Origin of the sequence: Pseudomonas chlororaphis (assembly GCA_001023535.1) — a bacterium.
Classification (GTDB): domain Bacteria; phylum Pseudomonadota; class Gammaproteobacteria; order Pseudomonadales; family Pseudomonadaceae; genus Aquipseudomonas; species Aquipseudomonas chlororaphis_E.
This window is the reverse complement of sequence record CP011020.1, coordinates 976,632-1,080,000: the sequence shown is the minus strand read 5'-3', so window position 1 is coordinate 1,080,000 and position 103,369 is coordinate 976,632. Positions and strand designations below refer to the sequence as shown.

The window sequence follows — 103,369 nt, the reverse complement described above, 5'->3', positions numbered from 1 at the left end:
TACCGTGAGGGAAAGGCGAAAAGAACCCCGGAGAGGGGAGTGAAATAGATCCTGAAACCGTATGCGTACAAGCAGTGGGAGCAGACTTTGTTCTGTGACTGCGTACCTTTTGTATAATGGGTCAGCGACTTATTTTCAGTGGCGAGCTTAACCGAATAGGGGAGGCGTAGCGAAAGCGAGTCTTAATAGGGCGTCTAGTCGCTGGGAATAGACCCGAAACCGGGCGATCTATCCATGGGCAGGTTGAAGGTTAGGTAACACTGACTGGAGGACCGAACCGACTACCGTTGAAAAGTTAGCGGATGACCTGTGGATCGGAGTGAAAGGCTAATCAAGCTCGGAGATAGCTGGTTCTCCTCGAAAGCTATTTAGGTAGCGCCTCATGTATCACTGTAGGGGGTAGAGCACTGTTTCGGCTAGGGGGTCATCCCGACTTACCAAACCGATGCAAACTCCGAATACCTACAAGTGCCGAGCATGGGAGACACACGGCGGGTGCTAACGTCCGTCGTGAAAAGGGAAACAACCCAGACCGTCAGCTAAGGTCCCAAAGTTATGGTTAAGTGGGAAACGATGTGGGAAGGCTTAGACAGCTAGGAGGTTGGCTTAGAAGCAGCCACCCTTTAAAGAAAGCGTAATAGCTCACTAGTCGAGTCGGCCTGCGCGGAAGATGTAACGGGGCTCAAACCATACACCGAAGCTACGGGTATCACGTAAGTGATGCGGTAGAGGAGCGTTCTGTAAGCCTGTGAAGGTGAGTTGAGAAGCTTGCTGGAGGTATCAGAAGTGCGAATGCTGACATGAGTAACGACAATGGGTGTGAAAAACACCCACGCCGAAAGACCAAGGTTTCCTGCGCAACGTTAATCGACGCAGGGTTAGTCGGTCCCTAAGGCGAGGCTGAAAAGCGTAGTCGATGGAAAACAGGTTAATATTCCTGTACTTCTGGTTATTGCGATGGAGGGACGGAGAAGGCTAGGCCAGCTTGGCGTTGGTTGTCCAAGTTTAAGGTGGTAGGCTGAAATCTTAGGTAAATCCGGGGTTTCAAGGCCGAGAGCTGATGACGAGTTACCCTTTGGGTGACGAAGTGGTTGATGCCATGCTTCCAAGAAAAGCTTCTAAGCTTCAGATAACCAGGAACCGTACCCCAAACCGACACAGGTGGTTGGGTAGAGAATACCAAGGCGCTTGAGAGAACTCGGGTGAAGGAACTAGGCAAAATGGCACCGTAACTTCGGGAGAAGGTGCGCCGGTGAGGGTGAAGCACTTGCTGCGTAAGCCCACGCCGGTCGAAGATACCAGGCCGCTGCGACTGTTTATTAAAAACACAGCACTCTGCAAACACGAAAGTGGACGTATAGGGTGTGACGCCTGCCCGGTGCCGGAAGGTTAATTGATGGGGTTAGCTAACGCGAAGCTCTTGATCGAAGCCCCGGTAAACGGCGGCCGTAACTATAACGGTCCTAAGGTAGCGAAATTCCTTGTCGGGTAAGTTCCGACCTGCACGAATGGCGTAACGATGGCGGCGCTGTCTCCACCCGAGACTCAGTGAAATTGAAATCGCTGTGAAGATGCAGTGTATCCGCGGCTAGACGGAAAGACCCCGTGAACCTTTACTATAGCTTTGCACTGGACTTTGAATTTGCTTGTGTAGGATAGGTGGGAGGCTTTGAAGCGTGGACGCCAGTCTGCGTGGAGCCATCCTTGAAATACCACCCTGGCAACTTTGAGGTTCTAACTCAGGTCCGTTATCCGGATCGAGGACAGTGTATGGTGGGTAGTTTGACTGGGGCGGTCTCCTCCTAAAGAGTAACGGAGGAGTACGAAGGTGCGCTCAGACCGGTCGGAAATCGGTCGTAGAGTATAAAGGCAAAAGCGCGCTTGACTGCGAGACAGACACGTCGAGCAGGTACGAAAGTAGGTCTTAGTGATCCGGTGGTTCTGTATGGAAGGGCCATCGCTCAACGGATAAAAGGTACTCCGGGGATAACAGGCTGATACCGCCCAAGAGTTCATATCGACGGCGGTGTTTGGCACCTCGATGTCGGCTCATCACATCCTGGGGCTGAAGCCGGTCCCAAGGGTATGGCTGTTCGCCATTTAAAGTGGTACGCGAGCTGGGTTTAGAACGTCGTGAGACAGTTCGGTCCCTATCTGCCGTGGACGTTTGAGATTTGAGAGGGGCTGCTCCTAGTACGAGAGGACCGGAGTGGACGAACCTCTGGTGTTCCGGTTGTCACGCCAGTGGCATTGCCGGGTAGCTATGTTCGGAAAAGATAACCGCTGAAAGCATCTAAGCGGGAAACTTGCCTCAAGATGAGATCTCACTGGAGCCTTGAGCTCCCTGAAGGGCCGTCGAAGACTACGACGTTGATAGGCAGGGTGTGTAAGCGCTGTGAGGCGTTGAGCTAACCTGTACTAATTGCCCGTGAGGCTTGACCATATAACACCCAAGCAATTTGCGCTTAGAAAGCCAGATTGCGGTGTGGTGAAGACGAAACGAACCGAAAGTTTGCGGCTCACACCTGATCACATACCCGATTTGCTGGAACGCTGAAAAGCGCGCTGGCTCAAGAATTTCTTGACGACCATAGAGCATTGGAACCACCTGATCCCATCCCGAACTCAGCAGTGAAACGATGCATCGCCGATGGTAGTGTGGGGTTTCCCCATGTGAGAGTAGGTCATCGTCAAGATTAAATTCCGAAACCCCAATTGCGAAAGCAGTTGGGGTTTTGTTTTGCCCGCCATAAAACACCAGTGGAAGCTCGTGATAAATTTGCACGGTTATTTACCAGCGAGGGCACTAGAATAGCCCTTCCTTAGCTGAGCCAGAGCGCTTTATGCCCGATCCGTCAGACACCGAGAGATTGTCAGATCTACCCCTGAACGATCTGGTGGCATGCCATGAATGCGACCTGTTGATGCGCAAGCCTCGGCTGGCCCATGGCGAAAAAGCCGAGTGTCCCCGTTGCGGATATGAGCTTTACGCACACCGGCACAATGTCGTCGAACGCAGTCTTGCCCTGGTTATCGCCGCGCTGCTGTTGTACGTGCCGGCCAACTTCCTACCCATCATGCAGCTCAACCTGCTCGGGCAGTCCTCCCAGGACACCGTCTGGAGCGGTGTAGTCGGCCTGTTCGATACGGGCATGCAGGGCATATCGGTGGTGGTGTTCCTGTGCAGCATGGGCATTCCGCTCCTCAAACTGCTTTGTCAATTGCTTGTGTTGTTGACCATTCGCCTGAATATCGGGCGTAGCTATGGGCTGTTGCTGTATCGCATTTATCACCATCTGCGCGACTGGGGGATGCTCGAGGTCTATCTCATGGGCGTGCTGGTGGCCATCGTCAAGCTGGCGGACATGGCGGCCATCACCGTAGGGCTCGGCCTGGTGTGCTTTATCAGTTTGTTGCTGGTCCAGGTCTGGTTGGAAGTGGCGATGTCACCGCATCAGATCTGGCAAGCGTTATCAGGAGAGGATGACCATGCGGGCGATTGATGCAGGCATTCTGATCTGTACGGAATGCCATGAGTTGAATCGACAGGACCCCGAGACCGACAAGCAAACCTGCACCCGTTGCGGCGCACGGGTTCATCCCCGTCGTCCGGACAGCATGATGCGGACCTGGGCGTTGTTGATCACTGCCGCGATTCTTTATATTCCGGCCAACCTGCTGCCGATCATGACCATCAACTCGCTGGGCCAGGGTGCCCCGAGCACGATCATGGCCGGCGTTATCGAGCTGGTGCAGCACGGCATGATCCCCATCGCCGCAGTGGTGTTCATCGCCAGTATCGTTGTGCCCACGTTCAAGTTGGTGGGGATTGCCCTGTTGCTGTTTTCCGTACAACGGCACCAGCCGATGTCGGCGCGCCAGCGCATCCTCATGTACCGTTTCATCGAGTTCATCGGCCGCTGGTCGATGCTGGATATCTTTGTGATCGCCATCCTGGTGGCGGTGGTGAATTTCGGTCGCCTTGCCAGTGTCGAAGCCGGGCTGGGGGCCATCGCTTTTGCCAGCGTAGTGATTTTGACAATGATTGCCGCAGTAACCTTCGATCCCCGACTGATCTGGGATAACACGGAGTCGGATAACGACCATGACTGATTTGCCTACCGCAAAAACCCGACCGGCTTCGAACTGGTCGGCCATCTGGATCCTGCCGTTGATTGCCCTGATCATCGGCGGCTGGCTCGGCTGGCGGGCCTACAACGACACCGGGATCGAGATCAACGTACGCTTCGAAAGCGGCGAAGGCATCCAGGCCAACAAGACCGAAATCGTCTACAAGGGCATGTCGGTGGGCAAGGTGAAGACCCTGACGTTGGACGATGAAGGCAGCTCCAAAGGCGTGATCGCCACCGTTGAGATGAACAAGGACGTCGAGCAATACCTGAAGACCGGAACGCGTTTCTGGCTGGTCAAGCCGAGCGTCAGCCTGGCCGGTATCACCGGCCTGGAAACCCTGGTGTCGGGCAACTACGTGGCGATCAGCCCCGGTGAAGGGGAGTCGACCCGCAAGTTCAAGGCCTTGGCGGAGGAACCGCCGCTGTCGGATTCCAAGCCGGGGTTGCACTTGACCATCAAGGCCGACCGACTGGGTTCGCTGAACCGCGGCAGTCCGGTGTTCTACAAACAGATCCAGGTCGGCCAGGTGAAAAGCTACCTGCTGTCCGAGGATCAGAGCACCGTCGAGATCAAGGTGTTCATCGAGCCGACCTATGCCAGCCTGGTGCGCAAGCACACGCGTTTCTGGAACGCCAGCGGCATCAGCATCGACGCCAACCTGTCGGGCGTAAAGGTGCGTAGTGAGTCCCTGGCGAGCATCGTGGCCGGTGGTATTGCATTCGCCACGCCCGAAGGCCGCAAGGACAGTCCGCCGACAGACCCGAGCCTGCCGTTCAGGCTCTACGAAGACTTTGACGCCGCTGCCGCGGGCATCCGCGTGAAGGTCAAGCTCAGCGACTTCGAAGGCTTGCAGGCCGGCCGTACGCCGGTAATGTACAAAGGCATCCAGGTCGGCAGCCTGAAGAACCTCAAGGTCGATCCGGACCTGTCCAGCGCCACGGCCGAGTTGACCATGGATCCGCTGGCTGAAGATTACCTGGTCACCGGCACCCAGTTCTGGGTGGTCAAGCCATCGATCTCCCTGGCGGGGATCACCGGCCTGGAAGCGTTGGTCAAGGGTAACTACATTGCCGTGCGCCCCGGGGACAAGGGGGGCGCGCCGCAGCGTGAGTTCGAGGCGCGAGCCAAGGCGCCGCCGCTGGACCTGCGTTCACCCGGGCTGCACCTGGTCCTGCTCACCGAGAACCTAGGATCGCTGGAGGTCGGCAGCCCGATCCTCTACAAACAGGTCAAGGTCGGTTCGGTGCAGAGCTACCAGTTCTCACGCAAGAAAAAGCAGTTGATCATCGGTGTGCACATCGAGAAGGAATACGAAGGACTGGTCAACGGCTCGACACGTTTCTGGAACGCCAGTGGCATCACCCTCACGGGCGGCTTGACGGGCGGTATCCAGGTCAAGAGCGAGTCCCTGCAAAGCCTGATGGCCGGCGGGATTTCCTTTGAGACTCCGGAGCCGAATGTGCCGCTGAAACGGCGGATCCCACGCTTCCGCCTGTTCGAAGACCGTGAAGCGGCACAACAGCGAGGCACTCTGGTGACGATCAAGGTCGATCGCGCCGATGGCTTGCGCAGCGGCACGCCGATCCGTTTCAAAGGGTTGGATGTGGGCAAGATCGAAACGGTGGATCTGAGCGCCGATATGCAATCGGTGCTGCTCAGCGCGCGGATCACCGAAGTGCCGGAGCGCATCGCCCGGGTCGGTTCGCAGTTCTGGGTGGTCAAGCCCGAGTTGGGCTTGATGAAGACCTCCAACCTGGAGACCTTGGTAAGCGGCCAGTACATCGAGGTGCAACCTTCGGCGAAGAACCTGGGGCCACAGAAGAACTTCGTGGCCCTTGCCAATCCACCGGAAACGGCCGTGCCAGAAGCCGGCCTGAGCCTGGTATTGAGTGCGGCTCGCCGTGGCTCGTTGAAGATCGGCGTGCCGGTGACCTACCGCGAAATCACGGTGGGCAAGGTCACGGGATATGAATTGGGCCAGACCGCGGATCGGGTATTGATCCATATCCTGATCGAACCCAAGTACGCGCCATTGGTGCGCAGCGGCACGCGATTCTGGAACAGCAGTGGCTTTGGCCTGGACTTCGGTTTGTTCAAAGGCGCAACGGTGCGCACCGAATCGCTGGAGACCCTGCTCCAGGGCGGTATCGCCTTCGCCACGCCGGATGGCGAGCGGATGGGCAGCCCGGCACGACCGGAGCAGACCTTCGCACTGTTCGATAAATTCGAAGATGAATGGCTGACCTGGGCACCCAAGATCAAGATCGATAAGTAGGGGTTCGCGAGCAGGCTCGCTCCCACAAGGGATCACCTGCTCGCCAGGGGGCCTGAACAAAAACACCGAGCAATAAAAAAGGCCGCGATCCATGGATCACGGCCTTTTTCATGCCCGGCGACTCACCTCACACCGGGTCCAGCTCCGGCTCGTCGGCCTGTGCGTTCACCGTGGCTTTGACCGCATCGCGGCGACGGATGTACTTCCAGTCCGCCTCGTCGATGTAGATCCCGCTCGGGCCGCTGCCACCTTCCAGATCGATGGCGACACTGGCGCAGACCTGCGGCTTCACGCTCGCCAGGATCGGCACGAAGCCCAGCTGCAGGCTGGTCTCCAGCAGTGCGGCCTGGTTTTTTTCGTCGATGTCTGCTGCTTCGTCCAGGTAGTACGGCAAGCGCACGCGACCGGCCTGTTCACGGTCCATCAGGTGCAGCAACAGGTACATGTTGGTCAGCGCCTTGATGGTCATGGTGGTGCCGTTGGACGCCGCACCGTCGATGTCGGTGTGGATGACGGGCTGGCCATTGACCTTGGTGATCTCGAAGGCCAGTTCGAACAGGTCCTTGAGGCCGAGTTGGTTGTGGTTCGCCGCCACCAGGCGCGCCAGGTATTCCTTGGCCTCTTCGTTCTTGTTGTCCTGTTCCGCGCTCTGGCTGAGGTCGAACACCGACAGGGTTTCGCCTTCCTCGTACTGGCCGGCGCTGTGGATGATCTGGTCGATATGCTTGAGGGCTTCCTTGTTCGGCGCCAGGACGATACGGAAGCTCTGCAGGTTGGACACCTGGCGCTTGTTGATCTCGCGGTTGAACAGGGCCAGTTGGTGTTCGAGGCTGTCGTAGTCGCTGCGAATGTTGCGCAGGGTCCGGGCGATGTCGGTCACCGCCGCGCGCCGTGCCTTGCCCAGGGTCAGGGCTTCGTCGGTACGGTGGGCATAGGCGTTGATCAGCAGTTGCAGGCGCCGCTCCATGTCGTCTTCGCTGTCGAACTTGGCGACACCCTTGAGGCGTACCTGGGCGTACAGCGCTTCGATCTGGCCATCGACCCGCAGCAGGCCTTGCCAGCTGTCCTGGTAGTCATTGAGCAGCGGCAACAGGTTGTCCATGGAGTCGTCGACCGGGTCCATGAACGGCGTGCCGAACGGCAGGTCCGCCGGCAATAACTGGCGGCGACGCAGGGCGTCGTCGAGAGTGCGCTGCTTGGCTTCCATGTCGGCGATCTGGCGGCCCACCAATTGCAGCTTGGCGGAGAGTTGCTGGACACGTTCGGTGAAGGCATCGCTGGAACGCTTGAGCTCGTCCTGGGCGGCTTCCATCTGCGCCAGTTGTTCCAGCTTTTCGCCTTCCTCGGCGCTCAGTGTCTGGGTGCGACGGAAGTCTTCCAGGGCTTTCTGCGCGTCCAGGACCTGCTGGTACAGCGCTTCGGTCTGGGTCTTGCTCGCCGCACGGTCGGCCGCGACGGCCTGCTGGGTCTTGAGCTGCTTGAGTTCTTTTTCCAGGCGTTCCTTCTGGTCGCGCAACGCGGCACGGTCGGCCAGTGCCTGCAGGGCGGGAGGCTCGATGTGGGACAGGTCGATGGCCAGGCCCGGCACTTCGAAGCGTTCACCCTTGAAGCCGTCGAGGATCAGCTCCAGGGACTTGACCCATTGACCGTCCTCGTCCAACGCGATGCCGTGCTCGCCCAGTGGCAAGCTGAACAGGGCGCTGTTGAACAGGCGCATCAGGCGTTCGACGTCCTGCTGGGAGAATTCCTCGCGCAGGCGCGCATAGCTGTTGTTGTCGGCGTGATCGAGTTGCTGCTTGACTGACTTCAGGCGCTTTTCCAGGTCCCGCAGACGCTCGTCCAGGTCCTCGGCGCTGAACTGCCGGGACTGGGCCAGGGCGCCGGCCAGCTCGTCGTGGGCGTCCTTGGCGGCGAGCAACTGCTGCTCCAGGACCTTGACGTCATCGACCAGGGCAAACCGATGCTTGAGCACCGAGAGTTCGCCGAGCCAGCGCTGGATGCCGGTGATTTCCCGCTCCAGGCGCATCAGTTCCTGGGTGCCGCCGCGCTGGTCGTTTTGCAGCGCGTCCTGCTCGTTACGGTAGTGTTCGGCCTGGAGGGTCAACTCTTCCTTGCGCGCACTGGCGTAGTCCGACCAGGTGCCGAGCAGCGAGTCGAGCAGCGGCGACAGGCGATGCAGTTTGCCGCGCAGGATGTCGCGTTGCTTCACGCCATTGGCCAGGGCTTCCACCAATGGGCCGGCGGCCACCAGGGAGTTGTAGTCCTGTTCCATGCGTCGTACGTCACGGAACGCTTCTTCGCACGCGGCAATGTAGTCCACGCTGCCGGAGCGCAGGCTGTGTTCGAACGCGTCGAGGAACAGTTGCTTGAGCTTGGCCGCGGTGATTTCGCGCATGTGCAGCAGGTTGATGAACAGTGCGCGGAAGGTCTTGAGGCTCTGCTCGCTGGTGGAGCGCAGCGGGATCAGCGTCAGGTCCAGAGGAATCGAGGTGTGGCCACCCACCAGCAGGCGCCGCAGCTCATCCGGCTTGAGTTCATAGGCTTTCAGGCCTTCGCGCTCAAGGTTGGTGAACAATTCCTTCTGGCGCAGGCAGGTGTCATCTTTCTGGTAGTGAGCCAGGTCCAGCTTGCCGGCGTAGGCAAAGAACTGGTGGCCGAAACCGCCGCCAGGGCCGCGACCGACCACGCCGATGACGTGCGGGCCATGGGGCAGGGCGACTTCCACGAGGATGTAGCTGGTGTCCGAGGCAAAGTAGAAACGCCGGGATTGTTCCAGGCTGTACTTGCCGAAGCTCATGTCCGACATGCGCGCCAGAATCGGGAACTGCAAGGCGTTGATCGAGGCGGATTTACCGAGGTTGTTCGCGCCATACACCGACAGCGGTTCTTCCAGCGGAAACAGGCCGAGGCTGTAGCCGGCGGTGTTCAAAAGGGCGAAGCGGCGGATGCCGTAGCGTTCCTGGCTCATGCGTCGGTCTCCTGTTCTTCGGCAATGGCGCGGGCCAGTGCATCTTCTTCGCTCTCGTCTTCAAAAGGGGCCAGGTCGAGCGGGTCGTCGGTCTGCAGCAGTTTCTCGTCGCTGTCTTCGTCGATCAGCACCGGCGCCGGCAACGGCAGCACGCTGTGCACGCTGGCGGCCAGGTCACGGTCCTGCTGGACCGACAGGCAGACGTCGAGGAAGCGGTGCATCGGCGGCAAGAAGCGGTACACGCCGTTGTCTTCGCTGGCAAAACCCAGCTGGGTCATGCGGCGCATGATTTTCTCTTCCAGTTCTTCCTGGGTCTGGACTTCGGCCTGGATGAACAGGTCGCGGTACTTTTCCAGCAACGAAGGCAGCTCATCGCGGCCCAGGCTGCCGCCATCGAGCACGGCGATCGGGTCGCGGCCCTGGTCGGCCAGGTGTTCGACCAGGATGAACGTGAACAGGGCCAGGCGCTGGGCGGTCTTGTTCACCGCCGCGGCAGCCAGGTCCGGCACGAAGTAATAAAAGCCGCGGGTGTCGCACACCAGTTCGAAGCCCAAGGCCTTGAACAAGGTGCGGTACTGGTCCTGGAAGTTGGACAGTTGGGCGTACAACTCAGGGTCGCGCCGGCTGACGTGGTAGCCCTTGAACAGCTCGCGGAAGATCGGCGCCAGCTGGGACAGTTCGGATAGATCAAGATGCATGGGGGATGCTCGCAGAATCCTCGGCAGCGTTGTCGCGGGCCGAGAGCAGGGCGAAGGAGCGCAGGCTGACCTGATGCTCGTGAGTGTAGTATTCGCGGCGTTCCAGACGCTCGCGCTTGAAACGTTTTTCCCGCGACAGGCGCGAGAACCAGTACAGCAATTCGTCGGTGGCGCTGTCCGGTTCCTGCTCCAGCAGCCAGGTCATCAGGTCCGGCATCGGCAGCGCCTCTTCGCAGCGCTCGACCATCTCGCGTGCGGTGCGCGGCGCGCGTGGGGCGTCGCCACCCTTGTGGGTCTTGTGGGACTTGGGGAAGCGCGCCGGTTTCGGCTCGAAGCGGGCCAGGGCGTAGACATAGGCTTCCACCTGGCTGGCACTGCCGAGGAAGGTACTTTGCGGCCGGGTGAACAGCGGCATGGCCGCCTGGGGCACGGCATCGAGGCCTTTGCGGCGAATGGCGGCCAGGGCCAGCGCGGCGCCACGGGTCACGGCGTTGTGACGGCGGGCTTCTTCGCGCAGCGGCAGCAACAGTTCACGGGCATGACGCAGGGTCAACTGGGCGCTGGTCTGCATCTCGAGGATACGGGCGTGGGTGCGCAGGAGCATGTCGTCGTCCACCAGGTGGCCGAGGCGCTGTTGTTCGGTGAGCATGCGCAACAGCACGTTCTCGACCTTGCGCACGCCCTGCTCGAAGGCACCGTCGGCGTTTACCAGCTGGATCATCGGCTCGACGTATTCGTCCCAGGTTGCCAGGACTTCGGCATAACGCTGGCGCAGCGGGATCTGCCGGTCGCTGGTCTTGGCGCGTTCGGCCACGGCCACCAGGGCCTGTTCGTCATTGGCGAGTTTCTTCAGGACGTCGCGCACGCGCATGTCCAGAAGCCGCAGTTGGCGGGCGAGGTCATTACCGTCGCGCACGTCGAAGGCGTCCTGGATATAGCCGGCCAGGCGTTCGAGGTGGCGCAGGTAGGCTTCGATCTCCAGGCACAGGCCCAGGCGGTGTTCGCGACGCAGGTAGGCGAGGAAATCGTGGATCTGGGCGTTCAGTTCGAAGCGGTTCGGGCTTTTTGCCACCGGCACCAGGATGTCCAGGCGGATCCACACGTCCAGCAGGTTGGTGATGTCCTGGGGCGTGCTGTCCAGTTGTTGGGCGGCCAGTTGTGAACGCAGTTCGTTGAGGCTCAGGGTGCCCTGGTCGAAGTGCTCGCACAAAGGTTCCAGCAATGCCCAGTGTTCAGCGAGGGCGCGCAAGACGCGCTTGGGTTCGATCATCGCAATGGCCGTCGGGTTGGCAATTAAAAGCGGCGATTGTACTGCATCGGGCCGGTTGCGATTCACCCCTGAGACGGACTGTCGTGCGGATCGCCCAACTATTGGCTCAACAGGGAAGCGATCCGCGTCGAAGGGCGGTAGAATCCCTCCCACTTTCCGTTATCCACAAGTGGCCGACCCTTGCTTATCGAGTCTCGTCGCCGCGCCTATCTGACCGCCATGCAGGTGGTCAGTTGGCTGCCGCGTACCGAATTGCCCTTCGCCGCCCCGTCGCGGCCCGAGCTGCTGGACACGCCCGAGCCGCTGGACGTTGCGCCGGTGCCGGCGATGCCGGTGGCCCGGGCGCCCGCCGAACCGTCGGTGCCGATGCCCGAGCGGCCTAAACCCGAGCGGCCGAAAATCGAAGTGCCGCGTCCGAGCCTGGCCTCGACTCGTACCAACGCCAAGCCGATGGAAGAGGCCGAAGAGGCCGCGGCCCCGGACAAGGCCCCTCCGGTCGCGCCACCGCGGTTCGCCTTGCAACTGCTGCGCGCGGGACGTTGCCTGCTGCTGGTGGAGTTGCCCACCGGCGAGCCGTTCCAGAGCCGAGACCCGGCCTACCTGCTGCTCAAGGACATGCTGCGCGCCGCCGGCCTGCCGGACAGCCCGCAGATCATCGGCGAGCCGGTGCGCTGGCCGCTGTTGTCCCGTGGGGCACTGGACCAGGGGCCGGAGGCGGCGCGGGATTTCGTCCAGGGATTTGTCTCGGCCCGGCTCGAGGACGAGCCCTGCGTGTGCCTGTGGCTGATCGGCCTGCCGGCGGTGAAGTTCGCCGGCGAGGCAGACGCGCAGGCATTCAATCGCGAACTGCAGGTCGAAGGCCTGGGCTCGGCCTGGGCGTTGCCCGGGCTGGAACTGTTAATGGAAACGCCACAGCGCAAGGCTGACGTCTGGCAAGCCATGCGCCGGCTGATGGCGCGTTGGAAAGAATCGAATGAGTGACGCTGTATCGTTCCGCCCGATGACCGAGGCGGACCTCGACGCTGTGCTGAAAGTCGAATACGCCGCCTACAGCCACCCTTGGACCCGGGGCATCTTTCTCGACGGGCTGGGCAAGTACCAGATCTGGCTGATGTTCGAAGGCCAGCAGCAGGTGGGTCATGGCGTGGTCCAGATCATCCTGGATGAGGCGCACCTGCTCAACATCACCGTCAAGCCGGAAAACCAGGGCCGCGGCCTGGGCTTGCGCCTGCTGGAACACCTCATGTCCATCGCCTACAAGGCCGAGGCCCGGGAGTGCTTCCTGGAAGTGCGCGACAGCAACCGCACGGCGTTTCGGCTGTATGAGCGCTACGGTTTCAACGAAATCGGCCGGCGCCGCGATTACTACCCGGCGGTGGGCGGGCGTGAAGACGCAGTGGTCATGGCGTGCACGCTGGTGGATTGATGGTCCAACGGGCATGACGCATGCCCTTGTGGGAGCGGGCTTGCTCGCGAATGCGGTGTGTCAGCCGAAAGACTCGTTAACTGACACACCGCATTCGCGAGCAAGCCCGCTCCCACATGAGAGGTCTAGCGCTTACCATCCAGCGGATCGATGTCGGACATTTCGGCCTCGTCCAGGCCATCGCCGCCACCGATGTCATCCTCATCCACCACGCTCAGGTCCCAATCCGCCTGGCCATCGTCGCCCGCTTCGAGGGCATCCCGGGCGCCGTCTTCGCGAATCAGGGTCTCGGGGCTCAGGTCGTCGTCGGTCGGCTGGTGATCATCCGTCGAGGCGCCGGTCAGGCCCGCTTCGCGCACCCGCTCACGGGGCATCAGGTGTTCGCGCTCGTTTTCCGGCAGCTCGTCGCCGATCTTCGCGCTGGGCTGTTCGTCGTCGAATGCCAGCTCGTGCATCGAGCCCATGCGGTCTTCGTTGTCGTCGATCGGTTCCGGCTGCGCTGCGTCGAAGGGACGTCGTGAATCATTCATGGCAATTCCTCATACTGTGTTACTGGGTGGACCCGCCGCGGTGCCGAGAATTCCAACGGCGTCACCGAAGTGACCTCTACAGCCTGTCGGCTGTCAAAGTTGCGCACTATTCTCGAGGGCAAGAAGCATGAACGAATTACAAGATCTGATTGATAACAACGCGCGCTGGGCCGATGCGATCAAGCAGGAGGATCCTGACTTCTTCGCCAAGCTGGCTCGTCAGCAGACCCCGGAGTACCTGTGGATCGGCTGTTCCGACGCGCGGGTGCCCGCCAACGAAATCGTCGGCATGTTGCCGGGCGACCTGTTCGTCCACCGCAACGTGGCCAACGTGGTGTTGCACACCGACCTCAATTGCCTGTCGGTGATCCAGTACGCGGTGGACGTGCTGAAGGTCAAGCACATCCTGGTGACCGGCCACTACGGCTGTGGTGGCGTGCGGGCCTCGATGCAGGACCGCCAGTTGGGCCTGATCGACGGTTGGCTGCGCTCGATCCGCGACCTGTACTACGAGCACCGTGAGACGCTGGCCCAATTGCCAACCGAAGAGGAGCGCGTGGATCGCCTGTGCGAGCTCAACGTGATCCAGCAGGTGGCCAACGTCGGCCATACCAGCATTGTCCAGAACGCCTGGCATCGCGGGCAGAAGCTGTCGATCCACGGTTGCATCTACGGCATCAAGGATGGGCGCTGGAAAAGCCTGGACACCACCATCAGTGGTTTCGAGCAGTTGCCGCCGCAGTATCGGTTGCGTCCCGTCGGCGCGCCGTGACCTCGGCGGGTCAATCGCGATGACACCGATGGCGCCAGTGCTGTAGGAACTCCATCCCCTGCTCGTTGGGCGGTTCGTCATAACCTGTGATCCAACCGTGACAGTTGGACGAACCGCACCGACAGGCAAACTGGCGATACAGCTTCTGTTCGGTGCTGGCGCGGTCGGTGGTCAGGCCGTCGCCCCTGACGATGCGGGTCAGGGCCCACAGCCACAATTCGCTCATGTCGAGAAAGACGTTCGGATTGCAGGAATGCTCCAACAGGCCGGCGAAGTGCGGGTCGTACATGTGCACGTCCGGCAATATCTGCAGTGTATGCGGGCCTCGTCGGCCCACCAGTAGCCCCGAAACCCGGCAGATGCGTTCCATGGGGGCGAAGTTTCGCTGAGTGATGACGGCGAAACCGCGTCCGTCCGCTGTCCGCAGGACTTGAAAATCCCGGGCCGAGGGATACTGCAGTCGCGTACTGAGTGCCTTTTGGGGATAGATGCAATCCCCGATCCGCGAACGGGCTTGATATGGACTGGAAGTGGTCATGACTGTCCTTGTCTGCAAGGTAAGCTTTCAGCGCCGGCGATCCTGCCAACACTCGTCGTACTCCACAGCTTCCCCCAAGTCCTGCCTGATGGCTACTGTCAACTCTGACAGGCGCGCCGAGCGCTTGCCGCTGTCAGCGCGCGCTGACAGAGGCAAAGGGCTTTGGCTTATACCGGTTCGGCAGGCAACGGCATCGGTGCCTTGAGTTGCGGAAGTTGCGTCTTGATCGCCGGCGTATCGCAGGTTTTAGCCGCTTCTTCCGGAGTCAGCTTGCGAATCGTGGTGTAGAACAGCTCGCAGGTCTTCTCCTTTTGCGTGACTTGCCAGGTCTGCGTGCACTGGTTCAACTGCGTGGTCGGGTCGGTGCCCGGCTTGCTGCCCATGCCGGCTTGCCAGCAGGCCGCGCTCAGGTCCTGGCCCATGACCTTCAGGCCCGCCGCATCGGCCTTGGCTTCATCCCCGTCGTAGTTGTCCTTGTCGGCGGCATACCAGATATAGCTCGGATGATTGGAGCCCAGCACCGGGACCGGGGTGCCGCCAGCCGGCGTGATGGTTGCCAGGCCGAGCACGTTCACGGTTTGGCCGTACTGGGTCTTGATCCAGTTCCGCACGGGAGCGCCGAAGGCCACCATGGGCAGCGAGGCGCCGCCGGTGGTCTGTGTCAACTGCTTGACCATGGTGGTCTGGTAGGCGTTGAAGTAACCGTAGAGCCCTTCCAGGGTCTGGCCGGCGTTGGACGGGGCCGCGATGGGGGCGATGTCGATGATGGTCTGGTAGCCCGGCGTCTGCGCGGCGGGGACGCCGTTGTCGGTCAGCAGCGAGGCCCAGCGGTCAGTGGTGGCCGACTCGAGGTAATCCTGGGCCTGGGTCAGGGAGTAATCCGGCGGGAAGTGCAGCAGTTCGATGCTCTTGCGGTTTTCCAGGGCCATGCCCAGAGGTAGGAACAGGTACCAGTTGTAGGCCCATTTCTTCTCGCTGTTGAGTTTCGTCGCGCCGGTGTAGGCCAGGTCTCCGGCATTGAGCAGCGCCGTCAACGGCTGGCCATAGCCCTTGGGCACTCCGCTGATGTGGGCGTAAACCTTGTCCTTGTCGCGTTTGACGCTGACCTTGGCCGTGCCATAGCCGTCGCGCTGCACGCTCTGGGTCAGGTAGTGCTCGACGGTCTGCTCCAGGGTCCAGTTGCGGAAGCAGATGACGTTGCAGTTGTTGGGGTAGGCGAAGAGGCGGGTGACGCGTTCGGTGCTGCCCAGCTGTACATCGATATCGGCCGCGTGGGCGGCGGCACTGAAGGCCAGGGCGGCAAGAGAACATACGGCGAGTTTTGACATGCTCAGATCCTTTTCAGCGTGGAGACCCCTCGATAGGGTGTCTCCATACTGAAACAGACCGAGCTGAAGAAACAGTGGGCCAAGGGAAATATCAGCGTTTTTTTATGGCTTTATGGCATCACTGGCGGCAAATAAGACAACGTCGTTCCCAGCGCCCACAACAGCGCCAGCACCAGGGGCGTGTGCACCAGCAATTGCACGAACGAGAACCCGATCAGGTCCCTGGCCTTGAGCCCCAGCACGCCCAGCAGCGGCAGCATGTAGAAGGGGTTGATGAGGTTCGGCAAGGCTTCGGCCGCGTTGTAGATCTGCACCGCCCAGCCCAGGTGGTAGTTCAGGTCATTCGCCACCTGCATGACGTAGGGCGCCTCGATGATCCACTTGCCACCGCCCGAGGGAATGAAGAATCCCAGCACCGCCGAGTAGACGCCCATCAGCAAAGCGTAGGTGTCATGGGACGCGACTTGTACGAAAAAGGTCGAGATGTGGTGGGCCAGCGTCTGGGCATCAGTACCCTTGACCGTGGTCAGCAACGCCGCAATCGAGCCGTACAGCGGAAACTGGATCAGCACGCCGGTGGTGGTCGGCACCGCGCGGGCCACGGCGTCCAGAAAACTGCGGGGCCGCCAGTGCAACAGCGCGCCCAGCATCAGGAACAGGAAGTTGTAGGTATTGAGCCCGGAGATGGCGCTGATCGCCGGCTTCGTCGAAAACTCATGGAACAGCCAGCCAGCGGCCAGCAGCACCAGGGCGATGGTCAGCAGCGGGCTGTGCTCCAGCCATTCGCCGGGCCGGGTGCGAGGTTGCAACGCCGGCATGCTGAAGCTCGGATCGATGCCGCACGCGGCGGCGTCGCGGGCGCTGTTCGGCCCTGGGGCGGTGGCGTAGGCGACGATCAACGAGATCACGATCAGCGCCAGCAGCATCACCCCGGACTGCCAGAGAAAAATGGTCTGGGTGAATGGAATCACCCCGGTGATCGACAGAATCGACGGCGGCAGGCTCGCCGGGTTGGCCTGCAACTGCGCGGCCGACGACGACAGTCCCAGGGCCCACACCGCCCCCAGTCCCAGATAGGCGGCGGCACCGGCGGCGCGATAATCCATCTTCAACTCGGTACGACGGGCGAGGGCACGTACCAGCAGGCCGCCGAATACCAGCGACAGCCCCCAGTTGAGCAGCGAGGCGACCATCGAGATCAAGGCCACCCAGGCGACGGCGGAGCGTCCATTGCCCGGGATCCGCGCCAGGCGATCGATCAACCTCACGGCCGGCGGCGAGCTGGCGACCACATAGCCGCCGATGACCACGAAGGCCATCTGCATGGTGAACGGGATCAGGCTCCAGAACCCATCGCCGAAGGCCATGGCCGCCGCCGTGGGCGTGGCACCGATGAATTGCGTTGCCACGGCGACCACCAATACCGCCAGCGCGGCGAAGACCCAGGAGTCGGGGAACCAGCGCTCGGCGAAACTGGAACAGTGCAAGGCGAAGCGGGCGCTACGGCTGTCTTCGATGTCGGTGGTCACGGTCGTTACCTCGATTTTTATGATTGGTCTTGAGGGGGCTCTGGAGCGGTGAGGCTCCGACAACGGTAGAACAATCCACTGACCATGAAAGCGGGGCCGTGGTTCGCGAGCCGGCAGGAATATTCACCGCCGACCAACGGTACTCTTCAGAAAAAATTTGCCGGGCCGATGGCAAGGGAAAGGAACTGTCAACTCTCCTGCCTGGAGCATGCTATATGTTCAACAATCGCCTGAAGCAGGAGCTGTTGGCTCTTCGCCAAGAACTGTCCAGTCTCATGCAGGTAAAGGAAAGCCTGGATCGAGAAATGCTGGCCATGACCCTGGATGTCGACGGACGCATCCAGACGGTCAATCAGAACTTTCTCGATCAAATGCAGTACCGGAGCCAGGACCTGATCGGCCGTCCGGTCGAGGACCTGGTCCCGGCCTATCTGAGATCCAACGAGTTCCAGCTTCGCTTCAAGACGGCGCTGACCCGTGGCGAGCATTTTTCCGGTGCCGTACGTATTTTGCGTGGCAACGGCCAGGAAGCCTGGCTGCGTTCGATCCTGCAACCGGTACTCAATGCCGAGGGACGGATCCGTTTTTTCTCGATGTACTCCAACGACCTGACCCGCACGATCGAGGGTTCGCGCGAGCATGAAAACCTGATCGGTGCGCTCGTGCGTTCCACGGCAGTGATCGAGTTCGACCTGGAGGGCCACGTGCTGTCGGCCAACGACCGTTTCCTCAATGCCATGGGATACAACCTGGCGCAGATCAAGGGCAAGCATCACCGCATGTTCTGTGAGCCGGAGGAATACAACAGCCCGTCTTACCAGCATTTCTGGAAGCGCCTGAACAGTGGTGAGTTCGTCGCCGGTCGCTTCAAGCGCATTGACAGCAACGGTCGCGAAGTCTGGTTGGAGGCGTCCTACAACCCGGTGCTCGACGCCAACGAGCGGTTGTACAAGGTGGTCAAGTTCGCCACCAACATCACCGATCAGGTCAACCAGGAAAAAGCCGTCGCCGAGGCCGCCAACATCGCCTACAGCACCTCGTTGCAAACCGATAACAGCGCCCAGCGCGGCACCACGGTGGTGACCCAGGCGGTGGATGTGATGCGCGACCTGGCCCGGCACATGCAAACCGCCGGCGAAGGCATCGAAGCACTCAATGAGCAGTCCCTGGTGATCGGGACCATCGTCAAGACCATCAGCGGCATCGCCGAACAGACCAACCTGTTGGCGCTCAACGCCGCGATCGAGGCGGCCCGGGCCGGCGAGCAGGGCCGTGGCTTTGCGGTCGTGGCCGATGAGGTCCGGCAGTTGGCATCGCGTACCAGCCAGGCGACGGATGAGATTGTCGGCGTGGTTCGCCAGAACCAGGACATGGCGCGCAACGCCGTGGCGCTGATGACCGACGGCCAGCACCAGGCCGAGCAAGGCCTGGCCCTGGCCGCCGAAGCGGGGTCGGTGATCGTCGAGATCCAGGACGGGGCGAAGAAGGTGGTCGATGCGGTGAGCCAGTTCGCCAACCAGCTGTCCACCTGATGCCATGAAGTTATTGTTTTTTACATATTAATTATTGTATTGCGATAATTTCGTGGCTATGTTTTGGGCTTCCTTTATTGATGGAGCCCTCACATGTCATCGAATCGTCTTGCCTCTTACAGCCAGCGCATGGCCGCCATCACGCTTGTCTTCATTGTCGTGATGATGGTCGTCAACACTGGCGCCTGGCTGTTTCCCGAGGTGGCCGCACGTTATGGCCTGGGTTTCGCCCTGACTGAGCGTCAGCTGTCGAGCATGTCCGAAGAAGCGATGCACTTGGCCGGTTGGCAACGCCTGGGCGCCATCCTCTTGTCGAGTATCCCGTTGCTGGCCCTGGCACTCGGGCTGGCGAACCTGCGCCAACTGTTCAAGCGCTACGCCCAGGGCCTGTATTTTTCCAGCGAAGCCGCGGTGTATCTGGGCAGGGCCGGGCGTGCGGTCGCGTTGTGGGTACTGCTGGATTTCCTCTGCGAGCCGTTCCTCAGCCTGCTGGTGACGATCCACGCGCCGGTCGGCCAGCGCCTGCTGACCCTCAGCGTGACCGCGCCGTCGTTTGTCGCTTTGTTTCTCGCGGCCTGTATTGCGATCATTGCCCGGATACTGTCCCAGGCCAGTGAAGTCGATTCAGAAAACCGAACCTTCGTTTGAGATCCCCATGCCTATCGTGATTCAACTTGATGTGATGCTGGCGCTGCGCAAGGTCAAATCCAAGGACTTGGCCGCCGGTATCGGCATAACGGAAGCCAACCTTTCCTTGCTCAAACAAGGAAAGGTCAAGGGCATACGCCTGGCGACCCTCGAAGCCATTTGCAGCTACCTGGACTGCCAGCCTGGCGACCTGCTGGTCTACCAACCGCCGGGCGAGGGCGATCAGTCTCCCAGCGCCTGACCCTCGCGGCGTGGATCCGCGCCGCCGGCCAACGCGGCTTTCCCTTGGGCATCACGCACCCGGACGATTGCCTGGGTGCCGCTGGTCATGTCGATTTCGCTGACCGCGTGGCCTTTGTCTTTCAGTGCCTGGATCAGCGTCGGGCTGAACTGGCCCTGCTCCAGTTCGGTAGGGCCGTTGCGGCTGCCGAAGTTGGGTAGGTTGATGGCGCTTTGCGGGTCAAGGTTCCAGTCCAGCAAGCCGATCACCGACTTGGCAACGTATTCGATGATTTGCGAGCCGCCCGGTGAGCCGACGGTGGCCATCCACTCACCGCTCTGGCGATCGAAGATCAGCGTCGGAGCCATGGAGGAACGCGGACGCTTGCCAGGCTCGACGCGGTTGGCAACTTTTTGCCCGTTCTCTTCGGGAATGAACGAGAAGTCGGTCATCTGGTTGTTGAGCATGAACCCCTGGACCATCAAGTGTGAGCCGAACGCCGACTCCACCGTGGTGGTCATGGACACGGCGCCCCCCTGATCGTCCACCGCCACCACTTGGGACGTGGAGATACGCAGCGGCGAGCGGTCCGGTGCATAGGCCACCTGGATGCCCGGCGGTGTGCCCGGCTTGGCGACACCCATGCTGCGAGGGCCGATAAGGCTGGCACGGCTGGCCAGGTAGCCGGGATCCACCAGGCCTTTGACCGGTACGGGGACAAAGTCCGAGTCGGCGACATATTGCGCGCGATCGGCATAAGCCAGGCGTTCGGCCTCGGCGATCAGGTGCACCGCTTCGGGCGCGGGCTCGATGCCGGCCGGCTTATCGGTCTTGTGGGGTTTGAGGGGCGCAAGGGCCAGGCGACTGTCGCGCTGCTCCAGGGCCTGCAAGGTGCCGAGGATTTGCGCCACGGCGATCCCGCCGGAGGACGGTGGCGCCATGCCGCAGACCTGCCAGCGTTTGTAGTCGGTGCACAGGGGCGCCCGCTCCTGGGCGGTGTAGCTTTTGAGGTCGTCCAGCGACAGGCTGCCGGGATTGGCATGGGCACGGACCTTGGCGACGATCTCTTCGGCCACGGGGCCTTGGTACAACGCGTCGGCACCTTCGTTGGCGATGCGCTTGAGCACACCGGCCAGTGCCGGGTTTTTCAACAGGGTGCCGACCGCTTTCGGGCTGCCATCGGCATTCAGGAAATACTTCGCCATGTCCGGTGAGCCCGGCAAGGACGGATCGGCAGCGATCATTGAATGCAATCTCGGCGAGATCGCGAAACCCTGTTCCGCCAAGGCGATGGCCGGCTCGAACAGCGTCGCCCATTTCAGCCGGCCGTGTTTGCGATGGGCCAGTTCCAAGGCCCGTAGTACTCCTGGCGTTCCCACCGAGCGACCGCCGATCTGGGCGGCGGTAAACCCCATGGGCTTGCCGTCGGCTTGCAGGAAAAGCTTTTCCGTGGCGCCGGCCGGTGCCGTCTCGCGACCATCGTAAGTGCGCACGGCCTTGCCATCCCACAGCACGATAAACGCACCGCCGCCGATGCCCGAAGATTGCGGCTCTACCAGCGTCAGCACTGCTTGCATCGCAATCGCCGCATCGATGGCCGAACCGCCGCGCCGCAGCATTTCTCGCCCGGCCTCGGCCGCCAGCGGGTTGGCCGCGGCCGCCATGTGCCGGGTGGCATGTTGGGTTTGCAGATCGGTGCGGTAGCCGGAAGCGATCTCCGGCGCGCTGGGCAATGCCGGTGTCGTCGAGGAGGGTGGGGCCTTGCAGGCGACGAGGGCCAGGGCTACAGCCAGCAGCGAAACGGCTGACAGGCGTTGAAGGTTCGATGGCTGATGTGTGGGCACGTGTCGCTCCATCCGTGGGTCAGGGGTAGGGAGATCGACTGTAGCGATGCGAGGCGTGTGGCGCAAATCAGCGGCTGTCGGAGCGGGCGTGTAACGAGTGGGTTCGCGGCTGCTGCAAAAAGGCTGGGGCCAATGCTTTTCTCGAGGCATAAAAAAACGGCTTATCTTTCGATAAGCCGTTTTTAGTACTTGGTGGCTACACAGGGACTTGAACCCCGGACCCCAGCATTATGAATGCTATGCTCTAACCAACTGAGCTATGTAGCCAAGTGGCGCGCATTATTCGCCGCTAACGAAGAAGTGTCAAGCGTAAATCTGAAATATTTCTCTGCGCTTTCAACTGCTTATCCATCCTCGCTGCAAATGCCCGTCAACCGAGTTGAAATCTCCCTGTGTTGGCACTCAAGGCCTGGCTTCCCTGGCTCAGGGTGTCTGCTGCCAGGTTCACCGCGCGGGCGCCTTCCAGGAGGCGCATCGCAGCCTGGTCGACTTGCTGGATATTACCGCTGACCTCGTCGGCAGTGCTGGCCTGTTCATCCACGGCGGTGGCGATTTGCGCCAGGGTATCGGTGACGCTCTGCACGGCGCTGGCAATTTCCCCCAGGCGTTCGCCCAGGCCGGTGACGGCTTGCGCATCGGTCTGGGCCTGGCCACAGGCCGCTTCCATCAGGCTGACCGCTTCGTCGACCGTGGCGCGCAGGCTGTCGACGGTGGCGGCAATCTGTTGCGTGGACGACTGGGTCCGTTGCGACAGGCTGCGGACCTCGTCGGCCACCACGGCGAAACCACGGCCCTGTTCCCCGGCGCGAGCGGCCTCGATGGCGGCGTTGAGGGCCAGCAGGTTGGTTTGTTCGGCCACGCCGCGGATGGTGTCGACCACCAGTTGGATCTGTTGCCCCTGCTCGCTGACCCGGCCCAGCGCGGCGGCGGTGTCGTTCAGGCGCTGGTTGAGTTGCTGGATGCTCGTGGTGGTGCGCTGGCTGTCGCGGCTGCTGTCGGTGGCGATGCGTCGGGTTTGCTGGGCGCTGTCGGAGGCCTGCTCACAACTTTTCGCGACGCCCTGGGACGTCGCCGCCAGTTGTGTGGCCGCGGCGGCAATCTGGCTGATCTGCATCTGCTGGGCTTCGACTTCGCCCAAGGCACCGCTGGAGTGGGTGTTGAGGGTGCGCACGGCATTGCTCAACTGCAACGTCTCGTGGTCCACCCCCAGCAGGCTGTTGCGCAACTGCACCACGGCGACGTTGAGCGCGGTGCTGATGGCCGCCAGTTCGTCGCGTCCTTGAACCGGCACTTGCAGGCTGAGATTGCCGTCACGCAGGGCTTCGGCCAGCAGGGTGATGCCGCTGGCGCTGCGCCGGATCGACGCTTGCAGGCAAACGAACAGGTAGAGCGCCGCCAACAGCAGGCAGCCCAGCACCGTTGCGACCAGGGCGAACTGGCGGACGGCCGAGCCGTGGTAGTGGTCCAGCCGCGTATCCAGGGCCACCAGCGATTGCTGGCGCAGGGTCGCCAGGTCGGCCAGCAGCGTGTCCATGTGTTTCTCGAAGGCGTCCGGCTTGAGCGTGATGGAACCACCGAATACCCCGTCATCCAGCACTTTCAAGCCGGCATCCAGGTTCTTGAGGCTGCCCTGGTACTGGCCGGCCCAGGTCTGCAAATCACTGGGCAGGCGCGTTTCCAGCAGCGCGCCGGTCTTGACCAGTTGGTCCCGGGCGTCGCCGATGCGGCTGCGCAGGTCTCGCAGTTGCAGGCGGCTCTGCAAGGAGAACTGACCCGATACCACCGAAGCCTGGCCGACGCTGGTCAGGCGACCGACCCGTTCGATCAGATCCGGGGTCTGCTGGGTGGAGATCTGGGTCAACAGATAGGTTTCCAGCCAGGAGGCGAGGTTCAGGCGGTTGTCCATCACCATCTGCTCACGCAACGCTTGCAGGGAACTGAGGGCGGCGGTGAAACGATCATAGCCGTCCGGCCACCAGCCCACGGCACCGAGGCTTTTCGAATCCAGGCCGTTGAGGCTGTTGTGCAGGGCCTGGAAGCGGGCGAGGGTGTCGGCCTCGGCACCTTCGGCTTGCAAGGTGGCGCCCAGGTCATTGGCGGCCTGGACGAGGGCCGGTTGCACGGCATCGAACGCCGCCATGGCCGCCAGCGTCGCCGGGGTCGGTTGACGATTGGTTTCCGTGGCGCGCCAACGCGCCGCACGGTTGCGCTGGGCGGTGAGCAGATTGTCCAGGTTGTCCAGGGCCAGCAATTGGCGTACCCCGGCGCGCTCCCCGGAAATCAGGCTGAGCTTGTCCCGATAATCCTGGCCGATGAGCCACAGACTGCCCATGAGCGGCAGGATGAAAAGCAGGAAAAGCAGTTGGAATTTACGGGCGAAGCCGAAACGCCCCAACAATCTGATGCCCGGTGATAGAAAAGCCTGCATGCCCATACTCCCCTGAACACCTGTGCACTGTTTTTGTGCGTTTTTACACGCGTGCTGAAACAGGTGCCCTTTTAAAAGGCCTCGAAAGTTTGTCCAAATCGGCTCTGTAGGCCAGCTCTGTAGCGAAACTTCCCATTCTCGGTCCCCTTTGTAAGGGGCCGCGTTGTAGAGCATTTACAAGGCAAGATTCAGACCATGGCGTTGGGCTATCACCCTGTTTGCAGGGCATTTCTTTCCAGAGCTGTTGCACCTCGATGGGCCACCTCATCGCACTGAAAAATGGCACTCTGGATGAGCGAGCCCGCTTCCCACGAAATGACCCGCTGAACCAGCGTCGCCAACCGGTACCGTCGCCTTCGCGAGCAGGTCCACTTCCCTGTGCAATTGCGACCAAAGTACTGATTTATATAAGTCCTAAGTTGATGTTGTAGAAATAAGGCCCGTGTTAATTTGCCGCCGTGGTTATGGGTATGAATGGATTCTGCGGCCTTATTCAAAGGTGACTTGTGCTTACAGCAAAAGCAGGCGTTCACATTCTTGCCCCTGATCGCCCTTGTTCCTCAAGATAAGGCCCTCGGTTTGATTCGAATAGCGCGTCCAGCGCGCAAGCGCAAAGCTGGATTCGTGCCCCGACCCGCCACGTTGAAATGTTCCTGGATAGCTGTATTGCCGCGCTCTGCAAGGCATTCGCCTGGGCGTCGCACAAGCAGCAGCGATCGATTGTTATTTGCTACGTCGTGCACAAGTTGGAATGCCGCCGTCGTTGACGCTGGCCCTTTATAGAATCAGCAGGGGTTGATATGAAGTTCAAGTCATTGCAGGCACGTATTTGTGTCACGGCGGGCGTATGCCTGTTCATCTCGTCGATCAGTCTGGTTGTCTACGGGCTCTTTTCCGCTCGTTCCAATGAGCAGTATGTTTCTAACGAAGTGACGACGTTGATTGAAAAATCAACGATCCGGGAAATTCAGAACCTGGCCGGATCCCGGGCCAACGCCATCCAGGCCAAGTTGCAAAATGCCTTGGATGCGGCCCGCACCATGGCCAACACCTTTGCTGCCAGCAAGGCATCTCAGAGCCCGCTGGTGCTGGGGCGCGATCAGGTCAACACCATCTTGCTCAGTGTTCTCAAGGACAACCCCGAGTTCAATGGCACCTATTCCTGCTGGGAGCCGGATGCGCTGGATGGGCAGGATCTCGCGTTCCGTAATGAACGTGATGGCAACAACCCACTGACGGGACGTTTCACGCCTTACTGGACACGCAGCGCCGACGGCCATGTCGCGGTGCAACCCCTGGTGGAATACGACTCGGCAGACCGCCATCCCAACGGCGTGCCCAAGGGAGGGTGGTACAGCGGCCCGCGCGACACCCTGAAGGAAAGCGTGTTGGACCCTATCCCTTACGTGGTCCAGGGCAAGAACGTCTGGCTGACCACCTTATCGGTGCCGATCGTGTCCGACGGCAAGTTCCGTGGCGTAGTGGGGGCGGACTTCGACATCGCTTTTATCCAGAAACTCAGCGAGCAGATGTCTGCCGACCTCTACGGCGGCAAGGGCTCCGTATCGATCATGAGCAACCAAGGGCTAGTGGTTGCCGACAGCCAGCGTACCGAACTGATCGGGCAGCCCATCAAAACGCTGTTGCCCGACTCTTGGGAAAAAGTGTTACGCGATATCCAGAGTGGTCGGGGTGACGGCCAGCTCAATACGCAAACGCAGAACATCGAAGTGTTGATGCCCATTGAGCTGGGGCGCACAGGCAAGCCGTGGGCGGTGCTCATCCGGCTGCCCAAGGCGGTGGTCATGAGCCAGGCCATCGCCCTGGAGCAGGAGTTGCAGTCGCGCAGTATCAGCAACAGCATCTGGCAAGTGTCGGTGGGGTTGGGTATTTCCCTGCTGGCCCTGGCGGCCCTGTGGCTGGCCGCGGCCAAGATCGTCGGGCCGATTCGCGAGGCCGCGGCCCTGGCCGCCAACATCAGCCTGGGGGATTTCTCCCGGCGCCTGGTGCAGAAATCCGAAGACGAAGTCGGGCAACTGTCGATTGCCCTCAATGACATGTCCGAGAGCCTGCAACGGCAGGTCAGGGTGGCCGAACGCATCTCCGAAGGCGACCTGGATCTGGAGGTCCGGCTGTCCTCGCCCCACGATACCCTTGGCAAATCGCTGGAGAAGATGGTCGGCAACCTCAACCAGTTGATCTGCGAAGTCCAGGCCAGCGCCACGCAAATCAGCGGCAGTTCGGCGCAGGTCACCGACCTGAGTCAATCCTTGTCCGAGGGGGCTTCCAATTCCGCTTCGTCGATCACCGAGATCAGCGCCGTGATGACGCAAATGGCTGCCCAGACCCGGGACAACGCCGCCAACGCCAAGAAAGCCGACGAGCAGTCCCAGGCGTCCCGCGCCGATGCCGGAGAAAGCGACAAGCTGATGAGCGAGTTGATTGCCGCGATGGCCGACATCGACAGTTCGGGCAAGGACATCACGGCAATCATCACCACCATCGACAACATTGCCGCGCAAACCAACCTGCTGGCGTTGAACGCAGCCATCGAGGCCGCCCGGGCTGGTGAGCTCGGGCGTGGTTTTGCCGTCGTGGCGGACGAGGTACGCAGCCTGGCCGCCCGCAGTGCCGAAGCTGCACAGCAGACGGCGGCGCTGATTGCCGATTCGTCCGGCAAGACCCAACGCGGCATGGTCATTGCCGGCCGGACCGCCGAATCCCTCAAGAACATCGTCCATGGCACCAGTTCGGTCTCCAACCTCGTCTCGCTGATCTACCAGGCGTCCAGCGAGCAGGCCTCGGGCTTGCAGCAGGCCAGCGTCGGGTTGGAACAGATCGATGAAGTGACGCAGAAAAACCAGTCCAACTCACAGGAATGCGCAACGGCGGCCAAGGACCTGTCGGAGCGGGCCGGCGTGATGCAGCGGGTATTGAGTCGCTTCAAGGTCAAGCGCGCCTGAAGGGCGCCAACCGCCCTCTAGCCCAAGCCAAGGGCCTTCGTCCAGACATGACAAAACCCTGCATCGGTGTGCGATGCAGGGTTTTGTCAGATCCTGTAATGATTCCGCTCGTATGACATGTCCTGAAGTTATGTAGGATTTTTATCCCCAATTACTTTCAGGTCGATATGAACGCCCACGTGGAACCTCCCGGCAGCTTGCTCCATTTCAACCCCCGCCTTTTTGCGACGTCTTTTCGAGGGAGTGAATAATCCCCATGGAATGGATCGTCGACCCCACGGCCTGGCTTGGCCTGTTGACCCTGATCGTGCTGGAGCTGGTGCTCGGCATCGATAACCTCGTATTCATTGCCATCCTCGCGGACAAGTTGCCGCCCGAGCAGCGTGATCGTGCCCGGGTGATCGGCCTGTCGCTGGCGTTGTTGATGCGCCTGGGTCTGTTGGCCAGCATTTCCTGGATGGTGACCCTGACCGAACCGTTGTTCGAGGTGTTCGGCAAGACGTTCTCGGGCCGGGACCTGATCATGCTGTTCGGTGGCGTGTTCCTGTTGTTCAAGGCCACCATGGAGTTGCATGAGCGCCTTGAAGGCCATGTGGCGCAACGCTCCGGCAACGCTGCCTATGCGCTGTTCTGGCCGATCGTGGCGCAGATCGTGGTGCTCGATGCGGTCTTTTCGCTGGACGCGGTCATCACCGCCGTGGGGATGGTGGAGCACTTGTCGGTCATGATGATCGCGGTGATTTTCTCCATCGGCCTGATGATCGTTGCCAGCAAGCCGCTGACCCGTTTCGTCAACTCGCACCCCACGGTCATCATGCTCTGCCTGGGCTTCCTGATGATGATCGGTTTCAGCCTCACCGCAGAGGGCCTGGGCTTTCATATCCCGAAAGGCTACCTCTACGCCGCGATTGGTTTCTCGATCCTGATCGAGTTGTTCAACCAGTTGGCGCGGGCGCGTCGCAAGAAGAGCCTGCAAGGTCGCCGGCCGATGCGGGAGCGTACCGCCCATGCGGTGATGCGATTGCTCGGTGGGCAGAAGTTGAGTGCCGAAGAAGTGGGCGAGGAAATCGCCGACATGCTCGCCGGTGACGAGGTCGAGCAGGTGTTCGATCGGCGCGAGCGCGTCATGATCAGTGGCGTGCTGCAGTTGGCGGAGCGCCCGATCCGCACGGTGATGACACCGCGTGCGGAGGTCGACCACATTGACCTGGACGACGCGCCGCAAGCGATCCGTACGAGGTTGATGCATTCGTCGTATTCCCGACTGCCGTTGATTCGGGAAGGGCGCGTGGATGAGCCCTTGGGCTTTATCCACAAGAAGGAATTGCTCAAGGAAATGCTCGCCGGCAATCCGCCCAACCTGGAAGCCATGGCGCGCCAGGCCATCAACCTGCTGGACAGCTTCACGATCCTCAACGCGTTGGAGCAGATGCGCAAGGCGTCCACCCACATTGCGTTCGTGGTGAACGAATTCGGCGACTTCATCGGCCTGCTCACCATGACCGACATCCTCGAATCCATCGCCGGCGAGCTGCCGGACGCCAGTGAAATCGAAGGGCCGAACATCGTCGCGCAGGACGATGGCTATCTGGTCAGCGGTGCGCTGAATCTTAGCCAGATCCGCGAGCACGTCGATTTCCAGGCGCAAGCGACCGATGATTACCAGACACTCGCCGGGTGGGTCATGAGCCTGCTGGATCGCTTGCCAGTCATCGGCGACCAATTGCATTGGGAGGGGTGGAACGTGACCGTCGTGGAGGTGCAGGAGCGTCGCGTTACGCGGGTCCTGATGCGCAGGGACGCGTAGGCGCCAGGGGCTGACGGGCAGGTGCTTGGCGAAATGCTTGCCGAGGGTGCGACAGCGTGACACTTCTTGTTATCCTGACGGCCCTCTTTCAAGGACGATTGCGAGACAATCATGGCTAACGACTCTTCGTCACCCATCGGGAAGGTATTGCTGGGCCTGCTGTTTGCCCTGATCGGTATCGGCCTGTTGGTCATCACGGTCAATCTCACCCTTGAGCGCCGCGAGTTTCTCGCGCGCGCACAGATCGCCGACGGTGTCGTCAGCCGCCTGAATGCCGGCGGCTCGCACCCTGAGATCGCCTTCACCAGCGCCAGCGGTGAAAAAATATCCTATCCCCAGGGCGGCTTTATCTTTGGCTACCAGCAGGATCAGGCTGTGCGCGTGCATTACCTGCCCGAGCAGCCGGCCGGCAGCGCCATCGTCGATGACCTGGGGGCGCTGTGGGGTACTTCGGCGGTCCTGGGCGCGATCGGCCTGGTGTTCTCCCTCGTCGGCCTGGCCAGCGTCTTGCGTCAGCGCGGCCGCGGTGCGGTTCATTCACATAAAGGATTTTGAACGTATGAGCTACAACATCCCAATCCCGGTCAATGAAAGTCGCTGGCAATACCAGACCGCCAGCGGTGGCGGCGTCACCGTGGCGATCGTGGCGGGCAGTGGCGGTTCGATCATCCTGCGTTCGCCAGAGGGCAAGGACGTCAGCTACTGCTACGGCGGTGTTGGCCTGGGCGTCGGGTTTGGTGCGCGGCTGCCACGCTTCGGCAAGGTCAATTTGCAGATCAAGGGCAAGAGCGTGGGCGCGGCCGGCGCGGCAGAGGCCTTTCCCAGCACTGGCAAGGTGTTTGTCAGCGATGCCTTGGCCAGCCGTGACCTGACCGACGACGACATCACCGGACCTTGCCTGTACACCGAGGTGGGCGCAGGCCTGGTGGTCGGTGGTTCGGCCACCGCCCTGTTGTTCGGGCTCGATCCCAAGCTGCTGGCCTTGTCAGTGGCGATGAGCTCCACTCCGGCCACCTCGCTGATCGCCCATAGCACAGTCAACCGCCAGCTGTTGCAGTCGGCCAAGGGCGCGTTGGTCATGGCGGGCATGAACGCCGGCGTGCAGGCCGGTGGCGGCGCGGCCGTCTACATGGGCTATTTGTTCTAGCCCCGCGATTCAACGAGCATTACCCAGGGCCGGTTGATACCCGCCCACAAAAAAGCCGCGAATCAACGCGGCTTTTTTGTGGGCGACTACAGGGTACCGCATGCCAGGCCCGGCTCCTGAGCTCACCAGCGAAGCCAACCGGCCAGCACACGCCGCTCGTCGAGTGGGGCGCGTCGGCGCGTCGGGGCAGCGTGCAAATCCTGAACCCTTTACTAAAGTCACGGGTCCAGCTCCCCCTTAAAGGATTAAGCCATGGCAACCGCCGACAGTACGACGGAAAGTACCCATACCGTGAGAACGGGTCCTGGCACTGTCCAGGTCGATCTCAACGGCCTGTTCGACGATAACCAGAGCATCATTATCCAACCGGACGGCAAGATACTGATTGGCGGCTATACCGAATACCTAGCCTGGGGATACCCCGGGGCGCCCGGCGAGGAAAGCTACGGTTACGAACAGAACCACTGCGTTGTTCGCCTGAACGCCGATGGCAGCCTGGACACCGGCTTCCATGACGCAGGCATCGACATTGTCCCTGCCGCGATAGCCCCGGCGTCGCGCTACGAGCTGACGGCGGTGCAGTCCGATGGCAAGGTGCTTGTCGCCGTGGCGCTGAATACCGGTATACAGGTGGAGCGCTACAACAGCGATGGGACGCGCGATGCAACCTTTGGCCAGGGCGGTGTCATGACGGTCGGCATCAGCCATGACTTCAAGGATATCGACCTGACGGCCAATACCGATGGCACCTTCCAGGTCAGTGCCCGCGGGTTTGACCAGGCCACCGTGACGAGGGTCGGCGACGATGGCACGTTCGTCGATGGCTTTGGCGACAAAGGCGTGCTGACAGTGAACATCCCCGCCGACCCGTACTACAACGGAGGGATTTCGACGGCGGTGCAGGCCGACGGCGGTGTCGTGGTCGCAGCGGCCTACAATGCGGCCGGCATGGGAGAACCGACGTACGCCCTGCAGCGCTTCACCCCTGATGGTCAGCGGGACAGCCATTTCGGTGACAACGGCGTCCTTTACCTGAGCCCCGCCATGGGCTTCGGCGAAGACTCGGTGGTTACCCTGCAGGCGGACGGCAAGATCATTGTCATGGGCTATGTCGCAGGCGACCCCTGGGCTACCGTGGCACGGCTTAACGCTGACGGTTCCTTTGATACCGGCTTTGGTGCCCATGGCAAGGTGACCTTCGAGGCGGACACGCCGGTGGCCTTGGCGGTACAAGCCGATGGCAAGATCGTGGCTGCCGGCACGAGCAGCGGGGACTTCAGCGTCATTCGCTTGAACGCGGATGGCAGCGTAGATACCGGCTTCGGCAGCCAGGATGGCAATCTTCATGTGGAGGGGGGCGCCGGCGAGGAAATCCTGCAAGGCTCCGATGCCGCCGAGATCATCCACGGCCTGGCGGGCGACGATGTGCTCCAGGGCAATGGCGGGCGCGATCTTCTGCAAGGGGGCGCTGGCGCTGACATCTTCCGTTTTACCGAACTGAGCGACAGCTTCCGTACCGATACGCAAAACAGCAGCGACCGGATCCTGGACTTCGATGCCTTTCAGGATCGCATCGACCTTATAGGCCTGGGCTTCATCGGCATCGGCAATGGTCACGACGCAACCTTGGCCGTGGTGGCCAGCGCCGACGGCACGCGCACCTACCTCAAGAGCTTCGATGCCGACGCCGCTGGGCAGCGGTTTGAGTTGGCCCTGGACGGCAATTGGGTGGGGCAGTTGAACGGCACCCACCTGGTGTTCACCGCGCCCACTGTAGAAGGTTCGGCTACCCAAGACACGATCACCGGTTCTGCCTTGTCGGAAATCATCTATGGCCTGGACGGTAATGATCGCATCAACGGCGGTGCGGGCGCAGATGTCATCATCGGCGGCAGGGGCGCTGACCGCCTCAACGGCGGCGACAGAACCGACCTCTCTCTCTGGACCGATCATCAGCAGAACGCCGACATTTTCCGCTATACCTCCACCGAGGACAGCTATCGCACGGACAGCCAGAGCTTCACCGACCTTATCGAAGGCTTCACGGTCGACGACAGGATCGATGTATCGGCGCTGGGCTATACCGGCTTCGGAGAGGGGACGGGCACGACGCTGAAGGTGGTTTACAACCAAGCATCGGATCGCACCTACCTGAAGGATGTAGAGGCGGATGCACAGGGCCACTGGTTCCAGATCGGCCTTGCTGGAGACTGGCGGGAAAGCCTTGACGAGGACCACATGATCTTCGCGCCTGATGCCGGGGTAGGGATGGTTGGCGTCGCGCCAGAGGTCGATCCAGGGCATCTGTTGACCTGATGCCTGCTCGAGACGGTCGCGTGGCGGTGGGTTGGCTGCCACGCGATGGCTTCATCCCTGTCGCCAGACAGCGAAAAGCCCCAATGAAGGGGCTTTTCAAACAGCAGCAGAGCTTTTTCCTACTTCCGATTACGCAAGCAGGCAGGCATTAGACGTTGAAGCGGAAGTGCATCACGTCGCCGTCCTTGACCACGTATTCCTTGCCTTCCAGGCGCCATTTGCCGGCTTCCTTGGCACCGGCCTCACCCTTGAACTGGATGAAGTCGTTGTAGGCGATGACTTCGGCGCGGATAAAGCCTTTTTCGAAGTCGGTGTGGATCACGCCAGCGGCTTGCGGAGCGGTGGCACCGACGCGGACGGTCCAGGCGCGGACTTCTTCGACACCAGCGGTGAAGTAGGTCTGCAGGTGAAGCATCTCGTAACCGGCACGGATCACGCGGTTCAGGCCCGGCTCTTCCAGGCCGAGGGCTTCAAGGAACATGTCCTTCTCTTCGCCGTCGTCCAGCTCGGCGATTTCCGCTTCGATCTTGTTGCAGACCGGAACGACCACGGCGCCTTCTTCTTCGGCGATGGCCTTGACCACGTCCAGGTGCGGGTTGTTTTCGAAGCCGTCTTCAGCGACGTTGGCGATGTACATCACCGGCTTGGTGGTCAGCAGGTGGAAGCCCTTGATCACCTGCTTCTCGTCGGCGCCCATGTTTTTCATCAGGCTGCGCGCAGGCTTGCCTTCGGTGAAGTGGGCGATCAGTTGCTCCAGCAGGCCTTTCTGGACCACGGCGTCCTTGTCGCCACCCTTGGCGTTGCGGGCGACTTTCTGCAGTTGCTTCTCGCAGCTGTCGAGGTCGGCGAAGATCAGTTCCAGGTCGATGATCTCAATGTCGCGTTTCGGGTCGACGCTGTTGGAGACGTGAATCACGTTCTCGTCTTCGAAGCAGCGCACCACGTGGGCGATGGCATCGGTTTCACGGATGTTGGCCAGGAACTTGTTGCCCAGGCCTTCGCCTTTCGAAGCACCGGCCACCAGGCCCGCGATGTCGACGAATTCCATGGTGGTCGGCAGGATGCGCTTGGGATTGACGATTGCCGCCAGGGCGTCCAGGCGCGCATCGGGCATCGGCACGATGCCGCTGTTCGGCTCGATGGTGCAGAAGGGGAAGTTCTCGGCCGCGATACCGGATTTGGTCAGGGCGTTGAACAGGGTGGACTTACCGACGTTAGGCAGGCCGACGATGCCGCAATTGAATCCCATGGTGTTTCCCCGAGGAGTGAGTGTCAGGCCTTCTGGCTGTGCAGGTTTTTCATCGCGCGGTTCCATTCACCGGCGAGGATATCCGGCAGCACGCCGAGGGCAAAGTCGATGCTGGCATCGAGTTTTTCCTGTTCGGCGCGAGGCGCACGACCCAGGACAAAGTTTGAAACCATGCTGGCAACGCCCGGGTGGCCAATGCCGAGCCGCAGGCGGTAAAAGGTATTCTGATTGCCCAGTTGCGCGATGATGTCGCGCAACCCGTTGTGACCGCCGTGGCCGCCGCCCTGCTTGAGCTTGGCAACGCCCGGAGGCAGGTCGAGTTCGTCGTGGGCCACCAGGATTTCTTCCGGCTTGATGCGAAAGAAACCAGCCAATGCCGCCACGGCCTGGCCGCTACGGTTCATGTAGGTGGTGGGAATCAACAGGCGAACATCCTGACCCTGGTGCGAGAAGCGCCCGGTCAGGCCGAAATATTTGCGATCGGCTGCCAGGCTGACGCCTTGTGCGTGCGCGATGCGCTCAACAAAAAGGGCCCCTGCGTTATGCCGGGTCTGTTCGTATTCAGCGCCTGGATTTCCCAAGCCAACGATCAGTTTTATGGCAGTCACGATAGGGGCCCTTCCTGGAGTGTGGATAACGTCGCGGTCAGTTCGAAGCGACAGTGGATGAACAGTGCGGATCTACCGTTAAGTAAACTTCGCGTTCTCGCCCGCTGTCTCGCTACGTTCCAGTCCGCGATGGTTCCGGTCACTCCGGCGACAGAGTGAAATTACTCTGCAGCGCCTTCTTCGGTAGCTTCTGGAGCAACACGTGGAGCGTGGACGTTGGCAACAGCCTTGTCATCGCCGTGTGCCAGGGCAACAAACTCAACGCCTTTAGGGGCCTTGAGGTCGGACAGGTGAATGATCGTGCCGATTTCGGCGTCAGCCAGGTCGACTTCGATGAATTCAGGCAGGTCTTTCGGCAGGCAGGACACTTCGATTTCCGAAGTCACGTGCGAGATTTCGCCGCCTTTCTTGACCGGAGCAGCTTCGTTGATGAAGTGCACTGGAACAACAGCAGTCAGCTTCTGACCGGCAACAACGCGGACGAAGTCGGCGTGCAGCACGTGGCCTTTGGCTGGGTGGCGTTGCAGGGCCTTGATCACGACGTTCTGCTTGGAACCACCTACGTTCAGCTCGATGATGTGGCTGTAGGCCGCTTCGTTTTCGAGCAGTTTGGCAACGTCTTTGGCCAGCATGCTGATGGACTCAGGGGCTTTGTCGCCACCGTAGACTACAGCTGGAACCAGGCTTGCGAGACGACGCAGGCGGCGGCTCGCACCTTTCCCCAGGTCGGAACGCACTTCAGCATTCAGAGTAAAATCGTTCATGTTGTATCTCCAGGATAACCATACTCGCCCCAGCGTTTGCGACCAGCGCTAAAGGCGATATGGGCAAAAAAGCCCCGCCCCGACAGTGAATGCCGGGGCGGGGCGCTTTTCGTCAACGAGATGTCATCGCGAGGGCAGGGCCCTTAGCGGAACATCGCGCTGATCGATTCTTCATTGCTGATGCGGCGAACCGCTTCGGCAACAACCGGTGCGATATCCAGTTGACGGATACGTGCACAGGCTTGTGCTGCTGCGGACAACGGGATGGTGTTGGTCACCACCAGTTCGTCCAGCACGGAATTTTCAATGTTCTCGATCGCCCGACCCGACAGCACAGGGTGTGTGCAGTAGGCAAAGACCTTGGCTGCGCCGTGCTCTTTCAGGGCCTTGGCCGCGTGGCACAAGGTGCCGGCGGTATCGACCATGTCGTCGACCAGGATACAGGTACGTCCTTCGACGTCGCCGATGATGTGCATCACTTCGGAGTGATTGGCCTTCTCACGACGTTTGTCGATGATACCCAGGTCCACGCCCAGGGATTTGGCAACGGCACGTGCACGCACGACACCGCCAATGTCCGGGGAGACGATCATCAGGTTTTCGAAGCGCTGGTCTTCAATGTCATCCACCAGAACGGGGGAGCCGTAGATGTTGTCCACGGGAATATCGAAGAAGCCCTGGATCTGGTCAGCGTGCAGGTCAACCGTGAGAACACGGTCGATGCCAACGACGGTGAGCATATCAGCCACGACTTTCGCGCTGATGGCCACACGTGCGGAACGCGGACGGCGATCCTGGCGGGCATAACCAAAGTAAGGAATAACAGCAGTGATACGAGTAGCCGAGGAACGGCGGAAGGCATCAGCCATCACGACGAGTTCCATCAGGTTATCGTTGGTCGGAGCGCAGGTCGGCTGAATAATGAAGACGTCTTTACCGCGAACGTTTTCATTGATCTCGGCAGTGATTTCGCCGTCGGAGAACTTACCGACAGAAATGTCACCGAGAGGGATATGCAGCTGACGTACGACACGCCGAGCCAGATCGGGGTTAGCGTTCCCCGTAAAGACCATCATCTTGGACACGCGCAGTACCTGAAGGCTGAGGGTATACCTGGATGAGTATAGGAAAATGGCAGGGGCGGCTGGATTCGAACCAACGCATGGCAGGATCAAAACCTGCTGCCTTACCGCTTGGCGACGCCCCTGTATCTGTTGCTGCGAGTGCCCAGCACTCGATTCCTTTTAGAGCAGACTTTGCAGCTTGCGGTGCAACATCGAAACGTTGCTTCCTTTTGCTACAAACCCTGTAAGGGTCTCTGTAAGAAGGGCCGAGACTTTATCAGCTTCAGCTTTGCTTGGGAAGCCCCCAAACACACAACTTCCAGTTCCGGTGAGTTTTGCTTCGGTAAATTTACCTAACAAATTCAAGGCGTTACGAACATCTGGATAACGCCTCGCTACCACCGGTAAGCAGTCATTTCGACTGTTTCCCTTGGGAACGGGGCGCACTTTAATGGGAGGAGAGTTACGTGTCAACAGTGGATCTGAAAAAATTTCTGCTGTACTTACAGAGACTTGCGGCACCAGTACCAGGTACCAGGGTTCTTCGGGCTCCACTGGCGTGAGTTTTTCCCCGACGCCCTCGGCAAAAGCGGCGTGCCCACGCACGAAAACCGGGACGTCGGCCCCCAGTTCCAGGCCCAGCGCCGCCAGCCGATCGGCGTCCCAACCCAGTTGCCAGAGGTGGTTTAGCCCAAGCAAAGTCGTCGCCGCATTTGAACTGCCGCCGCCGATTCCGCCGCCCATGGGCAGGATTTTTTCGATCCAGATGTCGATGCCCAGCGCGCAGCCGGTTTGTTCCTGGAGTTTTTTCGCGGCCCTGACGATCAGGTTGCTGTCATGGGGCACGCCCTCGAACTCGGTGTGCAGGCGAATCACGCCGTCGTCGCGCACGGCAAAAGTGATCTCGTCACCGTAGTCGAGAAACTGGAAGATCGTTTGCAGTTCGTGATAACCGTCCGGGCGACGCCCGAGGATGTGCAGCATCAGGTTGAGTTTGGCCGGGGAGGGCAGGGTCAGGCGTGAAGCGGTCATGTCATTGCCCCAGCTTGCGCGGCTGCCATTGCTTGATCACCAGCGTCACGTCGAGGTTGCTGCCGTGCAGTTTGATGCGCTCGGGCAGCCAGTAGCCGTTCTGCTGGGCGTAGCTGAGGTATTCGATCTGCCAATCGTCCTGTTCCAGGTTGGACAGGCGGCTGTCGGCGTCAAGGGTCAGGCGACTCTTGCTGTCCGGCGCCGGCAAGCCGCGTACCCACCAGGTCAGGTGGGAAACCGGCAATTTCCAGCCCAGTTGCTCTTCCAGCAAGGCTTCGGGCGTCGGCGCCTCGTAGCGCCCCTGGTTGGCCACTTCCAGCGCCACCTGGCCCGGCCGGCCGGTCAGGCGGGCCGCGCCGCGACCCAGCGGGCCCGACAGGCGAATGTCGTAGTAGTCCTGGCGCTGCAGCCAGAACAGCGTGCCGCTACCCGAATCCTTCGGTGCGCGGATGCCGATCTTGCCGTCGATCTGCCAGCCGTCGAGGCCGCTCAGTTGGGTCTTGTGCTCGCGCCACTGGGCCGGGTTGCCATGGCCCTGGACTGATTCACGGGCACCGAAGCCCGCGCAACCGGCGAGCAGGGCGATGAAGCTGAAAACGATGAAGTGGCGCAAAAACATGGTCTTAGAGGGTCTCTGATCCGGTCAGGCGTTTGATGGTACCGCGCAAGATCGGGCTGTCGGGCTGCTCCTTTAGGAAGCGGCTCCAGATCTGCCGGGCTTCGCGTTGTTTGCCGTTGGCCCACAGGACTTCGCCCAGGTGCGCGGCGACTTCCTGGTCGGGAAAACGCTCCAGGGCCTGGCGCAACAGGCGTTCGGCTTCGTCGAGATTGCCCAGGCGGAAGTTCACCCAACCCAGGCTGTCGAGCACGGCCGGGTCTTCCGGGTTGATCTGGTGGGCCTGTTCGATCAGCAACTTGGCTTCGTCGTAGCGGGTGGTGCGATCCGACAGGGTGTAGCCGAGGGCGTTCAGGGCCATGGCGTTGTCCGGGTCGCGCTGGATGATCAGGCGCAGGTCTTTCTCCATCTGGCCCAGGTCATTGCGTTTTTCCGCCTGCATGGCACGGGTGTACAGCAGGTTCAGGTCATCCGGGTACTGCTTCAAGGCTTGTTGCAGCACATTCCAGGCCTTGTCGCCCTGATTGTTGGCCGACAGGGTCTCGGCTTCGATCAGGTACAGCTGGATGCCGTAGTCCGGTTGGGCGTCGCGCTGCACGGCCAGGCGGCTCTGGGCCTCGCTGGTCTTGCCGTTGCCCATCAGGATATCGGCCTGGCGCAGCTGGGCCGGCAGGTAGTCGTTGCCCGGGCCGACCTGGGCGTATTCGATCAATGCGCTTTCGGGGTCGTTGCGTTCCTCGGCGATGCGTCCCAGGTTCAGGTGGGCCGAATCGACGTGGCTTTCCCTGGCGATCAGGTCTTCCAGATAGCCCCTGGCCTCGTCCCAGGCCTTGGCTTCCAGGCACACCAGCGCCAGGGAATAACGCAAGTCGTCGTCTTCCGGGTACTGCTGGACCAGGCTGGAGAACTCCACCTTGGCGTCGTCCATGCGGTTGTTCTCCACCAGCATGCGGGCGTAGGTGAGGCGCAGGCGTTTGTCGTCCGGGTACTTCTTGATGCTTTTTTCCAGCAGCGGCAGGGCTTCGTCACCGCGATTCAAGCCTTGCAGCAGGCGGGCGCGCAGCAGGATAGGCGCCACTTCGCCGGCTTCCGGCGGGTTGTCTTCCAGCAGGCTGAGGGCACCCTGGGTGTCGCCATCCTGTTGCATCAGCAGGGCCTTGCCAAAAATCAGCTGGCCGTTGTTCGGATGACGCTGCAACAGCCGATCGAAGCTTTTCATCAGGCCGTTGCGGGTTTCCTGGTCGGTGTCGGCTGCCGACAGCGCCAGGAAGTCGAAATGGGTGTCGCCCTTGCCCAGCAGGACTTTCTCCATGTACATCATGGAGTCGTCGTAGCGCCCGGCCCGCGCCAGTTGCACGGCGGCGGCGCGCTGCGCTTCCAGGTCGTCCGGGGCATTCTTGGCCCAGATCAGTGCGGTATCCAGCGCGGGCTGGTCGGCGCCCAGGTACTCGGCGATGCGAAACGCCCGCTCGGAGATGCCCGGGTCCTGGGTATTGATGGCCTGGGTCACATAGTTGTCCAGCGCAATGTCGAAGCGATTGCGCTGGCCTGCCAGTTCGGCGCTCAACAGGCTGAAGATGGTTTCTTCGCTGAACGAGCCGTAGACCTTGGGCTTTTCAGGGGCTTGCGTGCTGTCTTCGACCGGTGGGGAACCGTCTGTCGACACGGGGGCCATGGACTGGCAGCCGCTGAGCAAGGCAAGAGCGAGGAACAACGCGGAAGATCTATTCATATAGGAAGAGGACGACTAACCTGCGGTCGGATCATCATGACACAAGCCTTCGGTCAAACATAACCGCCCCGTCGATTTACGCGCGGGTGTCGGGCGATAGAGATCGAGTGGTTGTTCTGAATCTGGCGAAGTAGGACAATTGCCGGCTTCACGTCACCATCAGCGACCTTGAATGGCCTTCCTTGCACTTGGTATTAACCACAAGACTGCTTCAGTAGACGTCCGCGAGCGCGTGGCCTTTACGCCTGAGCAGCTGGTTGAGGCCCTGCAGCAGCTCTGCCGACTGACCGACAGCCGCGAAGCCGCGATCCTCTCCACCTGCAACCGCAGCGAGCTTTATATAGAACAGGATCACGTTTCGGCCGATTCGGTACTGCGCTGGCTGGCCGGTTTTCACGACCTGAGCCTCGAAGAGCTGCGTGCCAGTGCCTATGTGCACGAAGACGATGCGGCCGTTCGTCACATGATGCGCGTGGCCTCGGGCCTCGATTCGCTGGTACTGGGCGAGCCGCAGATCCTCGGCCAGATGAAGTCGGCCTACGCCGTGGCCCGCGAGGCCGGAACCGTTGGCCCGCTGCTGGGGCGGCTGTTCCAGGCCACGTTCAACGCCGCCAAGCAGGTGCGCACCGACACCGCCATCGGCGAGAACCCGGTGTCCGTGGCGTTTGCCGCCGTCAGCCTGGCGAAACAGATTTTCAGCGACCTGCAACGCAGCCAGGCGCTGCTGATCGGCGCCGGCGAGACCATCACCCTGGTCGCCCGCCATCTTCACGACCTGGGGGTCAAGCGCATCGTCGTCGCCAACCGGACCCTGGAGCGCGCCAGTATCCTGGCCGAACAGTTCGGCGCCCACGCGGTGCTGCTGTCGGACATTCCCGCCGAGCTTGTGCACAGCGACATTGTCATCAGCTCCACCGCCAGCCAATTGCCGATCCTGGGCAAGGGCGCGGTGGAAAGCGCCCTGAAGCTGCGCAAGCACAAACCGATCTTCATGGTCGACATCGCCGTTCCACGGGACATCGAACCGGAAGTCGGCGAGCTGGACGACGTTTACCTCTACAGCGTCGACGACCTGCACGAGGTGGTGGCCGAGAACCTCAAGAGTCGGCAGGGCGCGGCCCAGGCGGCGGAAGAGATGATCACCGTCGGCGCCGAGGACTTCATGGTGCGCCTGCGCGAGCTGGCGGCGGTGGATGTGCTCAAGGCGTACCGTCAGCAGAGCGAACGCCTGCGCGACGAAGAACTGCAAAAGGCCCAGCGCCTGCTGGCCAACGGCGGCAGTGCCGAAGAGGTGTTGGTGCAACTGGCGCGCGGCCTGACCAACAAACTGCTCCACGCCCCCAGTGTCCAGCTCAAGAAGCTGACCGCCGAGGGCCGTCTCGATGCGCTGGCCATGGCCCAGGAACTGTTTGCCCTCGGTGAGGGTTCACCGGATAGCTTTTCGGATAAAAAAACGCAATGAAAGCGTCACTGCTCAACAAGCTGGACATTCTCCAGGACCGCTTCGAAGAACTGACCGCCTTGTTGGGCGACGGCGAAGTCATTTCCGACCAGAACAAATTCCGCGCCTATTCCAAGGAGTACGCGGAGGTCGAGCCGATTGTCGTGGCTTATAAGCAGTTGCTCAAGGTGCAGGGCGACCTTGAAAGCGCCCAGGCGCTGCTCAAGGACAGCGACCCGGACCTGCGGGAAATGGCGGTGGAGGAAGTCCGCGAGGCCAAGGAACAGTTGGTCGAGCTGGAAAGCCGCCTGCAACGCATGCTGTTGCCCAAGGACCCGAACGACGGGCGCAACGTGTTCCTGGAGATTCGCGCCGGCACCGGTGGTGACGAAGCGGCGATCTTTTCCGGCGACCTGTTCCGCATGTATTCGCGTTACGCCGAACGGCGCGGCTGGCGCGTGGAGATCCTCTCGGAAAACGAAGGCGAACACGGCGGCTATAAGGAAGTCATCGCCAGGGTCGAGGGCGACAACGTCTACGGCAAGCTCAAGTTCGAATCCGGCGCCCACCGCGTGCAACGCGTGCCGGCCACCGAATCCCAGGGCCGCATCCACACCTCGGCCTGTACCGTGGCGGTGTTGCCCGAGCCGGACGAGCAGGAAGCCATCGAGATCAACCCGGCGGACCTGCGGATCGACACCTACCGTTCTTCCGGGGCGGGCGGCCAGCACGTCAACAAGACCGACTCGGCGATCCGCATCACGCACTTGCCCTCGGGCATCGTGGTCGAGTGCCAGGAAGAGCGCTCCCAGCACAAGAACCGGGCGCGGGCCATGGCCTGGTTGTCGGCCAAGCTCAATGACCAGCAGACCAGCGCCGCCGCCAACGCCATCGCCAGCGAGCGAAAATTGCTGGTGGGCTCCGGGGATCGTTCCGAGCGGATCCGCACCTACAACTTCGCCCAGGGCCGGGTCACCGACCATCGCGTCAACCTGACCCTGTATTCCCTCGACGACATTCTTGCCGGCGGGGTCGATGCGGTCATCGAGCCGTTGCTGGCCGAGTACCAGGCCGACCAGTTGGCGGCGATTGGCGATTAAGCACAGGTGAACACATGACCATCATCGCCAGTTTGTTACGCGCCGCCGAGTTGCCGGATTCACCCACGCCGCGCCTGGATACCGAGTTGTTGCTGGCGGCTGCGCTGGGCAAGTCCCGCAGCTTCCTGCACACCTGGCCCGAGCGGATCGTGCCGAGCGAAGCCGCGCTGCTGTTCTCCGAATACCTGCGCCGCCGCCGTTCCGGCGAGCCGGTGGCCTACATCCTTGGGCAACAGGGCTTCTGGAAGCTCGACCTGGAAGTCGCCCCCCATACATTGATCCCGCGTCCCGACACCGAACTGCTGGTGGAAACCGCGCTGGCCTTGTTGCCGGCCGCACCGGCGCGGGTCCTCGACCTCGGCACCGGCAGCGGCGCCATCGCCCTGGCATTGGCCAGCGAGCGCCCGGCCTGGCAGGTGACGGCGGTAGACCGGGTGCTGGAGGCCGTGGCCCTGGCCGAGCGCAATCGCCAGCGCCTGGACCTGCGCAACGTCACGGTGCTGAGCAGCCACTGGTTCAGTGCGCTGGAAGGCGAGCGGTTCGGGCTGATCATCAGCAACCCCCCCTACATTGCCGCCACCGATCCGCACCTGGCCGAAGGCGACGTGCGTTTCGAGCCGGCCAGTGCGCTGGTGGCCGGCCAGGACGGGCTGGATGACCTGCGCGACATCATTGCCCAGGCACCGGCCCATCTCGAACCCGGCGGCTGGCTGATGCTCGAGCATGGGTACGACCAGGCCGCGGCGGTGCGAGACCTGTTGCAGGCCCAAGGCTTGCGCGAGGTCCACAGCCGCAAGGACCTGGGCGGCCATGAACGCATCAGCCTGGGGTGCCTGCCGTGCTGAACGATCAGGAATTATTGCGCTACAGCCGGCAGATCCTGCTGCAACACGTCGACATCGACGGTCAGTTGCGCCTCAAGCAGAGCCGTGTATTGATCGTCGGCCTTGGCGGTCTCGGCGCACCGGTGGCGCTGTACCTGGCGGCCGCCGGCGTTGGCGAACTGCACTTGGCGGATTTCGACACGGTTGACCTGACCAACCTGCAACGCCAGGTCATCCACGACACCGACAGCGTCGGTCTGGGCAAGGTCGACTCGGCGATGCGGCGCCTGGCGGCGATCAATCCCGAGGTTCGATTGGTGCCGCACCGGGCAGCGATGGATGCCGACAGCCTGGCCGCCGCGGTCGCGACCGTGGATCTGGTGCTCGACTGCTCCGACAATTTTTCCACCCGCGAAGCGGTGAACGCCGCCTGTGTCGCGGCAGGCAAGCCCCTGGTGAGCGGCGCGGCGATTCGCCTGGAAGGGCAGTTGTCGGTCTTCGACCCACGGCGCGCCGAAAGCCCTTGCTACCACTGCCTCTACGGCCACGGCAGCGAGGCCGAGCTGACGTGCAGCGAAGCCGGGGTGCTGGGGCCCCTGGTCGGGCTGGTCGGCAGCCTGCAGGCCCTTGAAGCCTTGAAGCTGCTGGTGGGCTTTGGCGAGCCGCTGGTGGGTCGCTTGCTGCTGATCGATGCCCTGGGCTCGCGGTTTCGCGAACTGCGGGTCAAGCGCGATCCCGGTTGCAGCGTCTGCGGTGGCCGTCATGAGTGAAGCGCCGGTCGGCGTGATGGACTCCGGTGTTGGCGGGCTCTCGGTGCTGGGGGAGATCCGGCGGCTGTTGCCCAATGAATCCCTGCTCTACGTTGGCGACTGTGGGCATATTCCCTACGGCGAGAAGAGCCCGGAATACATTCGCCAGCGCTGCGCGGTCATTGCGGACTTTCTCCTGGGCCAAGGCGCGAAGGCACTGGTGGTGGCCTGCAACACTGCAACGGTGGCGGCGGTGGCCGACCTGCGTCGCGACTTCCCGCAGTGGCCCATCGTTGGCATGGAGCCGGCGGTCAAGCCGGCGGCGGCCGCCACCCGCAGCGGCATCGTCGGTGTGCTGGCCACCACGGGCACCTTGCAGAGCGCCAAGTTCGCGGCGCTGCTCGACCGCTTTGCCGCCGATGTGCGGGTCATCACCCAGCCGTGCCCGGGGCTGGTGGAAATGATCGAGGCGGGGGACTTGCACAGCCCGGCCCTGCGTCAACTGTTGCAACACTACGTCGAGCCGTTGCTCGCCGCCGGATGCGACACATTGATCCTGGGCTGCACCCACTATCCATTCCTCAAGCCGCTGCTCCAGGAAATGATTGCGCCGCACATCAGCCTGATCGACACCGGTGCCGCCGTGGCCCGTCAGCTCCAGCGCCTGCTGGCGGATCGGGCGCTGCTGGCCGAAGGGCCGCCCAGCGAAACTCAATTCTGGAGTAGCGCAGACCCGACACATTTAGGAAAAATCCTACCAATGCTATGGCAATCGTCTGGCGTTGTGCGAAGCTTCGGCCTGTAAGAAAATGTGAAAATTCTGTAAAAAGTGCTGAACTTCTGCTTCAGCGCGGATTTCTATAGCTTTGTCTGTTTGTAACAAAAAACTAACTACTAAGTCTGTTCGGAAAAGGATGTTTCTAATGAAGCGCTTATTCTGCTTTGCCGCGCTTGCGGCTGCACTACTGGGGCACACCTACACCGCACAGGCGGCTGGCGTGGAGTTTGGCATTGGCCAGACCAGCGATTCGACCATGACGTATCGTTTGGGGATGCAATTCGATTGGGATAAAAGCTGGTTGCAGAGCGATGTCGGCCGTCTGACCGGCTACTGGAGCGGTGCCTACACCTATTGGGAAGGTGACGAGACTTCCAGCAACCACAGCCTGTCGTTCTCGCCGGTATTCGTTTATGAATTCGCCGGTGAAAATGTGAAGCCTTACATCGAGGCAGGTGTCGGCGTTGCGTTGTTTGCCAACACTGAAGTGGAGAGCAACAAGCTCGGCACGGCATTCCAGTTTGAAGACCGTATCGGCCTCGGCCTGCGCTTCAATGGCGGGCATGAAGTGGGCATTCGCGCCACGCATTACTCCAACGCTGGCATCAAGTCGACCAACGACGGTGTGGAAAGCTTCGCGCTTCACTACACAATGCCGCTGTAACGTCATACCGCAAGACCCTCACTGTGGACGCGAGCTTGCTCGCGAAGAGGTTGAATCAGGCACCGTCAGGGTGCCTGGCGAATCCTCTTCGCGGGCAGGCCCGCTGCCACAGGTTTATTGCAGATAAGTCTGTCCTAGCGATACGCCGTCGCAATTGCCTTGCGCTCTTCAATGCACTCCGGTGCGCCCATCTCGAACTCGCGGCAGATCAGTGGGCGTTTCTCGTAGATCGTGCACATCATGCTGTCGCGGTCCAAGGCTGCGCACCAGCCGTCGTCGAGCCGCCGCATAACTTCCCCGCCCCAATCATCGGTGTCGATGAAACGCTCCGGCACCCCGGTGTCAGTGATCAGCATCACTTCCAACTGGCAGCAGCATGCCGCACACGTCGAACACGTGACGGCGGGTGTGGCGATGTCATGGAGGGGGATGGTTTTCATGCGCGCAGTGTAAGGCAACCGGGGTGCTCAGGGTTGACCCTTGATCGGCGACCGGTTCGTCGAGTCCCCGGGGGCGGCCTGGGCCTGACGGTCGTTGGCGGCAGTCGATAGCGGCCAGAGTGACGACACGGACGAGACCGAGAGTGTCACTTCGGCCGGGCGTTCTGCCAATTGACCGAGCAGGTAGGTCGCGGCATCGCCTGCCGACCAATGGGCCGGCTTGGGGAAACAGTCGTCGACGCTCAGTGACGCACTGTCGACCCCTGGAGTGACCAGCGTCACGTCGGTCCCCTCGGCGACCAATGTCTGGCGAGCCGTCTCGAACAGTTCGCGCAACGAACTGCCACCGGCGGCTTGCAAGGACGTCAGGTAGGTCACGGGGCTGGTAAGGCCCACCAGATGCGGATCGCTGCCAGCGCCCAGCAATGGCCGGGCCGTCTCGATGCAGAAGCTGGCGGCCAGCAGGTTGCTGCGCACGATGTGCTCGATCATCGTCTGTTCCAAGGGCTGCCCGTGGACGTATTCGGCGGTCCCGGCGTTTAGGATCACCCGGTCCAGGGCGCCCCATTGCCGGGCGATTGTCTCGCCGATCTCGCGTACGGTCTGGCTGTCACTGAGGTTGCCGGGCACGGCGAGGACTTGTCCTGGATAACGGGCCGAAAGGGCTTCGCACGCTTGTGCCGAGCAGGCACTGACTGCCACGCGGGCGCCGGTTTCGAGTATCGCTTCGGCCAATGCAGCGCCAATGCCGTTGCCGGCACCGGTCAACCAATACCGAGGGAGCGAACTTCGATCCATTCCATACTCCTTTTTTCGAAAGGCCGCGTGCTGGTTGATAGGGGGTCTCGCGTGAAGTCCATGTGATTAGTAAGACTATAAGCCTGGGCCCTAAATAAACACTGTTTACGCCAATTATTTATGTTCGCTAATCGCACAGCGGCTAAACGGCAGTGTCCTGCCTTTTCGGCAGGTTCTTGAACGCTGCCAGGGCCCGCGCGCGGGACTGGCCAAGATCGACGATTGGCGCGGGATAGTCCACCGCGCTGAACAGATCGCCCCCGTTCCGGCGGTTTGGGTTATGGACCTGCTGGTTGTCCAGATCGTTCAGTTGCGGCAGCCAGTGCTTGATGAACCGCCCTTCAGAGTCGAACTTCTCCGACTGGCTCAACGGGTTGAAGATGCGGAACCAGGGGGACGCATCCGTGCCGGTGGACGCGCTCCACTGCCAGCCGCCGTTGTTGGCCGCCAAGTCGCCGTCGATCAGGTGCTGCATGAAGAAGCGCTCGCCTTCACGCCAGTCGATCAGCAGGTTCTTGGTCAGGAACATGGCGACGACCATGCGCAAGCGGTTGTGCATCCAGCCGGTTTCCAGCAATTGGCGCATGGCCGCGTCAATGATCGGCAGGCCGGTGCGGGCCTGCTTCCAGGCGGCCAGTTCCTGCGGGGCGTCGCGCCAGGCCAAGGCTTCGGTTTCCAGACGAAACGCGCGATGGCGGGAGACGCGTGGGTAGCCCACCAGGATATGTTTATAGAACTCGCGCCAGAGCAGTTCATTGATCCAGGTGACCGCGCCGGCGCTGCCGCTCTCGAACTCGCCCCGGTTGGCTTGCAACGCAGCGTGCAGGCACTGGCGCGGCGAAACCACGCCGGCCACCAGGTAGGCCGACAGTTGGCTGGTGCCGGATTTGGCGGGAAAGTCCCGCTCGCTTTGGTAATAGTCGATCTGCTGGTCGACGAACGTATCGAGGCGCCGCCGGGCTTCCTGCTCACCGGCGGGCCAGAGTGCCCTCAGCGCCTGGCCGGGACGCTCGAAGCCTTCGACGTGCGTCGGCACCGGGTCACTGGCAATGCCGGTGGGGGCCTGGCGGACCGGTGCAGGCACCAGGCCCGGCAGCGAAAAGTGCAGACGGCTGTAGCACACCTTGCGGAACTGGCTGAACACCTGAAAGTAATTGCCGGTCTTGGTCAGTACGCTGCCGGGCTTGAACAGCACCTGGTCGAGGTGGCTGTGGAAGTCGATGCCTTCCCCGGCCAGGGCCTGGGCGACCTCGGCGTCGCGCCGGGTTTCGTTCAGGCCGTATTCCTCGTTGACGTGAACGGCGCTGATCTTCAATTCCCGGCACAGCGTGAGCAGCACCTGCGGCGCCTGGTCCCAGTGCGCAGCGGTGCGGATCAGCAAGGGAATGTTCAGGTTGTCCAGGCTTGCGCTCAGCGACGCGAGGTTGCGCAGCCAGAAATCGATCTTGCACGGGGCATCGTCATGGGCGCGCCATTGCTCTGGGCTCAGCAGGTACACCGCTACAACGGGGCCCTTGGCTGCGGCGGCCGCCAGGGCGGTGTTGTCGCGCAGACGCAGGTCACTGCGTAGCCAGATCAATTGCATGTTGTTTTCCATTCAAAGAAGTTCTCGGCGGCTCAGTTCGTGGTAGGCCGATAGCGGGTCTTCGGCCCAGGCCACGTCGATCGCCGACACACCGGTGGATAACCGCGCGTGGTGAATCGAAGCGGCCGGGCCGGCAATGATGATCGGGCAGGCGACACCGACCAGCAGCCGGGGCAGTTGCGACAGGTTGATGGCGTTGCTGGCGTACAGCAGCACGCCGCGAGCCCCGAGGCGCTCGACCGCCAGGGCCAGTTCGCCTGGCGGGATCGGACCGTCGAACACTTCCACCGGGCAATCGGCGCTGCTGACAAGCCAGGCGGTGAGCCACAGGTGCGGCTCCAGGACCTGGTCCGAATGGTTGACCAACAGCAACGGCGCGCCGCGCAACTGGCGGTTGTTGTGGTAGATGCGGCTGCCGAATTTGCTGCGCAGCCACGAGTGCAGGAAGACCCGTTCCAACTGCGCCCCGAACTGGCCCTGCCAGCGCAACTGCAGGTCGGCCAATAACGGCAACAGCAATTGCTCGCACACGGTCCGGGGCGGGTAGAGGGCCATGGCCTGGTTGACCAGGTCGTCGATCTGCCGCTCGGCCAGTTGCGTCACCGCCTGCACCAGGGCGTGACGCTGGCGTTGCCAGTCGTTTTCCAACGGTTCGACGGCCGGCTGCGGGGTGTCGAGCAAGGGCTTGATCTTGCTGACGGCCACGCCGCGGTTGATCCAGGTGAGGATGCTCTGGATCTGCTGGACATGCTCGGCGTTGAACAGTCGGTGGCCCTTGGGTGTGCGGTGCGGCACGATCAAGCCGTAGCGACGCTCCCAGGCACGCAACGTGACGGCGTTGACGCCGGTTTGCCGGGCGACTTCACGGATCGGCAGCCAGCCTTGCGCCAAGGCTTCGGCGAAATCCGTCCCGAGGTCTTCGCTGGCACTGGAATCGGTTGGGCGCTTCATCAGATGGCGTTTCGCAGGCTGAGGTTTTCCGGGTGCGGTTGCAGGTAGACCTGCTGCGCCAGGTACGGGTCGGGATGCAGGCGCAAGTGATGCTTGAGCAGGGTCAGCGGCACCACCAGGGGCACGATGCCGAGGCGATACTGCCCGATGAGGTGCTGCACCTCCTGTTTGTCCTCCGTGCCGATGGCCCGCTTGAGGTAACCGCTCAGGTGTTGCAGCACGTTGGTGTGGGTGCGGCGGGTGGCGCATTTTTTCAGGGCGCTCATCAGCGCGCTGAAGTAACGTCGGCCCAGTTCATCGGGGTCTTCCTTGCCCATGTTGCCCAGCCAATTGCCCAGGGCTTTGTATTGCGCCGGGTTGTGGGCCATCAGCAGGTATTTGTGGCGCGAATGGAAGTCGATCAGGTCGCGGCGGGTCAGGCCCCGGCGACGCAAGGGCTGCCAGGCGGCATAGGCGAACACCCGTGTGAGGAAGTTCTCCCGCAGCACGGGGTCGTTGAGGCGACCGTCTTCTTCCACCGGCAAGTCGGGATGGCGTTCGCAGAAGGCCTGGGCGTAGACACCGCGCCCGCCACCGTCCTGAGGCGCCCCGTTGGGGGCGTAGACCTTGACCCGTTCCAAGCCGCAGGATGGGGATTTCTGCATGAAGATGTAGCCGCAGATGTCATCCAGCTCCCCGGCCATCTGCCGCCCGTAATCGGCCAGCGGTTGCGTGACGTCGAGCTCGCGATTGACCGTGCCCACCGCATTTGGCGCTGTGGGGTTGCCTACCAGGCGGATAGGCTCACGGGGGATGCCCAGGCCGATGGCGACTTCGGGGCACACCGGCACGAAATCGAAGTAATCGACCAGGGTGCGACTGCACAACGACGATTGCTTGTGCCCGCCGTTGTAGCGCACTTCGGCGCCCATGAGGCAGGCACTGATGGCGATTTTTGGTTTGGCGACGGCTTCGTTGGGCATGGGCACCTCGGATGACATAATCTTGTACAGGTAATGAAATTTGTACAATATGTTTCATCATAGAGGTGAAGTTGTACAAGTCAAACGGTTTTGCCGACCTGAGGGCAGCCAGGCGTCTTCGTACGTGTGCGAGCGAGCTCGCGATAGCGTGGACCTGCCAACAGCATTATCGGCTTGAGAACCGCTTTCGCGAGCAGGCGGGCATGGGCGATGTTTTTTCAAAGAGGAGCTGCTGTCCGTTTCGACAGCAGCGAGCAGGGCGGGTGAGGCGGTTTACTGCAGGCTGGCGTGCAAGCGACGGGCGGCTTCCTGGCCGCTGAGCCAGGCCCCTTCGACCCGGCCGGACAGGCACCAGTCGCCGCACACGTACAGGCCCAGGTCGGCATCGGCCAGGGCGCCCCATTCATGGCTGCCGGCGGGGCGGGCGTAGAGCCAGCGGTGGGCCACGCTGAAGTGCGGGGCGGGCATGGCGCTGTGCAACAGTTCGGCGAAGGCGCCGTGCAGGTGCTCGATCACGGCTTCCTTGGACAGGTCGATGTGTTGCCGACTCCAGTCGCTGGTGGCGTGCAGCACCCAGGTGTCGAGCGTGCTGTCGCGCCCCGGTTTACTGCGGTTGCGGGCCAGCCAGTCGAGGGGGCTGTCTTGTACGAAGCAGCCTTCCATGGGGGTGTCCAGCGGCGTTTCGAAGGCCAGGGCCACCGCCCAGGTCGGGTCCATTTTCACGCCGGCCGCCACGCCGGCCAGCTTCGGTACGGCCGCTAGCAGTGCGGTGGCCTGGGGCGCCGGGGTGGCGATCACCACCTGGCCGAAGGGGCCGTGGGTGAAGCCTTCGGCGTCCTGCAGATGCCAATGTTCCTGGCCGCGATACACCTCGGTGATCCGGCAGGAAAACTGCACTTGCAGCGTGCCGAGCAGGGCCCGGGTAATGGCGCTCATACGGGGCGTGCCGACCCAGCGGGTCTGCTCGTCCGGCGAGGGGCTCAGTTGCCCGCCTTGGAAATTGTAGAGTTGCGGGTTCCATTCCGCGGCCCAGCCGTTGGCTTGCCAGCGCTGCACTTCCGTGACGAAGCGCCGGTCGCGGGCGGTGAAGTACTGGGCGCCCATGTCCAGCGCGCCGGCGTCGCTGCGCTTGCTGGACATGCGTCCGCCGCTGCCATGGCTTTTATCGAAGAGTTGAACGATGTGCCCGGCCTCCGTCAGGGCCTGGGCGGCTGAGAGTCCGGCGATGCCGGTGCCGATGATTGCGATAGGTACAGTCATGAGGGCCTCGTTTACCTTTTCTGTACAGACTACGCCGTCGTTTAAACCTGTACAATTCGGGTTTTTGGTATAAGTTTTACCGTTCGCGTTCGGATAGGTTGTCCTATTGTTAAACACAGACCCTGTCCGATACGAAAAATCCCTGCTTATAAAAATAGACTAGTGGGCTGGGTAAAACGCGATGCGAGGAACATCTCATGCACATATTGCTGACCGGCGGTACTGGTTTGATCGGGCGTCAGCTCTGCCGCCTGTGGTTGGGACAGGGGCATCGCTTGACGGTCTGGAGTCGTCGCCCCGAAGAGGTGGCGAAAATCTGCGGGGCGCAGGTCAAGGGCATCGCCCGGCTCGATGACATCGTCGAGCCCGTGGACGCCGTGGTGAACCTGGCCGGTGCGCCGATTGGCGACCGTCCCTGGACCCACAAGCGCAAGATGTTGCTGTGGAGCAGTCGCATCACCCTGACCGAAGTATTGCTGGCGTGGCTGGAACGTTGCGAGCAGAAACCGCGGGTGCTGGTGTCCGGTTCCGCCGTGGGCTGGTATGGCGATGGTGGCGAACGCGAGTTGACCGAGGCTTGCGGGCCGGTGAGCGAGGATTTCGCCAGCCAGTTGTGCATCGCCTGGGAAGAAACCGCGCAACGTGCCGAGGCCCTGGGCCTGCGCGTGGTGCTGGTGCGGACCGGCCTGGTGCTGTCCGCCGAGGGCGGCCTTTTGTCGCGGCTGTCGCTGCCGTTCAAACTGGCGCTGGGCGGGCGAATCGGCAATGGTAGGCAGTGGATGCCATGGATTCATATCGACGATCAAATCGCCCTGATTGATTTTCTTCTGCACCAGGACGACGCCAGCGGTCCTTATAATGCCTGCGCGCCGAACCCGGTGCGCAATCGCGATTTCGCCAAGGCCCTGGGTCGCGCGTTGCACCGGCCAGCCGTGGTGCCGATGCCGGAGCTTGCGTTGAAAGTCATGCTGGGGGAGTTGTCATTGCTGTTGCTGGGCGGGCAGCGCGCCACGCCGGCCCGATTGCAGGCGGCAGGTTTCACATTCCGCTTCACCGATTTACCCGCGGCCCTGGATGACTTGTCCAGCCGCCTTTGAAATAGGACGTTGCATGACCGATCACGCGTTGCTGCTGGTTAATCTGGGTTCGCCTGCTTCCACCTCGGTGGCCGATGTGCGCCGTTACCTCAATCAATTCCTGATGGACCCATATGTCATCGACCTGCCGTGGCCGGTGCGCCGCTTGCTGGTGTCGCTGATCCTGGTCAAGCGCCCCGAGCAGTCGGCGCACGCCTACGCATCGATCTGGTGGGACGAGGGCTCGCCGCTGGTGGTGCTCAGCCGCCGCCTGCAACGAGCCATGACCGCCCAGTGGACCCAAGGCCCGGTGGAACTGGCGATGCGGTACGGCGAGCCGTCCATCGAGTCGACGCTGGTGCGCCTGGCGAGCCAGGGGCACCAGAAGATCACGTTGGCGCCGTTGTATCCGCAGTTCGCCGACAGCACTGTCACCACGGTGGTCGAGGAAGCCAGGCGAGTGGTGCGGGAAAACAAGCTCAACGTGCAGTTCTCGGTCTTGCAGCCGTTCTACGACCAGCCGGAATACCTCGACGCCCTGGTCGCCAGCGCCAAGCCTTACCTGATGCAGGATCACGATCATCTGCTGTTGAGTTTCCACGGCTTGCCGGAGCGGCACCTGACCAAGCTCGACCCGACGGGGTTTCATTGCTTCAAGGACGCCGACTGCTGCAAGAACGCTCCACCGGAGGTCATTGCGACCTGCTACCGCGCCCAGTGCATCCGCACTGCCGAGCTGTTTGCCCAGCAGATGGGGCTCAAGCAAGGGCGGTGGTCCGTGTCGTTCCAGTCCCGCCTTGGCCGCGCCAAGTGGATCGAACCCTACACCGAAGCGCGCCTGGAAGAACTGGCCAAAAGTGGCGTGAAGAAAGTGCTGGTGATGTGCCCGGCGTTCGTGGCCGATTGCATCGAGACTTTGGAAGAGATCGGTGATCGTGGGCGCGAGCAATTCCGCGAGGCGGGTGGGGAGGAGTTGGTGCTGGTGCCCTGCCTCAATGACGATCCGCAGTGGGCGAAGGCATTGAGCACTCTGTGTGAGCGGGCGCCGATGGCGCTATAAAATTCAAGGGCGCTTTCGCGAGCAAGCCCGCTTCCACAGTGGATGTTGGATGGTCACAGAATGTGTGTACACCCGAGGTCCACTGTGGGAGCGGGCTTGCTCGCGAAGAGGCCCGACCCGACAGCACATCTATCAGATCAGCGGCTCATCCGGTTTCTTGTGCTTCCAGCCGTCATTGCCCGGCAGCAGCAGGTTCAGCGCAATCGCCACCACCGCGCACAGCGCGATGCCTTTGAGGCCGAAGTCGTCCGGGCCGGTGCCGGTGCCCACCAGCACGCCGCCGATGCCGAATACCAGGGTCACCGACACGATCACCAGGTTACGCGCTTCGCCCAGGTCGATCTTGTGGCGGATCAGCGTGTTCATGCCCACCGCCGCAATCGAACCGAACAACAGGCAGAGGATCCCGCCCATCACCGGCACCGGGATGCTTTGCAGCAGTGCGCCGAACTTGCCGATGAACGCCAGGCTGATGGCGAAGATGGCCGCCCAGGTCATGATCTTCGGGTTGTAGTTCTTGGTCAGCATCACCGCGCCGGTGACTTCGGCGTAGGTGGTGTTGGGCGGGCCGCCGAAGAGGCCGGCTGCGGTGGTGGCGATGCCGTCACCGAACAGGGTGCGATGCAGGCCTGGCTTTTTCAGGTAGTCGCGACCGGTCACGCTGCCCACGGCGATCACGCCGCCGATGTGCTCGATGGCCGGCGCCAGGGCCACCGGGACGATGAACAGGATCGCCTGCCAGTTGAACGCCGGCGCGGTGAAGTTCGGCAGGGCGAACCAAGGCGCGGCGGCGATTTTCGCGGTGTCCACGACACCAAAGAAAAAGGCCATGGCAAAGCCCACCAGCACGCCGGAAATGATCGGCACCAGGCGGAAGATGCCTTTGCCGAACACCGCGACGACCAGGGTGGTGAGCAGGGCGGGCATCGAAATCATCATCGCCGTCTGGTAGTGGATCAGTTCGGTGCCGTCGCCGGCCTTGCCCATCGCCATGTTCGCGGCAATCGGCGCCATCGCCAGGCCAATGGAAATGATCACCGGACCGATGACCACCGGCGGTAGCAGGCGGTCGATGAAGCCGGTGCCCTTGATCTTCACCGCCAGGCCCAGGAAGGTGTAGACGAAGCCGGCCGCCATCACACCGCCCATGGTCGCCGCCAGGCCGAACTGGCCCTTGGCAAGGATGATCGGGGTGATGAAGGCAAAGCTCGACGCCAGGAACACCGGCACCTGGCGCCCGGTGACGACCTGGAACAGGATCGTGCCCAGGCCCGCGGTGAACAGCGCCACGTTCGGATCCAGCCCGGTGATCAATGGCATCAGCACCAGCGCGCCGAAGGCGACGAACAGCATCTGCGCGCCGGACAGTACCTGGCGCCAGAGCGGATCGTTGAACTCATCCTGCATGCTCAGGCGTCCTTCTGCTTGGTGCCGAAGATCTTGTCGCCGGCATCGCCCAGGCCCGGGATGATGTAGCCATGTTCATTGAGCTTGTGGTCGATGGACGCGGTGTAGATGGTCACGTCGGGGTGCGCATCCTGCACGGCCTGGATGCCTTCGGGCGCGGCCACCAGCACCATCGCGCGAATGTCCCGGCAACCGGCTTTTTTCAGCAGGTCGATGGTGGCGACCATGGAACTGCCGGTGGCGAGCATCGGGTCGATGATCATGGCCAGGCGTTCGTCGATTTCCGGTACCAGTTTTTCCAGGTAGGTGTGGGCCTGCAACGTTTCTTCATTGCGCGCCACGCCCACGGCGCTGACCTTGGCGCCCGGGATCAGGCTCAGCACGCCCTCGAGCATGCCGATACCGGCGCGCAGGATCGGCACCACGGTGATTTTCTTGCCGGCGATTTTCTCGACCTGGACCTTGCCGGCCCAACCGTCGATTTCATAGGACTCCAGGGGCAGGTCCTTGGTGGCTTCGTAGGTGAGCAGGGCACCGACTTCCTGGGCAAGCTCCCGGAAGTTCTTCGTGCTAATGTCGGCGCGGCGCATCAGGCCGAGTTTGTGTCTGATCAGCGGATGGCGGATCTCGAGGATGGGCATGGGGAAGGCTCCGGCGGCGGGCAAAAAAACCGGCCTAGATTAATCTATCCGAGGGTGTTGTCCTATAGACAATACAGAACGTTAGTCCACAAACGCTTGATCTGGCCGGACGGGATGCGTACCTTTGCCCGCTTTTCTGAACCTCCCGCCCCCTCAACCCCCTTGGAGAGCGCCATGTCCGCTGATCTCGAGCATATCCGTCAAATCATGCGAGAGGCTGACTGCCTGTACACCGAAGCCGAAGTCGAAGCGGCGATCGCCCGTGTCGGCGCGCAGATCAACCAGCAACTGGCCGAGTCCAACCCGGTGGTGTTCTGCGTCATGAACGGCGGGCTGATTTTCTCCGGCAAGCTGCTGACCTACCTGAACTTCCCGCTGGAGGCGTCCTACCTGCACGCCACCCGTTATCGCAACGAGACCAGCGGCGGCGACCTGTTCTGGAAGGCCAAGCCGGAAGTCTCGTTCATCGACCGCGACGTGCTGATCATCGACGACATTCTCGACGAAGGTCACACCCTCGGCGCCATCATCGACTTCTGCAAGCATGCCGGCGCCCGTGCGGTGCACACCGCTGTGCTGATCGACAAGGACCACGACCGCAAGGCCCGTCCGGACCTGAAGGCCGATTTCGTCGGCCTGCCGTGCATCGACCGCTACATCTTCGGTTACGGCATGGACTACAAAGGCTACTGGCGCAACGCGAACGGTATTTTTGCGGTCAAGGGGATGTAATCGATGACCCGGCCGAGCTTCCTGGATCAAGCGTTGTTTGATGAAGTGGCCGGGAAAGCCGCCGCCAGCGCGCGTGGGCGGCAGCACCACAACTTTCATCAGATGGACGAACCTTGCCATCGCATGGCGGTAGGCTTGCAGCCTTCGACGTACATCCCTCCGCACCGCCACCTGAGTGCCGACAAGGCGGAAACCCTGCTGGTGCTTAAAGGGCGGCTGGGGGTGTTGATCTTCGATGAAGACGGTGCGGTGGTGGACAAGCGCATCCTGCAGGCCGGCGGCGATTGCCTGGGCGTCGACCTGCCGGTTGGCGTGTATCACGGCCTGGTGGTGCTGGAAGCCGACAGCCTGATGTTCGAATGCAAGGCCGGTCCCTACCGCCCGGTGGGCGACGGCGAACTGGCCCACTGGGCACCCCGCGAGGGCGAGCCGGGCGTGGCTGAGTACCAGGCATGGATGCGGGCGCAGTTCGACTGAGCACCGCATCGGGCACCGGCTGCGGAGGTTCTGTGGCGAGGGAGCTTGCTCCCGCTGGGCTGCGAAGCGGCCCCTCCTGGAGCAGGCGCCTGGGTGTGTCAGGCACACCGCATTGCCTGCGGAGGTTCTGTGGCGAGGGAGCTTGCTCCCGCTGGGCTGCGAAGCGGCCCCTCCTGGAGCAGGCGCCTGGGTGTGTCAGGCACACCGCATTGATCTTTTTTGGGCCTGCTGCGCAGTCCAACGGGGATAAATCCCCTCGCCACAGGAGTTTTGTGTGAGCTTGCTTTCGTGGCGAGGGAGCTTGCTCCCGCAGGGCTGCGAAGCGGCCCCCCCTGGAGCAGGCGCCTGGGTGTGTCAGGCACACCGCATTGATCTTTTTTGGGCCTGCTACGCAGTCCAACGGGGATAAATCCCCTCGCCACAGGAGTTTTGTGTGAGCTTGTTTTCGTGGCGAGGGAGCTTGCTCCCGCTGGGCTGCGAAGCGGCCCCCCTGGAACTGACGCCTGGGTGTGTCAGTCAGACCGCATTGATCTTTTTGGGCCTGCTGCGCAGTCCAGCGGGAGCAAGCTCCCTCGCCACGGTGTGGTTGCCCATTATCCAACAAGGCAAAAGAGGGGGCTGTGGCGAGTGCTTTTGTGGCGAGGGGATTTATCCCCGCTGGGCTGCGAAGCGGCCCCCTGGAACTGAAGCCTGGGGGTGTCAGGCAGACCGCATTGATCTTTTTTGGGCCTGCTGCGCAGTCCAACGGGGATAAATCCCCTCGCCACAGGAGTTTTGTGTGAGCTTGCTTTCGTGGCGAGGGAGCTTGCTCCCGCTGGGCTGCGAAGCGGCCCCCTTCGCCACAGGTCAGGCGCAGTGGGCTTGCAGCCAGCGCTCACTCTTGATCCGCGCTTGCTCCAGCGTTTTCACATAAGCCAGTTGGCGCTGCTCGCGATGGATGCCGGCGCGGCGCAGTTTCAGGCGTACCCGCGGCGCGGTCGCCACCAGGATCAGGCCGATGCCTCGCTTGCGGTAATCCTTCAGGATGTTTTCAAACGCGGCCAGCGCGGTCATGTCCAGCATCGGCACGGCACTCATCTCCACGATCACCACCCGAACCCCCGGGTCGAAACGGCGTAGCACATCCAGGGCTTTTTCGGCGGCGCCGAAGAACAGCGGCCCGCGGATGCCATAGCAGCGCACATGCTCGGGCATGTCTTGCAACGCCTGGTGGAAGTGGCGGGGCAGTTCGGCGCTGTCGGTCAGTTCACTCATGCGCTTGATGAACAACCCGGCGGCCAGCAACAGACCGACCGCGACGGCCAGCACCATGTCGAACAGCACCGTCAGGCCCAGGCAGGTCAGCAGCACCAGCACGTCGCTGCGCGGGGCGATGCGCAGGGTGTGCAGCACATGCCCGGCTTCGCTCATGTTCCAGGCAACCATGACCAGCAATGCCGCCAGCGCGGCCATGGGCAAGTAGCTGAACAGCGGTGCCAGCAGCACCATCGCCAGCAGCACCACCAGGCTGTGGATGATCGCGGCCAACGGTGACGACGCGCCGCTGCGCACATTGGTGGCGCTGCGGGCAATCGCGGCGGTGGCGGTGATGCCGCCGAACAGCGGCGCCACCAGATTGCCCAGGCCTTGGCCTATCAGCTCGGCATTGGGGTCGTGCTTGCTGCCGGTCATGCCGTCCGCCACCACGGCGCACAGCAGTGACTCGATGGCGCCGAGCATGGCGATGGCGAAGGCGGGGCCCAGCAACTGGCGGATCAGGTCATAGGAAAGGTTCAGGGGGTGGCCCTGGCCGTCCGGCAGATGCCAGGGCCAGTCGAAGCTTGGCAGAAACGGTGGGATGCCCGGGTAGGTGACGCCTTCCACCACGTAACCGAAGCGTTCGCCCAGTGTCGCGACCGGCAAGCCCCAGCGCTCCATCGCCAGCCCCAGCAGTGCGCCCACCAGCAAAGCGACCAGATGCCCGGGGACTTTCGGCACCCAGCGCGGCCAGATGATCAGGAGCGCCAGACAGGTGACGCCGATCAGGCTATCGCCCAGGCGGGCGCCGGGCAGGGCGATGAGCAGTTCGCCGAGCTGTTCCATGTAGTGCCGGGCCTGGCCGACGTTGCTCAGGCCCAGCAGGTCCTTGAGTTGCAACGTGGCGATGACCACGCCGATCCCGGCGGTAAAGCCCAGGATGACCGGGTAGGGAATGTACTGGATCAGCCGTCCGGCCCGCATCAGGCCCAGGGCGATCAGGATCAGGCCAGCCAGCATCGTGCACAACAGCAAGCCGCCCAGGCCGTATTGCTGGGTGATGGGCAACAGGATCACCACGAACGCCGCCGTCGGCCCGCTCACGTTGAAGCGCGAGCCACCGGTGAGGGCAATCAGCGGCGCCGCCACCAGCACGGTGTACAGGCCATGCTGCGGAGGCACGCCAACGGCGATCGCCAGGGCCATGGCCAGGGGGATGGCGATGATCCCGACGGTCAGCCCGGCCACCAGGTCGCCGCGCAGGCGCGCAAGGGTATAACCGGCCTGCCAGCTCTGGCGCCAGGCGGCAAACAATGGTGGGGCGGAGAAAGACATGAATACTCCTCGCAAGGGGGCTGGCACTGGCCCTCGCCACAAAGGCATGCACCGCTAGACCGGGGCTGATGGCTCTTTGAGTATGCCGTGCTCGTTGCGCGGATGTATTGATCTGGATCGTTATTTTTACCGTCCAGGCTCATGCTAGAGTGCCCGGCCAAGACCCCGGAGCTTGCCATGCCTGTCTCGATTCGCCGTTGCGCCGCTGTACTGCTGATATCCAGCCTGCCTTTGACGGCGATGGCCGCACCAATGCACAGCCAGTTCCTGCCCCCCGACGACCTGGTGGCGCGCCAGGAACAGCCCGAACAGCAGCAATTGCTGCAGGTCACCGACTATTCGGTGGTGCTGGGCAATCAGCGTCAATCCAATCAACAGCCGATCCCGGTCACTTCACCCTTGCTGGTGCGCCTCAAGGGCAAGCCACTGAATAAGGGCGCCAGCCTCAACCAGGTGATCCTCAACTTCGACGGCGAAAGCAAAAGCCTGAAGAAGCCGGTTTTCGACGAGGCCAGCAAGACCCTCACCCTGACTTATCCACAGGCCCAATACCGGGTGGTCATCGATCTGCTGCGCAACAACACCGTGTATGTGCAGTTCCTCACCTACGCCAATGGCCACATCTGGGCTGATCTGCACACCGGGGCCGAACGCTCGCGTTGAGCCTCGGGGCCTGCCGGGGGTAAACTGCCCGCCCCGTGAATCGTGCGAGTTGGAGCCGGCAATGCGTAAAGACAAGAAACAGGTGATTGGTGACGAGATTGGCGACGAACAGATCAAGCTGTTCCTCAATTTCGAACCGGTCGATGCCACTTCGCCGTCGCTGCACAAACTGATCAAGGGCTACCGTGGCCTGCGGGTCGATGATTTCGAGCGGTTCCTGACCTTCTTCGTCGAAGCCGGCTACGACCTCCATGGCAAGGATGAGCACGGCAACGACTTCGTGGCATTGGTCCAGGACCAGCGCAACGCCGAGGAATACATCGAATTGATCGAGAAGGCGCGTGGCTGATTGATCATGGGCCTGCTTCGCAGGCCAGCGGGAGCAAGCGCCCTCGCCACAAAACGTCACCCATAAAAAACGCCCCGCTCTCATGGAGAACGGGGCGTTTTTTATGGGGCGAGCCTCAAGCGTAGCTTTGGGTCTCGCTGCTTTGCTCGACCAGCTCCAGCGCGACGTTGTTCTGCGCGTTGATCTTGCGATACAGCGCCGCGTCGGTTTCCAGCACTTTTTCCCGGGCCGGGAAGATTTCCGCGAGCTTGGTGGCCCACTCGCCCTTGGCCTTGTCCGGGAAGCAGCGCTCGATCAGTTCCAGCATGATCGAAACGGTCACCGAAGCACCTGGCGATGCGCCGAGCAGGGCGGCGAGGGTGCCGTCCTTGGCCGCCACCAGCTCGGTGCCGAACTGCAGGATGCCGCCTTTCTTCGGGTCTTTCTTGATGATCTGCACCCGCTGGCCGGCCACTTCCAGGCGCCAGTCCTCGGCTTTCGCCTCGGGGTAGAAGCGCCGCAGCGATTCCAGGCGTTGTTCCATGGATTGCATCACTTCGCTGATCAAGTACTTGGTCAGGTCCATGTTGTCGCGGGCCACGGCCAGCATCGGACCGATGTTGCCGGCCCGTACCGACAGCGGCAGGTCCATGATCGAACCGTGCTTGAGGAACTTGGTGGTGAAGCCGGCGTAGGGCCCGAACAGCAGGGATTTCTTGCCATCGACCACGCGGGTGTCCAGGTGCGGCACCGACATGGGCGGCGAGCCGACCGCGGCCTGGCTGTAGACCTTGGCCTGGTGGTGCTTGACCACGTCCGGGTTGTCGCAGCGCAGCCACTGGCCGCTGACCGGGAAGCCGCCGAAGCCCTTGCTTTCCTCGATGCCCGAGGCTTGCAGCAGCGGCAAGGCCGCGCCGCCGGCGCCCAGGAAGACGAACTTGGCGTCGACTTCGCGGGTGCTGCCGGAATTGACGTCCTTGATGCTCACGGTCCAGCCACTGCCCTTGCGCTTGAGGCCGGTGACGCGCTTGCAATACTTGACCTGGGTGTCCGGTGCGCTGGTCAGGTGCTTGAGCAACTGGTTGGTCAGGGCGCCGAAGTTGACGTCGGTGCCGTTCATGACGCGGGTGGCGGCGATGACCTCATCGGCTGGCCGGCCCGGCATCATCAGCGGCATCCACTCGGCCATCACGGCCTTGTCCTCGGTGTATTCCATGTCGGCGAAGGCATGGTGCTTGCTCAGCAGCTCGAAGCGCTTCTTGAGAAACGACACGCCTTTTTCACCCTGGACGAAGCTCAGGTGCGGTACCGGGGCGATGAACGACTTGGAAGAACCGAACGTGCCCTTTTTGGTCAGGTACGTCCAGAACTGCTTCGACACCTCGAACTGGGTGTTGATGTGCACGGCTTTCTTGATGTCGACACTGCCATCGGCTGCCTGGGGCGTGTAGTTGAGCTCACACAGCCCGGCGTGGCCGGTACCGGCGTTGTTCCAGGGGTTGGAACTCTCCGCGGCACCGGAATCCATCAGCTCGACGACTTCCAGCGAGATCGCGGGGTCGAGCTCCTTGAGCAGTACGGCCAGGGTGGCACTCATGATGCCGGCCCCTACCAGAACTACATCGACTGCTTCGTTATGCGCCATTTAACGCGTCTCCAAAATCTGCAGCACCAAATTGTCGGCATAGCGGCCAGGATTGGCGGGGCAGGTGGTGGTGCCCCAGGTACCCATGGCCAGGATCGCCATGTCCGAATCTTCGCAATTTTTCGCAACTACTGCGGATGCATGCAGCCTGGCCTTACAGAGTCACATGAACTCATTTAAGCGCCGGGCAGGCAATTCGACTTATGGCCGAGACATCCGTTAGCGCAACCAAATCCGTAGCGGACAGGCTTCAGGCAGCGGTTCTTGAGCGATATCCGGTCCTGTATCGTTGGGCTGTTTCAGACGCTAATGGTGCTTGTTCAGACGCAAAACTCTTCATTTGCTCGCCACACTCTTGTGAAGTTGTGAAAACCCGTTTTTTCACGCTCTTTTGAAGACGTGAACCTCAAAAAAGGGCTGTCCCAGCCTGGCACCGCGCCCGGTTTGGTTGCCCCCATGTATTACATGACAGGCAAAACGGGCAGACAGCTCAGTGACCGAGCGTAATGACAGCTCTGCAGATGCGCGAAAAGTGGTCAATGGCTTGAGAAACAGCAAGCGCGCCAGCTTCACTCGATCTGTGTGGGCGGCTCTCTGTGGGCGGTGCGGGGTGCCAATACCTGCGCATCAGCGGCGTTGCGGGGCCCGATCAGGAGACGTCCTTATAATCGGGGGGAGATTGTATCGAAGAAACGCAGGGAAATGGTCGTGATTAATGACTTTTATTAGCCGTCCGGTCAGATGGTCAACAGTTGTCGGTTGCGTGCGCGAGCGCGCACCGGTTGCACGCGGGCGCTGGCGGGCAGTGGCTGGTGCAGCCAGTTGAGGCGGATCTCTTCGATTTCCACCCAACCTTCGCCCATGGGTTGCAGGCTGCATTGCTTGAACGCCTGGCAAAGGCCGTTGCGGTCCAGCAGGGCGAAGCTGCGGTGATGAGGGCGCGGTGTGAACAGGGAAATGAGCAAGCGCATGATCGGATACCGGGTCAGGGAGCTTGAGGCAAGCCTGACAGCGGGCCATGACATGGCGGTGTAAGGACCGTGACAATGGGGTGACAGGAACCGCGGTTACCGGCCCGTGTCAGACATTTGAGTATTCATCGTGCGGTGCTAGTTCCGAGGCCGAGCGCACCGCTATACTGCCGGCCTGTTCGTGCCCGATTCTGGAGAGAAGCGCATGTTGCAACGCCTGTTGTTCGGTTTGATCGCCGTGGCCAGTCTGACCCTCGTCGGCTGCGCCCACAGCCCGCAACAACTCAACCCCGAGCCCAAGCTCAACGCCCAACTGGCGCCCGTAGGACGTGGCCAGCCGGTGGTGGTACGGGTAGTGGACGGTCGTCCGTCGCCGACCCTCGGCACCCGTGGCGGGCTGTACCCGGAAACCAGCGTGATCACGGTGCAGGGCGCGCAAATCCTGCCCAAGCTGCAGGCCCAGGCTGAAGCCGCTGTCCGCCTGCTCGGCTTCACCCCGACCGCGAACGCTTTGAACGCGCCGCAACTGACCGTGACCCTGGCCGAACTCAAGTACCAGTCGCCCAAGGAAGGCATGTACGTGACCGAAGCCACCATCGGCGCGACCTTCCGCTCCGACGTGCAGAATGCCAACCGCCGCTACAGCGGTCGCTACGGTGCGTCGCTGGACCAGCGCTTCGGCATGGCGCCCAACCAGGACACCAACACCAAGCTGGTCAGCGATGTGTTGAGCGATGCCCTGACGCGTCTGTTCAAGGACCCGACCATTGGCCAGGTGCTGGCTGAGTAAAAGTCAACCATCCCCAATGTGGGAGCGAGCTTGCTCGCGATAGCGGCCTGTCAGTCAACAGATGTGTTGGTGTGCGGACGCTATCGCGAGCAAGCTCGCTCCCACAGGTGTTTTTGCAGGAGCGATTTCATGCCGCCTGTGAATACAACTCCAGCACACTGATCCCGGTCAGCAGGTCGGTCTCGGGCAGGTCGGCGTGCTGGTGGCCGCCGAGGGCGCAATACACCAGCCAGTGTCGGTCCTGCACATTGAAGGACAGGCTGTCGACGAGGTTCTGCTGTTCGTCGCTGGGGCTGATGAGGTAGAGGCGGTCCTGGTTTTCGGCGTGAAGCATGATGGGGTCCGGGCTGGTTTGAAGGGCGACAGGGTGGCTTATCCAGATGACGAAACCGTGACGGGGCAAATTAATCGGTCGCCCGGACCTTGCCCCCACAGGTCGGAAAAAACCGCCCAGGGCGGCAGGCTTTCGGTAGAATCCGCGCCCTGTTCGTAGGTCCCGGACGTGTCCTGTCCGTATTTCCGTTTGAGGTTCGTGATGTCGCTGCATCTGTTTTCGCTGTTCGCTGCCCACCCCGCCAAACTGATCAACCTGCTCGCGTTGCTGTTCGCCTGCCCGGGCGGTTGGGTGCTGCATGCGACGCGCCGCCGTGAGCAGCGGGCCCGAGCCTGCCTGCAAGCACGCAGCGGAAACGGTGAGGAGCGCTTCGAGGCGCTGCTGGACCTGGCGACCCAGCGCATGAACCGGTTCTTCTACCGGTTCGGTTTCGGTTGCCTGGCGCTGGCGTTGCTGGTGTCGTGGATCAGCACGCAGATTCACTGATCAGGTTATTGATGTAGGCGTTGTCTGTGGCGAGGGGATTTATCCCCGTTCGAGTGCGGAGCACTCGCCAGGCTTGGATAAGCAAACAATCCTGGGGGCTGCTGCGCAGCCCAGCGGGGATAAATCCCCTCGCCACAGGTATGGCGCTTCTCCTGAGGCCGAGACACGCTCCGCCTTACAACGCCAACCCCGCCTTGACCCGATACTGATTGCGCACCGGCGTCGCGTATTGCAGCACCAGGAACGGTCGGTAGTCCTCCGGGCAAGCGTCCAGTCGGCGTTGCCACTCTTGCTCGGCCTTGGCCAGTTCCTCGGCACCAAACACCTCGGCCGCCGTCGGCACCTGCAATTGCGGGTCGGCGTCAGCCCATTGGGCGTAGGCCAGGTAGTGCACCGGGAACAACCGATAGCCGCCGAGAATCTGCCGGTCCATTTCCACGGCCAATTGCTTGGTGTCCTCGAAGTATTCGGTGATGGGCGCGGCGAAGTTCACATGCACCCGGCCCTTGTAGCCGGTGATGCCCTTGGCAATGCTCACGTCGTCCTCGCCGGGCGCCTTGGTGTAGGTGCCGGTGGTGGCGCGGATGTACAGCTCGCGGGCCTTGGCCTGGTCGCACGGGTCATATTCGTAGCTGATGGACACCGGCGTGAGGTTCAGCGACTGGATCACCTCGCCGAACGGCTCGTCCTTGCGGCTCATGTGGAACATCTTGAGGATCGCCGACTCGGTGCGGTCGTCGCCGTCCTTGGCCCGGCCTTCGGCCTGGGCGATCCAGATCGAGGCGCAGTCGTTGCGGATCGAGTGGTTGATGTAGGCCGACAGCAACTGGTAGGCCGCCAGTTTTTTCCGGCGTCCGGTGAGGGAGCGGTGCACGATGAAACTCTTGTTCAGGCGCATCAGGTCGCTGACGAACGGTTTTTGCAGCAGGTTGTCGCCAATGGCGATGCGCGGTGTCGGCAGGCCGGCGTGGTACACGGCGTAGTTGACGAAGGCCGGGTCCATCACGATGTCGCGGTGGTTGGCGATGAACAGGTAGGCGCTGCCGGACTTGAATTGCTCCACGCCGGTATAGGTCACGCCGTCGGTGGCGCGCTCGATGGTGTGGTCGACGTAGAACTCTACCTTGTCCTGCAAAGTGGCGACGGAGCTCACACCGGCGAACTCACGACGCAATCTTTGCGCTATAAGGGGTTTGAGCATCCAGCCTAATGCGCCGGCCAGGCGCGGGAAGCGGAAGTGGGTGAGGATATCTAGAAACGCCTTGTCGCCGAGCAGCCGTGCCAGCACCGCTGGGACTTCGCTGTCGTCGTAAGGTCGGATGGCATCGAATTCGCCCATCATGCTCTCTTGTTGGAAACGGCTAGGGTAAGTAAAGGTTCGCTCAAAAAACGATGGGGCACGGCCTGGCAGACAAGCCAGGCGAAAATAGCCCTGCAAACAGACCGGCGATTATACGCACAAGTCACCTGGGAGACCCGCGATGCTGGAAACTGCTCTTTATGATTGCCCCTATTGTGGTGAAGAGATCGAGACGTCCGTGGACCTGTCGGGTGGGGACCAGAACTACATCGAGGACTGTCAGGTCTGTTGTCGGCCGGTCACCTTTGTCCTGCAGGTGCATGGCGAGGAGTGGCATCTTGAGGTCCACGCCGAAAACGACTGAGGGGCGCGCCCATGCAACGCATCTACGAGCTGGAAAACCTGATGGAGGGCGAGCTGCTGCAAGGCATGCTCGCCAGCGAGGGCATCACCGCGCATCTGGTGGGCCGCGACCTGGTGGGCGGCGTCGGTGAGTTGCCGATGCAAGGCTTGCTGGGGCTGGCGGTGGAGGACGAGCAGGCGCAATACGCCCGGGAGTTGATCGTTGCGTACAATGCGGCGATGCCCGTGCCCGGCGATGAGCCGCAGAGCTACCCCGGCACGCTGGTCTGTTAGGCTGGCGGCCGTTTGATCAAGAGTTGTGTTGCCCCATGTGTGGACGTTATGCCCTGTTTCGCTGGAACCCCGCTTTCGCGGCCTTGCCCGGCTTTCCGGCCGACCAGAAGGCCCAATGGAATATATCGCCCAACGATTCGGTGCTGATGCTGCGTGTCGGCGCCGACGGCCAGCGGGAACTGGCCCGGGCACGCTGGGGGCTGACGCCGCCGTGGCTGACCGACCTGTCCCGCACCCCGGCCCATGCTCGGGCCGAAACCGTGGCCGAGCAACCGATGTTCCGCGAGGCCTTGCGCCTGCGGCGTTGCCTGCTGCCGGCCAACGGCTTTTATGAATGGCGCGGCGGCACGCGCAAGCGCCCGTACTGGTTGACCCCGGGCGAAGGGTCGTCGTTGTTCTTCGCCGCGATCTGGGAGGCGTATCCGGTGCAGGAGCAAGTGTGGCTGAGCACGGCGGTCATCACCCAGCCGGCGGCGGGGCAGCGCCGGCCACTGATTCTGGACGAAGAAGGCCAGCGCCAGTGGCTAGACCCCGAGACGCCATTGCATGCCTTGCAAGGGCTGCTGGCCAGCGAACCGGCCGCCTTGCGCGAGCGGGTGCTGGCCAACATGGTCAATGACCCGAAGCTCAATGGGCCGGAGTGCCTGACGCCGGCTTGAGGGCATTGGTGTATTGGCTGGCCTCTTCACGAGCCAACCCTTTGTGGGAGCGGGCTTGCTCGCGAAAGCGGTCTAACAGGCAAAGAAGTATCGCCTGACACGTCGCCTTCGCGGGCAAGCCCGCTCCCACAATGGTTTGTGGCGAACACTAATCCTGCGGCCAACCGAATGACTGTGGGAGCGGGCTTGTCCGCGAAGGGGCCGGTACATCCAACATCTTTGCAAGCTGAACCAGCGCATTCGCGGGCAGGCCCGCTGCCACAGGGCTTCTGTGTCAAACCCTGAACTGATTGATCAAGCGCCGCTGCTGCTCCGCCAACTTGGTCAGCCCGGCGCTGGCGGCGCTGGACTCGTCCGCGCCGCTTGCGACTTCATTCGCCACCTGGCCGATGTTGATCACATTGCGGTTGATGTCATCGGCCACGGCGCTCTGTTCCTCCGCGGCGCTGGCGATCTGGGTGTTCATGTCGTTGATCACCGACACCGCCTGGGTGATCGTCTCCAGGGCCTGGGCCGCCTTCGCCGCGTGCTGCACGCTTTCATCGGTACGGTGCTGGCTGTCTTCCATCACCCGCACCACATCCCGGGTGCCTTGTTGCAACTGTTGGATCATCGCCTGGATTTCTTCGGTGGCCTGTTGCGTCTTCTGTGCCAGGTTACGCACCTCATCGGCCACCACGGCGAAGCCGCGTCCCTGTTCACCGGCACGGGCCGCCTCGATGGCCGCGTTGAGGGCGAGCAGGTTGGTCTGCTCGGCGATCCCGCGAATGGCGGTGAGGATCGCGTTGATGTTCTCGCTGTCCTTGGCCAGGGCCTGCACCACGCTTACGGCCTTGCCGATTTCCGTTGCCAGGGCCCCAATGGCCGTGGAGGTGTCCTGGACAATCTGCATGCCCTGGCTGGCGGCCTGGTCGGCGTGGCTGGCGGCCTGCGCGGCCTGGGTCGCATTGCGGGCCACGTCCTGGGCGGTGGCGGTCATTTCCTGTACGGCGGTGGCCACCTGGTCGATCTCCGACATTTGCTTGTGCACGCCCTGGTTGGTGCGGATGGCGATGTCGGCGGTGTGTTCCGACGAATCGCTGACGCTCTGCACCGAGGTCACCACCTGGGTGATCATCCCCTGCAACTTGCTCAGGAAGGTGTTGAAGCCCTTGGCGATCGAGCCCAGCTCATCGGCGCGGTCGCTCACCAGGCGACGGGTCAGGTCGCCTTCGCCCTGAGCGATGTCATCGAGCATCGCCACCATTTGCTTGAGCGGTCGGGCAATGCCATGGCCCACCAGCCAGATCACCAGCAAGCCGATCCCGGCGATCACCAGGCCCACCATCGCCATGCCGAAAATATCCGCCTGGCGCTGGTGGTCGAGGTCGTTCTGCAACGCTTGCAGGTCGGCCATCACCGCGTTCAGCGGCAGTTGCAGCATCAGCGTCCAACGCGCGTTGGTTTCGCCAATGCCGAATGGCATGTACACCTCGATATGCCCGTGTTCTTCATCGACGTCGTAGCGCACTTCGCCGTTGCCGAGCTTGCCCAGGTTGTCCAGTTCGCTGGCGTCGAGCAGGTCGCTGGCTTTCTCTCCGAGCTTGCTCGGGTCCTTGGTGAAGGCCACGAAGCGGTTGTTGCTCGAGAGCAGGGCCATTTCCCCGGCGCCGTCGTACAGCTTGCCGTCGGCGGCCACGAGCATGTCCTGGATGAAGTTCACCGACAGGTCGGCCCCGACAATGCCCTGGAACTTGCCGTCGATGAGAATCGGTTCGATGAACGAGGCGAGCATGGTCATGGTGTCGCCAACCCGGTAGGGCGCCGGGTCGATCACGCAGGCCTTGCGGCTGTCCTGGGAGCACAGGTAGTACTCACTGGCGCGGATGCCGGTGGAGAGCAGTTTCTGGTCGGTCACGTCGGCGAGTTTTTCCAGGCCGAGGGTGCCGTCCTGGTTGCGAAACCACCAGGGCAGGAAGCGCCCGTTGGTTTCCATGCCCACCACCTGGCTGTTCGCGTAGTTGGCGTCGTCGTGATCGATGGCGTTCGGTTCCCAGGCGATGTAGGCGCCCAAGACCTTGGGATTGCGCACCACGGTTTCGCGCAGCAGGCTGATCATCTGCTCGCGGGGCACCTTCAAGGACGGGTTACCGTCCGCGCCCTTCATGCCCATCAGGGCGTTGGTGGTGGCAAGGCCCTTGGCCAGTTGCAGCGGCGCCTCCAGTTCCCGTTGGATCAAGCTGGCCTGGGTTCGGGCCAGGGCGCTGAGGCGCTGTTCGATGAGCTGTTCGAATTGCGCCTTGGTCCGCTGTTGCACCATCTCCTGGGTGCGGGCACCCGCAAACAACGCGTACAGCACCAGGGCGCCGACCACGCTGAGAACGATGGCACCCGCCAGGGCCGCCACGGAAAACTGGATCGATTTGAATTTCATAAAGGCTCCGGACGCAGGATGACGTCTGGAACCTGTATCGGCGTTTGGCCGCCCCGGCATAAGGCGCTGTTCGTCGGATGACTGTTTTGGAGGGGTGAGTGTCGCAAATGGACAGGGTGGGGTGCTGTGCGAAAAATTGTAATCCGTCGTGATGTATCTGGCGCCGATACAAATCACCGCCTAGGATACGCCCACGTTTCCAGGGAGCTTCTTATATGCACAAGACATTGATGGTGAGTGTACTGGGCGCGGGCCTTCTGCTCGCCGGTTGCCAATCGGTGAATACCACCAGCGGCGGAGCCGTGGGCGTGGAGCGCAAGCAGTACATGTTCAGCATGTTGTCGACCGACGAGGTCAACCAGATGTATGCCCAGTCCTACCAGAAGACAGTGGGCGAGGCGAGCACCCAGGGTGCGTTGGACAAGACCAGCAATGAAGCCAAGCGCGTGCAGGCCATTGCCAGCCGACTGATCGCCCAGGCGCCGGTGTTCCGTCCGGACTCGGCGCAATGGAAGTGGGAAGTGAACCTGATCAAGAGCGACGAGCTCAACGCCAACTGCGGGCCTGGCGGCAAGATCATCTTCTACACCGGGCTGATCGATTCGCTGCAACTGACCGACGATGAAATCGCTGCGGTCATGGGCCATGAAATCGCCCACGCCCTGCGCGAGCACGGTCGTGAGGCGATGTCCAAGGCCTACGGCATCGAGATGGCCAAGCAGGGCGCCGGTGCCTTGTTCGGCCTGGGCCAGGACAGCCTGGCGCTGGCCGACACCGTGGCCAACTATGGCATGACCTTGCCCAACAGTCGCGCCAACGAGAACGAAGCCGACCTGATCGGCCTTGAACTCGCCGCCCGCGCCGGTTACAACCCGAACGCCGCGATCACCTTGTGGAACAAGATGAGCAAGGCCTCGGAAGGCGCGCCGCCGGAGTTCATGAGCACGCACCCGGCGTCCAGCAGCCGGATCGCTTCGTTGCAGGCGGCCATTCCGAAGGTGATGCCGCTTTACCAACAGGCCAAGAAGTAACCCGCGCGATGCGCTGATGTGCTTTTGAGGCGAGGGAGCAAGCTCCCTCGCCTCAACGCCTCTTTAAACCCACCCGCTGCTCTGCATCGCCTTGTACACCGCGACAACCGCCAGGACGAAGAAGGCCGAGGCGGCCAGGCGGCGGATCAGGTTCAGGGGCAGTTTCTCGGCCGCGAAGTTGCCGGCCAGTACCACCGGCACGTTGGCAATCAGCATGCCCAGGGTGGTCCCGATGATCACCAGCCACAGCTCCGGGTACTGCGCAGCGAGCATTACCGTGGCGATCTGCGTCTTGTCACCGATTTCCGCCAGGAAGAACGCGATCAGCGTGGTCAGGAATGGGCCGAACGTGCGGGCGGTGGTGGTTTCCTCGTCGTCCAGCTTGTCCGGGACCAGGGTCCACAGCGCCGTGGCCGCGAAACTGGCCGCCAGGATCCAGTGCAAGACCGCATCCGAGAAGATACTGCCCACCCAGGCCCCCACGGCCCCGGCGGCCGCATGGTTGGCGAGCGTTGCCGCGATGATGCCGGCGATGATCGGCCAGGGTTTGCGAAAGCGTGCCGCGAGGATGAGCGCGAGCAATTGCGTCTTGTCGCCGATTTCGGCCAACGCAACGATGGCGGTAGGTACGAGAAATGAGTCCAGCATCAGGTAGTTCCTAAAGGGGCGGGTCGACACGGCTATGACACGTACAGCCTTCCCGCCCCGGGTAAGGTGTGCGTGTCATAGGTCTTGTCAAACCCAGCGACCATCTGCGTGGACGCTTGGGCCGCATACGCCATGGTCTGCTGACCAAGTGTGTTGACGTATGCCGGGCGAGCAGGGCGCTCGCGGGAGACTACTCCCCTAGGACGGAGCGGATTCTGCCTAGGCAAATCCGATAGGGCAAGCGTTGTTTTCCAAAAAGCCTCAGCCGCGCCTGGCCTGGTAGATGCGGAACCCTTGGCCCTCGGCCTTGATTGAGCAGGCACCCAAGTGCTCTTCGATCAGTGGCTGGTACTTGAGGAAACTGTTGGCGACCAGTCGCAGTTCGCCGCCGTTTTTCAGGTGTTTCGCGGCTTTTCGCAGCAGGTTTTCCGTGGCGAAGTAATCGGTGTGCACGCCGACGTGGAACGGCGGGTTGCTCAGGATCGCGTTCAAGCCCATTGGCGCGGCGTCGATCCCGTCACCGGTCAGCACCTCGGCGTCCAGGCCGTTGGCCGCCAGGGTCAGGCGACTGCTGGCGGCGGCGAAGGCGTCCACGTCCAGCATCGTGACGGTGTTGTGCGGATAGCGCCGCTTGACCACCGCCCCGAGCACGCCGGCGCCGCAGCCGAAGTCCAGCAAATGGCCGCCGGGCAGTTTGTCCAGGTGTTCGAGCAGTAGTGCACTGCCGCGATCCAGGCGACCGTGGCTGAACACGCCGGGCAGGCTGACGACGGTCAGTGGGCCTTCGGCCAAGGGCAATTCGTAGGTCTGGGCCAGGCTTTCCAGAGGCTTGGCCTCGGGGGCGTTGGCCACGGTGACCTGCCACAACTGGCAATGCCGCGCGCTGTCGAGCTTGCGCGGCTTGCCAAAGGGGTTGAGCTGCTTGGACGCGCCTTCGATGCCGCTGCGTTTTTCCCCGACCAGGTACACCTCGCGGCCGGCCAGGCGCGCCGCCACGGCGTTGAGGATGTAGTCGGTGAGGTCCTTGGCCTTGGGCAGGAACACCACGGCAGTGTCGAACCCGCGTTCGGGCACGGTGACGCCAAAGTGGCTGCGCTGTGGGAAACGCGCGTCCAGCGCCGCCTGATCGCCAGCGTGCCAGCACCAGCCGTGGGCGTCGGGCAGGCGGCCGAGCAGGTCGTCGGCGGGCAAGCCGGCCAGCAGCACCGAGCCCTGGAATAACTCGGCCTGACGAAGCAGTACTTCACTGCGCGGGTCCATGGTCTGCTCCTTGAAAAAAGTGCGGCAGTTTATCAACTGACGACCCGTCGCGCTGTACCGCTGAAAAAGCCCTGGGCGTTTTCGCACATTTGCCCAACGATCCGCTGCCGCGCCTCGCGGCTGCCCCAGGCATTGTGCGGGGTGACAATCAAGCGCGGGATGTCGCTCGCCAGCAGGGGGTTGCCCTGGCTTGGCGGCTCCACGCTCAGCACGTCGGTAGCGGCACCGCCCAGGTGGCCGCTGCGCAGCGCCTCGGCCAGGGCCTGTTCGTCGATCAGGCCACCGCGGGCGGTGTTGACCACGAAGGCGCCGGGTTTGAGTTGGGCCAGTTCGCGGGCTCCGATAAGGTTTCGCGTGTGTTCGTTGAGCGGGCAGTGCAGGGTCAGGGCATCGACCTGCGGCAGCAACTGGTCAAGCGCCAGGCGGTCTGGACGGGCCGGGCGTCCGGGAATCTGCCCCAGCAGTACGCGCATGCCGAAAGCTTCGGCCAGCCGCCCGACGGCGCTGCCCAGTTCACCGTGGCCCAGCAGACCCAGGGTCTTGCCTTGCAGCTCGACGATCGGGTAGTCCAGCAGGCAGAACTGCGAAGCCTGCTGCCAGCGTCCTGCACCAACCGCTTTCTGGTAGTCGGCCAATCGTGTCGCCAGGTTCAGCAACAGCATGATCGTGTGTTGGGCCACCGACGGCGTGCCGTAGCCCTGGCAATTGCACACGGTGATGCCATGGTTGCGGGCAGCCACCAGGTCGACATTGTTGGTGCCGGTGGCGCTGATCAGGATCAGCTTCAATCCGGGGTTGGCGGCCATCGCGGCCGCGTCGATCACCACTTTGTTGGTGATCGCCACGGTGGCGCCCTTGAGCCGTTCGGCCACCTGCTCCGGCGAGGTGCGGGCGAACAACTGCAACGTGTGGAAGCAGTTGCGCAGCGGCTCCAGGTCCAGGTCGCCGAGGTCCAGGGACGGGTGATCGAGGAAAACGGCGCGGGCGGTGTTTGTCATCAGCTGTACCTTTTATGTCTGGAACCGAAGGCGTAATGTGGCGAGCCTATCAGATGCGTTGTGGCATGACGCCGGGCATGTCTGGCAAGGAAGCGGACCGTGGCGAGGGAGCTTGCTCCCGTTCGAGTGCGCAGCACTCGCAGGCTTCCTGGGGCCGCTTCGCAGCCCAGCGGGAGCAAGCTCCCTCGCCACAAAGCTGTTTCGCCACGATGTTCCACTTAACGAGAATGGCCGCCAAGGAGCCCCCATGTACCTCACCGAGTTTCTCACCGTCGCCCTGATCCACCTGCTGGCCGTCGCCAGTCCCGGGCCGGACTTTGCCGTGGTGGTGCGTGAAAGCGTGACCCACGGCCGGCGCGCCGGGACCTGGACGGCCCTGGGCGTGGGCACGGCGATCTTCCTGCACGTGGGCTACTCGTTGCTGGGCATCGGCCTGATCGTGTCGCAATCGATCGTGCTGTTCAACGCGCTGAAATGGGCCGCCGCCGCGTACCTGCTGTACATCGGCTTCAAGGCGTTGCGGGCGAAACCGGCCAAGCCCACCGAGGAAAACCTGCACAAGGAAGTCGGCGAGCGCAGCGCTCGCGGGGCGTTTACCGCAGGCTTCATCACCAATGGCCTGAACCCCAAGGCCACGCTGTTCTTCCTGTCGCTGTTCACCGTGGTGATCAACCCGCACACGCCGCTGGCGGTCCAGGCCGGCTATGGCGTGTACCTGGCGGTCGCGACCGCGGTGTGGTTCTGCCTGGTGGCCATGTTGTTCAGCCAGCAACGGGTGCGTGCCGGTTTCGCGCGCATGGGCCACTGGTTCGACCGCACCATGGGCGCGGTGCTCGTCGCCATTGGCGTGAAACTGGCCTTCACCGAAATGCATTGAGCCGCTGAATGCCCCGGGTTCATGCCCGGGGTGATCTGCCCATCAGGCCTGGCGTCGGCGGGCGTAGTCCAGGAATGCTTCGAGGTCGTCGCTGCACAGCAAGGGCGAGATGGCCTTGACCTCCTCCAATGGCCACTCCCACCAGGCTGACGCCAGCAGGGCCTGGCGCACCGGTTCCTCGAAGCGCCAGCGGATGAACCGACAAGGGTTGCCGCCGACAACGGCGTAGGGCTCGACATCGCGCGTCACCACGGCACCGGCGGCCACGACAGCGCCGTGGCCGATGGTCACGCCGGAGAGAATCATCGTTTCGGCGCAGATCCAGCAGTCGCTGCCAATCACCACGTCACCCTTGGTCGGGTTGCTGCCGGGAATGTGCCTGGCCTCGTCGATCATCAGCGGGAATGGAAACGTACTGACCCAGTCCATGCGATGCCCACCCCCCAGAAGGATCTTCACACCGTTGGCGATGGAGGTGTAGGCGCCGATCTTGAGCACCGTGTCGTCGCCGAACTCGGTCACCTCGGGGATGCCATAAGTGCCGACGCCGACTTGATACCGGGGGTAGCGCAGGCGGATTTTCTCCGGGGCCCTTTCGAGCTTTTCCAGGCGCTTGAGGTACTTGCGGGTCCTGCGCTCCTTGAGCTTCTGCAAAAACTTCACGAACCGGACCTCACGGTCGAGCGTGACAGCAGCAGCCGCCGGAAACGCCGCAGGCTGGTCTTGTTCCAGTGACGCCATGGAATGCTGCGCAGCAGTTTCCAGGCGTCTTTCTTGTCTTCCACCACGGCGTACTTCAGTGCCTTGTGAATCAGCACGATGCGGGCTGATTCGTACTCGGGATGATCACGATAGGGGGCGATGGCCGCCAGGTCCGCTTCGAGCATCAACTTGTACTTTCGCGACAGGTTGTCGGGGTGGCGTCGATAACGCGTGACCGTGACGGGCAACTCGTGGACTTCATAGCCCTGGTGCGCGATGCGCAGGGTGATCTGGAAGTCCTGGACCCGCAGCAACGGGTCATAGAAGTCGGCGCTGCGCAGGGCGCTCATGCGGTACAGCGCCGTTGGCGCGCCAATCACCACCGCCTCGCGCAGGATGTCGTCGAAGGTGTAGACCCGGGTGGTGGTGCGGCGTTGTTCCTTGATGGCCTGGCCGTTGCTGTTCATGTAGATGATCAGCGCGCCGACACACCCCGTCTCGGGATGATGGTCGAGGTAGTCGGCGCGCACGCGCAACGAGTGCGGCAACATCACGTCATCGAGGTCCGGCGTCGACACATACGCGCCCCTGGCGTATTTCAGGCCATGGTTGAGTGCGGCGCTGACGCCTTGGTTCGCCTGGGAATAGAGCTGGAAGTCATAGGTCTGCTGCAACTGCCGGAGCATGGCAAGGCTGTTGTCGGTCGAGCCGTCGTCGACCACGATGACTTCGTAGTTCGGGTAATCCTGCGCGAAGATGCTGTGAATGGCCTCTTCCAGGTACTTCTCGGCGTTATAGCAAGGCGCCACGATTGAAACCAGCGGCAGCGTTTGCGACGCGGTGGCCTGGGGAGGCGCTAGTTCAGTGCTCATTGTTCTCCGTAATGGCCAGGCGGCAATCTTTATTCGTCCATGGGGTTTTGTAACAAAGCGGATGACATATGCTCGCCTTTGAAGACCGTTCTGACAAGGTTTAGTACAAATGGCCCGGGAACCGAGTGCTAGCTGGCTCAAGGCTAGCATTCATGGCCCGATCAAATCATTCCTTTGGCTGATTTGGTCGGTGTATAAGCCCTCTAGAGTGCTTACCTCCAGCCAAGACCGTGCAGTCAGAAAAGGGACTCCCATGTTGCAGACTCGCGTTATTCCCCCAGCCGAAGGCGCTTATCAATATCCGTTGCTGATCAAACGACTGCTGATGTCCGGTGCCCGTTATGAGAAAACCCGCGAGATCATCTACCGTGACCAGTTGCGCTACAGCTACCCGACGCTGATCGAACGGGTCGCGCGCCTGGCCAATGTCCTGACCGAGGCCGGGGTCAAGGCGGGCGATACCGTGGCGGTGATGGACTGGGACAGCCATCGCTACTTGGAGTGCATGTTCGCCATCCCGATGATCGGGGCCGTGATCCACACCATCAACGTGCGTCTGTCGCCGGAGCAGATCCTCTACACCATGAACCACGCCGAGGACCGCTTCGTGCTGGTCAACAGCGAGTTCGTCGGCCTGTACCAGGCCATTGCCGGGCAACTGACCACGGTCGAGAAGACCCTGCTGCTCACCGACCTGCCGGAAAAAACCGCCGAGCTGCCGAACCTGGTGGGCGAGTACGAGCAGTTGCTGGCCGCCGCCAGCCCCACCCATGACTTCCAGGACTTCGACGAAAACTCCGTCGCCACCACGTTCTACACCACCGGCACCACCGGCAACCCCAAGGGGGTGTACTTCACCCACCGGCAACTGGTGCTGCACACCATGGGCGTGGCGACCATCATGGGGTCCATCGACAGCGTGCGGTTGCTGGGCACCAATGACGTCTACATGCCGATCACGCCGATGTTCCATGTACATGCCTGGGGGCTGCCGTACGTGGCGACCATGCTCGGCCTCAAGCAGGTCTATCCGGGCCGCTACGACCCTGAACTCCTCGTGCAGCTGTGGCGCAAGGAAAAGGTCACCTTTTCCCATTGCGTGCCGACCATCCTGCAGATGCTCCTCAACGCCAAGGGCGCCCAGGGCACCGATTTCGGCGGTTGGAAAATCGTCATCGGTGGCAGCGCCCTGAACCGCAGCCTCTACGAAACGGCCAAGGCCAGGGGGATCCAGCTCACCGCCGCCTATGGCATGTCGGAAACCGGCCCGCTGGTTTCCTGCGCGCACCTCAACGCAGAATTGCTCGCGGGCAGCGAGGACGAGCGCACCACCTACCGGATCAAGGCCGGCGTGCCGGGGCCGCTGGTGGAGGCGGCGATTATCGATGCCGAGGGCCGCTTCCTGCCTGCCGACGGCGAGACCCAGGGCGAACTGGTGCTGCGTGCGCCGTGGCTCACCGAAGGCTACTTCAACGAGCCGCAGAAGGGCGCCGAGCTCTGGGCGGGCGGCTGGCTGCACACCGGTGACGTCGCCACGCTCGACAGCATGGGCGTGATCGACATCCGCGATCGGATCAAGGACGTGATCAAGACCGGTGGCGAATGGATCTCGTCCCTGGACCTGGAAGACCTCATCAGCCGTCACGTGGCGGTACGCGAAGTAGCAGTCGTCGGCGTCCCCGATCCACAGTGGGGCGAGCGTCCGTTTGCCTTGCTGGTGATTCGCGAAGGGCATCAGATCGGGGCGCGCGAGCTCAAGGAACACCTCAAGCCGTTCGTCGAACTGGGGCACTTGAGCAAGTGGGCGATCCCGAGCCAGATCGCTCTTGTTACTGAAATTCCCAAGACCAGCGTCGGCAAGCTCGACAAGAAGCGCATCCGCGTCGATATCACCGAATGGCAGAGCAACAACAGCACTTTCCTCTCGACGCTTTGAGCCTTTTTACCGTGCCCGAAAGGGCACGGCAGCCCCACCAAGCAAGCGCTTGCCTTGTCAAACCGCAAATTTCAGCCATCCTTGCCGTGCCGACACCTGTCGGCCTGGCGAAAGGACTGTTCCAGAGTGGTCGGGGCTGCAAATCACACTTTAGAGGGATCAAGCCGTACTACCTGCTGGCTATAGTCCGTTGACGGATTTTTCAGGAACGGGGCGCACGCACGAAAGGGTGATGCGACTTCGACGGATGTCGGGACGCTGCCGCTCCCAGCCGTTGGGGTGTTCCTGGATAACCACTGCCATAACAATAATGCAATGGAGTAGCGTCGATGACCTCAGCAACCACGTTCTGGCGCCGGGCAAAATTGCCTCTGGCGGTCAGTCTCGCCTCTTCGCTCGCCGGGCCAGCCTTCGGCGTCAGCTTCAACATCGGTGAAATCGAAGGCCAGTTCGACTCGTCCCTGTCGGTCGGCGCGAGCTGGTCCACGGCCAAGCCCAACAAGGACCTGATCGGCGTCAACAACGGCGGCAAGGGCCTGTCCCAGACCTCCGATGACGGCCACCTGAACTTCAAGCGTGGGGAAACCTTCTCGAAGATCTTCAAGGGCATCCATGACCTGGAGCTGAAATACGGCGATACCGGCGTGTTCGTACGTGGCAAGTACTGGTACGACTTCGAACTCAAGGACGAAAGCCGCCTGTACAAGGACATCAGCGACAACAACCGCAAGGAAGGCGCCAAGTCCTCCGGCGGACAGATCCTCGACGCATTCGTCTACCACAACTACGCCATTGCCGATCAACCGGGCTCGGTTCGCCTGGGCAAGCAGGTGGTCAGTTGGGGTGAAAGTACCTTCATCCAGGGTGGCATCAACTCCATCAACCCGGTCGACGTGTCCGCGTTCCGTCGTCCTGGTGCCGAGATCAAGGAAGGCCTGATCCCGGTCAACATGTTCTACGTGTCCCAGAGCCTGACCGACAACCTCTCGGCCGAAGCCTTCTACCAGTTGGAGTGGGACCAGACCGTGGTGGACAACTGCGGTACGTTCTTCTCCCAGCCGGATGTGATTGCTGATGGGTGTACCGATAACCTGCGGGTGCTGAGCAAGCGTTCCACGCTCCCAGCCGCCGCGTTGGGCCCAGCGGCCGCACTGGGTGTCGACGTCAACGAAGAAGGCGTACTGGTACGCCGCGGGCCGGATCGCGACGCCCGTGACAGTGGTCAGTGGGGCGCTTCGTTGAAGTACATGTTCGAGCCGCTGGACACCGAGTTCGGTGCCTACTTCATGAACTACCACAGTCGTGCGCCGATTTTCAGTGCCACGGGTGCCTCGCAGTCGGTCTACAACATCGCTGCAGGATTGCCCCCTCCGTTTGCCGGACTGGCGCCTCTGCTGGTTGCAGGCAACTCGCAATATTTCGTCGAATATCCGGAAGACATTCGCCTTTACGGCCTGAGCTTCTCCACGACGCTGCCTACCGGTACGGCGTGGAGCGGTGAATTGAGCTATCGCCCAAATGCACCGGTGCAATTGAGCACCACCGATATCCTGTTCGCCGGCGTTCGCCCGCTCGGTGGTCCTACGTTGGGCAATGCGTCGCTGCTCACGGGTGTGCCAGGCCAGGATCTGCATGGTTATCGCCGCAAGGAAATCACTCAGTTCCAGACCACCTTTACCCACTTCTTGGATCAGGTCATGGGCGCCAGTCGTCTCACGCTGGTAGGTGAAGTCGGCGTTACTCATGTTGGAGGCTTGGAAAGCAAGTCGGACGTTCGCTATGGGCGGGACCCTGTCTTTGGTCCGGGTCAACTGCCCGACGGAGCCTGTAACAGGCTCAACGGCGCTACCGCCGCAGGTGGCGGCCAAACCGTCGGCAACGTCAACAGCAACTGCGACAACGACGGCTTCACCACCTCCACCTCCTGGGGCTACCGCGCTCGCGCCATCTGGGAATACCCGGACGTGTTCGCTGGCGTGAACCTCAAGCCCAACGTGGCCTGGTCCCATGACGTCAAAGGCTACTCGCCAGGCCCTGGCGGCAACTTCGAGGAAGGCCGCAAAGCCGTCAGCCTCGGGCTCGATGCCGAGTACCAGAACACCTACAACGCCAGCCTGGCCTACACCAACTTCTTTGGTGGCGACTTCAGCACCGTGGACGATCGTGACTTCCTGGCGCTCAGCGTCGGCGTGACCTTCTAAGCACCGTATTTCAGGACGACACACTATGAAAATAACAAAGAATCTGATGCAGGCCGGTGTTCTGGGGTTATCCCTGCTGGCCGCCAGCGTCATGGCGGCAGTACCCGCGGCCGAGGCCGATAAACTTGGCAAGAGCCTGACGCCGATGGGCGCCGAGATGGCCGGCAATGCCGACGGCTCGATCTCGGCCTGGAAACCCATGGCCAAGAATGCCGGTTCCGTGGACAGCAAGGGCTTCCTCGCCGACCCATATGCCAGTGAAAAACCGCTGTTCACCATCACCGCGCAGAACGTCGACCAGTACAAGGACAAGCTCGCGCCGGGTCAGTACGCGATGTTCAAGCGTTACCCGGAAACCTTCAAGATGCCGGTCTATCCGACCCATCGCGGTGCCACCGTGCCGGACGAGGTGTTCGCCTCCATCAAGAAAAACGCGGTCAACACCAAGCTGGTCTCCGGCGGTAACGGCTTGGAAAACTTCGAGACGGCGGTGCCGTTCCCGATTCCCCAGAGCGGCGTGGAAGTCATCTGGAACCACATCACGCGCTATCGTGGCGGCAGCGTAACGCGCCTGGTCACCCAGGCCACCCCACAGCCCAACGGTTCGTACAGCCTGGTGTACTTCCGCGACCAGTTCGTGTTCCGCGACAAGATGAAGGATTTCGATCCGGCCAACCCTGGCAACATCCTGTTCTACTTCAAGCAGCAAGTGACCGCGCCGGCGCGCCTGGCCGGTGGTGTGCTGCTGGTGCACGAAACCCTCGACCAGGTGAAGGAACCGCGTTCGGCGTGGGTCTACAACGCTGGTCAGCGCCGTGTGCGCCGTGCCCCGCAAGTGTCCTACGACGGCCCGGGTACCGCCGCCGACGGCCTGCGTACCTCCGACAACCTGGACATGTACAACGGCGCGCCGGATCGCTACGACTGGAAGCTGGAAGGCAAGAAAGAGCTGTATATCGCCGCCAACAGCTACAAGATCGATTCGCCGCAACTCAAGTACGCCGACATCCTCAAGGCTGGCCACATCAACCAGGACCTGACCCGCTACGAGCTGCGCCGTGTCTGGCACGTGACCGCGACCCTGAAGGAAGGCCAGCGCCACATCTACGCCAAGCGTGACTTCTTCATCGACGAAGACACCTGGCAAGCCGCGGTCATCGACCATTACGACGGTCGTGGCCAACTGTGGCGCGTGGCCGAGGCCCATGCCGAGAACTACTACGACAAGCAAGTGCCGTGGTATGCCCTGGAAACCCTCTACGACCTGCAGTCCGGCCGCTACCTGGCGCTGGGTATGAAGAACGAAGAGAAACAGGCCTACGACTTTGGTTTCACCGCCAGCACGGCCGACTTCACCCCGAACGCACTGCGTCAGGACGGCATTCGCTAAAACCGCTTTACCCGAGGCCGCATCCTCGAAGAAACGCCCCGACCTGGTTCGGGGCGTTTTTTTCCCGAACACAAAGTCCTGTGGCGAGGGCGCTGCTCCCGCTGGGTTGCGCAGCAACTCCAAGGCAACCCGCCTTGTTTAGCTGGCACCTGAGCACTTTGCTTCGCGGTCCAGCGGGAGCAAGCTCCCTCGCCACGGAAGGGATGTCTGGCGCGTTTTTCAGGGCGAATCGACTTGTAGTCTTTTTGTAGCCATTTGTAGCACTCCCTTCAATACCTCCTCGTTTACCGCTAGTCTGCGGACATCTGCAACGCCGCCATCCGCCTTTCAACAAGAGTCGGCCATGACTGATTTGTCTTCACTTCCGGATTCTGCCCGCGCAGCCATCGCGGTCCAGGACGGGCGTTTCTACCGCCCGCCCTTGCCCGATGGCCACGTCGTGCGGCCGCGGTTGTGCGAGCGTTTGAGTGCGGGGCTTGGCGGCCGGCTGTTGTTGGTGAGCGCCCCGGCGGGGTTCGGCAAAAGCTCCCTGGCGGTGGAGTTCTGCCAGAGCCTGCCGGCCCATTGGCAAAGCCTCTGGCTGGGGTTGAGCGCCCGGGATAACGACCCGGGGCGTTTCCTGGAGCGGCTGCTCGAAGGGCTCCAGGCATTCTTCCCGCAGTTGGGCCGTCGGGCGCTGGGGCTGTTGAAGATGCGCCAGCGGCATCAACCCTTTGCCTTTGAAGAGTGGCTCGATGGCCTGCTGGACGAGCTGTCCAGCCATCTTTCAGCGCGCGACCCATTGCTGCTGGTACTCGATGACTATCACCTGGCCCAAGGGCCGGTGCTGGATCGTTGCCTGCAATTTTTCCTCAACCATCTGCCCGAAGGCCTGTTGGTGCTCGTCACCAGCCGCCAGCGGCCGGACTGGCACCTGGCGCGCCTGCGCCTGTCGCGGCAACTGCTCGAACTGAGCGAACAGGACCTGCGCCTGACCCATGAAGAAGCCCAGACCCTGCTCCAGCATCACAGCAGTTCGTTGCGCGGCGAGGCGTTGGACAATCTCATCCAGCGCAGCGAAGGTTGGGTGGCCGGGTTGCGTTTCTGGCTGCTGGCCGCCGCCGAGGCCGCCGCCGAGGCCGGCACCGAAGGCCTGCTGCCGCAGTCCCTGCACGGCGGGGAAGGGCTGATCCGCGATTACCTGCTCGAAGAAGTCATCGACTGCCTGCCGGCCGAGGTGCAGGCATTTCTCTACGACACCGCCCCCCAGGAGCGCTTTTGCAGCGCGTTGTGCGACGCGGTGCGCGAGGCTCACGACAGCGCCGAGATCCTGCGCTACCTGGCGTCCCACCAGGTGTTCCTAGTGCCGCTGGACGAGCACGGTCATTGGTACCGCTATCACCACCTGTTTTCCGACCTGCTGCGCAGCCGTCCCAGTGCGCCGGCCATGGTCCCGGCCGCGACCCTGCACCTGCGCGCCTGTCGCTGGTTCAATGCCCAGGGCCTGATCGACGAAGCGGTGGAGCAGGCCCTGCGGGCCGGGCACCTGGACGTGGCGGCGAACCTGGTGCAGAACCTCTCGGAGGAGCAACTGCTGGCCGAGCAGAACGTCGGCATGTTGTTGCGCTGGAAAATGGACCTGCCCGACAGCCTGCTCATCAGCACCCCGCGACTGATCGTGCTCTACAGCTGGGCGCTGGGGCTGGCCTGCCAACTGGACGCCGCCGAAGAGTTGGCGGCGCACCTGAGCCGGTTCCTGCCGGCACCGTCGGCCACCGCGCAGAAATCCATGCTCGCCCAATGGCTGGCCTTGAGCGGGATCGTTGCCCGTGGCCGCGGCGATCGCGAAGCCACTGTGCGCTATTGCAGCGAAGCGCTGGAAAGCCTGCCGCAAAAGCGCTATGGCCAACGCCTGATGTGCCTGTCCACCTTGTCGAACCTGGCGATTGCCGACGGCGACCTGTGGCGCGCCCGTGCCTTGAATCGCGATTCCCTGGAGCTGGCGCAACGGGTCGGCAACCCGCTGTTCGAGGCCCTGGCCCATTACGATCGCGCCAGGGTCCTGCAAGCCCGCGGTGAGATCCAGCGGGCGCTGGATGAAGTGCATCAAGGCCTGCAACGCTTGCACGCGCTGTCGCCGCAACGGCTTTACGCGGTGCGGGCGCGGCTGACCCTGTACGAAGGTTTCCTGCTGACCTTGCGCATGCAACCCCAGGCTGGGTTGACGCGGTTGCAGGCCGGCCTGACCGAAGCCCGGGCCTGTCGCGACATCAGCGTGCTGCTCGGTCATTGTGTGATCGCGCGGATCGAAGGCAACAACGGCGAGTTCGCCCGGGCCTTCGCCGAACTGGCCGAAGCCGAGCGCCTGATGCACATCTGGGACGTGCCCCCGATCTACTACCTGGCGATGATCACCCTGGTCAAATGCGAACTCTGGCTCGCCCAGGGCCGCACCGACCTGGCCGAGGCCTGGCTGTCGCGGCTGGGGCAGACCTACACCGGCGAGCGGGCGGCCGCGCCACCGGAGTTCCATCCGCAACTGCCGCTGCATGTCGAGCTGCAACAGGCGCTGCTCGAATCCATCCGTGGCCAGCCGATGCTCGCCGAGGGACGGCTCAATGCCTTGCTCGAACAGGGTCAGCAGACCGGCCGGCAAATGCTCAGTGTGATGGCGCTCAACCAGAAAGTCGCCCTGTTGCTTGAGCTTGGCCGCGAATCCGAAGCGCGGCGCGCCCTGGCCCAGGCGTTCGAAGCGGCTGCCGGCGGTGTCTTGCAGCCCTTCGAATGGCTGCTGGGCGAGCACCGTGAATGGCTGCGTGAACAACTGCTGCACGCCGCCCCCGGCCCTGTGCGCGAACAATTGCTCGAACGCCTGCCGTCGGCGGTGGCCCTGCCGGCCGAGCCTTCGACACCGGTCGAGACCCTCAGCAGCCGCGAGCGCGCGGTGCTGCAATTGATCGCCCAGGGCTGCTCGAACCAGGAAATCAGCGAGCAATTGTTTATTTCGCTGCACACGGTGAAGACCCACGCCAGCCACATCAACAGTAAACTCGGCGTCGAGCGCCGCACCCAGGCGGTGGCGCGGGCGAAGGCGTTGGGGTTGTTGGGGTGAATGAGGTACGGACTCGCGCAAACATCTGTGGCGAGGGAGCTTGCTCCCGTTGGGTTGCGAAGCGACCCTGAAACCTGCAGGCGCGATGTGCCAGGCTATTGCTCGGGGCTGCTGCGCAGCCCAGCGGGAGCAAGCTCCCTCGCCACGACAGCGCTCGGTCCATGATAAGGAATGTTCAATGCCACCCCTCTACAAAACCATCCCATCCCCCGTCGGCCAACTGACCCTCGTCGCCCGTGAGCGCAAGCTGGCGGCCATCCTGTGGGAGAGCGAGCGGCTCAACCGGGTACGCCTGGGGCCGCTGGAAGAGGACAGCCAGCACCCGACCCTCAAGGAAACCGAGCGCCAACTGGCGGAGTATTTCGCCGGCCAGCGCAGCCGTTTCGAGCTGGAACTGGATTTTGCCGGCACCGACTTCCAGATCCGGGTCTGGCAGGCATTGCTGACCATCCCCTTCGGCCAGACCCGCAGCTACCGCGACATCGCCATCCAGATCGGCCAACCGACTGCGGTGCGGGCGGTGGGCGCGGCCAACGGGCGCAACCCGATCTCGATCATCGCCCCCTGCCACCGCGTCATCGGCAGCTCCGGCAGCCTGACCGGTTTCGCCGGCGGCCTGGCCGCCAAACAGTTCCTGCTCAGCCTCGAAGGCCAGCAAACCCTCCAGTTGGCATTCTGAAGACTGCGGGAGCGGGGTGGGCGCAGGATTAGTGTTCGCCACAACCCATTGTGGGAGCGGGCTTGCCCGCGAAAGCGGAGGGGCAGCTTGCAACGATGTTGGACGTACCGGCCCCTTCGCGGGCAAGCCCGCTCCCACAGTTATTCGGGTTGGCCGCAGGATTAGTGTTCGCCACAACCCATTGTGGGAGCGGGCTTGCCCGCGAAAGCGGAGGGGCAGCTTGCAACGATGTTGGATGTACCGGCCCCTTCGCGAGCAAGCCCGCTCCCACAGTTATTCGGGTTGGCCGCAGGATTAGTGTTCGCCACAACCCATTGTGGGAGCGGGCTTGCCCGCGAAAGCGGAGGGTCAGCTTGCAACGATGTTGGATGTACCGGCCCCTTCGCGAGCAAGCCCGCTCCCACAGTTATTCGGGTTGGCCGCAGGATTAGTGTTCGCCACAACCCATTGTGGGAGCGGGCTTGCCCGGGTAGAAACCGGGGACATCCTTTACGTTTTAAACCGGAGACATCGTTTACAGGTGCATAAATACGGTCAGGAGGTGCCTGACCATGCCCTGGAATCGAGAGTCCCCGATGGATCAACGAATCAAACTCATAGGCGACTGGCTGCAAGGCAGCTACTCCAAGAGCGAGCTGGCCCGTCACTACGGGCTCAGCCGACCCACTTTGGACAAATGGCTTGCACGCTACGAGGCGCACGGCATTGATGGGCTAAAGGAGCTGTCACGGCGCCCGCATACGAGCCCTTTCAAAATCAGCGACGAGGTACTTGAGCTGCTGATCGCGTACAAGCGCGAGCATCACAGCTGGGGGCCTGAGAAGTTGGTGCATAACCTTAAGATCGACCATCCAGACCTGTCTTGGCCCACAGTCAGCACGGCAGGCGAGTGGCTTAAGCGAGCAGGTCTGGTGCAAAAGCGCCGTTTCCTCAATCGACCGCCAGCAGGAAAAAATCCGCTGCGTGACGCCACTGGGCCTAATCAGACATGGGCCGCAGACTTCAAAGGTGACTTCGCGCTTCAGAACGGCCAACGTTGTTACCCTCTGACCATTACCGATCACGTCAGCCGATTTCTATTGCTGTGCAGAGCACAAGGCAGCGTTGCCGGTGCCCGCGAAGGATTTGACTGGGCGTTTCGGGAGTACGGTTTACCTGACGTAATCCGCACAGATAACGGCTCTCCTTTTGCCTCTACCGGCATCTCACGCATATCCAGTCTGGCCGCGTGGTGGATACGTTTGGGGATCTATCCGGAGCGAATCCAGCCGGGGCGGCCTGACCAGAATGGCCGTCACGAACGCATGCATCGAACACTCAAGGCTGCTTTGCTTCATGCACCTGAACGTAACCTGGTGGAGCAACAGCTGGCATTCGAACAGTTTCGACAGGAATTCAATTACGTGCGCCCTCACAAGGCCCTAGAGATGAAAGTTCCTGCGGACCTCTATGAGCCATCAAAGCGGCAGTACGATGGGCGCGTGCCTGAGGCCGAGTACGCGGCGGACATGACGATCCGCATGGTTAGGCAGAACGGGTCGATGAAATGGAAAGGCAAGATGATTTTCGTCAGCGAATCTCTGGCCGGTGAGGCGCTAGGACTCAAAGAAGTGGACGATGATGTGTGGGATGTTTACCTCTGCAGCTACCTTTTAGGTAGGCTGAAAAGCGGCGAAAGCCGCCTTTCAAGCCAACAGAAACGTAAAGGATGTCCCCGGTTTCAATTGTAAAGGATGTGTCCGTTTCTACATCGCGAAGGCGGTGCATCAGTCGATAGCCGTGTCGAGCAGGCTGACGCTTTCGCGAGCAAGCCCGCTCCCACAGGGGCGTCCGGTGAGGTCTAGAGCAACTTGTGCTCCATGGCGTACTTCACCAGCTCGGCCAGGGAAGTGATGTTGAGTTTCTGCATCAGCCGCGCCTTGTGGGTGCTGATGGTCTTGCTGCTCAGGGCCAGTTGTTGGGCGATGTCATTGACGTTTGCGCCTTGGGCCAGGCGCTCGAACACAGAAAATTCGCGCTCCGACAGCAGTGAGTGCAACGGGCGCGTGTCGGTCAGGCCGACTTCGAAAACCATCCGGTCCGCCAGTTCCGGGTCTATGTAGCGGCCGCCGGCCGCCACCTTGCGAATCGCCATGAGCAGCAAGGCCGGGTCGCTGTCCTTGGTCGCGTAGCCCGCGGCGCCGACTTTCAGGGCGCGAGCGGCCATTTGCGCCTCGTCGTGCATCGACAGCATCAGGATCGCGGGTGGATTGTTCAGCGCACGGATCCGCGGGATCGCCTCCAGGCCATTGACGCCCGGCATGGAAATATCCAGCAGCACGACCTCGCAAGGCACCTGGCGCAGGATATCGAGCAGTTGCTCGCCATTGCTCGCCTCACCCACCACCACCAGGTCCTTCGCCAGGCCGATCAACTGCTTGATGCCTTCACGGACGATGGTGTGGTCTTCGGCTACCAGTACACGGATCACATTCTTCTCCAGATTCAGGATCTCATCGCGAGCGAGCTCGCTCCCACAAGGTTTGTGTACACCTCAATCAATGTGGGAGCGAGCTTGCTCGCGATAGTGTCAGCCCAGGCAACCCAAACCATCAGGCCTCCTCCAACGGCACCCATACCGCCAGTGTAGTCCCCTCCCCCGGGTGGCTTTCCAGGGACAACCGCCCGCCCATGATCAGCACCCGTTCACGCATGCCGACCAGGCCAAAGGATGTCGGCCGACCTGCCGCTGCGATGAATCCTACACCGTCGTCGCTGACGGTCAGACACAATTCATCGCCCTCGCGCACCAGCGTCAGTTCCACGGTATGCGCCTGGGCATGGCGCATCACGTTGGTCAGCGCCTCCTGGAGAATCCGGAACAGGCCAATGGCCTTGGCATCGCTCAGGGGTGGCAGATTGTCCGGCACCTGCACCAGGCACGGAATCTGCGTACGGGCCTCGAAGCGCCGGGCCTGCCATTCGATGGCCGAGGCGATGCCCGCGTCGAGGATCGGCGGACGCAACGCCGTCGCCACGTCCCGCACCAGCTGGAACAACTGGGCGATCAGGCGCTTCATGCTGTTGAGTCGCTCCTGAAGGCCTGGGTCCAGTTGCGCGTAGGCCAGTTCACACATGGAAGTTTCCAGCTTCAACACCGTCAACATCTGGCCTAATTCGTCATGGACTTCCCGGGCGATGCGGGCCTTTTCCTCTTCCCGCACGCTTTCCAGGTGCGCCGACAACTCGCGCAACTGCTCCCGGGAGCTGGCCAGCTCCAACTCGATGCGCTTGCTGTCGGTGATGTCCCAGACAATGCCGTCCCAGACGTAGGCGCCATCTTCCAGCCGCCGGGTGATCGCCTTGATCTCGGCCCAGCGCTCCTGGCCTTCGCGGGTCAGGATGCGGCCCTGCCACGACCAGTCGCTGTCGCTGTCCAGCGCCTGGTCCTGAGTGCGGTGGTAACTGGCCTTGTCCTGCGGATGCACCAGGCTGCGCAGCCCGGTGTCACTGCGGGCAAGGGTCGCGGGGGAATACCCCACCAGGCTCTCGCTGCCCTCGCTGATGTAGGCAAAATCGATCTGGCCGCTGCCCGGCGCCCGTTCCAGGCGAAACACCAGGCCCGGTACATTGGCGGCGATGCCTTGCAAGCGCGCCTCGCTTTCACGCAAGGCCGCCAGCGCGCGTCGACGCTCGGTCACGTCGTTGAGGTAGACCACCAGGTATTCGGCGTCGCGAAAGCGCAAAAAGCTCAACGACACGTCGGCCGGCAGAATACTGCCGTCGGCGCGCACGCATTCGGTCTCGAAACTCTGCGGCCCGTCCTCGCTGGCACGGGCACGCTTCCACAGGTTCAGCCAGCGATCCATGTGCAGGCCCGGCTCGAAGTCGATCAAGGGGCGGTCGATGATGGCGCCGGGGGCATAGCCGAGCATGGTTTCGGCGGCGCGGTTGGCATAGCGCACGTGGCTGTCCCAATTGACCCAGAGGATGCCGACCGTGCTCTGGTCAATGGAAAACTGCGTCAGGCGCAAGGCCTCCTCGCTGGCGGCTCGCTGGGCGATGTCCTCGCGCGCGGCCCGCAGTCGCCGCTCCAACGCCCGTTGCTGGCGGCGCTGCCAGAAGACGATGGCGATGCAGCTCAATGACAAGGCCAGCATCAGCAGGGTGAGGTTCTGCCAGAAGCCCGGCGTCTCGGTCAGGCGCGGGTACTTGGGTTTGAGCCAGCGACTGTGCAGTTGCTCCAGCTCCTTGGCCGGAATCGCCTGCAAGCCGCTGTCGATGATCTCGGCCAGTTCCGGCCAGTCCCGGCGCGTGGCCACGCGCAGCAACTGCGGCAAGCCGATGTCGCCGACCACCACCAACCCGGCGAATTCCGGCTCCACCATCAGCCGGCCCAACTGCGCCTCGTCGACCACGGCGTAGCGGGCCTGTTGGCTGAGCAACAATTGCAGGGCCTCGCGCTCCACCGGCACGCCTTGAAGATTCAACATCGGGTAGGTGCTGCGCAAGTAATCCGCGGTGGCACTGGGCATGCGCACCGCCACGCGAACCTGAGCGTCGAGCTTTTCCAGTTCCACGCCCTCGGCGCCTTTCTGTTCACCGACGATCAGTTGCGGCACACGCATGTAAGGATCGGAAAACTGCCAGAGCCGAAGCCCGCTCGGGGACTGGGTGAGGCCAGGCGCGACATCCACCTCGCCGTCGCGCAGCGCCGCCTCCAGCTGTGCGGTGTCCTGGAAGTTGCGCCAGGTGAGTTCCACGTTCAACGCCTTGCCCAGCCACTGCATCAGCTCGACGTTGGTGCCGGACAAGCGTTGCAGGCGCCGGTCGTATTGCGCATAGGGCGCCTGCAACACCAGGCCGACTTGCAGTTGCGGATGTTGCGCCAGCCATTGGCGCTGCTGCGCATTGAGCGCGACCCCGTGCGTGGGCGGCGCGGGCGCGGCCCACGCCATCAAGGGAAGCCATAAACAGCCGATAACCCACAGGCAGCAAAAACGCATCATCGAAGTCTCATGCACTGACAAATACTGACCAACCCATTAGGCTGCCGGAACTACTTCTGGTCATGGAATATCCGATGCCCTCTGTTTACCGCCTGGCCTTGCCAGCATTGTGCCTGTCGCTGATCCTGCCGGGGTCCTTTTCTGCACAGGCCAGCGAACCGGCCCCCGCCGCTGCGGAGCAACCGGCCGAGAAGCCCGCCGAGCGCCAACCCCTGCTCGAGCGTAGCCAGGAAGAAGCCAGCGCCCTGGAACGAAAGGTACCGTCCCAGGAACAGCAGCAACTGCAAGCCGGCAGCGACACCTTCCTGGCCCTCTGGAAACCGGCCAACAGCAGCGACCCGAAGGGCGCGGTCATCTTGGTCCCCGGCGCTGGAGAAACGGCTGACTGGCCGCAAGTCATCGGCCCGTTGCGCAAGAAACTGCCCGATGTAGCCTGGAGCAGCCTGAGTATCACCCTCCCCGACCTGCAAAGCGACGTGATCGCTCCACGCGTGGTGCAAACACCCCCGGACATCAAACCGGCGGACACTGCCGCCGCAGCACCGGATGCCACCACGGCGGCACCGATCGAACAAGTGGCCGGGGGCGAAGCCGACGCGGCGGATCCGGCCGTCGCCGAAACCGGTGAAGAGCACGCCAAAGCCGATGCCGAGCGCATCTTCGCCCGCATCGATGCCGCCCTGGCCTTCGCCGAACAGCAGAGTGCACGCCACATCGTGCTGCTGGGCCATGGCACGGGGGCCTATTGGGCTGCGCGTTACCTGAATGAACGGCAGCCGCCGCAAGTCGAGCGCTTCGTGATGGTGGCCGCCCAGGCGCCAGTCGCCGCCAAGCCTGGCCTGGCCGAACTGACACCGACCTTGAAACTGGCGACCGCCGACCTCTTCTACATGGATAAGCCGCTGGACCGCAACGCGGCGCTGGAGCGTCTGCAGGCGAGCAAGCGCTTGAAAGACTCGACCTTCAGCCAGGTGGCCCTCAAGGCGCTGCCCAATTTCTCGGCAGACCAGGAGCAGCTGTTTCGTCGGGTACGCGGTTGGTTGAATCCGCAAAATGCGGGGCAATAGAAGCCTTTAGTCCATGACGAGAGAGCGAGCGCCCTCGTCATGGGGCCGTCACCGATCCTGCGGAACTAGGCTGTGTACGAAATAGTTTGAAACGCAGGTTAGGCAAGGCAAAAACCGGTGAGGAAGCGCAGTTGACTGGTTGTCAATGAGCATTCCGAGCCGGTTTTTAACGCCGCATAACCAAGTTTCAAGCTATTTCGTACATAGCCTAGCGAAAATCCCGTCGTTCCCGGATCAGCCGATAAGCGTTGTGCAGCTCCCGGGTCTTCTCGGTCGCTTCACGCACCTGCAACGGCGTGGCCCCGCTGCCGGCGATCTTGTCCGGGTGGTGGCGACTGAGCAGGCGTCGGTAGGCCCGTTTGATCTGCGACGGTTCGCTGGTGGCCGAAACCCCCAGCAGGCGCAGCGCCTCCTGATACGTCACGCCGCTTGTGGGCAGCGACAGTTTCTGCGGCTCGTAATCCGCCGCCAGCGCCTTGACCTGCTGCGGCGTCCAGCCTAGCCACTTGCCCCAACGGTCAATCAGTTCACGCTCGCTTTCACCCGCGCGACCGTCCGCCCAGACCATCCGCCAGCACGCGCGCAACACACCCTCGGCCGCATGGGGCTGGACAGCCAGGCGCCGCAGGTAGCCGCGCAACGGGACGTTTTGCGACTTGCCACGGTTGAATGCCGCGATGGCCCGGCGCTGCGCCGGCTCACTCAAATCCAGCGAGCGCATCTCCTGGCGAGCCTGCTGGATATGGCCATCGACCACGCGTCCATCGCTTTTGGCCAACCGGCCCAGCAAGACAAACAACAGCTCATCGTTGCGCAGCGCCGGACGTCCGCCCAACCGCTCGCGCACCTGCGCCCAGTCGTGCAGGTTCAGGCGCCGGTCCAGCGCCTGCCCCAGCAACGCGCCGAGCATGGCCCCCGGAATGCTGGCTATGGCAAAGCCCGCCCCGGCTCCAATCAGAGTCCCTGGCCACCACATATCAACCGCTCGCTTCTATCAAGGTTTCGACCTGCGCCAAACGTTCGTGAGTACCGACATCGACCCAATGCCCTTGCAGGCGCTCCCCACTGACGCGCCCCTCGGCCATGGCCTTGCGCAGCAGGGGTGCCAGCCTGAATGCGCCCTCCGTGCAACCGTCGAACAGTGCCGGATGCAGGACCGCGATGCCGCTGTAGGTCAGTTTGTCGGCAGCGGCGCCCTCATCCTGAACCTTTCCATCGATCAGAATGAAATCGCCTTCCGGGTGATGCGCGGGGTTGTCCACCAGCACCAGGTGCGCCAGCCCTTCGAGCGGCTTGCGCAAGGAGCTGAAATCGTAGTCGGTCCAGACGTCACCATTGACCACCACAAACGCGTCTTCGCCCAACAACGGCATCGCACGCAAGATACCGCCGCCGGTCTCCAGCGGTTCACCTTCAGGCGAGTAACGGATGCTCAGGCCAAAGCGAGCACCGTCTCCCAGGTGATCCTCGATCTGCTCGCCGAGCCAGGCGTGATTGATCACGATGTCGGTGAACCCGGCCTTCGCCAGGGCCCGCAGGTGGTATTCGATCAGGGGCACGCCGCCCGCGCGAATCAGTGGCTTGGGGGTGGTGAGCGTCAGGGGGCGCATGCGCTCGCCCTTGCCCGCCGCCAGGATCATCGCCTTCATGCCGTAGCTCCAGCCGATGGACGCAGGCTGCCGAGCAACTCGGCCAGGGGAGTCAGCTCGGGACGCCGGGCAACGACGGCTTCTATATAAGCGAAGAAGCGCGGCACATCGCCCAGGTAACGGGGCTTGCCGTCACGGTGGCAGATGCGCGCGAAGATCCCGATCACCTTGAGATGACGCTGAACGCCCATCAGGTCGCTGGCCCGCAGGAAATCCTCGAGCTGCGGCTGAACCGGGATGCCCAGGGCACCGGCCTGCTGCCAGTAGTCTTGCAGCCAACCGCGCACGCGTGCCTCGGGCCAACTGAGGAAGGCATCCTTGAACAGGCAGGTCACGTCGTAGGTGACGGGGCCGTAGACCGCATCCTGGAAGTCCAGCACACCGGGATTCGGCGTACTGAGCATCAGGTTGCGTGGCATGTAGTCGCGATGCACCAGCACCTTTGGCTGGGCCAGTGCGCTGTCGATCAGCAGGTCGCTGGCTTGCTGCCAGAGCTGCTGCTGGGCGCCATCGAACTCGATGCCCAGCTCACGCTTGACGTACCACTCGGGGAACAGCTCCAGCTCGCGACGCAGCAAGGCGACGTCGTAGCTCGGCAGGGGCGCCACCATGGGCAGTTGCTGGAAAGCCAACAAAGCCTGCAGGGCATCGCGGAATAAATCGTCGGCATTTTCGCCGTTGATCACATCCAGGTAGGTCTGATTGCCCAGGTCATTGAGCAAAAGAAAGCCACGTTCGAGGTCTTCGGCATAAATTTTTGGCACGTTAATGCCGGATTTCGCCAGCAAAAACGCGATATCCACGAACGGTTTGCAGTTTTCCTGGGGCGGTGGCGCGTCCATCACGATCAGGCTGCGGCCCTCGCCTTCCCAGCGGAAATAACGCCGGAAACTCGCGTCGCTGCTGGCCGCGGTCAACGTGGCCGGGGGTACGGCGCCCCAGCCCTCGCGGGCAAAAAGGATCGGCAGTTGTTCATCGAGCCAAACTTTAAGGTGTTGCAGGCGTACATCTTGGTCGGGCATTGCAAGGGTCTCCGACGGCGCTAGCCGTCAAGCGGGTCATGCTTTATTATCCAGCATCTTTTTCAGACCATCGAGAGGCGTGCGGCCCACACCGCGGGCAGATGGCACGCAGGAAGCCCGGACTAATAAGATGGCATTGAAATCCCCCGCGTTTCGTAAAAAATTTCCGTTGCTGGTCACCGGCAGTCTGCTGGCCCTGCAACCCCTGGCCTCTTCATTCGTCGTCGCGGCGCAGCAGTATGACTGCTCCGTCTCCGCTTCGGGTGCCTGGGACTGTGCACCGAAGACACCGGCCGCGGCCTTGCCGCCGCGTCCCGTGCATGACGGCAGCGCCGTTTCTTCCAGCAGCGACGCGCCGGCCGAAAGCGGCTCGGTCGAACAGGCCGGTGAGAAACCGATGCTTGTCACCGAAGCCAAGGGCCGCGGCCTGAAGTCGCGCAGTGAAGACTACAGCCACCTGGATTGGGTTCCACGGGAGAACCTCACCCCGGCGCAATTGGCTGAAACCGGCCCTTATTGCTCCGGCGCCTATATCGAACCGTCTCGCCCTGGCATGAACGACAAGACCGCCAAGAGCGACGCCCCGACCTTCCTCGGCGCCAAGGCCTCCCGCTATGAGCAGGAACAGCAAGTGGCGACCCTGGCCGGTGACGTGGTCATGCGCCAGGGCAGCATGCAGGTCGAGGCCGACGAGGCCAGCCTGTACCAGGCCGAGAACCGTGGCGAGCTGAGCGGCAATGTGCGTGTTCGCGACAACGGTGCACTGATCGTCGGCGACCACGCCGATGTGCAGTTGGACACCGGCGAAGCCAAGGTCGACAACGCCGAATACGTGATGCACAAGTCACGCATCCGCGGTAACGCCCTGTACGCCAAGCGCGCCGAGAACGCGATCATCCGCCTCAAGGACGGCACGTACACCACGTGTGAACCGAACAGCAACGCCTGGACGCTCAAGGGCAACAACATCACCCTGAACCCGGCCACCGGCTTCGGTACCGCGACCAACGTGACCCTGCGGGTCAAGGACTTCCCGGTCCTGTACACGCCGTACATCTACTTCCCGATCGACGACCGTCGCCAGTCCGGCTTCCTGCCGCCAACCATCGGCAGCGGCAGCGACACCGGCTTCCTGCTGGTCACCCCGTACTACTTCAACCTGGCGCCGAACTACGACGCCACGTTGTACCCGCGCTACATGAGCAAGCGCGGCCTGTTGATGGAAGGCGAATTCCGCTACCTGACCAAGTCCAGCGAAGGTCAGTTCGGTGCCGCCTACCTCAACGACGAAGACGACGATCGCAGCAAGCAGACCGACTACAGCAAGACCCGCTACATGTACAACTGGCAGCACAAGGGTGGTCTGGATTCGCGCATAGCGACTGAAGTCGACTACACCAAACTCAGCGACCCCTACTACTTCCAGGATTTGCAGAGCGACCAGATCGGTGTCGAGTCCCGGGACTACGTGAACCAGCAGGGCGCTGTCAGCTACCGGGGTGACACGTATACGGCACGTTTGAATGTCCAGGCCTATCAGATGGCCACGATCTCGAACATCACACCGTACGATCGCCTGCCGCAGATCACCTTCAATGGTGCACTGCCGCAGCATCCGGGCGGCTTGGATTTCGCTTACAACACGGAATTCGTGCGCTTTGATCGTGACTTGCGGACTGGGGACTACACGAACGAGGACGGCACCACCGATCCATTCCTGGACACAAACGTCCGAGGATTGGCCCGCGCCAACGGCGATCGGATGAACCTGGCCCCTGTCATCAGCCTGCCAATGAACGCAAGCTACGGGTACATAAAGCCATCGCTCAAGTACCAATACACCCAGTATGACCTGGACCTGGACAATCGCGGCAAGGCGGATATCGCCGCGCAAACTGCCGAAGGCGACCGTCTGAACGGCACCTATAGCCGCAACCAAAGCCGTGCCGTGCCAATCGCCAGCATCGACAGCGGCCTGTACTTCGACCGCGATACCCAGTGGTTCGGCAAGAACTACCGCCAGACCCTGGAACCGCGTCTGTTCTACCTCTATGTGCCGGAGAAGGATCAGAGCGACATTCCAGTCTTCGACACCAGCGAAAGCACCTTCAACTACTCGTCGCTGTTCCGGGACAACCGCTTCACCGGCTCCGACCGTGTCGGCGACGAGAACAAGTTGTCCCTGGGCGTGACCAACCGCTGGATCCAGGAAGACGGCTTCGAGCGTCAACGCATCAGCGTCGGCCAGGCCTTCTACTTCAAGGATCGCGAGGTCCAGCTGCCGGGCATCGACTTCAGGACGCGTGAAGATGCTCATTCCAGCGTTTCGCCTTACGCCCTGGAATACGAATACCGCTGGAACCGCGACTGGCGCACCACGGCCGACTACAACTGGGACCCGGACACCCACAGCCCTCGCTCGGGCAGTGCGATGTTCCACTACCAGCCGGAAGACAACCCGAACAAGGTCATCAACGCCGGTTACCGTTATCGTAACGACCAGATCCGCTACGACCAGAACACCGGTCAGTGGTCCGTGGGCGGCGGCGACTACGGCACGCCAGGCCAACCTGGCTACGTGAAGGACTACTACAAGATCAAGCAGCACGACTTCTCGGTCATCTGGCCGATCGTGCCGCAGTGGAACGCGATCAGCCGTTGGCAGTATGACTACAACCGCAATCGTACCCTGGAAGCCTTTGGTGGTTTCGAATACGACAACTGCTGCTGGAAACTGCGCCTGATCAACCGTTACTGGGTCGACTATGAAGAATTCAGTCAAGCTGCCCCTGAAAACGAAAAAGGCGACCACGGCGTCTTCCTCCAAATTGTTCTGAAGGGACTCGGCGGCCTCACCGGCGCCAAGGTAGAGAGCTTCCTCGACAAAGGCATCCAAGGTTATCGTGAACGTGAAGACCAAGCTTTCTGATTGTCTGCGCCCGCTGATGCTGGGCGCACTGTTCCTGGGTACCGCGGCCAACGCCGCGGTTCAATCCATCGACAAAGTGGTGGCCATCGTCGACAACGACGTGGTCATGCAGAGCCAACTGGACCAACGCGTCAATGAAGTACAGCAAACCATCGCCAAGCGCGGTGGCGGCCTGCCGCCTCCGGGCGTGTTGGACCAACAAGTGCTGGAGCGCCTGATCGTCGAGAACCTGCAACTGCAGATCGGCGAACGCTCCGGTATCCGCATCACCGATGAAGAGCTGAACCAGGCCGTCGGCACCATTGCCCAGCGCAACAACATGAGCCTGGAGCAATTCCGCGCCGCCCTGGCCCGTGACGGTCTCTCCTACGAGGACGCCCGCGACCAGATCCGTCGCGAGATGATCATCAGCCGCGTGCGCCAGCGCCGCGTGGCCGAGCGCATCCAGGTGTCCGAGCAGGAAGTGAAGAACTTCCTCGCCTCCGACCTGGGCAAGATGCAGCTTTCCGAAGAACTGCACCTGGCCAACATCCTGATCCCGACCCCGGAAAGCGCCAACTCCGAAGCCATTCAGAGTGCTTACCGCCAGGCCATGGACGTTTACCAGCAACTCAAGCAAGGCGCTGACTTCGGCCAGATGGCCGTCGCTCGCTCCGGCAGCGAAAACGCCCTGGAAGGCGGCGACATGGGCTGGCGCAAGCCTGCTCAACTGCCACCACCGTTCGACCGTGAGCTGAGCGCCATGGCCGTCGGCGACATCACCCAGCCAGCACGTACGCCCGGCGGTTTCATCATCCTCAAGGTGTTGGAAAAACGCGGTGGCGGCACCCAGGTTCGTGACGAAGTGCATGTCCGCCACATCCTGATCAAGCCAAGCGAGATTCGCAGCGAAGCCGAGACCAAGCGTCTGGCGGAGAAACTCTACGACCGCATCGAAGCGGGCGAAGACTTCGCCGAGCTGGCCAAGAGCTTCTCGGAAGACCCGGGTTCGGCCCTCAATGGCGGCGACCTCAACTGGGTCGATCCGAATGCCCTGGTGCCCGAGTTCCGCCAGGTCATGGCCGAGACGCCGCAAGGCCAACTGTCCAAGCCGTTCAAGAGCCCCTATGGCTGGCACGTTCTGGAAGTCCTTGGCCGCCGCGCCACCGACAGCACCACCCAGGCCCGTGAACAGCAGGCAATGACTGTGCTGCGCAACCGCAAATACGACGAAGAGCTGCAAACCTGGCTGCGTCAGATTCGCGACGAAGCCTATGTCGAGATCAAACTCCCTGGTGCAGACCAGGCAGCGCAGTGAAACCCAAGCGTTTCGCGCTGACCCCCGGCGAGCCTGCCGGCATCGGTCCCGACCTGTGCCTGCTGCTCGCCTCGCAGCCCCAGCCACACCCCCTGATTGCCATCACCAGCCGCGACCTGCTCCTTGAGCGGGCCGCGCAACTGGGGGTGGTCATCGACCTGTTGCCGGTGACGCCGCAGGCCTGGCCGGACGTCCCGGCGCCCGCCAACAGCCTGTATGTCTGGGACACGCCGCTGGGTGCCCCGGTCATCACCGGCCAGTTGGAAAAAGCCAACGCCGCCTTCGTCCTGCAAACCCTGACCCGCGCCGGCCAAGGCTGCCTGGACGGGGATTTCGCCGGCATGATCACGGCCCCGGTGCACAAGGGCGTGATCAACGAATCAGGCATCGCCTTTTCCGGCCATACCGAATTTTTGGCGGACCTGACCCACACCGCGCAAGTGGTGATGATGCTCGCGACCCGCGGCCTGCGCGTGGCCCTGGTGACCACTCACCTGCCCCTGCGGGACATCGCCGACGCCATCACCGCCGAACGCCTGGAGCGGGTCACACGCATCCTGCACGCTGACCTGCAGGAAAAATTCGGCATCGCCCGGCCACGCATCCTCGTCTGCGGGCTCAACCCCCACGCCGGCGAAGGCGGACACCTGGGTCGTGAAGAAATCGACATCATAGAACCCACATTGGAACGCCTGCGCAGCGAGGGCATGAATCTGCATGGCCCGCTGCCGGCCGACACTCTGTTTACCCCCAAATATCTGGAGCACTGCGACGCAGTGCTGGCGATGTACCACGACCAGGGCCTGCCGGTGCTGAAGTACAAAGGCTTCGGCGCTGCGGTCAACGTGACCCTGGGCTTGCCGATCATCCGCACCTCCGTGGACCACGGCACCGCCCTGGACCTGGCCGGCAGCGGCAAGATCGACACCGGCAGCCTGCAAGTCGCGCTGGAAACCGCCTACCAGATGGCCGAGACCCATTTATGACCGAGCAATACCAACACCGCGCGCGCAAGCGCTTCGGCCAGAACTTCCTGCACGACGCCGGCGTGATCGATCGCATCCTGCGCTCCATCAATGCCAAGCCCGACGATCGCATGCTGGAAATCGGCCCGGGCCAGGGCGCCCTGACCGAAGGCCTGCTGGGCAGCGGCGCGCAACTCGACGTGGTGGAACTGGACAAGGACCTGGTGCCGATCCTCAACCAGCAGTTCGCCGGCAAGAGCAATTTCAGCCTGCACCAGGGCGACGCGCTGAAGTTCGACTTCAACAGCCTGAACGCCGCGCCGAACAGCCTGCGGGTGGTGGGTAACCTGCCATACAACATCTCCACACCGCTGATCTTCCACCTGCTGAGCAACGCCGGCCTGATCCGCGACATGCACTTCATGCTGCAGAAAGAAGTGGTCGAGCGCCTGGCCGCAGGGCCTGGCGGTGGCGATTGGGGTCGCCTGTCGATCATGGTCCAGTACCATTGCCGGGTCGAACACCTGTTCAACGTCGGCCCAGGGGCATTCAACCCGCCGCCGAAAGTCGACTCGGCCATTGTCCGCCTGGTCCCGCACGCTGTCCTGCCGCACCCGGCCAAGGACCATCGCCTGCTTGAGCGGGTGGTGCGCGAAGCGTTCAACCAGCGCCGCAAAACCCTGCGCAATACCTTGAAACTGTTGCTCAGCAGCGCCGAGATCGAAGCCGCCGGTGTCGACGGCAGCCTGCGGCCCGAGCAGTTGGACCTGGCGGCTTTCGTGCGCCTTGCCGACAAGCTCAGCGAACAGGTCGCCTCCAAAGCCGATGCCAGCTAACGGAGGATGAGCGCTATCGGGTGGGACGTCGCTCTGGCCTACTACCCGATACTTGGCCTAGACTGATCCCCTCAGTCACGCCCGCGTCCCGCTTCGTTTTTAAGGCCTCTTGCATGTCCGATCCTCGTTATCAGGTCGACGTCAGCGTCACCACCCGCTTCCTGGCAGAACAATCGCAACCCGAGCACAACCGTTTTGCCTTCGCCTACACCATCACCGTGCGCAATAACGGCTCGCTACCGGCCAGGCTGCTGTCGCGGCACTGGGTCATCACCGACGGCGACGGCCATGTCGAGGAAGTCCGTGGCGAGGGCGTGGTCGGCCAGCAACCGCTGATCGACGCCGGCAAGAGCCACAACTACAGCAGCGGCACCGTGATGACGACTCGCGTCGGCACCATGCAAGGCACCTACCAGATGCTCGCCGAAGACGGCCAGCGCTTCGATGCCATCATCAAGCCCTTTCGCCTGGCGGTGCCCGGAGCCCTGCACTGATGGCCACTTATGCGGTGGGTGACCTGCAAGGTTGCCTCGACCCGCTCAAGTGCCTGCTGGAACGGGTTGCGTTCGACCCCCAGAAAGACACGCTGTGGCTGGTGGGTGACCTGGTCAACCGCGGCCCGCAATCGCTCGAAACACTGCGCTTTCTCTACAGCATCCGCCAGTCGCTGGTGTGCGTGCTCGGCAACCACGACCTGCACTTGCTGGCGGCCTGGCAGAACATCGAGCGGCTGAAAAAATCCGACACCCTGGACGAAATACTCGCAGCGCCCGATTGCGTCGAATTGCTGGAGTGGCTGCGCCTGCAAAAGCTCATGCATTATGACGAGCAGCGCAACCTGGCGTTGGTCCATGCCGGGCTTGCGCCCCAGTGGTCCCTGCGCAAGGCGCTCAAGTGCGCCGCCGAAGTCGAGCAAGCGTTGCGCGACGACAACCTGTTCGGCCCCTACCTCGACGGCATGTACGGCAACGAGCCGGTCAAGTGGGACAACGATCTCACCGGAGCGGCCCGCCTGCGGGTCATCACCAACTACTTCACCCGCATGCGGTTCTGCACCGCCGAAGGCAAGCTCGACCTCAAGGGCAAGGAAGGCATCGAGACGGCGCCTCCCGGCTACGCGCCCTGGTTCAAGCACAAGACGCGCAAGACCCGGAACCTGAAGATAATCTTCGGTCACTGGGCGGCGCTGGAAGGCCAATGCGACGAACCCGGCGTCTACGCGCTCGATACAGGGTGCGTATGGGGCGGCGCAATGACCCTGATGAATGTCGACACCGGCGAACAACTGCGTTGCGATTGCGACGATCAGGGCCACGCCACAACCCACCTTCCGACCACCGCATCACAGCCAGCCGGCGCGGCCCCATGACCAGCGCCGGATCGGGCCACAGGAGTCCCCCATGACCGAATTCAAACGCATCCCCCCGGAACAGGCCCAGGCCTTGCGCGAGCAAGGCGCGGTGGTCGTCGATGTCCGTGACCCTGCCACCTTTGCCGCGCTGCACATCAGCGGCTCCCGGCATCTGGACAACCATTCCATCGCCGACTTCATCCGCGGCGCCGACCTCGACGCGCCGACCGTGGTGGTCTGCTACCACGGCAACTCCAGCCAGAGCGCAGCCGCCTATCTGGTCAGCCAGGGCTTCAGTGACGTCTACAGCCTGGACGGTGGTTTCGAGTTGTGGCGTGCGACTTTTCCGACAGAAACGACACAAGACACCCACGAATAATTTTTTATGTCGCCAGAGCCCGCGTGATCCGCGGGCTTGAGCGGTGGCGGACGAACGGTCGGCCATAACTAATTACGTATTGCGCCTTTACCTTTCCCATTCCGAACTATCCTTAGCCTCAGGCCATCCAAAACAGGGGAGAGCCGGTACACCGGCGCACGGGTAATCGGGAGTAAGCTTTCAGGGAGCCTGCATGCCTGGAAGCATTCTGGGGGGTAAACGGCCACTGGGTTCCCAGCGGCTGTCCAGCAACGACTGATTGATCCGACACCGGCTCCACGTATCGAGCGAGGTGACGTCATGAGTATTTTTAGCCACTTCCAGCAACGTTTCGAGTCCACGCGGCAGGAGGAATACTCGCTGCAGGAATACCTCGAACTCTGCAAGCAGGACCGCAGCGCCTACGTATCGGCTGCGGAGCGTCTGTTGCTGGCAATCGGAGAACCGGAACTGCTGGACACCTCGACCAACTCGAGGCTCTCGCGAATCTTCTCCAACAAGGTGATTCGCCGCTATCCAGCCTTTGCAGACTTCCACGGGATGGAAGAATGCATCGAGCAGATCGTGTCCTATTTCCGCCACGCCGCCCAAGGCCTGGAAGAGAAGAAACAGATTCTTTACCTGCTCGGCCCCGTAGGTGGCGGTAAATCGTCCCTGGCCGAGAAACTCAAGCAATTGATGGAAAAGGTGCCCTTCTACGCCATCAAAGGCTCGCCGGTGTTCGAATCGCCCCTGGGGCTGTTCAATGCCACCGAGGACGGCGCCATCCTCGAGGAAGACTTCGGCATCCCACGCCGCTACCTCAATACCATCATGTCGCCATGGGCCACCAAGCGCCTGGCCGAATTCGGCGGTGACATCAGCCAGTTCCGGGTGGTCAAGCTCTACCCCTCGATCCTTAACCAGATCGCGGTGGCCAAGACCGAGCCGGGCGATGAAAACAACCAGGACATTTCGGCGTTGGTCGGCAAGGTCGATATCCGCAAGCTGGAAGAATTCCCGCAGAACGACGCCGACGCCTACAGCTACTCGGGCGCATTGTGCCGGGCCAACCAGGGCCTGATGGAATTCGTCGAGATGTTCAAGGCGCCCATCAAGGTCCTGCACCCGCTGCTCACCGCCACCCAGGAAGGCAACTACAACAGCACCGAGGGCCTGGGGGCGATTCCGTTTACCGGCATCCTGCTGGCCCACTCCAACGAATCGGAATGGCACACCTTCCGCAACAACAAGAACAACGAGGCCTTCATCGACCGGATCTACATCGTCAAGGTGCCGTACTGCCTGCGAGTAACCGATGAGGTGAAGATCTACGACAAGCTGCTGTTCAACAGCTCGCTGTCCAAGGCCCATTGCGCCCCCGACACCTTGAAGATGCTGGCCCAGTTCACGGTGCTGTCGCGCCTCAAGGAACCGGAGAACTCCAACATCTACTCCAAGATGCGCGTGTACGACGGTGAAAACCTCAAGGACACCGATCCAAAGGCCAAGTCGATCCAGGAATACCGCGACAATGCGGGCGTCGACGAAGGGATGAACGGGCTCTCCACGCGCTTCGCGTTCAAGATCCTCTCCAAGGTCTTCAACTTCGATCCCCATGAGATCGCCGCCAACCCGGTCCACCTGCTGTACGTGCTGGAACAGCAGATCGAACAGGAACAGTTCCAGGCCGAAACCCGCGAGCGCTACCTGCGCTTCCTCAAGGAATACCTGGCGCCGCGCTACATCGAGTTCATCGGCAAGGAAATCCAGACCGCATACCTGGAGTCCTACAGCGAGTATGGCCAGAACATCTTCGACCGCTATGTGCTGTACGCGGACTTCTGGATCCAGGACCAGGAATATCGCGACCCGGAAACCGGCGAGATCCTCAATCGCGTCGCCCTGAACGAGGAGCTGGAGAAAATCGAAAAACCGGCCGGCATCAGCAATCCGAAGGATTTCCGCAACGAAATCGTCAACTTCGTACTGCGCGCCCGGGCCAACAACAATGGCAAGAACCCCACCTGGCTCAGCTATGAG

Annotated in this window: 88 protein-coding genes, 2 tRNA genes and 2 rRNA genes (2 of these 92 only partly in view); 50 read left to right on the top strand and 42 right to left on the bottom strand. The window is 62.2% G+C overall.

What is annotated here, in order from left to right:
- The 5 genes from VM99_04650 to VM99_04630 form a co-directional block, all read left to right on the top strand.
- Positions 1-2,460 (top strand): 23S ribosomal RNA (locus VM99_04650) (it extends 456 nt beyond the left edge of the window).
- Positions 2,461-2,580: 120 nt separating this feature from the next.
- Positions 2,581-2,696 (top strand): 5S ribosomal RNA (locus VM99_04645).
- A gap of 147 nt (positions 2,697-2,843) precedes the next feature.
- Positions 2,844-3,503 (top strand): paraquat-inducible protein A, encoded by a 660-nt coding sequence (locus tag VM99_04640; GenBank protein ID AKJ97372.1) that lies wholly within the window; start codon positions 2,844-2,846, stop codon positions 3,501-3,503.
- Positions 3,490-4,113, top strand: coding sequence for a paraquat-inducible protein A (locus tag VM99_04635; protein AKJ97371.1), 624 nt, complete (start codon positions 3,490-3,492; stop codon positions 4,111-4,113). The genes VM99_04640 and VM99_04635 overlap by 14 nt, the downstream gene beginning before the upstream one ends.
- Positions 4,106-6,409, top strand: coding sequence for a mammalian cell entry protein (locus VM99_04630; GenBank protein ID AKJ97370.1), 2,304 nt, complete (start codon positions 4,106-4,108; stop codon positions 6,407-6,409). The genes VM99_04635 and VM99_04630 overlap by 8 nt, the downstream gene beginning before the upstream one ends.
- A 127-nt stretch (positions 6,410-6,536) precedes the next feature.
- Here the strand turns inward: VM99_04630 and VM99_04625 are convergent, their stop codons facing one another.
- From VM99_04625 to VM99_04615, 3 genes are read right to left on the bottom strand one after another with little or no spacing between them, the layout of a single operon-like run.
- A complete protein-coding gene (locus VM99_04625) occupies positions 6,537-9,377 on the bottom strand; it encodes a chromosome partitioning protein ParA (protein ID AKJ97369.1) in 2,841 nt (946 codons plus the stop codon).
- Entirely contained in the window at positions 9,374-10,075 is a 702-nt protein-coding gene (locus VM99_04620; GenBank protein AKJ97368.1) for a chromosome partitioning protein, read from the bottom strand. The genes VM99_04625 and VM99_04620 overlap by 4 nt, the downstream gene beginning before the upstream one ends.
- On the bottom strand, positions 10,065-11,345 hold the full coding sequence (locus VM99_04615; GenBank protein AKJ97367.1) for a hypothetical protein: 1,281 nt from the start codon (positions 11,343-11,345) through the stop codon (positions 10,065-10,067). The genes VM99_04620 and VM99_04615 overlap by 11 nt, the downstream gene beginning before the upstream one ends.
- 219 nt (positions 11,346-11,564) lie before the next feature.
- Between VM99_04615 and VM99_04610 the strand changes: the two genes are divergently transcribed.
- A complete protein-coding gene (locus tag VM99_04610; GenBank protein ID AKJ97366.1) occupies positions 11,565-12,326 on the top strand; it encodes an energy transducer TonB in 762 nt (253 codons plus the stop codon).
- A complete protein-coding gene (locus VM99_04605; protein AKJ97365.1) occupies positions 12,319-12,771 on the top strand; it encodes an alanine acetyltransferase in 453 nt (150 codons plus the stop codon). The genes VM99_04610 and VM99_04605 overlap by 8 nt, the downstream gene beginning before the upstream one ends.
- A 125-nt stretch (positions 12,772-12,896) precedes the next feature.
- Here the strand turns inward: VM99_04605 and VM99_04600 are convergent, their stop codons facing one another.
- Positions 12,897-13,301: an HPr gene (locus VM99_04600; GenBank protein AKJ97364.1), complete on the bottom strand. Its 405-nt coding sequence runs from the start codon at positions 13,299-13,301 to the stop codon at positions 12,897-12,899.
- A 127-nt stretch (positions 13,302-13,428) separates the two neighbouring features.
- Here VM99_04600 and VM99_04595 point away from each other — a divergent pair, with 127 nt between their 5' ends.
- Complete coding sequence (locus VM99_04595) at positions 13,429-14,073, top strand: carbonate dehydratase (GenBank protein ID AKJ97363.1); 645 nt, start codon at positions 13,429-13,431, stop codon at positions 14,071-14,073.
- Positions 14,074-14,083: 10 nt separating this feature from the next.
- Here VM99_04595 and VM99_04590 read toward each other — a convergent pair whose 3' ends face one another.
- The 3 genes from VM99_04590 to VM99_04580 form a co-directional block, all read right to left on the bottom strand.
- On the bottom strand, positions 14,084-14,611 hold the full coding sequence (locus VM99_04590; protein AKJ97362.1) for a lysine methyltransferase: 528 nt from the start codon (positions 14,609-14,611) through the stop codon (positions 14,084-14,086).
- Between the two features lie 167 nt (positions 14,612-14,778).
- The gene (locus VM99_04585; GenBank protein AKJ97361.1) at positions 14,779-15,939 is read right to left on the bottom strand and encodes a hypothetical protein; all 1,161 of its coding nucleotides are present in this window, start codon (positions 15,937-15,939) and stop codon (positions 14,779-14,781) included.
- A gap of 110 nt (positions 15,940-16,049) precedes the next feature.
- Entirely contained in the window at positions 16,050-17,468 is a 1,419-nt protein-coding gene (locus VM99_04580; GenBank protein AKJ97360.1) for a Short chain fatty acid transporter, read from the bottom strand.
- Positions 17,469-17,683: 215 nt separating this feature from the next.
- Here VM99_04580 and VM99_04575 point away from each other — a divergent pair, with 215 nt between their 5' ends.
- From VM99_04575 to VM99_04565, 3 genes are all read left to right on the top strand, one after another.
- The gene (locus tag VM99_04575) at positions 17,684-19,000 is read left to right on the top strand and encodes a chemotaxis protein (protein AKJ97359.1); all 1,317 of its coding nucleotides are present in this window, start codon (positions 17,684-17,686) and stop codon (positions 18,998-19,000) included.
- Positions 19,001-19,093: 93 nt separating this feature from the next.
- Positions 19,094-19,648, top strand: coding sequence for a membrane protein (locus VM99_04570; protein ID AKJ97358.1), 555 nt, complete (start codon positions 19,094-19,096; stop codon positions 19,646-19,648).
- Positions 19,649-19,655: 7 nt separating this feature from the next.
- Positions 19,656-19,889, top strand: a complete 234-nt coding sequence (locus VM99_04565) for a Cro/Cl family transcriptional regulator (protein ID AKJ97357.1) — start codon at positions 19,656-19,658, stop codon at positions 19,887-19,889.
- Here VM99_04565 and VM99_04560 read toward each other — a convergent pair.
- The 3 genes from VM99_04560 to VM99_04550 form a co-directional block, all read right to left on the bottom strand.
- Complete coding sequence (locus tag VM99_04560; GenBank protein AKJ97356.1) at positions 19,871-21,724, bottom strand: gamma-glutamyltransferase; 1,854 nt, start codon at positions 21,722-21,724, stop codon at positions 19,871-19,873. The two genes, VM99_04565 and VM99_04560, sit on opposite strands and share 19 nt — an antisense overlap.
- Positions 21,725-21,902: 178 nt before the next feature.
- Positions 21,903-21,979 (bottom strand) — tRNA-Met (locus VM99_04555).
- Between the two features lie 103 nt (positions 21,980-22,082).
- Complete coding sequence (locus tag VM99_04550) at positions 22,083-24,140, bottom strand: chemotaxis protein (protein ID AKJ97355.1); 2,058 nt, start codon at positions 24,138-24,140, stop codon at positions 22,083-22,085.
- A gap of 800 nt (positions 24,141-24,940) precedes the next feature.
- Between VM99_04550 and VM99_04545 the strand changes: the two genes are divergently transcribed.
- From VM99_04545 to VM99_04525, 5 genes are all read left to right on the top strand, one after another.
- Positions 24,941-27,103 carry a chemotaxis protein gene (locus VM99_04545; GenBank protein ID AKJ97354.1) on the top strand — a complete coding sequence of 721 codons (2,163 nt, stop codon included), beginning with the start codon at positions 24,941-24,943 and terminating at the stop codon, positions 27,101-27,103.
- 256 nt (positions 27,104-27,359) lie between these two features.
- Positions 27,360-28,910, top strand: coding sequence for a membrane protein (locus tag VM99_04540; GenBank protein ID AKJ97353.1), 1,551 nt, complete (start codon positions 27,360-27,362; stop codon positions 28,908-28,910).
- Between the two features lie 111 nt (positions 28,911-29,021).
- Entirely contained in the window at positions 29,022-29,465 is a 444-nt protein-coding gene (locus VM99_04535; protein ID AKJ97352.1) for a hypothetical protein, read from the top strand.
- A 4-nt stretch (positions 29,466-29,469) separates the two neighbouring features.
- Positions 29,470-30,057, top strand: a complete 588-nt coding sequence (locus VM99_04530; protein AKJ97351.1) for a hypothetical protein — start codon at positions 29,470-29,472, stop codon at positions 30,055-30,057.
- A 252-nt stretch (positions 30,058-30,309) separates the two neighbouring features.
- A complete protein-coding gene (locus VM99_04525) occupies positions 30,310-32,373 on the top strand; it encodes a calcium-binding protein (protein ID AKJ97350.1) in 2,064 nt (687 codons plus the stop codon).
- Positions 32,374-32,521: 148 nt separating this feature from the next.
- On the opposite strand, the gene ychF is transcribed toward VM99_04525, so the two are convergent.
- The 8 genes from ychF to VM99_04485 form a co-directional block, all read right to left on the bottom strand.
- Positions 32,522-33,622 (bottom strand): GTP-binding protein, encoded by a 1,101-nt coding sequence (ychF, locus tag VM99_04520; protein AKJ97349.1) that lies wholly within the window; start codon positions 33,620-33,622, stop codon positions 32,522-32,524.
- A gap of 23 nt (positions 33,623-33,645) precedes the next feature.
- A complete protein-coding gene (locus VM99_04515) occupies positions 33,646-34,230 on the bottom strand; it encodes a peptidyl-tRNA hydrolase (GenBank protein AKJ97348.1) in 585 nt (194 codons plus the stop codon).
- Between the two features lie 161 nt (positions 34,231-34,391).
- The gene (locus VM99_04510; protein AKJ97347.1) at positions 34,392-34,994 is read right to left on the bottom strand and encodes a 50S ribosomal protein L25; all 603 of its coding nucleotides are present in this window, start codon (positions 34,992-34,994) and stop codon (positions 34,392-34,394) included.
- Positions 34,995-35,137: 143 nt separating this feature from the next.
- Positions 35,138-36,079, bottom strand: a complete 942-nt coding sequence (locus VM99_04505) for a ribose-phosphate pyrophosphokinase (GenBank protein AKJ97346.1) — start codon at positions 36,077-36,079, stop codon at positions 35,138-35,140.
- 47 nt (positions 36,080-36,126) lie between these two features.
- Positions 36,127-36,201: transfer RNA gene (locus VM99_04500), tRNA-Gln, on the bottom strand.
- A 37-nt stretch (positions 36,202-36,238) separates the two neighbouring features.
- Complete coding sequence (locus tag VM99_04495) at positions 36,239-37,090, bottom strand: kinase (GenBank protein ID AKJ97345.1); 852 nt, start codon at positions 37,088-37,090, stop codon at positions 36,239-36,241.
- A 1-nt stretch (position 37,091) separates the two neighbouring features.
- Entirely contained in the window at positions 37,092-37,709 is a 618-nt protein-coding gene (locus VM99_04490; GenBank protein ID AKJ97344.1) for a membrane protein, read from the bottom strand.
- 4 nt (positions 37,710-37,713) lie between these two features.
- Complete coding sequence (locus VM99_04485; protein AKJ97343.1) at positions 37,714-39,438, bottom strand: hypothetical protein; 1,725 nt, start codon at positions 39,436-39,438, stop codon at positions 37,714-37,716.
- 172 nt (positions 39,439-39,610) lie between these two features.
- Here VM99_04485 and VM99_04480 point away from each other — a divergent pair, with 172 nt between their 5' ends.
- The 6 genes from VM99_04480 to VM99_04455 all read left to right on the top strand — a co-directional run bounded on the left by VM99_04480 (position 39,611) and on the right by VM99_04455 (position 44,994).
- A complete protein-coding gene (locus tag VM99_04480) occupies positions 39,611-40,900 on the top strand; it encodes a glutamyl-tRNA reductase (GenBank protein ID AKJ97342.1) in 1,290 nt (429 codons plus the stop codon).
- Positions 40,897-41,979, top strand: a complete 1,083-nt coding sequence (prfA, locus tag VM99_04475) for a peptide chain release factor 1 (GenBank protein ID AKJ97341.1) — start codon at positions 40,897-40,899, stop codon at positions 41,977-41,979. Before VM99_04480 ends, prfA begins: the two co-directional genes overlap by 4 nt.
- Positions 41,980-41,993: 14 nt before the next feature.
- Positions 41,994-42,824 carry an SAM-dependent methyltransferase gene (locus tag VM99_04470; protein AKJ97340.1) on the top strand — a complete coding sequence of 277 codons (831 nt, stop codon included), beginning with the start codon at positions 41,994-41,996 and terminating at the stop codon, positions 42,822-42,824.
- Positions 42,818-43,573 carry a molybdopterin-synthase adenylyltransferase gene (locus VM99_04465; protein AKK01696.1) on the top strand — a complete coding sequence of 252 codons (756 nt, stop codon included), beginning with the start codon at positions 42,818-42,820 and terminating at the stop codon, positions 43,571-43,573. The genes VM99_04470 and VM99_04465 overlap by 7 nt, the downstream gene beginning before the upstream one ends.
- Positions 43,566-44,357: a glutamate racemase gene (locus tag VM99_04460; GenBank protein AKJ97339.1), complete on the top strand. Its 792-nt coding sequence runs from the start codon at positions 43,566-43,568 to the stop codon at positions 44,355-44,357. Before VM99_04465 ends, VM99_04460 begins: the two co-directional genes overlap by 8 nt.
- A 118-nt stretch (positions 44,358-44,475) precedes the next feature.
- Positions 44,476-44,994 carry a lipid A 3-O-deacylase gene (locus VM99_04455; protein AKJ97338.1) on the top strand — a complete coding sequence of 173 codons (519 nt, stop codon included), beginning with the start codon at positions 44,476-44,478 and terminating at the stop codon, positions 44,992-44,994.
- 134 nt (positions 44,995-45,128) lie between these two features.
- Here VM99_04455 and VM99_04450 read toward each other — a convergent pair whose 3' ends face one another.
- From VM99_04450 to VM99_04425, 6 genes are all read right to left on the bottom strand, one after another.
- Positions 45,129-45,434 (bottom strand): Fe-S-oxidoreductase, encoded by a 306-nt coding sequence (locus VM99_04450; GenBank protein AKJ97337.1) that lies wholly within the window; start codon positions 45,432-45,434, stop codon positions 45,129-45,131.
- Positions 45,435-45,461: 27 nt separating this feature from the next.
- Complete coding sequence (locus VM99_04445) at positions 45,462-46,232, bottom strand: short-chain dehydrogenase (GenBank protein ID AKJ97336.1); 771 nt, start codon at positions 46,230-46,232, stop codon at positions 45,462-45,464.
- A gap of 142 nt (positions 46,233-46,374) precedes the next feature.
- Positions 46,375-47,817, bottom strand: coding sequence for a deoxyribodipyrimidine photolyase (locus tag VM99_04440; GenBank protein ID AKK01695.1), 1,443 nt, complete (start codon positions 47,815-47,817; stop codon positions 46,375-46,377).
- A gap of 12 nt (positions 47,818-47,829) precedes the next feature.
- Positions 47,830-48,768, bottom strand: coding sequence for a MerR family transcriptional regulator (locus VM99_04435; protein ID AKJ97335.1), 939 nt, complete (start codon positions 48,766-48,768; stop codon positions 47,830-47,832).
- Positions 48,768-49,730 carry a membrane protein gene (locus VM99_04430; protein AKK01694.1) on the bottom strand — a complete coding sequence of 321 codons (963 nt, stop codon included), beginning with the start codon at positions 49,728-49,730 and terminating at the stop codon, positions 48,768-48,770. Before VM99_04430 ends, VM99_04435 begins: the two co-directional genes overlap by 1 nt.
- Before the next feature lie 273 nt (positions 49,731-50,003).
- Positions 50,004-50,990, bottom strand: a complete 987-nt coding sequence (locus VM99_04425) for an FAD-dependent oxidoreductase (protein ID AKJ97334.1) — start codon at positions 50,988-50,990, stop codon at positions 50,004-50,006.
- Positions 50,991-51,187: 197 nt separating this feature from the next.
- On the opposite strand from VM99_04425, the gene VM99_04420 reads away from it, so the two are divergent.
- Both VM99_04420 and VM99_04415 read left to right on the top strand, forming a co-directional pair.
- Positions 51,188-52,087, top strand: a complete 900-nt coding sequence (locus VM99_04420; protein AKJ97333.1) for an NAD-dependent dehydratase — start codon at positions 51,188-51,190, stop codon at positions 52,085-52,087.
- A gap of 13 nt (positions 52,088-52,100) precedes the next feature.
- Positions 52,101-53,126: a ferrochelatase gene (locus tag VM99_04415; protein AKJ97332.1), complete on the top strand. Its 1,026-nt coding sequence runs from the start codon at positions 52,101-52,103 to the stop codon at positions 53,124-53,126.
- 132 nt (positions 53,127-53,258) lie between these two features.
- Here VM99_04415 and VM99_04410 read toward each other — a convergent pair whose 3' ends face one another.
- Positions 53,259-54,533, bottom strand: a complete 1,275-nt coding sequence (locus tag VM99_04410; protein AKJ97331.1) for a uracil transporter — start codon at positions 54,531-54,533, stop codon at positions 53,259-53,261.
- Between the two features lie 2 nt (positions 54,534-54,535).
- Positions 54,536-55,174, bottom strand: a complete 639-nt coding sequence (upp, locus tag VM99_04405) for a uracil phosphoribosyltransferase (protein ID AKJ97330.1) — start codon at positions 55,172-55,174, stop codon at positions 54,536-54,538.
- Between the two features lie 174 nt (positions 55,175-55,348).
- On the opposite strand from upp, the gene VM99_04400 reads away from it, so the two are divergent.
- Positions 55,349-55,906 (top strand): hypoxanthine-guanine phosphoribosyltransferase, encoded by a 558-nt coding sequence (locus VM99_04400; GenBank protein ID AKJ97329.1) that lies wholly within the window; start codon positions 55,349-55,351, stop codon positions 55,904-55,906.
- Positions 55,907-55,909: 3 nt separating this feature from the next.
- Positions 55,910-56,383: a cupin gene (locus tag VM99_04395; protein AKJ97328.1), complete on the top strand. Its 474-nt coding sequence runs from the start codon at positions 55,910-55,912 to the stop codon at positions 56,381-56,383.
- Between the two features lie 846 nt (positions 56,384-57,229).
- Here VM99_04395 and VM99_04390 read toward each other — a convergent pair.
- The gene (locus VM99_04390; GenBank protein AKJ97327.1) at positions 57,230-58,954 is read right to left on the bottom strand and encodes a transporter; all 1,725 of its coding nucleotides are present in this window, start codon (positions 58,952-58,954) and stop codon (positions 57,230-57,232) included.
- A gap of 177 nt (positions 58,955-59,131) precedes the next feature.
- Between VM99_04390 and VM99_04385 the strand changes: the two genes are divergently transcribed.
- Together VM99_04385 and VM99_04380 are read left to right on the top strand one after the other, a co-directional pair.
- A complete protein-coding gene (locus VM99_04385) occupies positions 59,132-59,617 on the top strand; it encodes a hypothetical protein (protein ID AKJ97326.1) in 486 nt (161 codons plus the stop codon).
- 61 nt (positions 59,618-59,678) lie between these two features.
- Entirely contained in the window at positions 59,679-59,966 is a 288-nt protein-coding gene (locus tag VM99_04380; protein AKJ97325.1) for an aminopeptidase, read from the top strand.
- Positions 59,967-60,081: 115 nt separating this feature from the next.
- Here VM99_04380 and VM99_04375 read toward each other — a convergent pair whose 3' ends face one another.
- Both VM99_04375 and VM99_04370 read right to left on the bottom strand, forming a co-directional pair.
- The gene (locus VM99_04375; GenBank protein AKJ97324.1) at positions 60,082-61,590 is read right to left on the bottom strand and encodes a malate:quinone oxidoreductase; all 1,509 of its coding nucleotides are present in this window, start codon (positions 61,588-61,590) and stop codon (positions 60,082-60,084) included.
- Between the two features lie 737 nt (positions 61,591-62,327).
- Positions 62,328-62,561, bottom strand: a complete 234-nt coding sequence (locus VM99_04370; protein AKJ97323.1) for a hypothetical protein — start codon at positions 62,559-62,561, stop codon at positions 62,328-62,330.
- Positions 62,562-62,766: 205 nt separating this feature from the next.
- On the opposite strand from VM99_04370, the gene VM99_04365 reads away from it, so the two are divergent.
- On the top strand, positions 62,767-63,351 hold the full coding sequence (locus tag VM99_04365) for a lipoprotein (GenBank protein AKJ97322.1): 585 nt from the start codon (positions 62,767-62,769) through the stop codon (positions 63,349-63,351).
- 127 nt (positions 63,352-63,478) lie between these two features.
- Here the strand turns inward: VM99_04365 and VM99_04360 are convergent, their stop codons facing one another.
- Positions 63,479-63,685 carry a hypothetical protein gene (locus VM99_04360; protein ID AKJ97321.1) on the bottom strand — a complete coding sequence of 69 codons (207 nt, stop codon included), beginning with the start codon at positions 63,683-63,685 and terminating at the stop codon, positions 63,479-63,481.
- Between the two features lie 201 nt (positions 63,686-63,886).
- Between VM99_04360 and VM99_04355 the strand changes: the two genes are divergently transcribed.
- The gene (locus VM99_04355; protein ID AKJ97320.1) at positions 63,887-64,171 is read left to right on the top strand and encodes a lipoprotein; all 285 of its coding nucleotides are present in this window, start codon (positions 63,887-63,889) and stop codon (positions 64,169-64,171) included.
- Between the two features lie 175 nt (positions 64,172-64,346).
- Here the strand turns inward: VM99_04355 and VM99_04350 are convergent, their stop codons facing one another.
- Positions 64,347-65,513, bottom strand: coding sequence for a glycerol acyltransferase (locus VM99_04350; protein AKJ97319.1), 1,167 nt, complete (start codon positions 65,511-65,513; stop codon positions 64,347-64,349).
- 139 nt (positions 65,514-65,652) lie between these two features.
- Between VM99_04350 and VM99_04345 the strand changes: the two genes are divergently transcribed.
- From VM99_04345 to VM99_04335, 3 genes are read left to right on the top strand one after another with little or no spacing between them, the layout of a single operon-like run.
- A complete protein-coding gene (locus VM99_04345; protein AKJ97318.1) occupies positions 65,653-65,835 on the top strand; it encodes an LITAF-like zinc ribbon domain containing protein in 183 nt (60 codons plus the stop codon).
- An 11-nt stretch (positions 65,836-65,846) separates the two neighbouring features.
- Positions 65,847-66,107 carry a hypothetical protein gene (locus VM99_04340; protein AKJ97317.1) on the top strand — a complete coding sequence of 87 codons (261 nt, stop codon included), beginning with the start codon at positions 65,847-65,849 and terminating at the stop codon, positions 66,105-66,107.
- A 35-nt stretch (positions 66,108-66,142) separates the two neighbouring features.
- A complete protein-coding gene (locus tag VM99_04335) occupies positions 66,143-66,766 on the top strand; it encodes a hypothetical protein (GenBank protein AKJ97316.1) in 624 nt (207 codons plus the stop codon).
- 274 nt (positions 66,767-67,040) lie between these two features.
- Here VM99_04335 and VM99_04330 read toward each other — a convergent pair whose 3' ends face one another.
- The gene (locus VM99_04330; protein AKJ97315.1) at positions 67,041-69,179 is read right to left on the bottom strand and encodes a chemotaxis protein; all 2,139 of its coding nucleotides are present in this window, start codon (positions 69,177-69,179) and stop codon (positions 67,041-67,043) included.
- 215 nt (positions 69,180-69,394) lie between these two features.
- Here VM99_04330 and VM99_04325 point away from each other — a divergent pair, with 215 nt between their 5' ends.
- Positions 69,395-70,210: a peptidase M48 gene (locus VM99_04325; GenBank protein AKJ97314.1), complete on the top strand. Its 816-nt coding sequence runs from the start codon at positions 69,395-69,397 to the stop codon at positions 70,208-70,210.
- A gap of 63 nt (positions 70,211-70,273) precedes the next feature.
- Here the strand turns inward: VM99_04325 and VM99_04320 are convergent, their stop codons facing one another.
- The 3 genes from VM99_04320 to VM99_04310 form a co-directional block, all read right to left on the bottom strand.
- Positions 70,274-70,858, bottom strand: coding sequence for a membrane protein (locus VM99_04320; GenBank protein ID AKJ97313.1), 585 nt, complete (start codon positions 70,856-70,858; stop codon positions 70,274-70,276).
- Between the two features lie 261 nt (positions 70,859-71,119).
- Positions 71,120-72,118, bottom strand: coding sequence for a 16S rRNA methyltransferase (locus VM99_04315; protein ID AKJ97312.1), 999 nt, complete (start codon positions 72,116-72,118; stop codon positions 71,120-71,122).
- Positions 72,119-72,150: 32 nt separating this feature from the next.
- Positions 72,151-73,116, bottom strand: coding sequence for a glycerate dehydrogenase (locus tag VM99_04310; GenBank protein ID AKJ97311.1), 966 nt, complete (start codon positions 73,114-73,116; stop codon positions 72,151-72,153).
- A gap of 247 nt (positions 73,117-73,363) precedes the next feature.
- Between VM99_04310 and VM99_04305 the strand changes: the two genes are divergently transcribed.
- Complete coding sequence (locus VM99_04305; protein ID AKJ97310.1) at positions 73,364-73,993, top strand: lysine transporter LysE; 630 nt, start codon at positions 73,364-73,366, stop codon at positions 73,991-73,993.
- Positions 73,994-74,035: 42 nt separating this feature from the next.
- On the opposite strand, the gene VM99_04300 is transcribed toward VM99_04305, so the two are convergent.
- Together VM99_04300 and VM99_04295 are read right to left on the bottom strand one after the other, a co-directional pair.
- Complete coding sequence (locus VM99_04300; GenBank protein ID AKJ97309.1) at positions 74,036-74,656, bottom strand: acetyltransferase; 621 nt, start codon at positions 74,654-74,656, stop codon at positions 74,036-74,038.
- A complete protein-coding gene (locus VM99_04295; protein AKJ97308.1) occupies positions 74,653-75,567 on the bottom strand; it encodes a glycosyl transferase in 915 nt (304 codons plus the stop codon). Before VM99_04295 ends, VM99_04300 begins: the two co-directional genes overlap by 4 nt.
- A gap of 253 nt (positions 75,568-75,820) precedes the next feature.
- Between VM99_04295 and VM99_04290 the strand changes: the two genes are divergently transcribed.
- The 6 genes from VM99_04290 to VM99_04265 all read left to right on the top strand — a co-directional run bounded on the left by VM99_04290 (position 75,821) and on the right by VM99_04265 (position 86,594).
- Entirely contained in the window at positions 75,821-77,503 is a 1,683-nt protein-coding gene (locus VM99_04290; protein ID AKJ97307.1) for a long-chain fatty acid--CoA ligase, read from the top strand.
- Positions 77,504-77,832: 329 nt separating this feature from the next.
- A complete protein-coding gene (locus tag VM99_04285; GenBank protein ID AKJ97306.1) occupies positions 77,833-79,704 on the top strand; it encodes a type V secretory pathway, adhesin AidA in 1,872 nt (623 codons plus the stop codon).
- A gap of 25 nt (positions 79,705-79,729) precedes the next feature.
- Positions 79,730-81,094: a hypothetical protein gene (locus VM99_04280; protein ID AKJ97305.1), complete on the top strand. Its 1,365-nt coding sequence runs from the start codon at positions 79,730-79,732 to the stop codon at positions 81,092-81,094.
- A gap of 343 nt (positions 81,095-81,437) precedes the next feature.
- Entirely contained in the window at positions 81,438-84,185 is a 2,748-nt protein-coding gene (locus VM99_04275; protein AKJ97304.1) for a LuxR family transcriptional regulator, read from the top strand.
- Positions 84,186-84,363: 178 nt separating this feature from the next.
- Positions 84,364-84,864 carry a cysteine methyltransferase gene (locus tag VM99_04270; GenBank protein ID AKJ97303.1) on the top strand — a complete coding sequence of 167 codons (501 nt, stop codon included), beginning with the start codon at positions 84,364-84,366 and terminating at the stop codon, positions 84,862-84,864.
- A gap of 551 nt (positions 84,865-85,415) precedes the next feature.
- Positions 85,416-86,594: a transposase gene (locus VM99_04265; GenBank protein ID AKJ97302.1), complete on the top strand. Its 1,179-nt coding sequence runs from the start codon at positions 85,416-85,418 to the stop codon at positions 86,592-86,594.
- A 110-nt stretch (positions 86,595-86,704) separates the two neighbouring features.
- Here VM99_04265 and VM99_04260 read toward each other — a convergent pair whose 3' ends face one another.
- Entirely contained in the window at positions 86,705-87,334 is a 630-nt protein-coding gene (locus tag VM99_04260; protein ID AKJ97301.1) for a transcriptional regulator, read from the bottom strand.
- 121 nt (positions 87,335-87,455) lie between these two features.
- Positions 87,456-89,852, bottom strand: a complete 2,397-nt coding sequence (locus tag VM99_04255) for a histidine kinase (protein ID AKJ97300.1) — start codon at positions 89,850-89,852, stop codon at positions 87,456-87,458.
- A gap of 74 nt (positions 89,853-89,926) precedes the next feature.
- Here VM99_04255 and VM99_04250 point away from each other — a divergent pair, with 74 nt between their 5' ends.
- On the top strand, positions 89,927-90,919 hold the full coding sequence (locus tag VM99_04250; protein ID AKJ97299.1) for a hydrolase or acyltransferase: 993 nt from the start codon (positions 89,927-89,929) through the stop codon (positions 90,917-90,919).
- Between the two features lie 208 nt (positions 90,920-91,127).
- Here the strand turns inward: VM99_04250 and VM99_04245 are convergent, their stop codons facing one another.
- Genes VM99_04245 through VM99_04235 form a run of 3 tightly spaced genes read right to left on the bottom strand, consistent with a single transcriptional unit; the run spans position 91,128 to position 93,590 of the window.
- Positions 91,128-91,895, bottom strand: a complete 768-nt coding sequence (locus VM99_04245) for a molecular chaperone DnaJ (GenBank protein ID AKJ97298.1) — start codon at positions 91,893-91,895, stop codon at positions 91,128-91,130.
- 1 nt (position 91,896) lies between these two features.
- Positions 91,897-92,568: a mannose-1-phosphate guanylyltransferase gene (locus VM99_04240; protein ID AKJ97297.1), complete on the bottom strand. Its 672-nt coding sequence runs from the start codon at positions 92,566-92,568 to the stop codon at positions 91,897-91,899.
- Positions 92,565-93,590, bottom strand: coding sequence for an aminoglycoside phosphotransferase (locus VM99_04235; GenBank protein AKJ97296.1), 1,026 nt, complete (start codon positions 93,588-93,590; stop codon positions 92,565-92,567). The genes VM99_04240 and VM99_04235 overlap by 4 nt, the downstream gene beginning before the upstream one ends.
- 130 nt (positions 93,591-93,720) lie before the next feature.
- Between VM99_04235 and VM99_04230 the strand changes: the two genes are divergently transcribed.
- The 8 genes from VM99_04230 to VM99_04195 all read left to right on the top strand — a co-directional run.
- The gene (locus tag VM99_04230) at positions 93,721-96,519 is read left to right on the top strand and encodes an LPS biosynthesis protein (protein ID AKJ97295.1); all 2,799 of its coding nucleotides are present in this window, start codon (positions 93,721-93,723) and stop codon (positions 96,517-96,519) included.
- 16 nt (positions 96,520-96,535) lie between these two features.
- Complete coding sequence (locus tag VM99_04225; protein AKJ97294.1) at positions 96,536-97,816, top strand: molecular chaperone SurA; 1,281 nt, start codon at positions 96,536-96,538, stop codon at positions 97,814-97,816.
- Positions 97,813-98,802 (top strand): 4-hydroxythreonine-4-phosphate dehydrogenase, encoded by a 990-nt coding sequence (locus VM99_04220; GenBank protein AKJ97293.1) that lies wholly within the window; start codon positions 97,813-97,815, stop codon positions 98,800-98,802. Before VM99_04225 ends, VM99_04220 begins: the two co-directional genes overlap by 4 nt.
- Entirely contained in the window at positions 98,799-99,617 is an 819-nt protein-coding gene (locus tag VM99_04215; GenBank protein ID AKJ97292.1) for a ribosomal RNA small subunit methyltransferase A, read from the top strand. Before VM99_04220 ends, VM99_04215 begins: the two co-directional genes overlap by 4 nt.
- 113 nt (positions 99,618-99,730) lie before the next feature.
- On the top strand, positions 99,731-100,111 hold the full coding sequence (locus VM99_04210; protein AKJ97291.1) for a magnesium transporter ApaG: 381 nt from the start codon (positions 99,731-99,733) through the stop codon (positions 100,109-100,111).
- Complete coding sequence (locus tag VM99_04205; GenBank protein ID AKJ97290.1) at positions 100,111-100,986, top strand: diadenosine tetraphosphatase; 876 nt, start codon at positions 100,111-100,113, stop codon at positions 100,984-100,986. Before VM99_04210 ends, VM99_04205 begins: the two co-directional genes overlap by 1 nt.
- Positions 100,987-101,017: 31 nt before the next feature.
- Positions 101,018-101,347: a sulfurtransferase gene (locus tag VM99_04200; protein AKJ97289.1), complete on the top strand. Its 330-nt coding sequence runs from the start codon at positions 101,018-101,020 to the stop codon at positions 101,345-101,347.
- Between the two features lie 300 nt (positions 101,348-101,647).
- Positions 101,648-103,369 carry the 5' portion of a serine/threonine protein kinase gene (locus VM99_04195; GenBank protein ID AKJ97288.1) on the top strand. 201 nt of this gene lie beyond the right edge of the window, so 1,722 of the gene's 1,923 nt are visible here — the first part of the coding sequence; the start codon lies at positions 101,648-101,650; its stop codon lies beyond the right edge, outside the window.

What these genes read in the sequence shown, in the direction of transcription:
- VM99_04355 (AKJ97320.1), top strand. Translation starts at nt 63,887, where the DNA reads ATGTCGCTGCATCTGTTTTCGCTGTTCGCTGCCCACCCCGCCAAACTG.
- VM99_04540 (AKJ97353.1), top strand. Translation starts at nt 27,360, where the DNA reads ATGGAATGGATCGTCGACCCCACGGCCTGGCTTGGCCTGTTGACCCTG.
- VM99_04305 (AKJ97310.1), top strand. Translation starts at nt 73,364, where the DNA reads ATGTACCTCACCGAGTTTCTCACCGTCGCCCTGATCCACCTGCTGGCC.
- upp (AKJ97330.1), bottom strand. Translation starts at nt 55,174, where the DNA reads ATGCCCATCCTCGAGATCCGCCATCCGCTGATCAGACACAAACTCGGC.
- VM99_04285 (AKJ97306.1), top strand. Translation starts at nt 77,833, where the DNA reads ATGACCTCAGCAACCACGTTCTGGCGCCGGGCAAAATTGCCTCTGGCG.
- VM99_04240 (AKJ97297.1), bottom strand. Translation starts at nt 92,568, where the DNA reads ATGAAGGCGATGATCCTGGCGGCGGGCAAGGGCGAGCGCATGCGCCCC.
- VM99_04230 (AKJ97295.1), top strand. Translation starts at nt 93,721, where the DNA reads ATGGCATTGAAATCCCCCGCGTTTCGTAAAAAATTTCCGTTGCTGGTC.
- VM99_04450 (AKJ97337.1), bottom strand. Translation starts at nt 45,434, where the DNA reads ATGAAAACCATCCCCCTCCATGACATCGCCACACCCGCCGTCACGTGT.
- VM99_04625 (AKJ97369.1), bottom strand. Translation starts at nt 9,377, where the DNA reads ATGAGCCAGGAACGCTACGGCATCCGCCGCTTCGCCCTTTTGAACACC.
- VM99_04560 (AKJ97356.1), bottom strand. Translation starts at nt 21,724, where the DNA reads ATGGAGCGACACGTGCCCACACATCAGCCATCGAACCTTCAACGCCTG.
- VM99_04445 (AKJ97336.1), bottom strand. Translation starts at nt 46,232, where the DNA reads ATGGATCGAAGTTCGCTCCCTCGGTATTGGTTGACCGGTGCCGGCAAC.
- VM99_04360 (AKJ97321.1), bottom strand. Translation starts at nt 63,685, where the DNA reads ATGCTTCACGCCGAAAACCAGGACCGCCTCTACCTCATCAGCCCCAGC.
- VM99_04640 (AKJ97372.1), top strand. Translation starts at nt 2,844, where the DNA reads ATGCCCGATCCGTCAGACACCGAGAGATTGTCAGATCTACCCCTGAAC.
- VM99_04380 (AKJ97325.1), top strand. Translation starts at nt 59,679, where the DNA reads ATGCGTAAAGACAAGAAACAGGTGATTGGTGACGAGATTGGCGACGAA.
- VM99_04215 (AKJ97292.1), top strand. Translation starts at nt 98,799, where the DNA reads ATGACCGAGCAATACCAACACCGCGCGCGCAAGCGCTTCGGCCAGAAC.
- VM99_04290 (AKJ97307.1), top strand. Translation starts at nt 75,821, where the DNA reads ATGTTGCAGACTCGCGTTATTCCCCCAGCCGAAGGCGCTTATCAATAT.
- VM99_04485 (AKJ97343.1), bottom strand. Translation starts at nt 39,438, where the DNA reads ATGAATAGATCTTCCGCGTTGTTCCTCGCTCTTGCCTTGCTCAGCGGC.
- VM99_04595 (AKJ97363.1), top strand. Translation starts at nt 13,429, where the DNA reads ATGAACGAATTACAAGATCTGATTGATAACAACGCGCGCTGGGCCGAT.
- VM99_04210 (AKJ97291.1), top strand. Translation starts at nt 99,731, where the DNA reads ATGTCCGATCCTCGTTATCAGGTCGACGTCAGCGTCACCACCCGCTTC.
- VM99_04630 (AKJ97370.1), top strand. Translation starts at nt 4,106, where the DNA reads ATGACTGATTTGCCTACCGCAAAAACCCGACCGGCTTCGAACTGGTCG.
- VM99_04235 (AKJ97296.1), bottom strand. Translation starts at nt 93,590, where the DNA reads ATGCCCGACCAAGATGTACGCCTGCAACACCTTAAAGTTTGGCTCGAT.
- VM99_04425 (AKJ97334.1), bottom strand. Translation starts at nt 50,990, where the DNA reads ATGACTGTACCTATCGCAATCATCGGCACCGGCATCGCCGGACTCTCA.
- VM99_04275 (AKJ97304.1), top strand. Translation starts at nt 81,438, where the DNA reads ATGACTGATTTGTCTTCACTTCCGGATTCTGCCCGCGCAGCCATCGCG.
- VM99_04575 (AKJ97359.1), top strand. Translation starts at nt 17,684, where the DNA reads ATGTTCAACAATCGCCTGAAGCAGGAGCTGTTGGCTCTTCGCCAAGAA.
- VM99_04440 (AKK01695.1), bottom strand. Translation starts at nt 47,817, where the DNA reads ATGCAATTGATCTGGCTACGCAGTGACCTGCGTCTGCGCGACAACACC.
- VM99_04245 (AKJ97298.1), bottom strand. Translation starts at nt 91,895, where the DNA reads ATGTGGTGGCCAGGGACTCTGATTGGAGCCGGGGCGGGCTTTGCCATA.
- VM99_04320 (AKJ97313.1), bottom strand. Translation starts at nt 70,858, where the DNA reads ATGCTGGACTCATTTCTCGTACCTACCGCCATCGTTGCGTTGGCCGAA.
- VM99_04250 (AKJ97299.1), top strand. Translation starts at nt 89,927, where the DNA reads ATGCCCTCTGTTTACCGCCTGGCCTTGCCAGCATTGTGCCTGTCGCTG.
- VM99_04585 (AKJ97361.1), bottom strand. Translation starts at nt 15,939, where the DNA reads ATGTCAAAACTCGCCGTATGTTCTCTTGCCGCCCTGGCCTTCAGTGCC.
- VM99_04480 (AKJ97342.1), top strand. Translation starts at nt 39,611, where the DNA reads ATGGCCTTCCTTGCACTTGGTATTAACCACAAGACTGCTTCAGTAGAC.
- VM99_04600 (AKJ97364.1), bottom strand. Translation starts at nt 13,301, where the DNA reads ATGAATGATTCACGACGTCCCTTCGACGCAGCGCAGCCGGAACCGATC.
- VM99_04455 (AKJ97338.1), top strand. Translation starts at nt 44,476, where the DNA reads ATGAAGCGCTTATTCTGCTTTGCCGCGCTTGCGGCTGCACTACTGGGG.
- VM99_04330 (AKJ97315.1), bottom strand. Translation starts at nt 69,179, where the DNA reads ATGAAATTCAAATCGATCCAGTTTTCCGTGGCGGCCCTGGCGGGTGCC.
- VM99_04570 (AKJ97358.1), top strand. Translation starts at nt 19,094, where the DNA reads ATGTCATCGAATCGTCTTGCCTCTTACAGCCAGCGCATGGCCGCCATC.
- VM99_04565 (AKJ97357.1), top strand. Translation starts at nt 19,656, where the DNA reads ATGCCTATCGTGATTCAACTTGATGTGATGCTGGCGCTGCGCAAGGTC.
- VM99_04410 (AKJ97331.1), bottom strand. Translation starts at nt 54,533, where the DNA reads ATGCAGGATGAGTTCAACGATCCGCTCTGGCGCCAGGTACTGTCCGGC.
- VM99_04225 (AKJ97294.1), top strand. Translation starts at nt 96,536, where the DNA reads ATGCTGGGCGCACTGTTCCTGGGTACCGCGGCCAACGCCGCGGTTCAA.
- VM99_04495 (AKJ97345.1), bottom strand. Translation starts at nt 37,090, where the DNA reads ATGACCGCTTCACGCCTGACCCTGCCCTCCCCGGCCAAACTCAACCTG.
- VM99_04415 (AKJ97332.1), top strand. Translation starts at nt 52,101, where the DNA reads ATGACCGATCACGCGTTGCTGCTGGTTAATCTGGGTTCGCCTGCTTCC.
- prfA (AKJ97341.1), top strand. Translation starts at nt 40,897, where the DNA reads ATGAAAGCGTCACTGCTCAACAAGCTGGACATTCTCCAGGACCGCTTC.
- VM99_04605 (AKJ97365.1), top strand. Translation starts at nt 12,319, where the DNA reads ATGAGTGACGCTGTATCGTTCCGCCCGATGACCGAGGCGGACCTCGAC.
- VM99_04430 (AKK01694.1), bottom strand. Translation starts at nt 49,730, where the DNA reads ATGCCCAACGAAGCCGTCGCCAAACCAAAAATCGCCATCAGTGCCTGC.
- VM99_04335 (AKJ97316.1), top strand. Translation starts at nt 66,143, where the DNA reads ATGTGTGGACGTTATGCCCTGTTTCGCTGGAACCCCGCTTTCGCGGCC.
- VM99_04310 (AKJ97311.1), bottom strand. Translation starts at nt 73,116, where the DNA reads ATGACAAACACCGCCCGCGCCGTTTTCCTCGATCACCCGTCCCTGGAC.
- VM99_04325 (AKJ97314.1), top strand. Translation starts at nt 69,395, where the DNA reads ATGCACAAGACATTGATGGTGAGTGTACTGGGCGCGGGCCTTCTGCTC.
- VM99_04510 (AKJ97347.1), bottom strand. Translation starts at nt 34,994, where the DNA reads ATGAACGATTTTACTCTGAATGCTGAAGTGCGTTCCGACCTGGGGAAA.
- VM99_04550 (AKJ97355.1), bottom strand. Translation starts at nt 24,140, where the DNA reads ATGCAGGCTTTTCTATCACCGGGCATCAGATTGTTGGGGCGTTTCGGC.
- VM99_04545 (AKJ97354.1), top strand. Translation starts at nt 24,941, where the DNA reads ATGAAGTTCAAGTCATTGCAGGCACGTATTTGTGTCACGGCGGGCGTA.
- VM99_04490 (AKJ97344.1), bottom strand. Translation starts at nt 37,709, where the DNA reads ATGTTTTTGCGCCACTTCATCGTTTTCAGCTTCATCGCCCTGCTCGCC.
- VM99_04400 (AKJ97329.1), top strand. Translation starts at nt 55,349, where the DNA reads ATGTCCGCTGATCTCGAGCATATCCGTCAAATCATGCGAGAGGCTGAC.
- VM99_04470 (AKJ97340.1), top strand. Translation starts at nt 41,994, where the DNA reads ATGACCATCATCGCCAGTTTGTTACGCGCCGCCGAGTTGCCGGATTCA.
- VM99_04385 (AKJ97326.1), top strand. Translation starts at nt 59,132, where the DNA reads ATGCCTGTCTCGATTCGCCGTTGCGCCGCTGTACTGCTGATATCCAGC.
- VM99_04280 (AKJ97305.1), top strand. Translation starts at nt 79,730, where the DNA reads ATGAAAATAACAAAGAATCTGATGCAGGCCGGTGTTCTGGGGTTATCC.
- VM99_04345 (AKJ97318.1), top strand. Translation starts at nt 65,653, where the DNA reads ATGCTGGAAACTGCTCTTTATGATTGCCCCTATTGTGGTGAAGAGATC.
- VM99_04350 (AKJ97319.1), bottom strand. Translation starts at nt 65,513, where the DNA reads ATGATGGGCGAATTCGATGCCATCCGACCTTACGACGACAGCGAAGTC.
- VM99_04390 (AKJ97327.1), bottom strand. Translation starts at nt 58,954, where the DNA reads ATGTCTTTCTCCGCCCCACCATTGTTTGCCGCCTGGCGCCAGAGCTGG.
- VM99_04315 (AKJ97312.1), bottom strand. Translation starts at nt 72,118, where the DNA reads ATGGACCCGCGCAGTGAAGTACTGCTTCGTCAGGCCGAGTTATTCCAG.
- VM99_04615 (AKJ97367.1), bottom strand. Translation starts at nt 11,345, where the DNA reads ATGATCGAACCCAAGCGCGTCTTGCGCGCCCTCGCTGAACACTGGGCA.
- VM99_04340 (AKJ97317.1), top strand. Translation starts at nt 65,847, where the DNA reads ATGCAACGCATCTACGAGCTGGAAAACCTGATGGAGGGCGAGCTGCTG.
- VM99_04370 (AKJ97323.1), bottom strand. Translation starts at nt 62,561, where the DNA reads ATGCGCTTGCTCATTTCCCTGTTCACACCGCGCCCTCATCACCGCAGC.
- VM99_04460 (AKJ97339.1), top strand. Translation starts at nt 43,566, where the DNA reads ATGAGTGAAGCGCCGGTCGGCGTGATGGACTCCGGTGTTGGCGGGCTC.
- VM99_04590 (AKJ97362.1), bottom strand. Translation starts at nt 14,611, where the DNA reads ATGACCACTTCCAGTCCATATCAAGCCCGTTCGCGGATCGGGGATTGC.
- VM99_04435 (AKJ97335.1), bottom strand. Translation starts at nt 48,768, where the DNA reads ATGAAGCGCCCAACCGATTCCAGTGCCAGCGAAGACCTCGGGACGGAT.
- VM99_04200 (AKJ97289.1), top strand. Translation starts at nt 101,018, where the DNA reads ATGACCGAATTCAAACGCATCCCCCCGGAACAGGCCCAGGCCTTGCGC.
- VM99_04420 (AKJ97333.1), top strand. Translation starts at nt 51,188, where the DNA reads ATGCACATATTGCTGACCGGCGGTACTGGTTTGATCGGGCGTCAGCTC.
- VM99_04530 (AKJ97351.1), top strand. Translation starts at nt 29,470, where the DNA reads ATGAGCTACAACATCCCAATCCCGGTCAATGAAAGTCGCTGGCAATAC.
- VM99_04535 (AKJ97352.1), top strand. Translation starts at nt 29,022, where the DNA reads ATGGCTAACGACTCTTCGTCACCCATCGGGAAGGTATTGCTGGGCCTG.
- VM99_04265 (AKJ97302.1), top strand. Translation starts at nt 85,416, where the DNA reads ATGCCCTGGAATCGAGAGTCCCCGATGGATCAACGAATCAAACTCATA.
- VM99_04255 (AKJ97300.1), bottom strand. Translation starts at nt 89,852, where the DNA reads ATGATGCGTTTTTGCTGCCTGTGGGTTATCGGCTGTTTATGGCTTCCC.
- VM99_04375 (AKJ97324.1), bottom strand. Translation starts at nt 61,590, where the DNA reads ATGGCGCATAACGAAGCAGTCGATGTAGTTCTGGTAGGGGCCGGCATC.
- VM99_04365 (AKJ97322.1), top strand. Translation starts at nt 62,767, where the DNA reads ATGTTGCAACGCCTGTTGTTCGGTTTGATCGCCGTGGCCAGTCTGACC.
- VM99_04295 (AKJ97308.1), bottom strand. Translation starts at nt 75,567, where the DNA reads ATGAGCACTGAACTAGCGCCTCCCCAGGCCACCGCGTCGCAAACGCTG.
- VM99_04270 (AKJ97303.1), top strand. Translation starts at nt 84,364, where the DNA reads ATGCCACCCCTCTACAAAACCATCCCATCCCCCGTCGGCCAACTGACC.
- VM99_04635 (AKJ97371.1), top strand. Translation starts at nt 3,490, where the DNA reads ATGCGGGCGATTGATGCAGGCATTCTGATCTGTACGGAATGCCATGAG.
- ychF (AKJ97349.1), bottom strand. Translation starts at nt 33,622, where the DNA reads ATGGGATTCAATTGCGGCATCGTCGGCCTGCCTAACGTCGGTAAGTCC.
- VM99_04395 (AKJ97328.1), top strand. Translation starts at nt 55,910, where the DNA reads ATGACCCGGCCGAGCTTCCTGGATCAAGCGTTGTTTGATGAAGTGGCC.
- VM99_04610 (AKJ97366.1), top strand. Translation starts at nt 11,565, where the DNA reads ATGCAGGTGGTCAGTTGGCTGCCGCGTACCGAATTGCCCTTCGCCGCC.
- VM99_04620 (AKJ97368.1), bottom strand. Translation starts at nt 10,075, where the DNA reads ATGCATCTTGATCTATCCGAACTGTCCCAGCTGGCGCCGATCTTCCGC.
- VM99_04205 (AKJ97290.1), top strand. Translation starts at nt 100,111, where the DNA reads ATGGCCACTTATGCGGTGGGTGACCTGCAAGGTTGCCTCGACCCGCTC.
- VM99_04525 (AKJ97350.1), top strand. Translation starts at nt 30,310, where the DNA reads ATGGCAACCGCCGACAGTACGACGGAAAGTACCCATACCGTGAGAACG.